Annotated in this window: 90 protein-coding genes and 1 pseudogene (2 of these 91 only partly in view); 24 read left to right on the top strand and 67 right to left on the bottom strand. The window is 41.6% G+C overall.

Annotated elements, in window-relative coordinates:
• The 3 genes in view from ID165_RS27005 to ID165_RS02070 are tightly spaced (at most 8 nt apart) and all read right to left on the bottom strand, a layout consistent with a single transcriptional unit that may run on beyond the window.
• A protein-coding gene (locus ID165_RS27005) for a DUF998 domain-containing protein (protein ID WP_192348750.1) crosses the window boundary here: on the bottom strand, positions 1-151 show its 5' portion. 98 nt of this gene lie to the left of the window's left edge; 151 of the gene's 249 nt are visible here — the first part of the coding sequence; it begins with the start codon at positions 149-151; its stop codon lies off the left edge, out of view.
• Positions 152-159: 8 nt separating this feature from the next.
• The gene (locus ID165_RS02075; protein WP_192348749.1) at positions 160-1,137 is read right to left on the bottom strand and encodes an SRPBCC domain-containing protein; all 978 of its coding nucleotides are present in this window, start codon (positions 1,135-1,137) and stop codon (positions 160-162) included.
• Positions 1,134-1,460, bottom strand: coding sequence for a helix-turn-helix transcriptional regulator (locus ID165_RS02070; protein WP_192351231.1), 327 nt, complete (start codon positions 1,458-1,460; stop codon positions 1,134-1,136). Before ID165_RS02070 ends, ID165_RS02075 begins: the two co-directional genes overlap by 4 nt.
• A gap of 982 nt (positions 1,461-2,442) precedes the next feature.
• On the opposite strand from ID165_RS02070, the gene erm reads away from it, so the two are divergent.
• Entirely contained in the window at positions 2,443-3,243 is an 801-nt protein-coding gene (gene erm / locus ID165_RS02065; RefSeq protein ID WP_192348748.1) for a 23S ribosomal RNA methyltransferase Erm, read from the top strand.
• 122 nt (positions 3,244-3,365) lie between these two features.
• Here the strand turns inward: erm and ID165_RS02060 are convergent, their stop codons facing one another.
• The 5 genes from ID165_RS02060 to ID165_RS02040 form a co-directional block, all read right to left on the bottom strand.
• The gene (locus ID165_RS02060) at positions 3,366-3,755 is read right to left on the bottom strand and encodes a VOC family protein (protein WP_192348747.1); all 390 of its coding nucleotides are present in this window, start codon (positions 3,753-3,755) and stop codon (positions 3,366-3,368) included.
• A gap of 10 nt (positions 3,756-3,765) precedes the next feature.
• On the bottom strand, positions 3,766-4,386 hold the full coding sequence (locus ID165_RS02055) for a dihydrofolate reductase family protein (RefSeq protein ID WP_192348746.1): 621 nt from the start codon (positions 4,384-4,386) through the stop codon (positions 3,766-3,768).
• Positions 4,387-4,424: 38 nt separating this feature from the next.
• On the bottom strand, positions 4,425-4,754 hold the full coding sequence (locus ID165_RS02050) for a DoxX family protein (protein ID WP_255505236.1): 330 nt from the start codon (positions 4,752-4,754) through the stop codon (positions 4,425-4,427).
• A gap of 505 nt (positions 4,755-5,259) precedes the next feature.
• Positions 5,260-6,114 carry a helix-turn-helix transcriptional regulator gene (locus ID165_RS02045; protein WP_192348744.1) on the bottom strand — a complete coding sequence of 285 codons (855 nt, stop codon included), beginning with the start codon at positions 6,112-6,114 and terminating at the stop codon, positions 5,260-5,262.
• Between the two features lie 119 nt (positions 6,115-6,233).
• Complete coding sequence (locus ID165_RS02040) at positions 6,234-7,151, bottom strand: PHB depolymerase family esterase (protein ID WP_225586948.1); 918 nt, start codon at positions 7,149-7,151, stop codon at positions 6,234-6,236.
• Positions 7,152-7,453: 302 nt separating this feature from the next.
• Between ID165_RS02040 and ID165_RS02035 the strand changes: the two genes are divergently transcribed.
• Complete coding sequence (locus ID165_RS02035) at positions 7,454-7,843, top strand: hypothetical protein (protein ID WP_192348742.1); 390 nt, start codon at positions 7,454-7,456, stop codon at positions 7,841-7,843.
• A 10-nt stretch (positions 7,844-7,853) separates the two neighbouring features.
• On the opposite strand, the gene ID165_RS02030 is transcribed toward ID165_RS02035, so the two are convergent.
• Both ID165_RS02030 and ID165_RS02025 read right to left on the bottom strand, forming a co-directional pair.
• Positions 7,854-8,618 carry a LytTR family DNA-binding domain-containing protein gene (locus tag ID165_RS02030; RefSeq protein ID WP_192348741.1) on the bottom strand — a complete coding sequence of 255 codons (765 nt, stop codon included), beginning with the start codon at positions 8,616-8,618 and terminating at the stop codon, positions 7,854-7,856.
• Positions 8,615-9,547 carry a sensor histidine kinase gene (locus tag ID165_RS02025; protein ID WP_192348740.1) on the bottom strand — a complete coding sequence of 311 codons (933 nt, stop codon included), beginning with the start codon at positions 9,545-9,547 and terminating at the stop codon, positions 8,615-8,617. The genes ID165_RS02030 and ID165_RS02025 overlap by 4 nt, the downstream gene beginning before the upstream one ends.
• A 446-nt stretch (positions 9,548-9,993) precedes the next feature.
• On the opposite strand from ID165_RS02025, the gene ID165_RS02020 reads away from it, so the two are divergent.
• The 4 genes from ID165_RS02020 (at position 9,994) to ID165_RS02005 (ending at position 12,441) form a co-directional block, all read left to right on the top strand.
• On the top strand, positions 9,994-10,326 hold the full coding sequence (locus ID165_RS02020; protein ID WP_192351806.1) for a hypothetical protein: 333 nt from the start codon (positions 9,994-9,996) through the stop codon (positions 10,324-10,326).
• On the top strand, positions 10,221-10,511 hold the full coding sequence (locus tag ID165_RS02015; RefSeq protein WP_192348739.1) for an MBL fold metallo-hydrolase: 291 nt from the start codon (positions 10,221-10,223) through the stop codon (positions 10,509-10,511). The genes ID165_RS02020 and ID165_RS02015 overlap by 106 nt, the downstream gene beginning before the upstream one ends.
• Before the next feature lie 207 nt (positions 10,512-10,718).
• Entirely contained in the window at positions 10,719-11,501 is a 783-nt protein-coding gene (locus ID165_RS02010) for a hypothetical protein (RefSeq protein ID WP_192348738.1), read from the top strand.
• Between the two features lie 550 nt (positions 11,502-12,051).
• Complete coding sequence (locus ID165_RS02005; protein ID WP_192348737.1) at positions 12,052-12,441, top strand: VOC family protein; 390 nt, start codon at positions 12,052-12,054, stop codon at positions 12,439-12,441.
• 127 nt (positions 12,442-12,568) lie between these two features.
• Here the strand turns inward: ID165_RS02005 and ID165_RS02000 are convergent, their stop codons facing one another.
• Positions 12,569-14,932 carry a TonB-dependent receptor domain-containing protein gene (locus ID165_RS02000; RefSeq protein WP_192348736.1) on the bottom strand — a complete coding sequence of 788 codons (2,364 nt, stop codon included), beginning with the start codon at positions 14,930-14,932 and terminating at the stop codon, positions 12,569-12,571.
• 261 nt (positions 14,933-15,193) lie between these two features.
• Between ID165_RS02000 and ID165_RS01995 the strand changes: the two genes are divergently transcribed.
• The 5 genes from ID165_RS01995 to ID165_RS01975 all read left to right on the top strand — a co-directional run bounded on the left by ID165_RS01995 (position 15,194) and on the right by ID165_RS01975 (position 20,283).
• Positions 15,194-16,234: a sensor histidine kinase gene (locus tag ID165_RS01995; RefSeq protein ID WP_192348735.1), complete on the top strand. Its 1,041-nt coding sequence runs from the start codon at positions 15,194-15,196 to the stop codon at positions 16,232-16,234.
• A 121-nt stretch (positions 16,235-16,355) separates the two neighbouring features.
• Positions 16,356-17,069 (top strand): LytTR family DNA-binding domain-containing protein, encoded by a 714-nt coding sequence (locus ID165_RS01990; RefSeq protein ID WP_192348734.1) that lies wholly within the window; start codon positions 16,356-16,358, stop codon positions 17,067-17,069.
• A 120-nt stretch (positions 17,070-17,189) separates the two neighbouring features.
• Positions 17,190-17,516, top strand: a complete 327-nt coding sequence (locus tag ID165_RS01985; RefSeq protein WP_192351804.1) for a hypothetical protein — start codon at positions 17,190-17,192, stop codon at positions 17,514-17,516.
• A gap of 53 nt (positions 17,517-17,569) precedes the next feature.
• Positions 17,570-18,871 (top strand): hypothetical protein, encoded by a 1,302-nt coding sequence (locus ID165_RS01980; RefSeq protein ID WP_192348733.1) that lies wholly within the window; start codon positions 17,570-17,572, stop codon positions 18,869-18,871.
• Between the two features lie 125 nt (positions 18,872-18,996).
• Positions 18,997-20,283, top strand: coding sequence for a retropepsin-like aspartic protease (locus tag ID165_RS01975; RefSeq protein ID WP_192348732.1), 1,287 nt, complete (start codon positions 18,997-18,999; stop codon positions 20,281-20,283).
• Between the two features lie 291 nt (positions 20,284-20,574).
• Here the strand turns inward: ID165_RS01975 and ID165_RS01970 are convergent, their stop codons facing one another.
• From ID165_RS01970 to ID165_RS01935, 8 genes are all read right to left on the bottom strand, one after another.
• Positions 20,575-21,171, bottom strand: coding sequence for a hypothetical protein (locus tag ID165_RS01970; RefSeq protein WP_192348731.1), 597 nt, complete (start codon positions 21,169-21,171; stop codon positions 20,575-20,577).
• A 186-nt stretch (positions 21,172-21,357) separates the two neighbouring features.
• Positions 21,358-21,567 (bottom strand): hypothetical protein, encoded by a 210-nt coding sequence (locus ID165_RS01965; protein WP_192348730.1) that lies wholly within the window; start codon positions 21,565-21,567, stop codon positions 21,358-21,360.
• Between the two features lie 621 nt (positions 21,568-22,188).
• Positions 22,189-23,082 carry an alpha/beta fold hydrolase gene (locus ID165_RS01960; RefSeq protein WP_192348729.1) on the bottom strand — a complete coding sequence of 298 codons (894 nt, stop codon included), beginning with the start codon at positions 23,080-23,082 and terminating at the stop codon, positions 22,189-22,191.
• Positions 23,083-23,096: 14 nt separating this feature from the next.
• Positions 23,097-23,648, bottom strand: a complete 552-nt coding sequence (locus ID165_RS01955) for a dihydrofolate reductase family protein (protein ID WP_192348728.1) — start codon at positions 23,646-23,648, stop codon at positions 23,097-23,099.
• A 161-nt stretch (positions 23,649-23,809) separates the two neighbouring features.
• Positions 23,810-24,187, bottom strand: a complete 378-nt coding sequence (locus ID165_RS01950; RefSeq protein WP_192348727.1) for a cupin domain-containing protein — start codon at positions 24,185-24,187, stop codon at positions 23,810-23,812.
• Between the two features lie 128 nt (positions 24,188-24,315).
• Positions 24,316-24,708, bottom strand: a complete 393-nt coding sequence (locus tag ID165_RS01945) for a thioesterase family protein (RefSeq protein WP_192348726.1) — start codon at positions 24,706-24,708, stop codon at positions 24,316-24,318.
• Positions 24,674-24,859 (bottom strand): hypothetical protein, encoded by a 186-nt coding sequence (locus ID165_RS01940; protein WP_192348725.1) that lies wholly within the window; start codon positions 24,857-24,859, stop codon positions 24,674-24,676. The genes ID165_RS01945 and ID165_RS01940 overlap by 35 nt, the downstream gene beginning before the upstream one ends.
• 424 nt (positions 24,860-25,283) lie before the next feature.
• Positions 25,284-25,718, bottom strand: coding sequence for an EthD family reductase (locus ID165_RS01935; RefSeq protein WP_192348724.1), 435 nt, complete (start codon positions 25,716-25,718; stop codon positions 25,284-25,286).
• Positions 25,719-26,362: 644 nt separating this feature from the next.
• Here ID165_RS01935 and ID165_RS01930 point away from each other — a divergent pair.
• Positions 26,363-26,881 carry a hypothetical protein gene (locus ID165_RS01930; protein ID WP_192348723.1) on the top strand — a complete coding sequence of 173 codons (519 nt, stop codon included), beginning with the start codon at positions 26,363-26,365 and terminating at the stop codon, positions 26,879-26,881.
• Positions 26,882-27,486: 605 nt separating this feature from the next.
• Here the strand turns inward: ID165_RS01930 and ID165_RS01925 are convergent.
• From ID165_RS01925 to ID165_RS26510, 4 genes are read right to left on the bottom strand one after another with little or no spacing between them, the layout of a single operon-like run.
• Entirely contained in the window at positions 27,487-28,494 is a 1,008-nt protein-coding gene (locus ID165_RS01925; protein WP_192348722.1) for an NAD(P)-dependent alcohol dehydrogenase, read from the bottom strand.
• Positions 28,495-28,498: 4 nt separating this feature from the next.
• On the bottom strand, positions 28,499-29,032 hold the full coding sequence (locus tag ID165_RS01920; protein WP_225586947.1) for an SRPBCC domain-containing protein: 534 nt from the start codon (positions 29,030-29,032) through the stop codon (positions 28,499-28,501).
• Between the two features lie 38 nt (positions 29,033-29,070).
• Positions 29,071-29,508 (bottom strand): SRPBCC domain-containing protein, encoded by a 438-nt coding sequence (locus ID165_RS01915; protein ID WP_192348721.1) that lies wholly within the window; start codon positions 29,506-29,508, stop codon positions 29,071-29,073.
• A gap of 7 nt (positions 29,509-29,515) precedes the next feature.
• Positions 29,516-30,283, bottom strand: coding sequence for an SRPBCC domain-containing protein (locus ID165_RS26510; RefSeq protein WP_225586946.1), 768 nt, complete (start codon positions 30,281-30,283; stop codon positions 29,516-29,518).
• Positions 30,284-30,408: 125 nt separating this feature from the next.
• On the opposite strand from ID165_RS26510, the gene ID165_RS01905 reads away from it, so the two are divergent.
• The 4 genes from ID165_RS01905 to ID165_RS01890 all read left to right on the top strand — a co-directional run bounded on the left by ID165_RS01905 (position 30,409) and on the right by ID165_RS01890 (position 33,492).
• Entirely contained in the window at positions 30,409-31,389 is a 981-nt protein-coding gene (locus ID165_RS01905; protein ID WP_192348720.1) for a GlxA family transcriptional regulator, read from the top strand.
• A gap of 109 nt (positions 31,390-31,498) precedes the next feature.
• The gene (locus ID165_RS01900; RefSeq protein ID WP_192348719.1) at positions 31,499-32,041 is read left to right on the top strand and encodes a DUF1579 family protein; all 543 of its coding nucleotides are present in this window, start codon (positions 31,499-31,501) and stop codon (positions 32,039-32,041) included.
• A gap of 414 nt (positions 32,042-32,455) precedes the next feature.
• Complete coding sequence (locus tag ID165_RS01895; RefSeq protein WP_192348718.1) at positions 32,456-32,809, top strand: hypothetical protein; 354 nt, start codon at positions 32,456-32,458, stop codon at positions 32,807-32,809.
• A 260-nt stretch (positions 32,810-33,069) separates the two neighbouring features.
• Positions 33,070-33,492 (top strand): transcriptional regulator, encoded by a 423-nt coding sequence (locus ID165_RS01890; protein WP_192348717.1) that lies wholly within the window; start codon positions 33,070-33,072, stop codon positions 33,490-33,492.
• A gap of 749 nt (positions 33,493-34,241) precedes the next feature.
• On the opposite strand, the gene ID165_RS01885 is transcribed toward ID165_RS01890, so the two are convergent.
• The 18 genes from ID165_RS01885 to ID165_RS01800 all read right to left on the bottom strand — a co-directional run bounded on the left by ID165_RS01885 (position 34,242) and on the right by ID165_RS01800 (position 69,898).
• Positions 34,242-34,664 carry a DoxX family protein gene (locus ID165_RS01885; protein ID WP_192348716.1) on the bottom strand — a complete coding sequence of 141 codons (423 nt, stop codon included), beginning with the start codon at positions 34,662-34,664 and terminating at the stop codon, positions 34,242-34,244.
• Positions 34,665-34,674: 10 nt separating this feature from the next.
• The gene (locus ID165_RS01880; RefSeq protein WP_192348715.1) at positions 34,675-35,421 is read right to left on the bottom strand and encodes a LytTR family DNA-binding domain-containing protein; all 747 of its coding nucleotides are present in this window, start codon (positions 35,419-35,421) and stop codon (positions 34,675-34,677) included.
• A 12-nt stretch (positions 35,422-35,433) separates the two neighbouring features.
• On the bottom strand, positions 35,434-36,504 hold the full coding sequence (locus ID165_RS01875) for a sensor histidine kinase (RefSeq protein WP_192348714.1): 1,071 nt from the start codon (positions 36,502-36,504) through the stop codon (positions 35,434-35,436).
• 41 nt (positions 36,505-36,545) lie between these two features.
• Positions 36,546-37,949, bottom strand: a complete 1,404-nt coding sequence (locus ID165_RS01870) for an efflux transporter outer membrane subunit (protein WP_192348713.1) — start codon at positions 37,947-37,949, stop codon at positions 36,546-36,548.
• Positions 37,950-37,959: 10 nt separating this feature from the next.
• Positions 37,960-41,127: an efflux RND transporter permease subunit gene (locus ID165_RS01865; RefSeq protein ID WP_192348712.1), complete on the bottom strand. Its 3,168-nt coding sequence runs from the start codon at positions 41,125-41,127 to the stop codon at positions 37,960-37,962.
• A 17-nt stretch (positions 41,128-41,144) separates the two neighbouring features.
• Positions 41,145-42,242: an efflux RND transporter periplasmic adaptor subunit gene (locus ID165_RS01860; protein ID WP_192348711.1), complete on the bottom strand. Its 1,098-nt coding sequence runs from the start codon at positions 42,240-42,242 to the stop codon at positions 41,145-41,147.
• A 281-nt stretch (positions 42,243-42,523) separates the two neighbouring features.
• Positions 42,524-42,958: a JAB domain-containing protein gene (locus tag ID165_RS01855; protein ID WP_192348710.1), complete on the bottom strand. Its 435-nt coding sequence runs from the start codon at positions 42,956-42,958 to the stop codon at positions 42,524-42,526.
• 1,064 nt (positions 42,959-44,022) lie between these two features.
• Positions 44,023-47,613, bottom strand: coding sequence for a hypothetical protein (locus ID165_RS01850; protein ID WP_192348709.1), 3,591 nt, complete (start codon positions 47,611-47,613; stop codon positions 44,023-44,025).
• Positions 47,614-47,684: 71 nt separating this feature from the next.
• The gene (locus ID165_RS01845) at positions 47,685-48,647 is read right to left on the bottom strand and encodes a type IX secretion system membrane protein PorP/SprF (protein ID WP_192348708.1); all 963 of its coding nucleotides are present in this window, start codon (positions 48,645-48,647) and stop codon (positions 47,685-47,687) included.
• A 72-nt stretch (positions 48,648-48,719) separates the two neighbouring features.
• Entirely contained in the window at positions 48,720-60,953 is a 12,234-nt protein-coding gene (locus tag ID165_RS01840) for an MBG domain-containing protein (RefSeq protein WP_192348707.1), read from the bottom strand.
• Between the two features lie 244 nt (positions 60,954-61,197).
• A complete protein-coding gene (locus ID165_RS01835; RefSeq protein WP_192348706.1) occupies positions 61,198-62,898 on the bottom strand; it encodes a tetratricopeptide repeat protein in 1,701 nt (566 codons plus the stop codon).
• A gap of 817 nt (positions 62,899-63,715) precedes the next feature.
• Positions 63,716-63,910: a hypothetical protein gene (locus ID165_RS01830; RefSeq protein WP_192348705.1), complete on the bottom strand. Its 195-nt coding sequence runs from the start codon at positions 63,908-63,910 to the stop codon at positions 63,716-63,718.
• 334 nt (positions 63,911-64,244) lie between these two features.
• Positions 64,245-64,850, bottom strand: coding sequence for an adenylate/guanylate cyclase domain-containing protein (locus ID165_RS01825; protein WP_255505123.1), 606 nt, complete (start codon positions 64,848-64,850; stop codon positions 64,245-64,247).
• A 79-nt stretch (positions 64,851-64,929) separates the two neighbouring features.
• On the bottom strand, positions 64,930-65,781 hold the full coding sequence (locus tag ID165_RS01820) for a nucleotidyl transferase AbiEii/AbiGii toxin family protein (RefSeq protein WP_192348703.1): 852 nt from the start codon (positions 65,779-65,781) through the stop codon (positions 64,930-64,932).
• On the bottom strand, positions 65,778-66,056 hold the full coding sequence (locus tag ID165_RS01815; RefSeq protein WP_192348702.1) for a hypothetical protein: 279 nt from the start codon (positions 66,054-66,056) through the stop codon (positions 65,778-65,780). The genes ID165_RS01820 and ID165_RS01815 overlap by 4 nt, the downstream gene beginning before the upstream one ends.
• 729 nt (positions 66,057-66,785) lie before the next feature.
• A complete protein-coding gene (locus tag ID165_RS01810; protein ID WP_192348701.1) occupies positions 66,786-67,181 on the bottom strand; it encodes a hypothetical protein in 396 nt (131 codons plus the stop codon).
• A gap of 256 nt (positions 67,182-67,437) precedes the next feature.
• Positions 67,438-68,430: a metallophosphoesterase family protein gene (locus ID165_RS01805; RefSeq protein WP_192348700.1), complete on the bottom strand. Its 993-nt coding sequence runs from the start codon at positions 68,428-68,430 to the stop codon at positions 67,438-67,440.
• A gap of 70 nt (positions 68,431-68,500) precedes the next feature.
• Positions 68,501-69,898, bottom strand: a complete 1,398-nt coding sequence (locus ID165_RS01800) for an alkaline phosphatase PhoX (RefSeq protein WP_192348699.1) — start codon at positions 69,896-69,898, stop codon at positions 68,501-68,503.
• A gap of 286 nt (positions 69,899-70,184) precedes the next feature.
• On the opposite strand from ID165_RS01800, the gene ID165_RS01795 reads away from it, so the two are divergent.
• The 3 genes from ID165_RS01795 (at position 70,185) to ID165_RS01785 (ending at position 76,534) form a co-directional block, all read left to right on the top strand.
• Positions 70,185-71,138 (top strand): FecR family protein, encoded by a 954-nt coding sequence (locus ID165_RS01795; protein WP_192348698.1) that lies wholly within the window; start codon positions 70,185-70,187, stop codon positions 71,136-71,138.
• A 91-nt stretch (positions 71,139-71,229) separates the two neighbouring features.
• Positions 71,230-74,856: a SusC/RagA family TonB-linked outer membrane protein gene (locus ID165_RS01790; protein WP_192348697.1), complete on the top strand. Its 3,627-nt coding sequence runs from the start codon at positions 71,230-71,232 to the stop codon at positions 74,854-74,856.
• Between the two features lie 37 nt (positions 74,857-74,893).
• Entirely contained in the window at positions 74,894-76,534 is a 1,641-nt protein-coding gene (locus tag ID165_RS01785; protein ID WP_192348696.1) for a SusD/RagB family nutrient-binding outer membrane lipoprotein, read from the top strand.
• A 272-nt stretch (positions 76,535-76,806) separates the two neighbouring features.
• Here ID165_RS01785 and ID165_RS01780 read toward each other — a convergent pair whose 3' ends face one another.
• From ID165_RS01780 to ID165_RS01770, 3 genes are all read right to left on the bottom strand, one after another.
• A complete protein-coding gene (locus ID165_RS01780) occupies positions 76,807-77,373 on the bottom strand; it encodes an RNA polymerase sigma factor (protein ID WP_192348695.1) in 567 nt (188 codons plus the stop codon).
• A gap of 90 nt (positions 77,374-77,463) precedes the next feature.
• Positions 77,464-78,312 (bottom strand): glycerophosphodiester phosphodiesterase family protein, encoded by an 849-nt coding sequence (locus ID165_RS01775; protein ID WP_192348694.1) that lies wholly within the window; start codon positions 78,310-78,312, stop codon positions 77,464-77,466.
• A 144-nt stretch (positions 78,313-78,456) separates the two neighbouring features.
• Positions 78,457-79,779, bottom strand: a complete 1,323-nt coding sequence (locus tag ID165_RS01770; protein ID WP_192348693.1) for a metallophosphoesterase family protein — start codon at positions 79,777-79,779, stop codon at positions 78,457-78,459.
• 133 nt (positions 79,780-79,912) lie between these two features.
• On the opposite strand from ID165_RS01770, the gene ID165_RS01765 reads away from it, so the two are divergent.
• Positions 79,913-81,250 (top strand): PhoPQ-activated pathogenicity-related family protein, encoded by a 1,338-nt coding sequence (locus ID165_RS01765; protein WP_225586945.1) that lies wholly within the window; start codon positions 79,913-79,915, stop codon positions 81,248-81,250.
• Here ID165_RS01765 and ID165_RS01760 read toward each other — a convergent pair.
• The 10 genes from ID165_RS01760 to kdpF all read right to left on the bottom strand — a co-directional run bounded on the left by ID165_RS01760 (position 81,199) and on the right by kdpF (position 93,310).
• The gene (locus tag ID165_RS01760; protein WP_192348691.1) at positions 81,199-81,618 is read right to left on the bottom strand and encodes a hypothetical protein; all 420 of its coding nucleotides are present in this window, start codon (positions 81,616-81,618) and stop codon (positions 81,199-81,201) included. The two genes, ID165_RS01765 and ID165_RS01760, sit on opposite strands and share 52 nt — an antisense overlap.
• 353 nt (positions 81,619-81,971) lie before the next feature.
• The gene (locus ID165_RS01755; protein WP_192348690.1) at positions 81,972-82,664 is read right to left on the bottom strand and encodes a TrkA family potassium uptake protein; all 693 of its coding nucleotides are present in this window, start codon (positions 82,662-82,664) and stop codon (positions 81,972-81,974) included.
• A gap of 7 nt (positions 82,665-82,671) precedes the next feature.
• A complete protein-coding gene (locus ID165_RS01750) occupies positions 82,672-84,417 on the bottom strand; it encodes a TrkH family potassium uptake protein (protein ID WP_192348689.1) in 1,746 nt (581 codons plus the stop codon).
• Between the two features lie 211 nt (positions 84,418-84,628).
• Positions 84,629-86,449: an ATP-binding protein gene (locus ID165_RS01745; RefSeq protein WP_192348688.1), complete on the bottom strand. Its 1,821-nt coding sequence runs from the start codon at positions 86,447-86,449 to the stop codon at positions 84,629-84,631.
• A gap of 11 nt (positions 86,450-86,460) precedes the next feature.
• A complete protein-coding gene (locus tag ID165_RS01740; protein WP_192348687.1) occupies positions 86,461-87,576 on the bottom strand; it encodes a sensor protein KdpD in 1,116 nt (371 codons plus the stop codon).
• Between the two features lie 56 nt (positions 87,577-87,632).
• On the bottom strand, positions 87,633-88,784 hold the full coding sequence (locus ID165_RS01735) for a porin (protein WP_192348686.1): 1,152 nt from the start codon (positions 88,782-88,784) through the stop codon (positions 87,633-87,635).
• An 88-nt stretch (positions 88,785-88,872) separates the two neighbouring features.
• Positions 88,873-89,445: a potassium-transporting ATPase subunit KdpC gene (gene kdpC, locus ID165_RS01730; RefSeq protein ID WP_192348685.1), complete on the bottom strand. Its 573-nt coding sequence runs from the start codon at positions 89,443-89,445 to the stop codon at positions 88,873-88,875.
• Positions 89,446-89,485: 40 nt separating this feature from the next.
• Entirely contained in the window at positions 89,486-91,522 is a 2,037-nt protein-coding gene (kdpB, locus tag ID165_RS01725) for a potassium-transporting ATPase subunit KdpB (protein WP_192348684.1), read from the bottom strand.
• 11 nt (positions 91,523-91,533) lie between these two features.
• Positions 91,534-93,228 carry a potassium-transporting ATPase subunit KdpA gene (kdpA, locus tag ID165_RS01720; RefSeq protein WP_192348683.1) on the bottom strand — a complete coding sequence of 565 codons (1,695 nt, stop codon included), beginning with the start codon at positions 93,226-93,228 and terminating at the stop codon, positions 91,534-91,536.
• Positions 93,229-93,232: 4 nt separating this feature from the next.
• Complete coding sequence (kdpF, locus tag ID165_RS27000; protein ID WP_192351224.1) at positions 93,233-93,310, bottom strand: K(+)-transporting ATPase subunit F; 78 nt, start codon at positions 93,308-93,310, stop codon at positions 93,233-93,235.
• 509 nt (positions 93,311-93,819) lie between these two features.
• Between kdpF and ID165_RS01710 the strand changes: the two genes are divergently transcribed.
• Positions 93,820-94,002 carry a hypothetical protein gene (locus ID165_RS01710; RefSeq protein ID WP_192348682.1) on the top strand — a complete coding sequence of 61 codons (183 nt, stop codon included), beginning with the start codon at positions 93,820-93,822 and terminating at the stop codon, positions 94,000-94,002.
• Positions 94,003-94,037: 35 nt separating this feature from the next.
• On the opposite strand, the gene ID165_RS01705 is transcribed toward ID165_RS01710, so the two are convergent.
• The 4 genes and pseudogenes from ID165_RS01705 to ID165_RS01690 form a co-directional block, all read right to left on the bottom strand.
• On the bottom strand, positions 94,038-95,378 hold the full coding sequence (locus tag ID165_RS01705) for a sigma-54 dependent transcriptional regulator (RefSeq protein WP_192348681.1): 1,341 nt from the start codon (positions 95,376-95,378) through the stop codon (positions 94,038-94,040).
• Positions 95,379-95,415: 37 nt separating this feature from the next.
• On the bottom strand, positions 95,416-95,898 hold the full coding sequence (locus ID165_RS01700) for a cyclic nucleotide-binding domain-containing protein (protein WP_192348680.1): 483 nt from the start codon (positions 95,896-95,898) through the stop codon (positions 95,416-95,418).
• A gap of 81 nt (positions 95,899-95,979) precedes the next feature.
• A complete protein-coding gene (locus ID165_RS01695) occupies positions 95,980-96,723 on the bottom strand; it encodes a flavodoxin family protein (RefSeq protein WP_192348679.1) in 744 nt (247 codons plus the stop codon).
• Between the two features lie 388 nt (positions 96,724-97,111).
• A pseudogene (locus ID165_RS01690) lies at positions 97,112-97,403 on the bottom strand (SulP family inorganic anion transporter); the annotation flags it as partial.
• A 124-nt stretch (positions 97,404-97,527) separates the two neighbouring features.
• On the opposite strand from ID165_RS01690, the gene ID165_RS01685 reads away from it, so the two are divergent.
• From ID165_RS01685 to ID165_RS01675, 3 genes are all read left to right on the top strand, one after another.
• Positions 97,528-98,103 (top strand): Crp/Fnr family transcriptional regulator, encoded by a 576-nt coding sequence (locus ID165_RS01685; RefSeq protein ID WP_192348678.1) that lies wholly within the window; start codon positions 97,528-97,530, stop codon positions 98,101-98,103.
• Positions 98,104-98,172: 69 nt separating this feature from the next.
• Positions 98,173-98,556, top strand: coding sequence for a hypothetical protein (locus ID165_RS01680; protein ID WP_192348677.1), 384 nt, complete (start codon positions 98,173-98,175; stop codon positions 98,554-98,556).
• A 6-nt stretch (positions 98,557-98,562) separates the two neighbouring features.
• Positions 98,563-99,756, top strand: a complete 1,194-nt coding sequence (locus ID165_RS01675) for an MFS transporter (protein WP_192348676.1) — start codon at positions 98,563-98,565, stop codon at positions 99,754-99,756.
• A 151-nt stretch (positions 99,757-99,907) separates the two neighbouring features.
• Here ID165_RS01675 and ID165_RS01670 read toward each other — a convergent pair whose 3' ends face one another.
• From ID165_RS01670 to ID165_RS01630, 9 genes are all read right to left on the bottom strand, one after another.
• Positions 99,908-101,206 (bottom strand): M14 family metallopeptidase, encoded by a 1,299-nt coding sequence (locus ID165_RS01670; RefSeq protein WP_192348675.1) that lies wholly within the window; start codon positions 101,204-101,206, stop codon positions 99,908-99,910.
• Positions 101,166-102,467, bottom strand: coding sequence for an amidohydrolase family protein (locus tag ID165_RS01665; protein WP_192348674.1), 1,302 nt, complete (start codon positions 102,465-102,467; stop codon positions 101,166-101,168). Before ID165_RS01665 ends, ID165_RS01670 begins: the two co-directional genes overlap by 41 nt.
• A 7-nt stretch (positions 102,468-102,474) precedes the next feature.
• On the bottom strand, positions 102,475-105,210 hold the full coding sequence (locus tag ID165_RS01660; protein WP_192348673.1) for an amidohydrolase family protein: 2,736 nt from the start codon (positions 105,208-105,210) through the stop codon (positions 102,475-102,477).
• Between the two features lie 194 nt (positions 105,211-105,404).
• Entirely contained in the window at positions 105,405-106,883 is a 1,479-nt protein-coding gene (locus ID165_RS01655) for an aminotransferase class V-fold PLP-dependent enzyme (RefSeq protein WP_192348672.1), read from the bottom strand.
• 296 nt (positions 106,884-107,179) lie between these two features.
• On the bottom strand, positions 107,180-108,892 hold the full coding sequence (ggt, locus tag ID165_RS01650) for a gamma-glutamyltransferase (protein WP_225586944.1): 1,713 nt from the start codon (positions 108,890-108,892) through the stop codon (positions 107,180-107,182).
• Between the two features lie 48 nt (positions 108,893-108,940).
• Positions 108,941-110,344 (bottom strand): SusD/RagB family nutrient-binding outer membrane lipoprotein, encoded by a 1,404-nt coding sequence (locus ID165_RS01645; RefSeq protein ID WP_192348671.1) that lies wholly within the window; start codon positions 110,342-110,344, stop codon positions 108,941-108,943.
• Positions 110,345-110,416: 72 nt separating this feature from the next.
• Positions 110,417-113,902, bottom strand: a complete 3,486-nt coding sequence (locus ID165_RS01640; RefSeq protein WP_192348670.1) for a SusC/RagA family TonB-linked outer membrane protein — start codon at positions 113,900-113,902, stop codon at positions 110,417-110,419.
• Positions 113,903-114,023: 121 nt separating this feature from the next.
• Entirely contained in the window at positions 114,024-114,995 is a 972-nt protein-coding gene (locus ID165_RS01635) for a FecR family protein (protein ID WP_192348669.1), read from the bottom strand.
• A gap of 170 nt (positions 114,996-115,165) precedes the next feature.
• Positions 115,166-115,343 carry the end of an RNA polymerase sigma-70 factor gene (locus ID165_RS01630; protein ID WP_192348668.1) on the bottom strand. Its footprint extends 353 nt past the window's final position, so the window shows 178 of its 531 coding nt (coding positions 354-531); its start codon lies off the right edge, out of view; the stop codon is at positions 115,166-115,168.

The raw sequence follows: 115,343 nt of genomic DNA, 5'->3' as shown, positions 1-115,343 counted from the left end.
TAAAAAATAAGATGATGAGCCATTTGTGATTTCCTAAAGCGTATTCGCTTATCATTCGCCAGCTGGGTTTAAAATTTGGACTAACGAAATGCAATACAATTAAACTAAGTAAGGATAATGAGCTTAATCCAATGACGATGTAAGGTAGCATTTCCAAATTTATTTGCTGTGATAGTTAATCATCCAATTGATTCCAAATTTGTCCGAAAATTCTCCGAAATAAGCACCGAAAAACATATCTGCCAATGGCATTGTAACATTTCCGCCAGCAGATAGCTCCGTGAACAGCCGTTCTGCTTCTTCTCTAGATTCGGGTTCGAGGCAAATGTGCATAGTATTGCCTTTTGTAAGTGTAAAGCCCATTTCTTTTGGGGCATCTGTCCCCATTAAAATATGCCCGCCAAGAATGGGAAGTTCTACGTGCAATACCATTTTCTTGACTGCTTCCGGCATTGGCGGATGCTCGACACTTGGCGGAATTTCTTCAAATCGCTCGATGCCTTTTCCTATAAATTCTGTTTTAAAAGCAGATTTGTAAAACAAAAATGCTTCTTCGGTTTTTCCGTCAAAATTTAAGTAAGTACAAACCCTTGCATTGTTATTGGTTTTGTTTTCCTGGCGAAGTTTGAATTTTGCTTCTATGTATTGGTCTAGATTTTCCATAGCCATTGTAAAGCCTTCTTTAAAACCCATTTCAATAATCTTTTCTAAGTCAGCAAGACTATCATATTGGGCTGTAATGGTTACAAGGGTTTTTTCTCCGTTTTCATTAAACAGATTTGTCCATTGAGTTCTTGGCATTTCTTGGTTTACAATTCCGTTTTCATCACAAAATGCATCTAAGCCCGAAAACATAGACTGATGCACAATTTTGATGTAATCATTTTTACACCAATGGCATTCTTTCTGGTTTTTACTTTCGGTATTAAACATTTCGTAAAGCCACATTCCCCCTTCTCTAAAATCCATTGACTTGGTTCTCGTTTTGTAGGGTTTGGGAGCCCACCATTGATCAAGAATTTCAGGATTTGTCCAAGCTTCCCAAACTAGTTCAAGATTTGCGGCAAACTCACGCTTTACATTTACTGTATTGTTTTCTTTGTTGACTATAAAGTCAAATTTTAAATTTGGATTCATTTTCCTTTTGATTTTAATTGTTCTAAAACGGTGTCCAATTGGTTAAAACGTTTGGCGAGCAATTGCCTAAATTGTTCTAACCATATTTCTATATCTTTCATTTTGTCGGCATTTAGGTGATAGTGAATTTCTCTACCTTGTTGCTCCTGCTTTAGTACTTCGCATTCTGTCAGAATTTGTAAATGCTTTGAAACGGCTTGTCTACTTGAATTAAAATGCTCAGCAAGTGCATTTGGTGTCATTGCGCCTACAGTTAAAAGCATGATGATAGCTCTTCTTGTAGGGTCAGCAATTGCTTGAAAAACGTCCCGTCTTGTTTCCATCATTTAATTATTTGCTACTAAGTGATTGCAAATATCCATGCAATTATTTAGTTGCGCAAATTTTTCTTTTTTTTGTTTCCGAATTTTTCTGAGATGAGATTTATGTTTTGTTGCAGTGTCTATCCACAATAACCACTAAATCAAATATTTACCAAAGGAACGACTTATACAATTACAATGTGTTGAGCTTATAACCCTTTAACGCCTCCTACCCTACCGAAACCAACATAATTTTATTCATCCTCAAAATAATCTATTCAATAGAATAAAAGACTTCTCAACCCCCATCACTTCTTCATCTCAGCTTTTTAGTCCAGCACGTTAGTCTTGCCCCAAACTCTTCCACTCCATATTGTCTATGCTGCAATTTCCAGCATTGAATTTTACTTCCTTGTAGCCTGCCAAACCATTACTCTTGTTATTGACTACGATTATGTATTATAATAATCAATCATCCCTTTTGAAGGGTGTAGTAACTATTCCTGAAAATCGTCACTGAAAGATATATTCTCATCTGTTACAACGCATCAATAATCCTTGATTGTGTTCTAATCACACAACGGTCAAGTATAAGCGTATTACGCTTAATCAATGTTGGCGAGTCATTGTTTTTTTCGCTCGTAATAATCTACTTTTCAATTCCATACAAATTTCCAAAAAAATACACCCCTATCGTTTTCCTTCCAATTTAATCGCTTCTTTTTCGTTAATTTATCAAGTAAAGTGATTAAATTTGCAGTCGTATAATTTAAAATAATATCGCTATGTTTTGTCTTTGTAGACTATGGACTTCTATCTAAGTGATAGGCAGTCCTGAATAAATCCCGATCAATCTTTTAGGTCAAGACAAACAGTCTATGCTTTGCTTGTGCTGTCATTTTTTTTTGATGGCATTGCTTTGTCGTAGTTACTATGTCGGGTAATACTGTCTATTCACTTCTCTACGATTTGAATTCAAGTATTCACCTGTAAGAAGTAATTAATGACAAAAAAGAAATTGCCCGTTCGTTTCACGGGTCAGCACTTTACAATTGATAAAGTGCTCATAGAAGATGCAATAAAACAAGCAAATATAAATAGTCAGGACACGGTTTTAGATATTGGAGCAGGCAAGGGGTTTCTTACTGTTCATTTATTAAAAATCACCAACAATGTTGTAGCTATTGAAAACGACACAGCTTTAGTTGAACATTTACGGAAATTATTTTCTAATGCCCGTAATGTTAAAGTTGTCGGTTGTGATTTCAGAAATTTTGAGGTTCCCAAAACTCCCTTTAAAGTGGTGTCCAATATTCCTTATGGCATTACTTCCGATATTTTCAAAATTCTGATGTTTAAGAGTCTTGAAAATTTCCAGGGAGGTTCTATAGTCCTTCAATTAGAGCCTGCACAAAAGTTATTTTCGAACAAGCTTTACAATCCCTATACCGTTTTCTATCATACATTCTTTGATTTAAAACTACTTTATGAGGTAAGTCCTGAAAGCTTTCTGCCCCCACCAACTGTCAAGTCAGCTCTGTTAAGCATTAAAAGAAAACAGTCGACTTCTGATTTGGTGCTTAAAGTCAAATATTTAGCCTTTGTCTCCTATCTGTTACAGCAGCCTGACTTATCTGTCAAAACTGCTTTAAAATCAATTTTCAGAAAAAGTCAGGTCAGGTCAATTTCGGAAAAGTTCGGAATAAACCTTAATGCTCAAACTGCTTGTTTGTCTGCAAGTCAATGGAAAAACTGTTTTTTAGAAATGTTGGAGATTATCCCCGAAAAGTTCCACCCTTCATAGCGAAAGCTTTTTTTCGAGAAGGGATTTTATGGTTTAGTGGCTTCCTTACAGTGGCCACCAAGCGTGTGTTGGCGGTTCTTTGTTTGCTATTTGTCACTCTTTGAAAGTACTTCCAATCCGTGTCAGGAGGGGTCAATCACATAAAAGCCTTTATTCCCGTCTTGTTCATAGATTTCAAATGGCCTTTGCATTCTTGGGTCTGCCCAAAAGTCCATTTTCTCTTTCTTCATTTTTTCAACTATTTTTTCGAAATGGTCGCTTGTTACTTTAAAAGCGTAATAACCAATTGGATGTTCCTTGAATTCAGTTATAAGTATTGTAACATCATTTCCAAATTCAATACAACGGAAAAAATAAGGTACAGGGCCGTCAGCAGGAATTGCTCTTGGTAGGTCTAAAAGAGTTGTAATAAAATCAGCCGTTTTGATTTTGTCTTTAGCCAAAATGATTAAATGACATAACTCTATTGCTCCATTTTTTTGGTTCTCTAAATTTTGTTTTATTTCTGTCATACGGTTGATTTCATTTCTTCGCCAATTTGTACCTTAAATGTGTTGTCAATTCTGACGGTATCACTTCTACGATTTGGATGTCATACTTGTCTTTGTCAATGCCGTCAAAGAGCCGAATACCATCACCTAAAAAAACAGGAGCAATGTGAATGAAAAATTCGTCCACAAGTCCGGCATTTAAAAATTGTTGAATAGTGTTTGCTCCACCCTGTATTCTAATATCCTTTCCTTTTGCCGATTGTCTTGCTTTTTCTAAGGCACTTTCTATTCCGTCATTAATGTAGTAAAATATTGTCTTCCCTTTCTGAACCCAAGGTTCGCGCTTTTCGTGTGTCAATACATAAACGTCTGCTTTATACAAGTCTTCTGGCCAACTTGCTTCCCCTTCTTCAAACATTCGTTTTCCCATAATAAATGCTCCTGTTCTTGCATTTACATCTCTAATAAGTTGACCTTCAAAATTATCTTCTTTGCCACCTTCCATTCCTAAATATTCCCAAAACGCCTTTTGATTAAGTGTCCACATATGGATTTTTCCTGAAACTCCACCCATTGGATTACTTGGCCCTCTGTTGTCTCCTGCGAAAAAACCGTCAAGTGATATTCCGCTGTCAAAGATTACTTTGCTCATAATTTATTTGTTTTTAGTCAGTTTAATTTAGTTTCACTTTATTTAATTGTCTTAGACCTAACCCAAAAAATGTAAGAAACCGTGAGAAATAAAACACCAATAGAAGGAATAATAATATCTGAACCAAAACCATCTGTTTGGATTATTGAATAGATTGCCCCTATTAGATTTATACTCAAACCTGCATAAGCCCATTCTTTTAGTCTGTCAAATTTTGGTATCACGATTGTGATTGCACCTAAAGTTTTTGCAACACCTAGAAATGGCAATAGATATAAAGGGTAGCCTAAATGTTTTGCAACTTCCTTTGCTTCGTCAATCATTAAAATATCAGGAATAGCCCCTAATACCATGAATAAGGAAAATATATTTGCTGTTGTCCAATATATAATTTTAACTTTTTTTCATTGCATGGAAAGATTATTTTGCTAAAATTTCAAGATAGTACTCAAGTCTATTTAAAGTCTACTTACCACCCTCAATGGTATTTACTTTTCTATTTAATTATTCGATAATTTCTTTTGACTTGAATACTGATTACATTGTCAATAATGTTTTACCGCCAACTTCTTCAAAGAAAACGAAAACAGTGAAATCTCTGTCTTGACCATAATAAAAATATGACATCAACTTTACCTTAAATTGTATATAAGCGTCAAATAATTTTTAAAATGAAAGTAATGCCCAAAGTTATACCCTTCAGTTGGAAAGTTTTACAGGGGACTGAAACCTTGAAATGGTTTACTTTCGGTTTCCCTATAAGCTTTTTATCAGCACATGAAATCGAGCATGATCCCGTACGTAAGGGAACACACACTGGAATGGTTGTAATATAAGCGAGATTCCATATGGCCTTTAAAAATCAAATTATAATCAGATGAAATTGTCTGTGATTTTAAAATCAGCAAGGTTAACCATAGAAACCGGGAGCCCCAGTTCATTTAAATACTTCGATCTAAAACCGATTAGTTTTTTAGGATTCAAACCCGAAAAGTATCGAACTTCTTTAATGAAATGAGATTGATCTGTATAATACAAAGAGTATGCGATATCTGAGAATTTATTGAATTCACCTGATTTAATTAATTCCATTGCTTTTTTAAACCTCATTACCCGTAAATAATAGCCAGGACTTACCCCGATTGTCTGATTAAATTTTCTTTCCAGTTGTCGGGTTGAGATTCCCAACAAATCCTTCAATTCTGACACGGAAAATAATTCGGGTTGATTTTGTATTTGTTTTAATACTCTGGTAAAAGATTGATCTTCACTGGAATTACCGGGGATTTTTGAAATTAGGAACGTTTCAAGCAAGGCCAATCGATCCAACGCAGGTAATTGTTTATTCAAATTGAATTTATACGATTCACTACAAAATTCTTTGAATGCTATGATTCTATTGGTTGCCTTAAATGCCGGAAATCGGAAAAGCTTGTGAATCCCTTGTGGCTGAAAAACTACACCCGCTATTGAAATATGTGTTTGGACAAAATATCTTCCTGGACCAGTTTGTTGCCCATACAGAAAACAGCCTGGCAATGCTTTGCCTTTTCCATTGTATAGCCCCTCACCTTTTAACTGAGCACACTGTAACATGATACCTGAGGAATTATCGGCAGTGGTTATTAATTCCAAAACAGCAGAATTCATCCGTTTTGTTTCCAGCGTCCAACAGTATTGAATGAATGGACGAAGGCAAATTTGAGGCGTAACAATCTGGTAGTTCATGGAAGTGCGGGGTTGATTGGAAAGCTGTTGGATAAAATTTCTTTTAATTGTTACGGGAGGGGAATACCCGAATTTCCGGAATAAGGACAGAAAGCGGGTGAGGCAGGACGGAGGCAGGATTAATGCCTCCGAAAAAAGTCCCAGATTAATTCCGTAGCATCTACCGCTGAAGAAGGAGAGTCCGCTCCGGGTCTGGCTATATTACCACCTGGCCAGGAATGCCCCCCATCTTCAGTTACAAAAAGTTCAATGGTGTAATTTGTCCCATTTTCCCATAACTTATAGGTGTAATCCTGAAATCGGCTCTCTAGGGGAACAATCGGAAGCTCATTAATAGAACTCCACACGGCAAGTGCTGAATCAACTGAAGCAAAATGATATCCTGCCAGTCCAATTCCACCATTAAAAGGAATAATCTTATCCAATACCGAATGAATATGCAGTATTGGAAGAGCTTTATCTGAAGTACAATTCCTTGCCATCATGGTCCCGCTGACCGGGGCAACAGCAGTGATCTTTTCAGGTATTTCGCAGGCCAAACGGTAGGCAAGCATTGCACCGTTTGACATTCCTGTAACAAATATTTTCTTAGGATCACCCTGATACTGCCCAACCATGACATCAATCACTGTGGAAACAAAACCGACATCATCTGTCTGACTTTCCATCGCATAGTCACAGCATTTCCCGGCATTCCAGGTTCGGATACCCAATGGTCCTGATCTCGGTACTCCTTCCGGGTAGACAATGACGTATTCTGACTCAGTTGCTTTGGGCGTGAGTCCGTAATCCCGCTCTGCTTGCCCGGCATTTCCTCCAGTGCCATGTAAGGCAACCACAACAGGAAATTTCCGGGTTCCCTCCTGCTGATAATAATTTGGCGGAAGATTAACGAGGTAGGTTCTCTTTATTCCGTCTATGATCATTTCCTGATAAAACCGGAATTCCTTGGGAGGCTCTTCCTGCACACAGGAAATCAAGGTGATCAGGATTATTCCGAATGTTTTGATAATTGGCCAATTCATGGATACTTTCATCTTTAAATAATTTGGTTTTGGGAACATATTGCCGGATCCCGAGGCTGGAATAAGCCCATCGTCGGATAAGGCATTCTGGTCGAAACAAGATTTTTTGTTAGGCAAAATTCCGGGTTTGAGCCACTGCTGTTATAAAAAAATACCTGAAGCTGGAAAAAAGACAACTGAGCCTGCTCCCTGACCATGAAAAGGTTCAACCGGAGTTAAGTCAGTTTGAGCTGCAATTTCTACTGATTGGAATAATATGATTGGCTTGGATTCAACCGGGGTTTGCAATTTTGAGCACATCAAAAAACCAACTCATGAAAACACTGGTGAACAAAAGCCTTTTTACTGTTCTAATTCTGACTTTTACTGGATTTGGTACAGGAGCCCAGGCCCAGTCAAATTGGTCTGAAGAAGACAAACAGGCTTTGAAAGAACGGTTTGAAAAATACAGTAAGCAATTGAATTTAACCGAGGACCAAAAAACAAAAACCAATGGCATTTTGGAGAAATATTGGAAAGGTATCCGTACGCTATCCAACTCCAAGGCAGGTAAACTTCAAAAATTCAAAGAATGGAAATCCTTGAAGGGAGAACGGGATAACGCGATGAAAGTGGTTCTGGATGCCCGTCAATATGCCCTTTTTGAGCAATTTCAGAAAGAAATCCGGGAAGAGATGAAGAAAAAACGTGGAGGAGGGAATTGAGGAACTGCAATTATCGGTTTTCAAACCATTGCCTGAACTCGGATACTCTGGCTTTGCTGATTAAAATCAATTCCTCAGATTCGGGCTCCACTTGAAGGGAAAGCCGTCCGTTGAAGTAGTATTCCGCACTCCTGATGGCTATCCGATTTACCAGAAACTGTCGGTTAGCCCTAAAAAACAAGCCGGAATCCAATTCATCCTGTAATAAATCCAAGCGAAGATCTAGGGGATAAGTTTGGTTTTTATGGGTACGGGCATGAACTACTGTCGTTTCTATATAAAAGAATGCCACATCATAGGAAGGAAGAGGTATTAGCTTATCCCTGAAATGCACCAAAAATGTACGGGGATTTGAACTTCTGGATTTCCGAAGGAGATCCAGAATCAAAGATTCATCCAACGCAGGTTTTCGAAGTTGCTCGAATTTTCGAATGCTAAAGGCCAAATGTTTTTCATTAATGGGTTTCAACAGGTAATCAATGCTGTTCACCTTGAAAGCATCAATGGCATACTGGTCGAAGGCAGTGGTGAAAACTACCGGAAAATCCACCACCACCTTGGTGAATACCTCAAAGGAAAGACCGTCTTCCAACTGGATATCAAAAAAACCAAGATCCGGGTAACTTCCTTTAACACGAAGCCATTCTACGGCCTCTTCCACACTTGGAAGTATGGCCAAGAGTTGAAAATCGGGTACCAGATTGGAAAGCATAGCTTTTAAGTTTGCTGCGGCCCCCGGTTCGTCTTCGACCAAAAGAATTTTCAACGGCTTCATAGTAACAAAATGGTAACCTGAAATGAATTTTGAACATATGCTACCCGTACGGAATCATGACCTAACAGCTCGTATCTTTTTTTAAGGTTTGTCAACCCTATACCATATCTCAATCCCATAGAATCCTTTTTCTGTAAATTATTTGAGACTATAATTTCATTATTTTGCTGAAAGATCCTGATTTGCAAAGGTTTTTTTAAAGAAACTAAATTATGTTTAACCGCATTTTCCACAAGCAGTTGAAGTCCAAACTGGGGTAGCTTTTTTGAAAATTCAGATTCCTTAATTTCCAGTTCCACAGAAAGTCCTTCTCCAAACCGGATTTGCATCAAATAAAGGTAGGCCTGCAGAAATTTCAGTTCCTCCCTGAGTTCTACAAGTATAGAATCCCTGTTTTCGAGGGTGTATCTAAAACAGTCTGATAAGTGACCGACAAATCGGATTGCCTCTCCGGAATCATTTCTGATAAGCCCTGAAAGTGAATTTAGTGTATTAAAAAGGAAATGGGGGTCCATCTGGCTTTTGAGTGCCGCAAGTTCTGTCTGGTTTTTTTCTAGTGCCATTGCATCCAGTTTCCGTTGGTCTAGTTTAGCCCGTTCCGATGCCTCATAAGCATATACCACCAACAGACAAATGATCAAGATACCCGAATGCCGAAAAAGGAAAACCAAAAAGAATGCTCTGGAATATTCCAGGTCAAATAGGATTCGAAGAATGCCCGAAAGTAGAATGGAAAGTAAGATGATCAACAGAAAATTCAATAATCCCAATGTAGCCTTCCCGAAGCTTCCGGACGGAATAAGGCGTTTTTTCCAGAAAAAATTAAACTGAAATAACACGAGTGAGCCGACAAAGGTCGAAAAAAACAAATACCCCATTCTTGGACTTACCTGGGTCCGCGAAAAAGTCCGATTAAGTATTTCCGCCATTTCAAAAAGTGATATCCATGGCAGTAAAAAAAATACTGACAGAGCTAAGGAAATACTAAGGGAAATTTTCGTTTTGGGATCCATCTTTGAAACATCAAAGAAATTAATTTTCAAGCAATTCAAACTAAAATTCAGACCCCAAATCTCCAGCTTCGCCGGAAAAAAAAGAAGGTTCAGGAATCAGATCAACGAATTAAATAAACAGGTATTATTAAGTATTCTCCGAAAGCCATAGTAAACTTCGGGTACCTGAAACGGTCTGCTTATAAGTATCTATTCAAATCTACCCAACTAAACCTGTAATTTTAATTTCCGAGTCAATGTCGCGTTTTTACAATTTACATATGAGGAAATACAGGAGTTTTACTTTATGGTAACCTGTATCGTTGGAAAACCCGAACTGGATATTCCCCAATTAGTTGAAAATAGTAACCCAATATACTTACATGGAGCCATTTCACCTGAACTGCGTAGAAATACTGACAGCAATCAGTCCGGCTGTGGGCCATTGTTTACTATTAAAAGAAAGAGAAATGTTAGCCATGATGGATTTAGGTATTGGACGTTATGAGGTAAATTCTCCCTACGACATATTGGACTGGGAATTAGTTGCTTCCACGGGATTGGACCTTAAAGTTGACATCACCGCTGTTGGACAATTAAATGGCTGGGATTGGATCCAGAGCAAGTCAAACATTGCATTTGTACACATTTGGATCCCGATCACATCGGTGGTATTGGTGATTTTAACAACTCTTGGAGATTCATGTTTCAAGTGAAGAATATGAGGCTTATTCATGTACCAAGGACCAAAGATGCCTTTGCCATCAAGCGCAAAAGGAGTTGGCTGCTTCACGCAGGTGATGCTTATTATCTTCGGTGGGAACTTAGCAATCCCCATCACCCGGTTATTAAAATGGCTGCTTCTATTGCAAACAACAACCTACAACGGGAGAAACCCTAGACAGGGTAAGAACCCTCATGAGGAACTATGGAAATAAAATTCAAATGATCAATTACCATGATCCAATAGCATGGGAACCCTTTAGTTTATCCTGATCAACCAATGCACCCACAGCTAGTATTAAAAGGTACAATGAGAAAAATTTGCCAACTATCCCTGTCAATTTTTCGCTTCATTGTGATTTAAGCGGCTAACATTCCCTCAATTATGAAAAAAAAACAAATACTTCCACTTTTATTGGTAATCGCCATCAGTTTGCTGGGGGCCTGCGAAAACCCGGATCGGGATGAAACCGGATGTTTGCCACTAATTTTTAACAATACATATAGCTATCCGATAACTCCAGGATCTGCGGCTTGGGCTGAACTGAAAAGTAGGGATGAGATGATGGCTGTACAACAAATTCCGGAAAACAAACTGAATGGGATGGATACCGGATCCCTACTGGAAAGCCTGTTGAGGCTTCCGTCACTGTTGGATTTTGCACTCTCTGATGAATTCCAAGATGGATTCGACAATCTATATGAAGCGATTAACAGTTTTGATGAGTTGTATTCCAGAGAGGATCTAAATTCGGTGTTTTTGCACCGTCTGGATCTGATCAGACCCGAATGCCAAAACATATATCCGCCGATGACAGCAGAGGGAACCTTTCAAAATACTGATATTTCACTGCAGGCGCTTGACATGTTTTTAATTCAGGGCATTTACTTGGTAACCCTAAACGAAAGCCAACAAATCAACTTATTGAAAAAAGTCTATCATTCCATTCATGCACGGAGAGCGCAAGGTTTTAATGATTTCAGCTTGTTACCTGCACATGCTTTACTTGGAAAACTGATGATCCTCCTGGAGTATGAGCCCTTTCTGACCAGCCTCCAGGAGTATCCATTTTTGGTTTTTTTCTGTGACAGGGTTCCTGTTTACCGACCTAATGACCTTAATCCTATTAAAATAATATATGAAAATGCAGAAAGATTGATGGATTGAAAAAACGGAAAGTAAACCCAAATTAAAGTCTGATTAGTCTATGCCCCTACCCGAAACCCTGCCTCTCGAAAGGTGGATCGGAGGCATACTTTTAGAGGATCATAAACGTAGAAAGAAATTTCATGGGCACTATATACAGCTGCTAAAGACTCAGGGTTATGTCAATCAAACATAGAGTTTTATTATCAATATTGTTGGTAATGGTTTACGCCCTCTGGACTTTGCCAAAGTCAGATTATGGAAAGCTTATCTCTCAAAAGCAGATACATGGGCTGAAATATGAATAAGAGGTACGGCAATCAGAAAGAAACTATCCTTTAGTTCACTTATTGCATATAGATATAATAAGAACTCTTGGATTCAATCTGGCAGTACCCAATAAATTACTGATTTTATGATTTCAATTGTAAAATATAGTAACAAAAAAGAAGCGCAAGCTATTAAAAACAAGAACATTAGGAGCATTAACTACATGACCATTAGCAGGGATTGTAGAGCGATATAACCTTCACACGAACAAAATAGAAAGTAATTTTAAATCAACAAAAGTATGAAAGATAATAATATTACAACTGTGAAACCTTTTCTAACAGTTTACAATGGAAAAAAAGCTGTGGACTTTTATATATCCGCTTTTGGAGCTATTGAAACTAAAAGGTTTGAAATGCCTGACCAAAAAATATCATCGGTTATTGAAATTGAAAAGGCGGAGTTTTATGTGGGTAACGAAGAATCTCTTAATGGAAATTTAAGGCCAGACCTAAAATTAAGTAGCTCAATCAGAGTAATTTTACAAACAAGAAATGCTGATAAATTATTTGAAAAGGCAATAAAATTAGGTGCGACAGAAATTTGTCCAATGACTACCGAAGAAGATTGGAGAATCGGCAAACTAAAAGACCCATTTGGACACATTTGGGAAATTGGTCACACCTTATAAGGCTCTATGGATAAAGTTTAGCTTGACAAGAAAAACAACGAACAGCTAATGAGTAGACGGCCATGAGCTATAAGTCCGCAGTATGCCTCTCATTTTCCATTTTTGACACCTGGATCGGCAAGCCAAATTATAGTCTCCGCTGTTCATCCCCGGAACCGGACCTGTGTCCCAGCTTTCGGACTGATCTACTTCCCAATGGAACCGACAGATTAAACCGGAAAATAGGCCCCTCTGCATCAAAAAGCCAATCATAAACCAAATCATTGGTAGGAAAATCAGCGGTCATTGGCCACTGGCTGCCTGTGTTTAATACATCATTCACATTAAATGAAATCCCAATTCCTGATGAAAAGGTTTTCCCGATTCCCAAATCCAGCATAAGCCGTTCTTTCATATACATTATTCCCGAACGGTAGTTCGAAAAGTATGCGGCATTCAGTTCAGCATCAAACCAATCGGAAACATGGAAAATCTGAGTGGTGGAAACTTCAATATTTGCCGAAGCGTATTTAACCGGAAGCGAGTTTACAATGGGGTACTGGGTTTGTAACGTTCCACGGACATCATATTGGCTTGTCCAGCCTGTGGTGATTTCCACCGGATAGGATATTAAAAGTGTGCCGCTTTGGCTTTCCAATCCTTGTAGTGGCCGTACTACCAAGAGTTTGTTTTCAAAATCCATGTCAGGTTGGCCATCAAATACCGGTTGGGATTCTTTTGTCAACTGAAGGGTTGTGCTCAGCTTTGAACCCTGATATACCAACTGAATTTGATGGGTCAATGACGGTACCAATTCGGGGTTCCCGGTAAATAGGGTATGTTCATCAAAGAAATAAAAATAAGGCGCCAGCATAGAGAAACTTGGGCGCTGGATCCGGTTTACAAATGAGAGTGAAAGCTCATTGTTTTCATCAAAAGTAAAACTCCCGTGCAGGTTGGGAAACAAATTGTTCATTTTCCGATTATTTACTTTTCCCTGTTTAGATGATTCCAGAATGAGCTCGTAGTTTTCATATCTCAGCCCGGCAATCATCCTGAATTTATCCGTGATCTGCCAATTGGAAGACAGATAAACCGCATACAAGGATTCATCCAACTTATAAGAATCAGTAAATCCGGGAATATCTACCCAAACACCTTCCTGGTTTCTTTCGGCCACCCTTACCTGATTGTTAAATATTGAATACGTGCCTTTCAGACCAAAATCAAAACTTAAATTCTCAGTATAATCCTTGTGTACGTCGATTTTCCCTACCTGGATATCCAGCGGTGTCTTAGCTCTGGATAAAAAGCCTGAATTTTGCTCATCATCTTGATTCACAATTCCTTTAACTTGGTATACAGTTGGGTTATCCCTTTCAAACCTGATATAGTCATAGTCTATTTCAACCCTGGTTTTGTCCGAAAAAGAATGGGAAAGATTAAGGTTCAGAATGGCCTGGGAAAGCAGATTTTCCTCATAACTGTCAGTTTGGGATGAAGTAATCCCCCCTTCATCTCTTGATTTCGTCAGAGCAGTTGCATCCATTTTCCAATTGGATTGCAATAAGGATAGACCTATTCCTACTCCCGTTTGAGGGGAAATTTTCCATTTCAGTCCCGACTCGGCGGTATACATAGCAGTCGCAGGCTTTCGCTCCACATCCAAACTTGAAACAATAGGACTATTCCCAAAATTCAGCTCGGTTTCGATTTCAACCAATTCAAGGTCCTTGGCTAATGAGTAACCTCCGTTGAAATAATAAGTCAGTTTTTCCCCCGTTCCATTCAGTGATAGATTTACACCATATTTCGGGCGTTTTCCATATGCAAAATTACCTGAGATCTGTCCTCCTAAATTTCCTTCACCACGGAGGGTATTGATGTTGATTATACCTGCCCCACCCTGTGCATCATAACTTGCCGGTGGAGCTGTGATCAGTTCAATGGATTCTACCAGGTCCGTATTCAGGTTTTCCAAGTACCGGATCAGGTCGGCAGATTCCATCCTGACCTGTTTATTGTCCACCATTACAATTACCCCTTCCTTTCCCATCATACTGATCTGGTTGATTCCCCTATTCACCCGGACTGCCGGTGATCTACCCAGTACACCAAGAACGGAACTACCCAGATTTGTCACTCTGTCCTGAACATGAATGACAGTTCTGTCTATCCGTTGTTCAAAAAGCGGACGGGTGGACTGCACTGTAATTTCGTCCAGTTCAGTAGAAGAAACTGTCAGTAAAATGTTTCCCAAATCCCTGCTTCCTGAAAAGGCAAACGGTTCACTTTGAAATTGGGAAAACCCCATGGCTTGAACCTGAATTACATAAGGTGCGGCTAAATTGGAATAAAGCACTTCAAATTTTCCCAGGGAATCAGTCACAGTTCCCTGAAGAAACAATGAATCCTGGAACAGCAGCACATGGGCAAATTCCAGAGGAAGATTTTGAGCATCCACTACTTTACCAGTAATTGTGTTTTGGGCCTTTGCCAAAAACGTATGCATTAAACAGATGCTGAAAAAAACTACGAATACCGATTGTCGAATCATGCGTGTTTAAAATTTAATTTCAACGCATGTTATAGAGAATACATCCTTAAAACCGGAAAACAGGACTGATTTGGGAAGAATGGGGACCAAAACAGACTGCCATTTGGCTGAGAGGTTTTGTACCGGAATATCGGCTTTTGATATAACCAAAGGGCACTTTGGTATTTATTTCTAAGTTTTAATCAGACAAGCACCTTATTTTCAACCAAAAATACGATGATTGAATTAGACAAAAACTACAATAAATGGACCTTGGAGCGTATCTCCAGGCATATGGTTTATTGGGGGTTTTGGCTGTCTTTTTACGGAATAGTAAACGGTTCATTTTACGAGGGTAACTACGCTGACTGGTTTTTTTATGAGATACTTTTCATGACGGTTAAGATCCCGTACAGTTATTATTTGGCATACAGACTTTTTCCCCTATACCTTCCTCGTTCCCAATACATCAAATTAGCCCTACTCGTGGCTTTTTATGCCTTTGTTGGAATGGTTATTCTATATTTTCTGGATCAACTTTTTCCCATGGAAAAGTCAGGGAAGACTCAAGAGTTTCTTTCATCAAGAACCCTTTACATGTTTATTGACCTGATTTATATAGCATCGCCCGTAGTGGCAATTAAGTTAATTCAACAGAATATTTTTCAGACCCGGGCAAATGAACGGCTAAAATCAGAAAAAGTACAGGCAGAGCTTCAAAACCTTAAAAATCAGCTTCAACCCCATTTTTTATTCAATACATTAAATAATATTTATTCAATGGTACTATCAGGAGACCAATTTGCCTCCGGGTCAATTTTGAAACTCTCTGATATATTAAGCTACATCCTATATGAATGTAATGTCGAACAGACATTGTTAAGTAAGGAAGTCAATTTGATTAAAAATTACATTGACTTGGAAAAACTCCGATATGGTGGGCGATTAGACCTATATTTTGATATCCAAGGAAGTTTAGACGGTGTTTTTATGGCCCCGCTTTTACTTATGCCTTTTGTTGAAAATGCCTTTAAGCATGGTCCTTCGAAAGATGTTAAAAATTCCTGGATCAGAATCTATTTATTTGTAAATGAGGAAGAATTGGTCTTTATGATTGAAAACAAAATCTCCCAAGAGGACTCGCACAGCGGTTCAATTAAAAGTGGTATAGGATTACAAAATGTAAAAAAAAGACTGACTTTGCTTTATCCTGATAATCATGAACTGGTTATCAATGCAAGGGACACCTTTTTGGTTAGACTAAACATTAAATTCTAATAGGAAATCGAGCATGATCCTGTAGGTACGGGATCACACACTGGAATGATTATAACACATGCGAGATTCTATCCCGTATCCTTTGTCACGGGACAGATAATGACCATTAAAAAATAAACAGATGAAATGCATGATTATCGAGGATGAAATTCCCGCCGTCAAAATTCTTCAGAATCATATTTCCCATTTCCCGGATCTTGAAATCACCCATATCTTCCATAATGCTGTAGAAGGGATGGTTCAACTCCAACGTTCGCCGGTAGATGTACTGTTTTTGGATATTCAATTACCCAAAATGTCGGGAATAGAGTTGCTTCATACGCTTAAAGCAAGACCTGGCATTATCCTCACCACCGCATTTCGGGAATATGCACTGGAAGGATATGAACTGGAAATTACTGATTACCTCCTCAAACCGATTTCTTTTGAGCGGTTTGTCCGAGCGGTACGCAAAATATACGGAAGCCGAAAACAACCTTTCCAATCCCCTTTAGACGTGCCCGTAGAAACCGAATATGCTGAACCATTTATCTATATCAAACATGATCGGGAATTCATTAAAGTCAATCTGAAAGAAATCCTTTATGTGGAAAGTGTGAAGAATCATATCAAATTGGTCACCCCTTCAAAGGTTTTGTTTACCCTGATTGGAATCGGAGAAATGGAGCAAAAATTACCCAGTCACTTCATTCGGACTCATCGTTCTTATATTGTCAACACCCTTCAGATTGAACGGTTTGGCCAAACTAATGTAACCATTGGAGGGAAGATTTTCCCTCTGGGAAACCTATATAAGCAGGCTTTTTTTCAATGGGTCAACAAAAACACGGTTTAACTCTAGTCTTAGGCAACAATCTTTTATAACAGAATGACAAAACAGAAATAGCTAAAGTATTTTCGAAATAACTTCATACTGTATTCAATCACAATAACCGCCGGAAAAAAGCTGGATATTATGGAAAAAAGCAAATTAATGGAAATGCATAATGTTGGTATTGTCGTGGAACCACTTGACAGTGCAATTGAATTTTTCATAGTAATAGGGCTAACACTTGAAGGACGGATGATAATGTATCGACTTTGCTACATCCGCGGGACAAAAGGATTGCTAATCGGATTAGCGGAAAGACTCGACCGTGGGACAGCAACTGATATTTTGAAAAAGCAAAGATTGAAATCTGAGGAGTTGTCTAAACGCCTGGGATATTTAACGTCTGCGAGGATAAATACTGAAACAGTCACCATCAGTGTAGCTTGTCAAAATCACCAAACAATGGGATGATAAAAACGCATGCGAATAAGGCTATCTGTCCATTAAACTCAACCAATAATCCAATGAAACTTTACCTGTTTTCTATTTTCTTTTCATTGTTTTACAATTGGGCAGAAGCCCAGACTGATTCCACTACTTCTGCGGATTATAAAAAGTATTTCAAGGAGGTTCAAAAAAACGCCAATAAAAACAAAACGCTCTGGAAAAGAAGGCTGTATGGCCCCGTTCTTCTGATCGAACCCGAAACCCGGAAACTTTATGCCAATGAAGCGGATGGAGAAGGAATTCTCACGCTGACGGATGGAGTCTACACAGGAATTTTCCCGGAAAGCCTCAATATGGCAAATACCTCGATTGACTGGGCCGGTAAGCGTTGGGCAATGGTCATGTTGCCATTAGCAGAAAATAAACAGGAAAGAATAAACCTGTTGTCCCATGAGCTTTTCCATAGAGTTCAATCTGAATTGGGATTTCCGCTTACCCATTCAGAAAACAATCACCTTGACACAAAGGACGGAAGAATCTATCTGCGCCTTGAACTGGAGGCATTAAAGCACGCTGTCCTGGAACCGAAACATCAAATTGCCCTTTCCCATGTCCGGAACGCATTGCTTTTCAGGGCTTACAGGCAATCGCTATTTGAAGGTTCCAAAGCCGAGGAAAACTCTCTTGAACTCAATGAAGGAATTGCCGAGTATTCCGGCTTGATCCATAGCGACAGAAATAAAGCTGAAACTAGGCTACATCTTGTCGGACAACTTAACCGGTTTGAGAAAAGCCCAACATTCGTTAGGTCGTTTGCCTATCAGACCATTCCAATTTATGGTGTATTCCTGAGAACACTAGACAAAAATTGGAATCTCAACATTTCAGGGCAAACAGATCTTTCTGAATATCTTATAACCGCATTTGATCTGAAGATTCCCAATGACCTAAACGAGCAAATTGGGAAGCTGGAAAAAGCTTACAACGGAGACCTTATTTTCAAGGAGGAAACGGAGCGTGAACTTTCCCAGCTCGAAAAGATTGCTACCTATAAGCAGTTCCTTGCAGATCAACCGCATGTAGAAATTCCACTGGAAAAAATGTCCATATCGTTCGACCCAAGAAATATTTTTCCCCTGGAGGATATGGGTACTGTTTACCCAGACATTCGCATTACTGATAGTTGGGGGATCTTAACAGTGGAAAATGGAGGACTGTTAATGAATCATTCCTGGAACAGAATCTCCATCAGTTGTCCTTTTCAGACTTCCGGACAGGAATATTCCGGGAATGGGTGGACCTTGCTATTGGAAGAGGGATATCAATTGATCAAAAATAAACAGACAGGGAATTATGAACTCGTAAAAACTAAAATTTAAATTCTGCTATATCCCTTCTGACCCCATATCCATGGAACATGTCTGTAACCTGATTTATCGATCTGTCGCTATTTTACAATTTTCAAAATGAGGCAACCCGCATATTTGTCAGGAACAATATCATTATGAAATACTTTCTCCTAGGGTTGCTCCTTCTGAGTTTTATCCCAAGTAGCAGAGCCCAAAAAAACAGCTTCTTTACTGAAATCTATGCCGAAACTGAAAAAAAGGACTTTTTCAAAGCAGCAGAACTTTTGGAACTTCACAGGTCACAGTTCAGCGATACAGAAAATAATACCCTTTTGGCTATTCTCACTAATGCGTTTAACCAAATCTTCCAATCAGATTCAACAGTTGCCTACTTATTGGACCAATCTGACACAAACCTACCGGATTCAATCAGACTGAAACTACTTGAAGTCCGGCATGACAATGCCTATAAGTCTTATGACTATGCCAAAGCAAAGGAGGCAGTCTCCCGTATTCTGCGGGACTTTGAACACTTTCTCAATGCTGATCAGGTTGATGGTTATAAAAACTCCTTAAAAATATGGACTATTCTGGAACATCAGCCCGCCCAGGAAACTGAGCTTCGAGGCCCCGTTCACCAGCAAATGACCCGGGATTTGGCAGGACTGAACAATCTCTTATTGACCGCGAAAGGAGATTCCATTCCGATGATTTTTGACACTGGTGCAAATCTCTCCACGATAACCCGGTCAGTGGCAAAGCGTCTCCAAATGAAAGTGCTTCCGGATTCCATTCAGGTGGGAACCATTACCGGAAACAGGGTATATGCAAATCTTGGGATTTGTGAAAAACTAGGGTTGGGATCTGCCGTATTCAACAATGTTGTTTTTTTGGTGCTCGCGGATGAACACCTGGCTTTTCCACAAATCGATTATCAGATTCACGGGATACTTGGATTTCCGGTGATGGAATCAATGGGTATCATCAGTATAGATCAGGATGGACTTTTCAGGGCCGGATTTCCCAGAACGACAGTCTCCAAGTCCCAAAAACCGACTATGGCTATGGATGGCTTGAGCCTGCTCATTCAATTGGATGGAAAGCACTTTTATCTGGATACGGGAGCGGACCAAAGCATGCTCTATTCACGATATTACCATCAGTTCAAAGATGAAATCGAATCCAATTACCAATTGGAAGAAGTTCAATTCGGAGGGGCGGGTGGACATGATACCTTTCCCGGATATCAGATCGATTTTAAAATCAGAGTAAACGATGTTCCCCTACTTTTCCCCAAAACCACCGTGCTAACCGAAAGCAGGAATGAGAAATGGAAGCACGTCTACGGTAATATAGGTCAGGATTTAATTGTCCGATTTGGTTCAATGGTGCTGGATTTTGAAAACATGCAAATACATTTTATCAACCCACTCAATCCTTAAAGTCTAAACTATCAACACTCATGGCACTCTCCTCTACCAACCATCCCTATTTCCAAATCAGCGACATATCCAGGCATTAAGAACCAATTTATCAATAGAATCAAAAAACAAAACAGACTTTACCTTCAGTGCGAGTCTTGTATAGACCATTCTGGGAATTGTTTGGTACGCACCAAACCTGACTTTATCAACTCAGCCATATCACTTTACTCAGGATTTAGTATTTTACTTCTGACAACCCGGTAAATCAGGTTTTGATGGAAGACTGCAGCATTCCCGATATGATTCGTGCTACTTGGTTGGTCCCGGTACTAAGTCCATTTCACTTGCAAGTTTTTCCAACCGAAGCTGATCCTCGAGTATGGTTTCATAAATCCAGTGGTAATGATCCTGTTGCCAGAAAGAAATTACCTGAAGGGCTTTTAATTCGCCGATAAGCTGTTTTAATCCTTTATACTCCAAATAACAGATCATGATATGGTAGTGCGTGTCGATCTCTCCCCCACTTCCGTATGGGAATTCAGTTACCGGTTTTGGATACATAACCTGTAACTTATTCAAAACTTTCTCCTTGGAGGGATGACCACTGACAAACCAATGCAACTGTTCATGGATTAATGTTGCCATTAACAACTCATCATCCTTTGTATGCCTGGTATTTAAGGTAAGAACAGGATGACTGTGGGGTACCGTTCGAAAATCGCTGTCAATGGCAATTTTATTTGTAAAAATCCAGGGTTCCAATCCATAAGTGGAATTCAATTTTAGCAGCTGCTCCATGGTTTGAACTTCCAGAGAATCGCCATGTTTTAGCTCAAAATCCAGAAGGGCAGAATCGGATGAACTGGGATTCCGTACCGTTTTAGTTGTTAGCTTAGTTTCTTCCATATCTTTTTTGACTGGATTACAGCCAATAATCCATAGTATTAAAAATACATTTGGTAGGGATTTTAAAGTCCTTAAAATCGCACTTCTTTTCATTGAATATTTCCCGTAAAATGTTAACCCGCGTTATCTTCACTTTAATTCTCCTTTTTGGAAATTAGAGCACGAAGACTGACAATGAAGGAGCAATCATTCAAGCAACTCACATCTGCATCCAAAACTTTCAACCAGGTCCTTAACCTCAGGAACCGGGATTTTCGCATGCACTCTCAGAATTTTATCGCAGTCTTCCAAATCAAAATTGGCTTTGAAATCCGGAAACCTACTATCCAATGCTTTAACAATTTTGTCTGCAATTTGCACATCATTGACACTCGTCTTAAATATTTCAAACATCATTGAACCATTTGGTAAATTCAAGTAAGTATTAATACCATATCTTCTTATTATTCACACAAATACCGAAACTCCATTTCCTGGCTAACTGCCGGGAGCCTGCTTTATGAAAATCTTATACAACAGAATTTACTCCCCACCATTGGTACAGAACCCAAGATAAATTCAAGACTACTGACCATGGATGTTTTGCAATCCTGTGGAGACTTTCAATACAATCAGATTTTGAATATGATATAATAGCAGAATGAAGATCAGAACCAAAATGGTGGTATTCATTTGCCCAGTGATCTATATATAGACTCAACTAACTGATTATATTTTAGTTAAAATGGAGTATTTTGAGATTCTGTGCCAAAACTACAGTGAAATAAGAATTGAATTCCTAAGCTACATTTCAGAAAAAAGCTACTATTATAAATCCATTTCAGAACGAAGAAGTAGTTGTAAACCCATTACAGGATTAATCAATTAAACTGTAAACTTTTTTCAGGACGATACACACTGTCAACCAAGCACAAACTAGATAGAAGCACAAAGCTTGGTTTAACCACTGAACCGCCACTTTTGGGTAGCTGCTGTTAGCTGTTCGTTGTTGTTCTCTCTCGCTCGTGTAGGTCAGCATTATTTTTCAGCTTTTTTGTCAAGGAATTTTTCAATCATTGGAACTACAAGGTCGCTCTCTTTAAAGTCGGGTGTTATTGTTGTAACTTCTCCAATATATTGTCCGTGTCCACCTGGAATTATTGCTAATTCAGAATTTGTAATTTGTCTGTGAAGTTCAATAGCGTGTTCAGGTGTTATTACGTCCTTGTCGCCAATAATGATTAAAGTCGGTACTTTAATGGATTTTGTAAGTTCCTCTGGAATGTCTTTGAAGTTTACCATTCTCTTTGCATCTCTGTCGTGCATTACCTGCAAATCATTTGTGTCCGCCGCAACTTTTTTGTAGCCAACTTTTAAAAGTTCAGGCATATCCTCCAATTTGGCATTTTCCATAAAGCCCCAAAACCAATCAGGAACTCCGTTTCGTTTGGCGAGTGCTGAACCTAAAATCATTTTGTCAACTAATTTAGGATGCCGAATAGCGATTTGTAAAGTAGTTGTTCCACCATTGCTAAAGCCGAAAAAGTCCGCCTTGTCAATTTTTAAGTTTTTAAGAAGTGTAGCAACATCATCTGCGTCCTGTTCAAATGTCAGATCGGCGTTACGGTCATTTGTACGTCCGTGAGCTTGAAGTTCAACAGCAATTACCTGTCTGTTTTTAGCAAGTAGTGGAATGATTTTTTCAAAATTTGTCTGAATGGTTGAACCACCACCGTGAATTAAAACAATTGGTTTTCCTTGTCCGTGAATTTCATAATACATTTTCAGTCCATTCACTTCGGAATAGCCATTCTTAAAAGTCAAACTGTCGTTTGCTGTTGTCGCCATACTCATACTTGTGTTTTCTGTTTTGTTATTGCATGATGTCAAGGTGAAAATTGTCAACGCTAAATAAATAAATGTCTGTTTCATTTTCTGTTCGTTGTTTATTCTCGTGTCGGCTCATAAAAAAATACTGTCGCACCAGAATTTAATGTTTTTATCTTGATGAGTTTCAACATTATTCTGTCCGTGATTTGGTCAAATAGTCTTAGCCCTTTCCCTTCAATGATAGGGTGAACACAAATTTGAAATTCGTCAATTAGATTACTGTTTAACAGTTGAATAATCAAACTCCGACTTCCCACCGAAATATCCTTTCCTGATTGCTGTTTGAGTTCCAAAACTTTTTCATTAAGTGGGCTATCTGAAAGTTTTGCACTGTCCCAGTTTGTGTCCTTGAGTGTGTTGGAGAAAACAAGTTTTGGAACTTTGTCTATTGAAATTGCAAAGTCGTCCATTGATTTTTTACCAGAAGGATTTTGCAATATTGTTTTCCAGAATTGCATAAGTTCGTAGGTTGTCCGTCCATACAAAACGACTCCTGTATTATCTAATAGGTCGGAATAATGTTGATGTAAATCTTCACTAGGAATACCAGTTGTATGGTCGCAAACACCGTCAAGTGTCATATTGAAAGCTGCAATTACTTTTCTCATATTTTTATTTTTTAGTCGTTTTATTCAGGTCGTCTTCCGGTCGCACCTACAATGACCGCTAACTTTCATGAAAATGTTCGAAGAATCATATTTTTACTGAAGCAGTACTGGACGGAAATAGATTGTGCTTCATAATCCGAATCTCCGAAACGATCAAAATCCTATATCCAATTCAATTCCTTTGCGGTCAATTCACTTTCAATTTCACCGGTATGCTTGGTTTCTTTAGGTTCAAAAAGCAGGTTAAACACCATCTCTCCTTCAAGGGATCTTGGTCTATGCTCAACTCCTTTGGGAACCACCAGTATTTCTCCCGGATTTATTTCAACTGAACGGCCGTCCCGGAAGTCCATAATCAGCGTCCCCTTAAAGACCATAAAAAGCTCATCCTCATCCTCATGGCTATGCCACACAAATTCGTCTTTAAGCTTGCAGAGTTTCACATACTGTCCGTTGAGTTCCGCTATGATATGGGGAGTCCACTGCGCTTCTAACAATGAAAATTTCTCCATAATATTGATTGCTTTAATGTCTGTCATATATTTTGATTTAAAGGAAATAGCCTTTAATAAAATCATGTATTGGCTGATGGGCAATATGATACATTGAGTTGACCTAAGGAAAGTTTCGTGAATTAGAAATTTCATCTCATGAAGATCTATTTGACTCATTGTTTATACTTTGTAATCTCTGTATTCCTGATCTGCAAATTCCGCAGCTCGAAATTTAAATCGCCTTGATGGGGAAGATGAATCTTTTCAAAAAACTCCAAATATTCCTTGTCATGTGCGGATACGCTCTTCTTTTTAAGGTCATAATGAAAGTACTCTGTCCAAAGCAAACTCCTAATCCATTCATTTTCAGCATCAAGCATTAAAGATTCTATCAGGATAGCATGCTTGGAATAGGACAATAAGCGGGTCTTTATTCTGACCGTTTCCATTAATGAAACCGGCCGGATAAAAGATATCTGATGTTGTCCAACTACCCATCCCATTCCGGTTTCCCTGGCAATCTTGAAAATGTCAAACCCGTAAAACCGCAGTAAGTGATCTTGCATTGATAAAGTAATCGATGTACCGGGCATTGTTCAGGTGATTGAAAGGATCATAGTCCTGAAAACGGATAACTGAATTACTTTCCGGAATTTTTTCTACAGGAAATGTGGAAATCAAACCCTGATACAAAGCCCTGTTCATTTGTTCCTCCATGTTGCTTTAGATTAAAATCAAAACTATCCAAAACCAAAAATCCAAAATTGGACAAAAACGACAGAACCACTTATTTGTCAATAATTCCAACGCAATTAAAAAGGGGGAAGTATCTGTTCGAAAAATGGATGCCCCATAAATCATTCCATGATTTAATGTAATCCTTCGCTTTTTTTAGATTTGATTTGTAACAGGTGCACCCATTGAAAATTGGTAAATTAGTCCCCCTTTATCCTTCAGAACAGAACCACAATTCAATATTTACAACTCAGATTTCGAAAAGTTGTGATAGATCAGCCTTTGAATTCCTTTTTGCGATTTTGATGTCCTATCAAAATCTGGCCTACCAGACAATTCCATATGCAAAAGAAAATTATCTATCAAAGGGCTATTTTCAGTTTATAAAAATGTCTGGTAAAAATAATTACCTGATCATTTCACTCACCAGAATGATCGGATTTATATCGGTATAGTTGACAAAATCCGCCCGTATGGCATCTCTGTTGGGGCCGATGGCAGCCTGATAGTCAGCAAGACTCTTCACGTAAAAGGATCCGATGGCCATATAAGGCATTTGGGTATTGGGAATTCCACTCGCAACCCCTTTCTCGATAGTATATTTCACCAGGCTTGACCCCAAAAGATTGGCAACCATTGGCATATGCTTGCTTTTATAATACTCCATATCAAAGTGTTTCCCTTCTTCATAAGGATACATAACTGAAAGCTTAATTAATCCTTTTTCACTAGGATCTGAAAGTCTCGATTGCGGAACAGTCAGATAATCCCCCTGTATAGGAAAAGAAATAAATGATAGAAAGAAAAGCGAAAGGATGAGGTTGAGTTTTGTAGGTAACATGATGAGTTGATTGAACTTTAATCACAAAAGTATGTAGTTAGATTTATTAGTCCTTGCAATTGTTAATTGCAAATTGTCTATAGCTTATTCGAGTTAAGGAATTTTCAAGAACTGATTTTAACATGATCGGATATTTTTTCTAGCCGAACTTTCCGCCTAATCAGGTTTTTATAATCCCATTGGACTTGTCTGGACTTTTCCAGCCAAAAACCAAACCGGATGGGTATGCCAAATTTTACTTTCGTAATTCCCGAGTCTTTTACTTATAGACTCAGCAAGAAAATCACATATAACCTTTAATTCAGGAGGGTGTAGGTCATTATACTTTTGAATGAATTGAAGGGTTCAAGATTAGGTAATCTAAAAGGACTTTGAATTTCAGAAAACTATATCCTAATTAGTTCTATATGACAAATTTAAACTATTCTAAAAAAAAAAAAAAAATAGATCCAAAATATTTAATTTTCTTTCAATAAATATTGTTTGAAAAATGTCGTATTTATACTATTTTAATAAAACAATACAATTTAATTTTGCGTATTTTTTTTTTAAAATATTTCATTTTTTTTATATAACCTTATGTAGCATAACAACAACATAATCCGTATGGTTGATAAAATTACATTCAATTAAACCCCATTATTATGAAAAACAAATTATGCTTACCATTTATGCTAATCGCAATCATGATGACCGCGTTAGCCTGTTCTGAAGATGAACCTACTCCAGATGCTCAAGTGTATGAAGTTACCGGTGATAACTTCAAGTTCTATTCAAATCCCGAAAAGTATGAGGGAATAAACAACAGAAGAGCAACTTCTGAATTTTGTTCATTTGACTGGAATATTGAAAAAATCAGCAGGAGTGGAAACACATTGGAGATCGAGGTGAATGTTCCCGAAACCTGTGAAATCGAATATGAGATGATATGGGACGGTTCCCTTTTCTTTGTAAATCCTCCCGTTGCAAACATTTTCTTAAACCTGCTTTCGGAAGGATGTCAAAACAGCGAATCACGGAAAACCGTAGTACTTACCGTGGACTTGAGCCAGGCATTTAAGAACCTGTCAACAGAGCAGCTCACCACGATCAATTTCAATATCCAAGAAGTTTGTGCTATCGTGGACTTACCCTGCAACGGGGACTGTGATGTGTCAAATTAACCTGTTGAAATGAATATTCACACGAAAACTTGCTGGATAATTAAGTTTTAATTAAGTGATTTCTTCTAATCATTTTTTGAGGCTGTCTCATAAGTAGGTTTTCTTGTCAGGCTGAGCGAAGCCGAAGCCTTTAATTCATAATTAAGCCCATTTCGACTTCGCTCAATGTGACAATTATGAATTATGAGACAGCCTCATTATTGAACAGTCCGGTGAGAGTCAAAAAGGAACTTTGGCCTTATATAAATTTTCGACAATGTTCAGTCTCAAGACACAGGTTAAATATGCCTTGAATCCAATTTTTTAGATTTCGTTACAGCCTTCAACAAACTATCCTGGAGATAGTCAGTCCAAGAAACCGTACAACTGTTATAACACGCTACTTCTGGAGTTAGTCCTTTGTGAGTAAATACTATTTTTGTCCGATTACCCTCTTTGGACAGTTCAAAGTCGATTTGTGTGTCTGCCCACTCTGTCAACCTGTGCAATGTAAGATTCCTGAATTTTATACTGTGATCGATAAAGTCTGGCCACTCAGTCTTTGAAAATATTTTTAGGAGTAAAACCTTATCATTCACAATTCACAGAATCATTCCAGTGACCGTTTATAACTTAATGACCACTTTACCAAATGCTTTTCCAGACTTGAATCTGTGGAAAGCATCTTGCGTGTTTTCTATTGAGTAAATCCTGTCTATAACCGGTGTTATGTTATTCTTTTCAATGGCGGTTACCAGCTTGTTTAGTCCTTGTGCATTACCTACCGAATATGCTTGTAGCCGAATATAGTTGGTAATTAGTGGTATTATATCGATGGTCAGCTGGGTGCCTGTCATCAAACCCACCAAACCCACAAAGCCATGTTGTTTTACTGAGAGAATACTTTGTTCAATGGTCTCCTTCCCGGCAACATCCAATGTTACATCTACCCCAATCCCGCCATTCAGTCGCTTCACTTCCTTACTCCATTCAGTGAAATCCTTATAATTAATCACTTCATCGGCTCCCAGATCTTTTAGTTTCTCCTTTTTTTCCTTGCTCCCGGTATTGGCAATGACTTTGAGACCAAACATTTTAGCAATCTGGATGGCAAACAAAGACACTCCGCCACTACCTTGGGTCAATATACTCTGGCCTGCCCTGATATTGGCCTGTTCCACGAGGTAGGACCATGCCGACAAACCGGCTACCGCCAATGGAGCAGCCTGCTCATCCGTAAGGTTACTTGGTGTTCTAACTAACGTATTTTCAGGTTGTACAGTAAATTCTGACAAAAGTCCCGGGCATGAAAAACCGGTTCTCAATTCATCGTTCCAGGGAGTATTTTTCCCAGCTTCCCAACGGGTTATAAAAGGAATAATAACACGATCGCCTTTTTTCCAACGGGTCACTTTACAGCCAACATTTTCCACTACACCCACTCCTTCAGAAACCGGGATGTGGGGAAGTGGGATGCCAAAAGGTATTCTATTCTCCACTACGATCAGGTCATGATACTCAAGACAAGTAGCTGTTGTCTTTACCAATACTTCATTTTCACCAATGGCAGGGACGGGTATATCCGTAAGATGTAGATGCTCAATCCCAAATTTTGTCAACTGTATTGCTTTCACGTTTCTAGGATTCAGTAGAATGAAATTTCTCTTCGTCAGAGGTCATTGGTTTACCGCTACTGTTCGGCTCTCCTTTTCCGGTGGTTATCAAGCCAAATAAACTTTGACGGATATAATGTGTCCAACCGTTTGAACATACTTCAAAACATTCATACTCCGGAACTAACCCAAAATGAGTGAATCGTAAGTATGTTTTGTTCTCTACCTCCGAAATTTCAAAATTAATTCTAGTGTCCTTCCATTCAGTTTTATCTTCTGCCATTTCGATTTCAGGTGACTGGTGGGAGGCATCCTCAAAAATTCCCGCTTTGAAGTAATTATCCAGCACATGCCAAACTACTTTTTGATCAGGGATAAGTTCTATTATCCTTACACGGCAACGATGAATATCTTCGAAATGATAGTCAAACTCATCGTTGAGTTGGGCAGTACGGCCTTTAATTTCTTCAGACCACCACGCAAGTGGATTATTGATCGCATTAAATACTTCTGCCGGAGTTTTGTCCACCACAAGGGTAGTAGTAAAATCTGTTTTCATTATTATAGCTTTTATTTATTTCCTCTTTTAGTTAGTCACTAACGGTAGTTGATAGCCTTCAATAGGCTACTCTGAAGGTAATTAGTCCATGAAACAGAACAGCTTCCATAGCACTCTACTTCAGGAGTCAAACCCTTATGAGTAAATACTATTTTTGTCCCGTTATCTTCTTCGAAAAGCTCAAAGCATATCTGGGTGCCCACCCAATCAGTAGTATCTTCGATATAGCTAAGTTCACTATCCGTCACAAGCCAGACTATTTTCCTATCAGGGACTAGCTCTATCAACTTCTGTCGGTTATAATGAGCACCTCCAGCAGCTGTGAAAGAGAATTCGTCATTGAGCTTCTCCCACTCTCCTTCAAATTCCTCCCCGTGGATTCCAGACCACCAGCCAGGTACATTTTTGATTGTCTCGAACACCTCGGTTGGCGATCGGTCCACTAATAATGTCAGCGTAAAATCTTGGTTCTTCATTTATTTCCTAATAAAAAAACTGCTCAGACACGACTTCACCATCTTTTACTTCATAAAGCATGATCTCATTGATTTGAATTCGTCCAAAACCCTGTGCAGTAATATCCATATCCCGGCCTACAGCAATATAATTCCCACCAATCACTGGCTCAGAAGTTTTCGCTCCATGAAACTCTTCAACCTTGGCGACAAAATCTTTACCCTTTTTACGAACAGCAGCTTTCCCTTCCGCAAATCCCATGTAGGGCGACTGTGGTGGATCTATGCTTTTTACATTGCTCGCAAAAAGATCATCCTGTAAATCAAACCATCGTTCCGCAGCAGCAAGTGCTTTGAATCGTTCAAAAATTTCATCCATAGTCACTGTGGTCTTGGCTATCAGGCGTGGCAAATTTTCTTTAACGAACTTGGTCCATCCTTTTAGGCAATCGTCATAGTCTTTAAGTTCCGGAACCATACCAAGGTGGGTGAATTTTAGTTTGGTTGAATCCCCTGCAACCGATATATCGAAGCAGATTTTGGTATCAATCCAATTCTTTTCGCTGCTACCAGTAACTAGCCAGGCAACCTTTTTATAGGGCACCAAATCAACTACCTTGTGTGTAATAAAAACCGCTCCAAAGCGGACAGTAAAGACGTCATCCAATTTTTTTGATTGGCCTTCAATTTCTGTCCACCATTCAGCTACATTATTAATAGCTTTGAATGCTTTCTGAGGTGTTTGATTAACTTCTAAGGAAATTGCAAGATCAGTTGTATTCATTTGATTATTCATTTTGTGATTAATTTCTTGACAGTAAAATTATTGGCTGACTATCACTATCATAGCGTGTGAAATAGACTTTATTGCGGGTTGATTTGGACACGATGAGTTGGTATTTTTGTACAAATTCAATAAGTATGAAACACGTCACGATTGTAGTACCGGAATGCATCGTCAACCTTAACAGTATTGGCGGGGCATTTGAAATTCTAAGCCGAGCCAATGACTATTGGCAAAAAGTAGGAAGCATACCAAAGCTCCAGATTCAAATTGCAGGTTATGCTCAGGAACAGGGTTTAAAGGAGCAATTTTTCAAGGTTTATCCAGATGATCTTAATGCCATAAAAAAAACCGACCTGATAATCATACCTTCCATATTTGATGACTTCAACCAAACCATAAAAAGGAATGAAAAGCTCATCAACTGGATAACTCAGCAGTATAAAGAGGGGGCTGAAATCGCCAGTATGTGCTCCGGTGCTTTCCTGCTTGCGGCTACAGGAGTACTTGATGGAAGAACCTGTTCTATCCACTGGAATTCCACTGAGGAGTTCAGGAAGATGTACCCGCAGGTGAAAGTGGCCCAAGATAAAATAATCACCGATGAACATGGTGTATATACAAATGGTGGCGGTTACTCTTTTCTTAACCTGATGCTTTATCTGGTAGAAAAGTATTTCGACAGGGAAGTCGCCATCTTCTGTTCCAAGATCTTTCAAATAGACATAGAGCGTACTTCACAATCACAATTCTCCATCTTCCACATCCAAAAAACACACGGAGATGAAATCGTAGAACAAGCCCAGTCATACATTGAAAACCATATGACAGAAAAAATTTCTTTTGAAAAACTAGCCAACAACCTGGCCGTAAGTAGGCGGAACTTTGACAGACGATTCATTAAAGCCACCGGAAACACGCCCGTAGAATACCTGCAACGTGTGAAAGTAGAGGCAGCCAAAAAGCAACTGGAAAATGGCCGCAAACCCATCAACGAGATCATGTACGAAGTGGGCTATGCAGACATGAAGGCCTTCAGGGAAGTTTTCAAGAAAAACACCGGAATGTCGCCCCTGGATTACAAGAGCAGGTACAATAGTCTGGTAGTATATTCATAGTCCAACTTTACTTTTCGGGTCTTATATTTCTACTTCGCACTTACCATGTCGATTTTTTACAAGTTTTCCAGTGCCTGCACAATTACATTTGTTTCAAACGAGCTTATCAATGAAAAAACTTATCATTTCACTCCTTATCATCTCTTGCCCCTTAGTTATGAAAGCTCAAAACCAAAATGCATGGGTAACCTACATGACACCTTCAGAGGTACACACGATGCTGTCGAACTATGAAGGTGAGTTTAAATTGGAAATACGCATGACGGGTCAGGAAGAGTCAACAATTGTTAATGCTACCAATAAAATGATTCTTGGAGGACGATTTTTACAAATTGACCAACAAGGTCAAATGATCGGGATGAAATATGAAGCCTTAAGTACAATTGGTTACAATACCATAGATGGCACCATATCTTTGGCCACCATTACCAACATGGGAACCGGCACACTTAGCGTAAAAGGTGAGTGGGTTCAGGCAGATAAAGTAGCCTCCATGAAAGGAACTTTAACCAATCCTGTAACCAAAAATGTCATCAATGTCACACAAAAAATAGCCTTTATAGACAAGAACTCTTTCGTGATTGAAAGTTTCGATCAAGAAGGAAATCAACCTGAAAAGAAAACCGTTGAGTACATTTTTAAACGGAAATAGGATCACCTTGAGTCAAGAAATCTTTGGTGATGAAAATCGAAATAAAGAAGAAGACGAGCTATTAATGTGAGTCCCTCATCACCCGAAACGATCACTCCATTGAACGGATTACCCTTGAAACCAAAACATACCTTCTGCATGATATCTGTCATTTTGTAGTAGAGAAGAAACTGAAGTATGAAAAAGGTTTTTGAGGGATGCTGGCACAGGGATATACGTTCAATAGGTTGTTCGGAAAAGACAACCCGCAAACCACCGAGTTGCGCTTTATAGAGCAAATAGTCGGTTCCATGCAATCCTTTTATTCAGGACACATCTCAAAACACAATTTTAACCCGTACATAGGACACCTGGGTTTTAATCTGTCAGATCATACTCTTAACGTCTGCCTGGCTGAAATCAAAAGTATTATTGATGTTGGTTTTATACTCAGATGTGAGCGAAAATAATGCACCGACAGTCATTTACAAAGGATCATACATCGATGTGGCAAGACTCTTATCTCAAGAGGGAGATCTGGGCCTTTCATTTATGGAACTGGCAAGCAAGCTAGATGGATTGCCTAAAAGGGAGAAAGCTTATGCCACAGGCAAAGCGGGTACAGTCTACCTCTGTCACCCTTTCCTGATTCATTCAGGTCAAGCCCACAGGGGAATAACGCCTAAATTTATGGCTCAACCACCCTTGGTTCTAAGGGATGAGTTGTCAATCTCAGATGATGTCAACTTTAGTCCCGTTGAAAGGCCTATTCGCTTAGGATTAGAATAGCTAAAAGAATGTTCAGTGAAAAGAGGTGTAAAAACCTCTTTTCATTATTGCTAATAAGTCTATATCAACACATAGAACGGTCAATCACCTTCAAAATAGCATATTGCATATATTTAGAGCCTCTATACCGGAAGATCATGCTTTACGAACAATCTGGAAGAAAAAAGATGGAATGATGTCGCAATCAACCCCGAATAAAGTCGTGATTACAACACTCACAAAGGTGATTTCAATTCTAATTTTACTAATAAAGCAAAAAAATGGAAGTAAAAGAGAAATCATTCCCAAAAGACATGTCAGTGGTGTTTGTCCAGTCAAAAACATTTCCTGATGGTATCCAAGAAGCATTTGATACATTAAAGTCCAGGGTGGGCCATATTAAAAGAGTCTCATATTTTGGAATATCTAACCCGGAAGGAGGTCAGGGTATAGTTTACCGTGCGGCAGCAGCAACCATGCCTGAGGTTGATGCGGAAGCGCTTGGCCTGGGAAAATTGAATATCAAAGGTGGGAATTATTACTCCGTAAAGCTCACTGATATTAGCAAGAATATCAATCTGATTTCAGAGGCTTTTGATCTTATTCTTTCAAAGTCCAATATAGACCCCAATGGACATTGCATTGAAGTCTACGACCATTTTGGTTCTGATAGTGTGGAGTGTATCGTTAGAAAAGTAGACTAAAGCGAGTTTTCAAGAAGAGAATGCTTATCCTTTTCACACAAACTTCATTGGGTAACTCGTCTTTTTTCGCAGCCTTTTTTTGAAGTTATTCCTATTCACAATTCCAACAGCCGAAGCATTAAAGTTTTGGTCAGTAACATCAAGCTGTATAGGTTGAGCTTTACCTCCTTTTTCTTCTGCACTTGCCTTGCCTCTTTGAAGACTTCGGAAGCCAACTAATGTGAGCATCAGCAATTAGTGATTTGGCTATCTGAAACCCTGCCCCTTGTTTGGCGCCAATAGCAACAAGGATAAATTGGGTTGTCGTGAATTTCCTGATTCATTACTTAATTTTTCTTACATAATCTATTCTTTAACATAGCGTCATCCTCCCTACTCACTGAAGCAAAATCAAGAAATACATCGGCAGTATTTCGGTATATCAAAAAACAGGAATAAAGGCAATCCGCTCTACCTGAGTGTCAGGATGAATTCACTTCAAAGGAAAGAGGGGAATCAAAGTCAAACAGGTGAAATCCAAGACCCTAAAGAAGACAGCAAGGCAGTCACAGATAAATTATCCCGGCTCCTACTCTTTTCATAGGCTGACCATCAGCGGAGCCCTACCTTTCCTATGTCTGCAGACCTATCAGTTATATTTTAATACAAATTATCCATTTATCGGACTCAGGTGAATTTTAGATGATGTTTCCTTTTTACAATAAAAAATCATGTCTGGCCACTTCCATCCTTCTATAACAAATGAATTATTATTTCAACAAGTCATTTTTGGTTTTGTATACTACATATTTTCCACCCCCCAGGAAAAATAATGCTAATCCTCCAAACATATACAGGAAAGCCAGTTCTCCATCCAGTCCCCCCGTATCGGTAAGGGTAAAGGCTTGCATTCCATGACCGAGGTATAATGCGAAGACCATTACTGCTGCAATCATCAGTCCTGAAAGACGTGAAAAGATACCAAGAATCAGTAATAGTGGCGCCAGAACTTCGCCTAAGGGAGCACCTATCCACAAAAACGTGGGCAATCCTTTTTCGGCAAGTGATGCTTTGACAAAATCGTGTCCCTGGATTAGCTTTCCAACCCCATGAAAGACCATTAATCCTCCGGTAGCGATTCTCAACAAAAGGATACCAAGATCCGGATTTAACGTGCTTGAAAATTTACTCATCTTCTATTTATTATTGATTTAACCATTCTTTAAATTTCACTGCTTTCTCTTTGCTGACCAGCAGTTCTTTTTCAGGATGCCTTTTTAACACCACTTTCAATTTACCGTTAAAGCTATTTAGGATACGTTCTATGCTGTTGACATGAACGATAAACTGTCGATTGGCCCTGAAGAAATCGTCCGGATCAAGTTCTTCTTCCAGTTCGTCCAAAGAGTAAGGCACCACCTCTTTATGCCCGGATTTGAGCATTAGTTTAGTGGATTTGGATTCGAAGTACACAAAAAGAATATCTTCGGAATTTACCGTTTTGAATCCATCGAAAGCAGGTAGCAGAAAACGCTTCCTATAAAGTTTTGATTTACTGTTGATCAGTTCCAACAACTGTTCAACAGTCGGTTGTAAGGTAGATGGATTGCACTTCTTTAAGGCTGCTGCGAGCTCTTCTTTTTGGATGGGCTTAAGCAGATAATCCAAGCTGTTTACTTTAAAAGCTCTGATTGCATATTCATCATACGCAGTGGTAAATATAATCGGGAAGGAAACATTGATCTGCCGGAAAACATCAAAGCTCAGTCCATCCGACAGGCGTATATCCATTAAAGCCACATCCGGTTTCGCATTATTTTTTATCCAGTTAACAGTCTCTTCCACAGAACCTACCATTCCCGCGATATGGTATTCATCAGCCAGTTCCGTAACCAGCTGCTGCAGTCGCAGAGCATTGTGTTTTTCGTCTTCTACTATTAGAATATTCATTTTAACAAACTATTAACTCAGCAAAGGTAATCCAACTTCAAAGCTGTTTGCTTTTTCCTCAATTACAGGGACTTTATCCGATAAAATCCCATAGCGGTTTATAATATTCCTTAGCCCCAGTCCGGTTGTCTGCAAAGGGTTTGCTATACGCTGTAAATTATTTTTCACCCACAAAAAACCCGTTTCCCTATCCACGCTTATACTGATCTGCAAGGGCATTGCTTGGGTGGCTCTATTATGTTTTATAGCATTTTCAATCAAAAGCTGTAAACCTATCGGCGGAATATATCTTCCTGTAAACTCCTCAGGAACATTCATATCAATACGGACGTTTTCGCCATGCCGAATAAGAATAAGATAGTTGTATGATTTTACAAAAGTGATTTCTTCCTGCAGGGTAACCAGATTTTTTTTCAGGTTGATAATCATATAGCGATATACCTGCGAGAGATTATCGAGAAACCGGTTGGCAATTTCTTTATCTTCATTAATCAGTGCTGACAGCGTACTGAAATTATTAAACATAAAATGCGGGTCTAATTGCAGTTTTAAGGACTGCAGCTCAGACTGCATAGCCACTTCCTTAAGCTTCAGGGTTTTTATTTTAAGTTCGGCAGTTTCAGCCATGGACTCTTTCCAATATTCAAGCAAAGAGTATCCTGTGTGAAAAGAGCTTACAAAAATGGATACAATAAGCCCACCCACGAAAAACTGCCAAATACTTATCGTTTCTTCACTGTCCAACGGTGCTCCATATTCTTTGGTATAGTACAGATGTTGAAGATATAGCACAGCTGTAGCCACGGAAATGACCAAAACCAGCTGCACCCCAATACGTAACATCGGGGTGTAGTTCCATGACAGCTTCTTATCCAAGAACTTGGATATAAAAACACTTGCCTCAACAATAATCCAGGACTGCACCAAACCGATAAGAATTTCCTCCATTAACTCGGGGAAAAGCATCTGGCCAAATCTACCCAGAAAATCTCCAAACGGATTGATTAAATAGTACAGCAAATAAACCAGTATAAATACCACAATTACTGAAACGGGTTTGATCAACCATTTTATCGATTTCATATTCTTCAATGCCAACTATTAAAACGGCAGGAACACACCCGTCAATTCCACCCTCCCCCTACCGCACGGTAAAGTTCAATTTTATTCACTATCTGCTCTCTTTGCAATACCGCACTTTCCAAACTAGCCTGTAGGTAATTGCTTTCAGCCGTTATAACTTCCAAATAATTAACCATTCCATTTTTATACAAAACCTCTGCGGTTTCTATTCCCTCTCTCAGTTCCCGCTCCCTTAAATTATTATGACCGGCTTGTTCTTCCAATTTTTTCACTTTCATAAGCGCAATTGAAACTTCTCCATAAGCATCCAACACTGCTTGACGGAAATCAGTTACCGCTTTCTCATAGTCAATTTCCGCCTGCTTTCCCTGCAGTTTCAAAACACCTCTGCTAAAAACAGGCTGAGTGACACCACCTGTCACAGTACTGAACAAAGAAGCCGGAACAGAAAACCAATTACTTACTTTCAGTGAATTCAGACCGGCCTGTGCCGATAAACTAAGGGTTGGATACAAGGAAGCCTGGGCCACACCAACTCTTGCGTTTGCCGAGCGAAGGTTTAGTTCCGAAGCTAGCACATCCGGGCGGTTTGACAGTAAAGCCACTCCGTAATCCATATTCATACTGTTGAGTTCGCCGTCGGTTTGTTCCTGTCTTTCTATGGCGGACGGGAAATTTCCGCACAGGATGCTGAGGGCAATTTCTTGCATGGAAATATCCTGCTCTATCTGTGATTTTAACACCTTCACCTTTTCCAGTTGTGCAGTTGCCTGTTGTATCCCCAGGGCATTGGCATCTCCATATTTATACAGCATGCGCATTATGTCCAACGTATTTTCCCCTAACTGCATATTCCTTTCGGCTACAGAAAGTTGATTATCCAGCATCAGCAGATTGTAATATCCCATGGCCACATCTGCCACCAATCTGGTTTGGACTGCTTTTTCCACCTGCTGCATTTGCAAATACTCAGAGATTGCCGCTTCTTTCTGTCTTTTAATTTTCCCCCAGATATCAATTTCCCAGGCAAGCCCCATAGAAGCGGTGAAATCCTGTGTATTGGTACTGGAAGTAAATTCCTGTGCAGATATTCCAGCCAAACTATTTTTGGAAGCCCTACTTCTGTTGGCATTGATTTGGGCATCCAGTTCCGGCAGGTAATTCAGTTTTGTCTTTTTGAACATAGCTTCCGCACTTTCGATGTTCTTAATTGCCACTTGTATACTGCTGTTTTTTTCAATGGCATGATCAATAAGCCCAACTAATTTTACATTCTTGAAAAACTCCTTCCTATCCAAAATGACCGTGTCTTTTCCCTCTGATTCTACCGTACTGAAATGGGTTGGTGTACCAATAGTCGGCTTCCTGTAATCTTTGGTCACAGTGCAGGAAACCATTGCTGCCACCATCAATAAAATGGTCAGACTATTTTTATATTGCTTCATGGGCGAAATTTCAGTAGTTCTCATCATTAAAAAGGTCTTCTATCTGCGGCTTTCTCAATGGACTAAAATATTCCTGTAAACTTTGAAAAAGAACAAACAAAACAGGGATAATGAATAGCCCCAGCAGGACGCCGGAAATCATTCCGCCTGCCGTACTGATACTTATTGACCTGTTGCCGACTGCTGATGATCCGCTTGAAAACATCAACGGGGTAATACCTGCCACGAATGCAATCGAAGTCATTAATATTGGGCGGAGCCTATGCTTCGAACCTGAAAGGGCTGAACGGATTAACCCCATTCCAGTTTGACGGGCCTGCAACGCAAATTCTACAATGAGAATAGCATTTTTGGCAAGTAAGCCGATGAGCATAATCAATCCCACCTGCACATAAATACTGTTTGTTAAACCGGCCACTCCAATCGCCAGATAAACCCCTAACAAACCTGTAGGGATGGAAAAAATCACAGCCAAAGGCAGCAGATAGCTTTCGTATTGTGCCGCCAAAAGAAAATAGGTAAACAGCACACAAAGTGCAAAAATGAAAACCATTTGATTGCCGGACTCTTTTTCTTCCTTACTCAAACCTGTCCATTCGTAACCGTAGGATTGGGGCAGTTTTTCTTTCATAATTTCCTCCGCCACATCCATCGCCTGCGTATTGCTATACCCATCGGCGGGAAGAATATTCACCGAAATATTATTGTACAGATTATACCGGGTGATAAGTTCGGGTCCATAAACTTTATTCAGGGTTACCAACGTATTGATTGGAATCATGGTGCCGCTGTTACTTTTAACATAAACTTGGCTTAACGAATTTTCATCGGCACGGTATTGCCCTTCTGCTTTAATATTTACCCGGTAAAATCTACCGAAACGGATAAAATCACTCGCCTGGCTTCCACCGTAAAAAAGTCCGAGCGTATTCATGACATCTTTTGGCGTGGTACCGAGCTGATAGGCTTTATCTTCGTCAAGTTCAATTTCCAGCTGCGGAAAATCATTTCTGAACATCGTAAATGCAGAAGCAATTTGAGGCGATCTGTTGAATTCCGACAACAGGCTTTCCGCTACTTCTGAAAACTCGTCAAGACTGCCGCTCATCTTATCCTGAAGAACCAATTCCGCACCGTTGATACTCCCGAACCCCTCGACAGGCGGAGATCGGAAAATGCTCAACTCACCTTCTTTTATTGCCTGAAGCCGTCCGTTCATTGCAATTACAAGCTGATCCATATCTTTTATATTCCCCCTGTCTTTTGCCTCTTTTAACCGTATGAAACCAAGACCATAAGACGGTCCCGAGCCTCCGCTGATGATATCAAATCCCGATACGCTTGTCACCAGTTCCACCTCCGGCATTTGCCCGAAAGCACTGTCAATCCGGTCGATCACTTTATTGGTATAATCCGTATTGGTACCGGATTTCAATGCCAAAGAATAGGTTAAAAAACGGTCATCCTCTTCAGGGATAAAAGATTTGGGGCTGTTGTCCATCATCCAAATGGAAAAAACGGTTACCAAGCCCAAACCTGTCAGGGCCAACCACTTCTTCTTAAGCAACCATTCAACAGCGTGAATGTAGCGACCGGTCATTGTGTCAAAGCCGGCATTAAAAGCCGTAAAAAAGCGTTGTTTAAAACACTGTTTTACTTTTTTTTCACCGCTCTTGTGATGTGTGTCCGTAAGCAGAAGTGCGCAGAGCGCAGGGCTAAGTGTCAGCGCATTCAGTGCCGAAATAAGAATGGCAATGGCCAAGGTAAAGGCAAATTGTTTATAAAATATCCCTGCCGGTCCATCCATAAAACCAATCGGTAAAAATACTGCCGACATCACCAACGTAATCGAAACAATAGCACTGGTTATCTCTCCCATTGTAGCGATGGTAGCCTCCTTTGCCGGCAAACCTGTCTTTTTCATTTTTGCATGGACAGCTTCTACCACTACAATGGCATCATCTACTACAATACCAATTGCCAACACCAAAGCGAAAAGCGTAAGCACATTCATCGTGAACCCCAGCATTTGCAGGAAAAAGAATGTGCCGATAATGGCTACAGGCACGGCAATGGCCGGGATAAGTGTAGAACGAAAATCCTGCAAAAAGAGGAAAACCACTATAAACACGAGTACAAATGCTTCTATAAAGGTGTTGCGAACCTGTTGAATGGATTGATCCAACCGTTCTTTTACACTCTGGATAATATTGTATTCAATTCCTTCGGGGAAACTTTCACTAAAGTCTTCCAGCTGCGCTCTCACTGCCGTTTCAATCTCATTTGCATTGGATCCACTGGCCTGTTGGATACCGATCACAACAGCCGGAAAGCCATTTTCCTTGTTGTCACTTCCATAAAATGAGGCACCTAACTCAATCCTTGCCACATCTCTCAGGCGGAGCATTCCTCCATCGGGATCGGCTTTAATTACAATCTTCCCGAAGTCTCCTGCGGTATTCAACTTCCCTTTATACTTCATCGTGTATTGCATCGGAGCATCCGACTCTTCTCCCAATTTCCCCGGTGAAGCTTCCAAACTACTATTGGCAATGGCGCGCTCTATATCCTGCGGAACCAGACTATGCACGGTCATTTTTTGGGGATCTAACCAAATCCGCATGGCATAATCCTTAGAACCCAATATCTGAACATTTCCAATTCCGGGGATACGCTTCAGACTGGTGATAAGGTTGATTTTGGCATAGTTCTGCAAAAAAACCTCATCGTATTTAGTGGTATCTGTACTCGTAATATCAAAGTACATAATGCTGCTGTTCTGCTGCTTTGTAGTGGTAATCCCTGCCTGTACGACCTCACTTGGAATAAGGCTGTTCACCTGTGCCACACGGTTCTGAACATTTACAGCAGCCTGATCAGGGTCAACCCCCTGCTTAAATACGATCCGTAAAGAAAAAGAACCGTCGCTACCTGCCGAAGAGGAGATGTACTCCATGTTTTCCACCCCATTAATCGCATCTTCCAAAGGGGTAATTACTGAGCGGATAACACTTTCACTATTGCCCCCCGGATATGAACCCGATACATTCACAGTTGGTGGGGCAATATCCGGAAACATAGTAACCGGGATCCGTTGCATACTTACTAAACCCAGTAACACCAACACGATGGAAATTACGGTTGCCAAAACAGGCCTTGTAATAATTTTTTTCAGCATCTTAAAATAGTGTGTAGTTACTTCTCAGGTGTGATTTGTTCACCTTCCTGAATGAGGTTTAAATCTTTGGCCACAATTCTATCCCCCGGGTGAAGCCCTCCGATAACAAGGTAATTTCCGCCACTTTTTCCACCCACATCCACTGCTACACGTTCAGCTTTGTTATCATCGGTCAAGCGATAAACAAAAATTTTGTTTTGAACATCTAGGGTTGCCAAAACAGGAATTAAAATCACATCCTTATATTTTTCGGGTAAAACAATCCTACCGGTATTTCCTGAGCGCAAAATATTTTCTTCATTGTCGAAAACTGCCCGCACACTGATGGCCCCTGTTGCTTTATCAAACTGGCCATCAATCATCTGTATTTTCCCTTGCTTTGCATACGTATTTCCATCGGCAAGAATGAGCTGAACGTTTGGCAGAGCCATGACTTTATCCTGAAAAGATTTGGCTTCACTTCGCGAGATAAAACGCAGGTAATCCTTTTCGCTAATTGAGAAATAAGCATATACCTCGCTTACATCGGACAAGGTCGTCAGTGGAATTGCATCCCCTTTGGACACCAGATTTCCGATTCGTTTTGGAATACGTCCGAGGTAGCCTGAAACAGGTGCTTTTATCAAGGAAAAATCAAGATTAACCTTCGCTGCTTCTACCAAAGAACTGTTTTGGGCTACCAGTGCCTTGGCATTCTCAAAATTGGATTCAGCAGCTTTAAGTTGATAATCGGAAACCACCTTAGTACTGCTGAGGTCCCTGTTTTTTTCGAGTTCTAAAGCAGCATTTGCAAGCATTGCTTTAGATGCATTTAAGGATGCTTTTGCCGAATTAAGCTGTTCGATCAGCGATCTGTCTATGATTTTAAACAAGGGCTGTCCGGCTTTGACGTAACTACCCTCATCAACGAAAATTTTTTCGATGTAACCATCCGCCTGCGAACGGATATCGACAATCACCTTTCCTTCTATACGTGCCGGATAATCAGTATCAACGTGCGCATTTGACAGCTGAACCTGTAAAACAGGCAGTAGCTTAATTGCCTGCTGCTGATCACTGCCTTCGGTATTGCCACAACTTGACACAAGGAAGCAGGCAGCTATTGCTATCCACATAAAAAACGTTTTGACACAAGCCATACTTTTGTATTTATTTATGGCCAAAAGTGGTAATTATTTAAAAAGCACCATGCGGTGATATGCTCGAAACGGAAGAAAAGGGAGATGAAACGTCTACGTGAAATGATGAGGTTTTGGTGGTGGAAATACTTTGACCAATCTGAATAATGCAATATCCACCTAAGGAAAACGGAAATTAAAACACCATAATTATACAGCATTAAACGGTTTGACCTTTTCGAAATTCAATTAAGCTTCCTTCTAATAAAAAAGGAGCCCTAAAGCTCCCAATCATCCGCAAAGGAATGATACCCTTCGGCAGTAAGGATCAGATGATCCAGCACAGGAATATCCAGGATCTTTCCCGCTTCCTTAGCCCGTTTGGTCAAACGCTTATCTTTCTCTGAAGGTATCAGATTACCAGACGGATGGTTGTGGGCAAGTATGACAGAACTTACATTGGTTTTGATTGATGCCGCAAAAACAAGCTTTACATCCACCACAGTCCCTGCTTTTCCGCCCGAGCTGATGGTTACGATCCCGAACACCCTATTGGCTCTGGAAAGCAGCATTACTTTGAAATCCTCAACAAACTCAATTCTATCTTTCTCCCAGATTGAGGAAAGCACTTCATACACCTGCCGGGATCCGCAGACACATGGCCGCAGCGAAGCTTTCACTTTCGCACTATAGCTAAGCTTGATCTCAGCCACTTCCTACAAATCAATTTTTCCTTCTAAAGCATCCATAATTATATGTGTTTATAATCGATTAATTATGGTCACATGCCCGCCTGTCGTCGGACAGGGAATCTCGCAAATAGCTAATTATCACTGTGTGTAACATTGTCATCATCCTCGATTTCTTTTCGTTTTGGTGAACAATGAATTAGGACACCCACACAGGTCTTGGGAGAGATAAGACCATGAGGAAAAGGAATAAATAGCGCAGTGAAGCAAGCGGCTTTATGCCGGAAGCTCATGGGCGCATCGAGCCCAAGGACTAACTTTGGAGGAATTCAGGGATAAAAAAATCATCAAATCATCCGACTAGATAGAAAGATTTTCGATGGTAGAATAAGAAAAGAACAGTTTAACCAGGCGAAAAAAGTGTGGTATCAGGATGAGGCCACTCTGGTGCTTTCACTGAGTGATAGCTTTCAGGTAACAATGTAAATATCAACAGCTTTACACTGCGGGGGATTTCATCATCTCCTTTACAAGCAAGAGTGTATGAAGCATGACGGATCCCAGTTTCAAGGAATAGTTTTCCTGCCGGATGTTTATGTAGAATGGATTATTGAACTCGAATTACACACTGAAAAATGAACTGAGACTGCTACGAACCCTTATGCAAAGTCCGGGTTTAAGGAGTAAGAGCCAGAAGGGACGAGTTGTTGGAAAAGGCGATAGAGATAGCTTGGCAGTAACCTGAGCTGAAGAATTTAAATCGGGCATGCTGAAAAACGCCAGTAACAGATTAAAAGCCATCATTTTCAATGATTAACCCATTTTTCTTGCGAACGGTTTTTCAGCAGGTCAAGCTTATTGAAGACAATAGCTCTTTATCCACGCATCAGAAAATCCCAAAATCGGGATTTACAAGCCAGCCTCAGCCATACCATCTTCTACGTTGGCCTCATTCGAGGTATACCCATATATCCTCACTCGGCCACCTTTAGCCTGCCGGCAAGCAAGTCCGTCATACCTGAGACTTATATAGCAAGCCCTAGCTTGGAATAGCCGAAGCTTGCAGCCCAAACAAGAAAATCTGTTTCTTACCTCAAAACTTCATAAATCACTTTAAATTTCAGCTCCTCTACACCATAGTTTTTCGGGTTTTGCCCATCTTCTGCCTCATCATAGTTTACCAGCGAGAGCGTGGATTGAGCACTTGGGTAGTAATCTCTATAAGGCCTTTTGTCTTGCTCGAAAGACTCCACCAAGTCAAAATCTGACAAAAATGCGCGCAAAATTTTATCATTTTCTGAAGAGATCGGTGCAGTAGATACACCTCCATTTTCATTTTCCCGTTCAGAAGCATCATATGAGCCGTTCCAGGACTGTACCTGAAGATTAAAACTGGATCCCCCATCCTTTCCGGTTAAGTTGTTTTGGCTGCTGATCGAAGTGAAGAAGTAGGGAGTTCCCTTTTGATCTCTGACGATAGATTCTCCCGAATGCCTGATGCCAAAATCGAAAGAAGCATGCGATTCCCTGAGTTTTATATTGAGAAACTCGATTCCGATGATGCGGTAGAACTTCCAGTTTTTTGTCCCTTTTTTACCACTTTCTATCTCATCAAACCTAAACTGAGCCCTACCAGTTTCATTGAACCGTTGTAGGATAAAATCACCATTGCTATTTTTATCATTTTCAACAATAGTAACAGTCATACTTGGGGTTTCAATAGTCCCTTGCCCCTCCTGAGTATCTGTCAACAGCGCAACACCCAATCTGTGGAATTGACTACGAAGTACTTTTTCAAAAAGCAGGTTGTAAGCATCCACATCCATAGAACCTGGATTTACGCCCTCACTTTGCTGAGCAACATCCTCAATAAAACTTTTTATTCCATGCTGAATCGGATCTATTCTTCTAAGGAACCGGTATTGATAAGATTTGGTAAGGTAATAGCATTCCTGCATCAACAAAGCCCAGGATTCTTCCTCAATTCTCTGTAGAATAGACCTACTACTCGGCAGAAGACCGTGTTGCTCAGCTTCAACTCGCTGGTCGTTGAGTACAGACCATTGCACCAAAGAATTATTGATCCGCTGCACTCCCTGACTTATGCGCTGCTCAAACCAAAGGAGTCTATCTACCAAAGGCAGCTTCAGCTTATTCATAGCATCGATGGCCTCGTTGATTTTCACAAATTCCTGCTTGTATTTGGAAGCCATTATTTTTTCAAATTTGGCTTTCACTTCAGGCGAGTCAGGATCAAACTCCACCATCATTTTTTGGATTCCTGAAGAAACTCCACTCAGCCCAGTAGTAAGTCCCTTTAAAGCCTTCCCGGCATTTTCCACATTCTTCTCCCTTTTTGTTCTTTTTTCCTTCTGGATCTTCAGTCTGCCTGCCAACTCTTTCTTTTCGATATTAAGTTCTTTTAGCCGTTGGCTGAGCCTGTTTTTATCCGCTTCCCGAAGATCTTTGCTGTGATCTATTTCAGCCTGTAGTATATCTAGGTTACCAAGTATTTCTACATAGTCTTCGGTATGGGAAAAATCCTGTTGAGCATTGCTGGCCAGCCCGTCAATTACTCTTACCCGTTCATGAAGGATAGCCAATTCCTGGTCTGAAAACTTATTGACCACCGCAGCTTCAGCGGCAAGTCTATCTGCTTTTACAGCCTGAATATCCCCCTCAAATTGATTTAATTCCTTGGTTCCGCTGGTGACTTCTTTAGTTAGACCGGAGTTTGCATCCTTGCTGATTTTTCCCTTATTATCATTGACAAAAGTTGAGAGTTCTCCGGTAAGTCCAGTTGCAAAATTCAATCCTTCCGTCAGTGGATTTTCAGAATCAATGTCGATTTTACCAATTTGAGACAATACACTACCCACGGCCCCTACATAAGGCTGACCTACAGGAATCATGACACAAATCCCCGCTGCTATTTCAAAAGCTCCGGTAAACAACGCCTGAGCTCTTTCTTTTTCTTCAATCTCCAAAAGTATTTTAGCCTTAAGTGCACGAAGTGCGGCTAACTGTTCAGCCACTTTACTTTCTACCACGAACAACTCCTGTTTGATTGAAGGAAGTGCTTCGAAGGCAGCTACAATATTTCCCTGTGCGGCTTCCATTCCCTCTCTTAGTTCATTTACCGCCCATTCCAGATTTTTTGCTTTCAGGCTGTTCTCGTCATCCTGTTTTAAGAGGGTATTGGCGAAATAAATAAGCTGGGCTAAATCCCTTCTGGAACTATTAAGGATTTTCAAGTTGGAAAGCGCTGACATGCGAGGAATCCACCCTGGAGGATAGCCGTAAAAATCCAGGTTTTGGTTAAGCCTGCGGTGGTATAATTCCACCTCACGAATGAGAGAGGATAAGTGCATGTCATCCCTTAGAGTTAGGGGGATCGTATCTATCGCAAGAGCATAATGATCTAAAATCCACTGAGCTTTATTTCGATCGCCATCTCTAAAGTGTGTTTTGGCATAACCTAACATCGTTTCCAATAAAACTGGACGCAGCCAGTATTGTTCGCTGTTCGACGGGCCCAATTGCAGACCGTCTTTACCATTTACACCATCATTCCCTTTGGCAGACAAACCATATTCGGCAGGTAACTTTTTTGCAATGGAAACCTTAGGTTCATATTTCAACCGATCCTTATTCCATAAATAGTTGATGTCTTTATGCCAAATAGTAAGGTCAATATGATAAAACGTGCTTTTTTGAGCAGGAGGTTGAGATTCTATCTTTTTAGAAAAGCCTTTTTCACCGCCCTTTTGCTGAGAGGTAACATCTTTTTCGGATTTAATATGGTCCAACATGAGTAAATCACCTGCGTCTCCACCATCTCCTCCGTCTCCTGAAGCATATGCATCAGCTCCATTGTCCTGATTAGGTAAGTCAGCATCACCAACAGTAACCTTTTTCTCTCTCTTCTTTGTATCCAACCAGCCAAGGTTCACTGACCAAATACTCGCAAAGTAAATTTTCGTTTTATCAATTCCACTAAAGTCCGGCCAATCCCAGTTAGCCAAGCCTCCTTTTATTTCATCATTGCTCATGGCCTCTGTTTCTATTTTTGACCATGATAAAGGAAATTCATCGTTATGCTTTACGGTGTAATACCCACCTAGCTGGCCATCTTGGGCTTTACCTCCATCCAAAATAAAGGCTGGGCCTGATTTGCGCTTATTTTCAATTGAACCACAAAGAAGCGTAATATTTCCACCTCTGTGACCATCTGCACCGGCTGCACTATTTCCCTCAGTCCCTCCTGTTGCATAAGGCTGCGGATTGGATTCGGGAGTTGTTATAATTTGGCCTTTCTCCTCAATGATCAACTGCCTGCAACCAATAGTCACATTCGTTTGTGGAAACTTTAATTCCCTATTAATGATAATGGTATCAGCGTACAAAAAAAACCGCTCTATATTTTTATTCCCTAGGATGGAATTCAGTTTAGAATCCGACAAGTCCTGCGAAAAATTGAGAAATAATCCCGTGACCATAACCTCCTTAGTGGCCACATTTCTGATGTGGTTGAAGAAGGCTCTTTTACCGGGTATACCTTTGCTTCGAATGGAAATATAGTTTTCCATATCGGTCTTGCTCATTGAGAGCAACGGGTTAGCTCCTTTTTTAATAGGGTCCAAACTTTCGTCGATAAGTCGAATTGTTTCTGTAGTCATAATTAAACAGTATTAAAATTGAAAAAGAATTTTTCTATTGGAATATAAACTTTAAGTCCATAGCATTAAGCCTACCACATCATCACTTCCTGAGACCCTGTTCCCACATTGTCTCTAAATATATTGAATACCGCTGTGAATTCATGGGTATTGCCAGGAAGGTTGTAACTGGTGGCATTTGGAAACTCGTACAGATAGCCTATTCTTAAGCGCTTGGTCACGATGCCCAACTGGGCATTGGTAGCATAATCGATTCTGTGTCCAATTCCCAACCAAAGCCTGTCCATCAGCAAGGCTTTCAAATTGAATTCTATATTGTCGCCCTGATTCTTCTGTGTGCTATACATCCCATTCAGTATTACAGCCACATTATAACTTATTGCACTTCTGTACCCTGCCTGAAAAATGGAGCTTGCAGGATAGGCTTCCATGAATTCATCCCCTGAGGTGATCCTTCCACCGTTTACCCGATGGATACCATAGGAAAAATAGTAGTTTGCGTGCGTCAGGGCAATACCCAGATTGAAATCCACCACCTCCATATTCGAAAACTGTCCAATATACTGTCCCAGTGTGGGATCATTCTGTTCTTCTGTAGTCAGGGCATTGCCATCCAACCGGATGCTCTGGTAGTTCAGCCCTGCTCCCAGTCTGAGGTTATGCTTTTCTGTCAACCTGATCCTGCTTGCGTAACCCAATGTGAGTTCTGTCTCCCGGAATGCCCCATAGGTATCGTGCAGCAGATTCACAGAGACAGCATTTTTCCCCATCAAGGCAGGGTCTACTTCTCCTGCCAACTCCCCGAAATCAAGTTCAGTGCTGAAAAAGTAGGTTTTTGGGGCACCGTCCACCCCGGACCACTGATTACGCACAAAACCCCTCACTGTGGAGCCTTCATATCCTGTCAGGGCAGGATTATAGTAGCTCTGGAAAAAGTCAAAATTGGAAATGTATTTCCTCGACTGGGAATAGGAAGAGCCGACTGATGCAATGAAAAGCACTGCGGTAATCAGGTGTTTTATGTATTGTGTCATCTGTAATTAATTAAAAATCCTAAAAAAGGGAAGCCGGCCGTTATCCACCGGCCTCCAATTCCAAGCAGTTGTTTATTTACTAAGAAGGTTAAGCATCCCACGTTTCACCTCTCCTGTCTCTCCCACTTCTATCACATACAGGTAAGCCCCGACCGGCATCTCTCTGCCATTGAACATACCGTCCCATCTTAGATCCGGGTCCTCTGTGTAGAAGAGTCTTTTTCCCCCTACTGCAAAAACTGATATCCTGACCCCGGAATAGTAACGTAAAGCAGGTACACCCCAGATATCGTTTACTCCATCACCGTTAGGCGTAAAAGTATTGGCTATTTCCAACTGATCCAGCGGGGTTCTCTCACGGGTAATCTGGAAGTCTTTCATCAATACATTTTCGGCTCTATCTGTTACCTGCAAAGTAATGACAAAGTTAGTCCTGCCTTCAGCCTGCTCAGCACTGCTCCAGAACAGGATTCCATCCAGCACTTCAAAGTATTGATTGTCCTGAACTCCTTCAGGAAGGCTGAATGTATGCTGGTCGTCAGTCGGATCAAGTACCGTAAAATCTCCTATCTCCTGGAAGAATTGATCGGGAGCAGCAACAAAACTGTTTTGGCTCAAAATCACATCTTCCGGTGCCGGTTTGGCCAAAACAGTGACTTCCAGTGTTGGCTGAAGTTCATCAGGATTGATCAGGCCGGATGGGATTTCTATCGTTCCCAAATAGCTGCCAATACCAGCTTTCAAAGGATCATATCCCATCAGATCCCATTCCACAGCAAGATTAATAAACTCTCCCGCTGACGTGATAACCACAGTTTCGGCAGGCACATTCAATTCCGCCTCAGGTGTACCCCAAAGGACTTCCAGACTTTGGGCTACAAAGCCGGTGATTGTGTCAGGTTCATCCTCTTCCTCCATCAGGATCTCAAATTCAGCTCCCGTAAAGGCTATTGTATAATTATTACCTACAGTTAAGGTGCCTATTCCGATAGTATAAGTACCTACTTCCTCACCGGATTCTCTTTCAAGTGAGCCATTTAGAACTCCCTCGTCCTCACCCGTTGCAAAACCTGAGGCAGCATAAGTCAGTTCTGGATCCGCTTCTCCGACCACCTTGCTTAGTCCCTTATCCACTGTAATCGTCAAGGTAGCCTGTGTCACACTTAGATCCGCAGTCAATGCCAGCGTGGTGAAGTTCGAACCTGTAATCGTGGCTGTCACTTCCTGCGAGCCCACTTCCGTTCTGCTGTTGTTGGTATAAGCTACCGAAGTTCCTTCAGGAAGTATTCCTGAGATGGCAAGTGACTTGGTTGTGCCGTCAAAGACAAAGCTTCCATCTTCTAAAGTAATGTCTGTGGCATCAGCAGGGGTAACCGTCAAGTCAGCTGTCAGTACCAACGTAGTAAAGTTCGAACCCGTAATGGTTGCTGTTGCTTCCTGTGTTCCGACGTTTGTTCTTGAATTTTCAGAATAAGATACTGACGTACCATCTGGAAGTTCGCCCGTGATTTCAATGGATTTTTCCGTTCCGTCAAAGACAAAACTTGCATCCTCGAAGGTTACACCCGTGATGTCAGCAGGAGTAATAGTCAAGTCTGCTGTCAGCACCAAGGTTGTAAAATCCGAACCGGTAATGGTTGCCGTTACTTCCTGCGTTCCCACTTCCGTTCTGCTGTTGTCGGTATAAGCTACCGAAGTTCCTTCAGGCAAGGTGCCTGTGATAACAAGCGACTTGGCTGTGCCGTCGTAGACAAAGCTGCCGTCTTCAAAAGCAATACCTGTGATATCAGCAGGAGTTACTGTCAGATCAGCAGTCAATACCAAAGTAGTATAGTTATCACCTGTGATCCTGGCTGTCACCTCCTGGGTTCCAACATCGGTTCTGCTGTTGTTGGTATAAGTCACTGAAGTTCCCGCTGGTAAATCACCGGTGATCGCCAGGCTCTTTTCCGTTCCGTCAAAGACAAAGCTTTGAGCTACGAAGGTGATGTCGGAGATATCTGCCGGCGTGATTGTCAGATCGGCAGTAAGCACCAAGGTCGCGAAGTCCGAACCGGTAATGGTTGCTGTCACTTCCTGGGTTCCCACATCCGTTCTGGAATTATTGGTATAGCTAACAGAAGTTCCTTCTGGCAACTCGCCATCTATCGAAAGAGCCTTCGCAGTGCCGTCAAACACAAAGCTGTCATCATCAAATGTGATGTCTGTAATTGTTGCAGGTGTGATCGTCAGATCAGCTGTCAACACTAATGTAGTATAGTTGCTACCGGTGATCGTGGCTGTTACCTCTTGGGTTCCGACATCGGTTCTGCTGTTGTCAGTATAGCTTACACTTGTACCGTCTGGAAGTGTTCCTGAAATGGCTAGCGACTTGGCAGTGCCATCGTACACAAAGCTGTCGTCTTCGAACGTTACACCTGCAATGTCTGCAGGTGTGATCGTCAGATCTGCGGTCAATACTAACGTAGTAAAGTTTGATCCCGTGATCGTGGCTGTCACCTCCTGGGTTCCAACATCGGTTCTGCTGTTGTCAGTATAGCTTACACTTGAACCGTCTGGAAGTGTTCCTGAAATGGCTAGCGACTTGGCAGTGCCATCGTACACAAAGCTGTCGTCTTCGAACGTTACTCCTGCAATGTCTGCAGGCGTGATCGTCAGATCGGCTGTCAATACCAAGGTGGTATAGTTGCTACCGGTGATCGTGACTGTTACCTCTTGGGTTCCTACATCGGTTCTGCTGTTGTCAGTATAGCTTACACTTGTTCCGTCTGGAAGTGTTCCTGTAATCGCGAGCGACTTGGCCGTACCGTCGTACACGAAGCTGTCGTCTTCGAACGTTACTCCTGCAATGTCTGCAGGCGTGATCGTCAGATCGGCTGTCAATACCAAGGTGGTATAATTGCTACCGGTGATTGTTGCCGTTACCTCTTGGATTCCCACATCCGTTCTGCTATTATCAGCATAGCTCACACTTGAACCGTCTGGAAGTGTTCCAGTAATCGCAAGAGCCTTCGCAGTGCCGTCATAGACGAAGCTGTCGTCTTCAAAGGTGATGCCTGTAATGTCAGCAGGTGTGATTGTCAGATCAGCTGTCAACACTAATGCATTGTAGTTGGAACCCGTGATGGTTGCTGTTACCTCCTGCGTACCCACATTCGTTCTGGAATTATTGGTATAGCTCACGCTTGTACCATCTGGAAGTGTTCCAGTAATCGCAAGAACCTTCGCAGTGCCGTCATAGATGAAGCTGTCGTCTTCGAAAGTGATGCCTGTAACCGTAGCAGGTGTGATTGTCAGATCAGCAGTCAATACAACTGTGGTGTAGTTGCTACCGGTTATTGTGGCTGCTACCTCTTGAGTTCCCACATCCGTTCTGCTGTTGTCAGTATAGCTCACTGAAGTTCCTTCAGGTAACTCTCCTTCAATAGCCAGTGACTTAGCAATGCCATCGTACACAAAGCTGTCGTCTTCAAAGGTAATGCCTGTAATGTCAGCAGGTGTGATCGTCAGATCTGCGGTCAATACTAATGTAGTAAAGTTTGATCCCGTGATCGTGGCTGTCACTTCCTGGGTTCCAACATCGGTTCTGCTGTTGTCAGTATAGCTCACTGAGGTGCCTTCAGGAAGTGTTCCTGTAATCGCAAGAGCCTTCGCAGTGCCGTTATAGACGAAGCTGTCGTCTTCGAAGGTGATGCCTGTAACCGTAGCAGGTGTGATTGTCAGATCGGCAGTCAATACCAAGGTTGTGAAATTAGAACCTGTAATCGTTGCCGTGACTTCCTGCGTGCCGACATTAGTTCGGCCGCTATTGGTGTAGGCAACCGAAGTTCCCGCTGGTAAATCACCGGTGATCGCCAGGCTCTTTTCAGTACCGTCAAAGACAAAGCTTTGAGCTACGAAGGTGATGTCGGAGATATCTGCCGGTGTGATTGTCAAATCTGCTGTCAACACCAAAGTCTCGAAATTCGAGCCACTGATCGTAGCTGTTGCTTTCTGTGCTCCTACGTTTGTTCTTGTATTGTTTGCATAAGATACCGAAGTTCCTGCCGGAAGTGTTCCCGCGATCGCAAATGATTTTTCAGTGCCGTCGTAGACGAAGCTTGCATCCTCGAAAATGATATCCGTGATTGTAGCCGGAGTTACTGTCAGATCAGCGGCCAATACCAGGGTGGTATAGTTGTCTGCTGTGATCGTTGCTGTCACTTCTTGGGTTCCAACATCCGTTCTGCTGTTGTTAATGTACGCAACAGCAGTTCCTGTCGGAAGCTCACCTTCAATCGCAAGCGACTTAGCAGAGCCGTCATAGACAAAGCTTGCATCATCTAACGTTACTTCCGTAATGTCTGAAGGTGTAATGGTTAGATCAGCAGTCAATACCAGTGTATTGTAGTTAGAACCTGTGATCGTTGCCGTTACTTCCTGTGTCCCGATGTTTGTTCTTGAATTTTCAGAATAAGACACTGACGTGCCATCTGGAAGTTCGCCCGTGATTTCAAGGGATTTTTCCGTTCCGTCAAAGACAAAGCTTGCATCATCGAATGTGATTCCCGTAATGTCAGCAGGAGTAATAGTCAAGTCTGCTGTCAGCACCAAGGTTGTGAAATCCGAACCGGTAATGGTTGCCGTCACCTCTTGGGTTCCGACGTTTGTTCTGCTGTTATTTTCATAGGATACAGATGTTCCTTCAGGCAAATCCCCATCAACTGTAAGAGACTTGGCCGTGCCGTCAAAGACAAAGCTGGCATCATCTAACCTTACTTCCGTAATATCTGAAGGTGTAATGGTTAGATCAGCAGTCAATACCAGCGTATTGTAGTTAGAACCTGTGATGGTTGCCGTTACTTCCTGGGTTCCTACATCCGACCTGCCGTTGTTGGTGTAGCTCACCGAGGTTCCTTCTGGCAAAGTTCCGGTAATAGATAGGGTTTTCTCAGTACCGTCGTATGTGAAACTGGCAGGATTGAAGGATACATCCTCTACAACTGCAGCGGTGATTTCGAAAAATGCTCCGGTGAAGCTAACCGTGTAATTGTCTCCAGCTTCAAGTTGTCCTTGCTGGATGGCATACAAGCCAACCTCCTCTCCTGCTTCTCTTATCAACTCGCCACTTAGAATACGCTCGTCGTCTCCTGCTTCAAAGCCTTCCGCTGTGTATGTGAAGGAAGGGTCAACATTGCCATATACTTTGGTTTGTCCTGAACGAGCTGTTACCTCCAATACCTTTTTGGACGTGCTAAAAGTCACTTCATTACCATAGGTGGTCACTCCATTCTGATTGGTACTGAAGGTTCGCACATAATACATCGTATTGAGTTGAAGCCCCGTAACATTTCCAGAAAACTGATTTCCTTCCAAAGCTATTACCTCCTTGGTATCGGAAATATCCGGGCCTGAAACAGTACTGTAGACAATTCCTGTTTCCTGCGCACATGCCAATCCATTCAGGATCTCACCTCCTAAGGTGGCACTTGAATATGTTATGGAAGTCGCCGCTACAGTAATGAGAGATGCAGGAATAGGTTCTGTAACCTCTATTACTTTTGTTTCAAAACATCCATTTGAGTCGGTGACTTTCAACGAATAACTACCTGCGGTAAGTCCCTCAATGCTAGCTGTCTCCCCTCCTGTACTCCACTCATAAGTGAATGGCGCAACACCATCGTTAGGAGTAGCAATAATGGAGCCGTCAGCCCCCCCTTCACAAGTCACATCAGTGAATGAAATACCTACATCCAACATCTTAACCTGAATCAGATCTGTCTTGGTCAGCGTTTTAGGCGTTGGGCAGTCCAGGTTCCCTACACTTAATGACACTGAATACGTGCCTGGGTTGGCATATTCGTGAATTGGGTTCCGCAACCTAGAAGTGGTTCCATCTCCAAAATCCCATAGCCAACTTACCATTGGTGAGCCACTGTATGACTTATCTGTAAATGCAACCGTAAGTGGACCACAGCCTTCTGTAACATCTGAGGAGAAATCAATAACAGGTCCAAAAATCTCAATAAATCCTATCTTCTCTTCAGTATCTGAACATCCATTATCTGAATATATGGTCAGCCTTACAGAATACCGGCCATGATCAAAGGTATGGATTGGGTTTTGCTCCGTGGAACTTGTGCCATCTCCAAAATCCCAAAGCCAGCTGCTTGCTTCAGTAGATTTATCAGTAAACTGCACGGCATTTGGGCCACAAGCTATTGTTTTGTCAGCTTCAAAATCTGCCTTTACATCACGGATTTTAATGATTTTTGAACTTATGGAAGTCACACCAGTCACCGTATCCTGAATAGTAAGTGACACTGTGAAATCCCCTGGTTCAGTATAGGTGTGTTTTGGGTTTTTGGGAGAAAAACCGTAGCTGGATGATATGATCGTTCCATCTCCAAAATTCCAACGCCAGGTATCCGCATTTTTGGATCTATCTGAGAAATTCACCTCTTGAGGAACTGAGCAATTTTCCAGAGCATCGGTAACAAAATCACTCTGAACAGGCACTCCCGATGAAATGGGATTTCGCAATTCAACTCTTGCCTGAAGCTCTTCACCCTCATCATCTGTCACTAAAAAGTCATAGAAACCAGCAGGCAAATTCTCCACCTTATTACTACTACCGATAGATGGAGTCCAGCTATAGGTATAAGGTTCTACCCCCCCTGTTACTACTAAGTCAATGGAACCATCTGAAAGACCAAAACCAGTGGGATCGGATTTAATTGCAATTACATCAAATTTCTCAGGCTTAATACTCAGATCAGCCTTTAGTATTAAGGTCTTATAGTTATTCCCTGTTATGGTGGCCGTAACTTCCTGCAAGCCTAACTCCGTCCTGCCATTATTGGAATATTCTACAGATGTGCCAACAGGAAGAGTACCGGATATCTGCAGTGTTTTAGGGGTGCCATCAAACTCAAAACTCTCGCTTTCAAAGGTAATCCCAGTCAAATCAGCAGGGGTTACTTCAAGCTCGGCATTCAGAATCAAGGCAATAAAATCAGCACCGCTAACTATTGCTCTCACCTGCTGTGTACCCACATCCGTTCGATAGTTATTTTCAAATGAAACTGTGGCACCTTCCGGTAGTTCACCGACAATCGTCAGGGATTTAGGGTTTCCATCATACACAAAAGTCTGATTCTCTAAACTTACACCCTCAAGTATTTTCTTTGTGATTTCGAAAACCTGCTCTTGGATTATCAAGGTATAATTTTCCCCCGCAGACAGACTTCCCTGAGTTATCGCGTAGGTGCCCACATCCTCTCCAGAAACTCTACCTAACGAACCTGTGAGTGAAACTGCATTATTGCTGGATTCGTATAAAAATTCATCCGGATCCTCTGTCCCGTAAGCTTTGGATTGATTTGGAAGTACTGAGATGATTATTTCTTCCAGATCTTCCTGAATCTCATAAGCTCCCATCTCCAAGACCCCAATAAACCTACTATTGGCGTCCAGATCTGATTCCACTGCTCCGAGATCAGGAATCAAACCTGAAACAAAATAAGCCTGATTACCTTTACTCTTTGCCGGAGATCCGGACTGAAGTCTAAAATCTCCTGTGAGAATAGGACTCACACCGAATGTCAGTATTGGATCTACAAATCCAGGATCGTTTTCAGCTATTGTTCCATCCATATTCCCCTCACCGGCGGGATCATGTGCTTGAATCAGGGAGTAAGTGATTTGCGGCCCCACACTTCCTATTAGTTGAAGTGATGAATTGGCAGTCCCTATTCCTGTATTGTCCTTATTGTTCCAAATGATTGAGTTTCTGATTTCAGGCTGATTATTAGATTGGGTAAGGTAAATCCCTCCCCCATAATAAGCCGTGTTGCCGGAGATAGTGACGTTGGTCAAAACAGTTTTGGATGTATTATTTAGGATGGCACCTCCTCTGGCATTATTTCTCAAGGCCATATTTCCGCTGAATCTCACATTTGTCAGAATAGGACTTCCTCCGGCACTGTACATACCTCCTCCGCCAACGTTTCCTGTACCAGCTCCTCCATTTGAAGTATTGCCTACAAAATCGACATTCAAAAGTTCTGGTGAGCTTTCGCTGGAATTATACAAACCACCTCCATTCATCGCCGAAATGTTTTCCATGAACTTCACCTTCTCCAGTATTGGGTTACTTGCCAAATTTGACATCCCCCCACCACCGTTTGAAGTATAATTCGCTTTGAAAATAACGTTTAGCAGATTTGGGCTAGCACCTTCAGAATTCGCCATACCCCCGCCATATCTTCCGGATCGATTTGCAATCACCATTAAGTTGGTAAGGTTTGGACTACCTGTTTTGATAAAAACCCCTGCCCCGTCACTTTTCTCTCCATCGCCAATTGCAAATCCCGCATTGATATAAAAGCCATCTAAAATAGCTGAGGCATCTGTTCCAGATCCGCTCACTACATGAAGGGAATTGCCATTTGAAAAAGCAAAAGGACTTTCAATGAGACTAGTGCTTCTAGCGATGATATCCCCACTTAATATGGTTTGGTTTTCTTTCCAATTTCGGGAGTCAAACGTACCACCACCACTTGGAAACCCTCCATAGATTTCCACATTATTGAATAACTGAAATGTCTTCGTCTCATCTGTATCTTCTGTCGGAAAGTAGGTTCCTTCAGCTACGTATATTTTTAAAACCTCATCCTGACCGAGCCAATTCACTTCTGTATATGCCAATGCTTGCTGAAGAGTAGCATAGGCATTTTCCCATGAATTCCCGTTGCTTAGTCCGCCATCTACGGATTGATCCACATAAAGTATATTATTGGCATCTGGCACTCCACCCAATTGGCCTGGCGCCGGAATTTGCTCATTGTGAATCAAAACCGGAAAATTACTATCCTCTTCTATTTTCCAGACATTGGTAAAATCCCATTTTTCAAAAGAAGCTTGCTGTCTCATGGCTGCGGAGATAAGTCCCTCACCTTTAGCATTATCCGGACTAGCCAGTTCAATGTTGAAGTAAGACTGAACAGGAGATGGACTTCCAGTACCTAAAATCGCACCATTGTTCACGGGTTCTCCAGCTACCGTTGATAAAGAGTAAACGTTTCTGATGATTCCTGATTGATTGTTTCCAACCAATCCTCCTCCAGATGGGATCGGGGTAGTTTTCTGCCTTATTTCCAAGTAGCTATAGGAATTTTCAAGAAGAGACTCCGAGGTCTGAAGAACCCCAATCAAGCCTCCTACAAAAAAATCTCCAGACACATAGCCTTCAAAAACGTAGCATTCCTGAATAGTACCCCCCACAACCAATGCCGCCAAACTCCCTACGACAGTTCCTCCTGTAATTTCAGGATTCAAGATTGCGAGTCTTTTGACAGAACCGTCTTTAATCACTCCAAAAATCCCGACATTATTAGCTGTTGAATTATTGATAAAAACCCCTTCCAAAGCATAACCTTCCCCTGCGATGTTCCCTATAAATGGGGCACTTCCATCTCCTATTGGCTGCCAACCTGCTCCTTCATTCCAATACTTGCCGCCTTCCCGGGAAACTTTTGAAAGATCAATATCAGCAACCACTTTAAAATGACCTGATAAATAGCTCCTTACCGCATTGAGTTGCTCAGGAGTACCAACCTCCCACGGACTTTCTACTGTTCCATCTCCAACTTCTGATGGCACAGTAGTGAAAGAAAATACCGCTGACCATTCTCCACTATCCTCTGCATCTTCCCCACGCACTCTCCAGTAATACTTCACTCCAAAATCCAGATCTGAAGTAAAATCAAAAGTCAACTCTTCTATACCATCATGCTGAATCACTGCACCGGAAAAGTCCTCTGTCGTACTCAATTGAAGCGTGTAAGAATCCGCAGTAGAATTGAGCATAGTATTACCAGCCAGCTCCCAATTGAAAGTAGGCCTAATGAGTATTTTTTTAGCTCCATTGCCAGGAGAAATTAACTGGGGAGCTTCAGGAGCAAACTGATCCAACTCAAAATCAATCGCTGTAACAAATTTCTTTTGTAGAAGTAATTCTTCATTAAACTCTGTAATATCCGATCCGTCATAATAAGCATCTTCTGAAAACTCAAAACCGAATTTTGATGAATAGCCTTCTAAGTAAACTACGCCATTCTCGACAGCAATTGAATTGATATAAGTAGCAAATCCACCAAAAAGAGTACTGTAATCCAATGTTTGCCCAGAAGGCAACAACCTCATTACAAACGATTGATTAAATGGATTTTCGGAATATTCCTCCTGAAAAGCCCCCGACTTCTGGTAAGCATTGTCGGTCGTGAAAAAATTGAGGTTTGTAGTGTATCCTGAGAGGTAAGGAACGCCTTTATAGACCGCCAGATCTGTAAACAACTCCGAATCAACCCCCTGTAACGATCCCACAAAAGTACTGAAGACCAAGTTCTCTCCGAAATCAGAAAACTTCATCAGAAAAGGTGCCTTAAAGTTAGCATCAGAACTGAGGTAGGACCCTGGAGTTGTTGGAAAATCAGCTGCATCACTGGTAGTTCCCAACAAGTACAAATTTTCTGCATCTCCCCCCATTCTAGTCACTGATTCATCTCCTGACCCAGCTATGAGCGTACTATATTCCAGCTCGCTTAGGGATTCATTCATTCTAAGCAGAAAAAGGTCATTCCCACCTTTAGGTTCTGTCATAAAAGCCCCTGGAGTAACTGGGAAATTCACCGTGGAAACCCCTGATACAATTGCTTTTCCATCTTGCAGGATTATCGCATTCCCAGCCTCCAAGCCATCTCCACCTAGCAATGTACTGTACAAAAGTTCTGAACCATCAAGAGAAAATTTGCTTATGAACACATCGTATAGGTGTTGATAAACAAGGTTTTCTATACTTTCTTCTAAAGTATTTGATAAAAATCCAAAGCCATTTTCACGCTGATAAGCTCCTTCTGTGGTTGGAAAAGGAACATTCTTTTCCTTTTGCGGTCCTGACAACCCTGTTAAATAAACATAACCATCTTCCACCGCTAGGCCGTTTGCCATATCTGTACCTGCACCGCCCAAATAGGTACTGTATTCTAAGCTTCCCCCATCCAGGGACAATTTGGTTAAAAATGCATCGGTAGGATTAAATAAGCCTCCAAAACCGGGAATACCTTCATAAACTGGTTCTCCTGTATCAGGGTCAACTAACCCCAAAAAGCCCCCACCCGAGGAAAACTCCTTTTGATAAGCATTTTCAGTGGTGGGGAATCCAGCATAAGCAGCGCCAGTCAGGTATACATAACCATTTTCAACAGCCATATCTCCCAGAGAAAAAGTTGATCCCTCTGCCAGAAAAGTGGAATAAATTAAGGCTGTTCCGGTTTTATTAAGTTTCGTGATGTACATGGCAGTACTACCCTCTGCAAAGCTTGATTTATACGCACCCACTGTGGTGGGATAGTCAGTATAGGAGGTTATTCCTGCTGCATACACAAACCCATCTTCCACTTCAATGGCACCCCCTGAAATGCCCACGCCAATAGCACTTGGGGAACCGATAAAAGTACTGTAAACGAGGGGGTCAATAACCAAAGGCAAAGCCGGATCATATTCACCAACTTCAAATCCTACACTGCCTTTCTTATCAAAACTAAAGGAAGATGCAATTTTCCGCTTTTCTCCATCTATTAATTGATAGGTGAAGAGATCTGTCTGCTTTACCTTGCCCAAAGAGGTCAGATAGTTTAAATCTCCGTTCCGGTCAAGGTGCAAGTTTTCTGCTCCATTTATATCAAGATTAATCAGCGCTACATCAGCTCCTGGCTCCACAATAAAATCATAGCGTGGAAGTCCCTTTTCACCGTAAATCCGTAAAGAAATTCCCTCGTAAACATTATTCAAAAGCACTTCTCCAAATTGTGGTACTTTCTCAAACCATTGACTTGAGTCAGAGCCATTGTAATAATTTGCTACCCCATCCAGCTCATTATTGAAGGATACAAAACCAGAATGTGTGGAATTGAAATCCATAGCTACCACATGGCCTAGAACTGTACTATCGAGGGAGGAGATATTCATAAAATCATACATCAGTCCATCGAGTGTCACCCATAGTCGGAATCCTGAACCGTTTGCCATGGCTAGTACATTATCCTGCCATTGCCCCTGATTCTGAGTGAATGCAAGTGAGAATTCTTCAGGAGCTGGCTGATCTAAGGTCTTCGAAGCTGTTCCCGAATGGTTGATACTATCGATAAACAGGTTTTGTGAAGCTCTCTCTAAATGGAACTGTTGCTGGACTTCCTGATTAGAGGCTATGGAAAGATGATTAAAAATAAGTCCTATAAGCAGCAGCAAAAATGAAAAATGTCGCATGGTTTGATCAGTCTTGTGATTCTAATTGTTGAATATTTTTTTCAATTAGAATCTGCCGATGCTGATAAAAACAATACACAAAAAAAGAAGTGGCGACTACAAAAAAAATGAGTGCTCCTAAGACAAATTTGTGTTTTGACATTTGACATCCAGTGAAACTAATGATATCAAACCTAGTCTTGTTGCTTCAAAAACAGATTAAAACAAGCGTTACAATTTCGTTACACTTTTAAAAAAACGTGTCTCATACTTCAGAAAAGTGCATTTCAAACAATTCTCTTGGCTGAACACTTTTCTCCAAATCCAGCTTTTTTCTCAATCTATGCCATGTCACCCGGATGGAGGAAGGAGAAATGCCCATAGCATTCGCTATCTCCTGGTTCTGCATATCCAACTTTAGGAGTAATAAGAATCGCAATTCGGAGGGTGTAAGTTTAGGATCGTGATGAAGAAGGCTGGTGATCAACCTTGGAAATATTTTTCTGAATTCCTTTTGGAATGCATCCCAATCCTCATCGGTCAGAACAGTTCTTTCCCTAAGCTGTTGTAGTACCTGATTTTGCTCGTCCTGTAAGGACTGCTCCTCCATTGACTGGATCAAGTTGGAATTCTCCTGGATCTTCAGCGTATAATTTGTCAGAAGCTTTTGGGCAGACTCAAGGTCGGACTGTGTCTTTTCTAACTCATGATCTTTGAGTTTTTGTCTCATCCTATTCTTTTGAACCTGAACCTCATAAATAATCAATGCCGCTATCAAAATCAACAGTAAGCCGCCGATTATAGCATTCCGAATAATTTTATTTCGTCTGGCTTCTTCGTTCAGTGTCTGAATCGCCTTTTCCTTCTGGGTAATCATCACTAATTGATTTGCACGCATCAGCTGAACTGCGCTGAACTTTTCATTATACTTTTTGGTGGCTACAAGGGCAGAATCCAAGTACTTGTTGGAATCGATCATATTTCCTTTGGCTGCTTCCCATTTGCTTAACACTGGATAAAGGTTCCGAAGTCTGTCTGTATCCCCGTTACTTCTTATGTAACCGTAGGCCTTTTCTATAAAATATAGAGCCGAATCAAGTTCGCCCTTTATCGTATATATATCAGCAACGGGAATAGAAGATTGGGCAGCAAGTCCCCTATCCTTATATTTCTCAGCAAGCCTTACATCTCTTAATAAAAGGGGAAGAGCATCTTCATACTCACCTTTGAGGAAATGATTATAACCTACATTTCCGGAAGCAATGCCAAGCCATTGCTCAGAAGTTTCTTCGGAATGCTTCAACAATCGATCAAAATAATAATCAGAACTGTCCAGCTGCCCCAGCTGCCTATAGGTAAATGCCATGTTGTTTATCGCATGTCGCCATGCATTGATGTATACATCCTTAACCTTAAACTCAGCCACTTGCTTAAAATAGGTAATGGACTTTCGATAGTCACCAAAATAGCGGTAATCACTTCCAATACCCGTAAGGAAAATCGCCTTTTCGGGAAATTCCTCGATGGAAACAAGTTTGAGCAATTCATCCAAATGGAGGTGCCAGTTTAAAGCTTTCTCATAATTCCTGGAATACCAAAAGGATTTGGAGATGGCCTCAGCTGCCCTGCAGGCAAAGTAAATATTACCTGCTTTTTCCTGCTCCTTTTGAAAGCTAATCATTCCGTCCAGTTCCTTATATTCTACAAGCACGTCATAGCTCAACTCTAGAAAATCAGACTCCATCTTTAAAACATTGTCCGATTCTCTGATCGCCAGATTTCTCATACCTGCCAATGTATCGTCTAAAATCGGTCTATCGATTTTAAACTCTATCATATTGTCGTAGAGCTCACTGAGCGCTTCGGTCTGTTCCCAATGTGGCTTATGAAGCAGACGGGAATATTGAGCAAAAGCTAGATTGCTACAAAACAAAAATGTCATTAGATAGAAGACAAAGTGCTTCATGGAGATTATAGTGAATTTAAAAAAAACTAGAGTCGGAGCTCTGCTTCGAACTCTTTTAATCGGTCTTGGTCAAAACACCTCCTTAAATACTAAGGTCTCAAGATATCACTTTTTACACTAGACAAAACTTATTTTATTATAAAAGTGAAAAGACATCTAGATAGGTCAGAAAACCAAATGAGTCAAAAAATGAGGATGCTGAGGAAACCACTCCTGTAAAGATAGAATTTGAAACACATTCGAGTCCCGGTCGTTCCTCCTGAACTGATGGTTACAATTCCCAGAACCCGATTGGCCCTGGAAAGCAGCATCACCTTAAAATCCTCCACAAACTCAATCCTGTCCCGATCCCAGGTTTTGCAAAGCACTTCATACACCTGTCAGGAACCACAGACACATGGCCGCATCGAGGCTTTCACTTTTGCACTGTAGCTCAGCTTGATCTCAGCCACTTCAAACAAATCAATTTTTCCTTCTAAAGCATCCATAATTTCATGTGTTCATAATTGTTTTTCATTGGTCACATGGAATCTCGCATGGTGGGTAATCATATCTTCTTTGTCGCTCGCACCATCCTCGATTTCTTTTCGTTTTGGTGAACAATGAATTAGGACACCCACACAGGTCTTGGGAGAGATAAGACCATGAGGAAAAGGAATAAATAGCGCAGCGCAGCAAGCGGCTTTATGCCGGAAGCTCATGGACGCATCGAGCCCAAGGACTAAGATTGGAGCAATTCAGGGGCGAAAAAGGCAAGCAGTTCATTGGTTAACATCCATGAAGAAATACAGGAGTCAAAAACTCCTAAATACTAATTTCAAATACAATTTCTTGTCGGTGTGAGGTAGTTGGTCTGATTGGTATAGTGGCATAATCCAATTATAGTAGTGATATGCAGCAGCCAATCGGAATGCCCAATAGAATTAGGGATTTTGAGTGCGGGAAACAACAGTACTGCTGAGATGCCTGTCCTCAGATTGGTATATATATTTCCTGAAAGTATATTCGGCATGTGGCGGTTAATGATATTTGCTAAATAACCAGTACTGAATTTTTGCAGACTCCGGATACATGCCGGGCTCCTGTCATATGCCTGTATCAATCAATGAAGCAAAATTTATCTATTTTGACGGATAAGTGAATCATAACTACCTACCAACGTCCCAGATGGATGAAACCAGTGTCGGAATAGTACAAATACAAGTTTTTGTATTGGCCAAAAGTGATCCGATGCCATACCTTCATAAAGGAGATGATTTATACACTCCTTTGTCCGGAATCGAAATAAGCCGGTGAGATGAGGTGTATACCACCTGTCGCAGGATTTTTTCCCACGGTTGATTTAATTACTTCCCACCCATCATTGAAATGGAAAATAGCTCCATTGGCTTAATTGGGCCTTTAAGAAAACTCTCTTCAACCGATTTTACCGTATATGTGGAGGGTAGATTAAGCGTCTTTACCAGATCGACCGATACCAGAAGTTCGGCCTTAAAATGGTTACAAAGGCTTTGTATCCTCGCTGTAGTATTTAAGACATCGCCTGTAAATATGATTTCCTTTTTCAGCGACCCGATCTCCCCTGTAGTTACTGTACCATAATGCAGCCCTGCTTTGAACGTTGGTAAAACCCCAAATTTCACATGGTACTTTTGGGCCTGCATCTCAAGCCTGTATCTCATGTCAAAAAAGCACTCCATGCAGTTATGGTTACTCAATCCGTCCTTCAGTTTCCAACAGATGATCATCTCATCTCCAGCATATTGATAGATGGCACCTGCATGGTCAATAACAGCACTTGAAAGGTCGGAAAAATATTCTTTTAACATTTCAAAGTACCTGACATGGCCAAGGTTTTCAGCAATGGTAGTGGATGACTTCATATCCACAAACATAAATATTCTTTCTTCTACCCGGGGATGATGGTATCTCCCCAGAAAAAAATGCCGCAAGGTGTCCGGTCCAATGCTTTGACTAAATTCAGCATAAATCGGTTGAAATTACTTTAAAGTAAAAAAGATCAACTTATGTCTACTTGAACTTCAAACTTTCTATGAGATCTATAAAGTATTGCGGACTCCAGATTAATAATGACGAATCATCTTGGATAAATCGTATCACATCCTCCTTAATACTATTAAAGTCCACGCTTTGTATCTTGGCTCTTATTAGTTCTAAAACCTGCTCTTTGGTAATTGATTTTTCCTGCCAATCACCTGTATCTAAAGCCCTAAGTAGAAAACGGGAAAGATCTAAAGGAACTCCTTTTTTAATATACCATTCCAGATCATACCAATCCCTCCCCTTCACTCTTTTTTGCCACTTTCTGAAAAGCAATACATGCATTTTTCCTGCAAATAAACTCGGAGGTGTAAAACATTTGACATAGAAAGAAAATGGACGCAACAATAATTTTTCCTCGGTTTCAAAACCTAAAGGAGGTAGTCTATCAACTTCCAATTTAATCTTTATACTTGGCATCAATTTAATCCCTGATTGGGGAATGATACCTTCCAATACCAACTCTTTCCATACAGTTGCAGATTTGAGAAAGGCTGAATCTATACTTGACTCTTTCTGCTTTTTCTTTTCAGCAATCGTGACCTTCATCCCAAGAGCGTCAAATTCCGTGATAATAGCTTCAAAGTAACTATCCAGTGAAAAATCAGGATCAACATCCAACAGTGAAAAGTCAAGATCCTCAGAAAATCTTTCCAGTCCATAAAAAATCCGTAAAGCCGTTCCTCCATAAAATGCGGCTTTCTCAAAAAACCCCGCACGCTGCAGTCCTGCCAAAGCTACCTCCTGCATGATTTCACGTAAAGCGGAAAATGCCTCATCCTGTGATTTGGGATGATATTCGGCTAGCCACTCCTTTATCATAAATTTCGGATTGTTTTGATGAGTATCTGTAAACTGTTTTGCTTTGGAGCATCCGAAATCCAGGTATCGATCACATCTAGGTTCAAACCTCGGATTAAGTCTTCGTCAATTCTCATGTCTTCTGTCAAAAATTCCATTACCTGTTTGACACTTCTCAAATTCAGCCCGCTTGTCATAGCAATTTTGTCACAAATAGCCTTTTCCGGTGAAGCAATCATCACTGCCTGCCTAGAGGTAATATCAAACGTTCTGATACCAAAAGAATAATAAGGCAACGAGGTATGTTTATAGCTGAATCTCCCAAGTTCTGTCTTGAATGTCTTAGAAGGTTTAACAGTTACTGACGTGGTTTCAAAGACCCGTTCAGGTATAAATCCCCAGTAATTTTAGCAAATTCTTAATTTTAGTTAAATGCCTCTCTTATTATTTTAGCGAATCAACAATCTCATACCTATTCTAGAATTTCTTGCTATTTTTTGTAGATTTAACTTGGAATAAAGTTCATTCAAATAATACAGGCGTAAGTAAAGAGAATTTATTATAATATACTGTAAATCAGCATGTAACAAACCTTGCGTAAATCGTGTAGTTCTTAAAAATTTATAATTGTAAGTAACTGATAATTAGACGAATAAAATCAAGGCTCACATCCCTTTTCCTCTGCACTAAAAACCACAACTATCTGAAATATTATTAGTTATGGTTTTTATTTTTAATAGGGGCGCAATGTGGGGTGTGATAACGGATCAGTCCTAAAAGTTGGGTTGTTTTTTAAATTATATTGATGAATCTGGATAACTCTAACCCCCAAAGGGCAGTGAACAAGCCTAAGGCCAAAAGAAACCACGATTCCAGCTTGAGCGTGGTCGTTTACTCCCGAAATTAAATTCCTCTGACATAGCAATAGCATAAGCCAACAAATATTGTTCTTCTGTTGGAAGTGTTAGATAAAAAAAAATCGAAACGTTGTGTTTCGATTTTCCATAGAATTATTCCTCTCAGAATTACTTCTTCTTTGCTTTCTTCTTTTTCTGAGCAGATTTTTTCTTAGCCTTCTTTTCTTTCAGTTTCTTTTGGGCTTTTTCTTTTTTGGCTTTCTCCTTTTTCTTTTTATCTGCTTTTTTCTTGGCTTTCTTATCCTTCTCCTTTTTTCTATCTTTTTCCTTTTTCTCTTTTTTCTTGATTTTGTCACGCAGTTTCTTTGATCCTTTGAGATCCTTTGGATTTTCACCATCCTTAACTGATTTATCCCCAGTCAGACCTTTCCCAACTGCGCCATCCATATCACTCTTTAATTTTGTAGCAGGAGTTCCAGAACTAATATGTGCGGGAGAAGCTACTGCATCAGATTCTTTAGTCTTTCCCTGATCATAAGCGTCAGATTTCTTGTTTTCTTCCATTTCAAATACTTGACTTAAATTACTTTAATGTTAAATAAATATTAAGCAAATGTATGGATATCAAACCGTGTGTTAATATTAAGTTTTCGCCTTAGCCAAAAACTTAACATTGGAAATAATTATTCCCTCTGCCTCTGCCCCTGGGCTTAGTTTTTAATTGTTTCAGGAAATATGGTGTTTACTTAGGATAATCCTTGCTTTAGAAAGCCAAAAACCAAGGAAAGAATTCGAATCTAGCTAATATACTTATTATCAACTAGTCTCCAAATTCGCCAGGCCAGTTGCATTCAAGCTCTTTCACCCCATTCATATCCCGAATCCAGGTTTCAAACTCGCGCTTTCCCTTCTTCATAACAATCACCCTTCCTCCTGCCAAAGGATCCTCATCCGGATTCTTCATGATCTTGGTAACCCGCCCATAGCCCAATGCCAGCCCGTGGTGTACTCCTATGTAATCGTTGATATGATCATGTCCAACGAAAGTACCCATGACATCTCCTGCTTCCAGCATGGCAGCAAACATTCCTGTATTTATTTCCGGGCTGCATTCCTGTTCATTTTTAACTCCGACGGGTGGGTGTATTTTATTATTCCAGGCTTGTGAGTATTCAGGCAGCGGAATATGAAAAAATGCCAGCGCCGGCAAAGCGATGCCTCCGTTATTTTGAGTAAACCTCTTACTCATTTCTCTATACCACTGTACCTGAGAGAAATCAAACCAACCATATCCATCGACTTGTGGCTTCAGGGTACTCCTGTTGTTGGAATCCATAATGTAGATAAGTGCTTCCTCTTTGGATTGTTCTCCGGTCACCGGCAATACAAAATTTGAATTACCGTAGGCTTCCTCCTGGTCGTCATTCAGGCAATTAGGAAATTCAGCAAGAAACGCGGCTACTTCCCTTCTGCCCGCATTATGCTGGGATTCATGATTACCAAAAGCTACTACCCAGGGAAGGTCAAGCCCGGCAAACAGATCTTCAAACAATTGAAATGCCTCTTTAGGATCATCTTGGGTTACCACGTCCCCTGTCAATACGATCAGATCGGGTCTCTCCAGTTCAATTACACTTCGTATAATATCAAAAACCTCCAGGTTATGCTTTCCTGGGATATCCACATGCGTATCGGTAAACTGAACAATTTTAAAATCTCCTTTAGAATTGAAGGAAAGTGGGAGTTTTTGCTGCGCTTGAACATCGTATGAAAAAATAATTAAAAGCAGGAAAAGGGGTATTTTACTACGCATGGGAATATCATCGAAAGGAGGAATAAATAGAAATCATAAGATTCCGGCTAAAATGAAATGAAGTGCACAACTATCCTTTCCAAGGGCCTGTAATTGCCAATGTCAGTCCTGCATGTTGAATATTTACAAAAAGGGTTTTACCGCTGGGGGAAAAACAAGCTCCGGTCAATTCAGATTCGTATCCTACATTTAGCCCGAGATGATAGATTTCACCTTTTGGGGTAATTCCGATCAATCTAGGTCTGCTGTTATCTTCGCATAGGATAACATCTCCCCAGGGGGCCACCGTCAGGTTATCACAAGCTCTTAAAATATTTTTGTCATTGGGTTCAGCAAATAATTCCAGATATCCCCCTGTTTTTTCATTCCCTTTCTTCTCCTCATCAGAGGCAATGTATCTAAACACCTGCCCCTGCTTAGCCTTTCCTCCATTGGTACATGCGAAATACACTTCATCATTCCCATACCACATGCCTTCTCCCCTGGCAAAACGTGCTGCACCCTGATCAAAGCCTCTTAACCTCAGGTCATCTTCCTCAGGATCAATATTTTCCAGGTCAATCCAATCAACTTCAAGCTTATCCCCTATAGTCATTGTCTGGGCTTCCCAGTTACGTGTATCAAATCCTTTTTTGCCTTTAATGCTCAGGGCCTGAAGCTTTCCGCCTGCACGAAAGTTTCCCTGCTCTTTTGGGATAAACCGGTAAATAAGTCCATCTCCACGGTCCTCGGTGAGGTAGACGAAGCCACTGTCCGGATCCACTGCAACCGCTTCATGGTTAAACCTCCCCATCCCCTTAAGCGGAACAGGTTCAGCCAAAACAGCTGTATCAGAAACAGGCACCTCAAATACATACCCATGGTTATGTTCATTTACACCTTCCAGTTTACTGTCAAATGTCTCTTCACAGGTAAGCCATGAATTCCAAGGTGTGGGTCCACCCGCACAGTTTCTTATAGTCCCTGCTAATGAGAGGTACTGGTATTCTATTTCCTGTGTATCCTCATTGAATAAAAAAGTTGTGGTACCACCTAAGCTTGGATTTTTACCAAAGCCCCTGTCGTAAATAGCAGATTCGGGCAGATCCTGAAGTTTTGAATTATCTATTCCAAATGGACCGTTTTCAGGATCATCAGAAGAAATTTCATGATTTCTGATTACCCATACCTTTCCGTCTTTAGCACGGAATGCAGCCATGGCATCATTACGTCCGGGAGATAAAAAACCGTCATCCATAAGTTCTCCTGATCTGGATATGATTTTATAGGAAAAGCCTTTTGGAAGATTAAAAATCCCTTTGGAATCAGTTAGGAGAGGCCCGTACTGATCATATAACAAAGGGGCATTTCCTGCAAAGGCGGATGCGCCGCTAAAAGATTTAAGCCCCATGAAGCCTATACTGACCATTAATGAGTTTTTTAAAAATGACCTTCTTCCCGAAGTGTCTTGCTGCTGCTCCTCCTTCATAAGTATTAGTTACTAAGTAGTTTTTAAGATTTGTGCAATATTAGAATGAATACTTATTCTTAACATGAATCAAATATTACCCTTTTATGAAAAGAGATAGCCGGTTTTCCCTTCATATAGTAGTCCCAAAATAAACCTTTCAGATTCCTCGCCCTAAAATCCGCTTCACAAATCTTTAACTTTTTGATAATGCAATGGGACTAGTCCCTTTTACCATTCTCCAGTCATTTGTGTATAAAACCTAGGCGGGATGATACCCATCCTGTAAAATTTAAGGCAACAAATCATGGATCGATCAAAAAAGGAGATCAAAATACTGGTAGATAAATATTTGGAGGGGAGTATAAGCAAAACTGAGTTTGATCAGTTCCTAGTTGGATTGGACCATAAAGCTATTAGTCAGGTATATTCAGAGGTACTTAAATCAAATTTTGAAAAATCAATTGCCGACGCTTATCCAGAGCCTGCTAGCATACACAACCCCAAAGCAGACAAATCCTTTGTAGCCAACTATCCCAAGATTGCGGCAACTGTGATTCTTTTGATCTGTATAGCCGTGGTTGCCTTTAATTTCCTTCAGAACTCCAGCCAACAGGAAGTGATATCGTATGCAACTCCACAGGGAGAGCAACTCAATCTTGCGTTGCCTGATGGGTCTGAGGTAAGCCTGAATGTAGCCTCCAAATTGGAGCAACTCCCTTTTGAGGATCAAGTCAAGCGAGAAGTCAGATTAGAAGGTGAAGCCTATTTCCAAGTCGCTAAAGACAAGGTACATCCCTTTGAAATCCAGACCCAAGGTATAAACATTCTGGTGGTAGGAACAGCCTTCAATGTCAACTCTTACCCACAGGACAATACAATAGCGATAGCTGTCACCGAAGGGATTGTCAAAGTTTCCTTTCTGCAAGCAGGGAAGGCTATAGAAGAAAAGCTTACTCAAGGACAGCTGCTTACTGTAGATAAAACCTCCCAAAGTTATTCGATAAAAGATTCTGAGGATCCTGTATTCTGGAGAGAAAAGATTTTGTACTTCAACCATACGGATTTCTCCCAGGTAATCAATTCTCTGGAAAGATGGTATGACACAGATCTAGAGGTAACCGACCCCAGCCTCTATGAAATCAAGATCACCGGTCAGTTCAAAAACAAAAGGCTGGAAGAAGTAATCCAATCCATAGGATACCTGACTAACAGAGAATCAGAAATCTCAGAATCTATCAAAATACAACAATCACAGTGAACCAAAAGGAAACCACACCGGAGAGAATTTGACGAAGACCTCCGGCGTGGCAGTATGATCAAGTAGTACACCACTTAAACACACACAAAGTATGGAAATTACATTTACTAAAAAAAATCTCATCCCGCCAAGTAGCCTATGGTTATTACTGCTACTGCTATTGCCCCAATGGGCTGAAGCCGGTATGCACCGCAGTGAAAAAATAATAGAAATGCATCAGACCAATCTGAGTCTCAGGGAATTTATCACTGAAATTGAATCCCAGAGTGAATTCAAATTCATCTATGCAGATGGGGTTCATGAACTTTTGGGACAAAACATCAAGGTAAGCCCTAAAGCCACTGTCCGGCATCACTTGAAAACTGCAGAAACCTTCACTCCTTTTGAATTCAAAATAACCGGAGAGAATATACTGATCAGAAAATCCATTAAAAAGCAGGCGGCGATACCCGTTACAGGACTGGTACTGGATGAAGACAACCAGCCGTTGGTAGGCGCCACAGTTTTGATAAAGGGAAGTACCTCCGGGGTAGTCACAGGAATAGACGGTACTTTTAGCATTGATGTTCCTAACGGTCAAGCCATACTGGTATTTAGCTACATAGGGTTCGAACCTCAGGAAATTGTAGTCCATAACCAGTCGTATATCAAAGTAGTCTTACTTTCCTCCTTTGCCGACATGGAAGGCGTAGTAGTCACTGCTTTGGGCATTGAAAGAGACGAGCGCTCCTTGGGCTATTCGGTCGCAGAGGTAGGTGAAAACGCCTTTCAAAATGGAAGTCAAGACAATGCCTTACGGTCAATCGCAGGCAGAGTACCAGGTGTGAGTGTCAATTCTACCGGTGGGGCAGGCTCCTCCGTTAGTATGATTATCCGGGGTATATCCTCTTTGAGCGGGGATAATCAGCCTTTATTTGTAGTAGATGGTGTCCCTATAATCAATACCCTGAACAACGTGTCAGAAATCGGCGCAGACAATAAAGTGGATTATGGCAATGCCATTTCGGATTTGAATCCGGAAGACATAGAAAGTATGTCTATCCTAAAAGGTCCAAGTGCAGCTGCGCTTTATGGCTCCAGAGCCGGCAATGGAGTGGTATTGATCACCACAAAGTCAGGAAGAAAAGTCAACAATGTCACCGTGAGCGTTTCCTCCAACACGCTACTTGAAATCCCCTATAAATACCTGCCCTTCCACAGCAGATTTGCTACCGGCGTGCGGCCTTACACACCGGATAACAATCCCTATCCAGGAGGCCAACTGGTCATCGAAGAAGGATCTTCAGCAGGTGCAGGCCCCGAACTGGACAAAGGATATGAGGCCATCCAGTGGAACAGCCCTTTGGATGCCAATGGTAATCGCATCCCCACTCCCCTAGTCTCTCACCCCAATAATGTGTCTGATTTTGTACGCACAGGTGTCACCACAACTAACGGAGTATCCGTGGCAAATAACAATGAATTCATAAACTATAGGATCGGTTATACCAACCTCAGCAATTGGGGAATAGTCCCTAATTCAGATTTTGGCAGAGACAACCTATCTGTCAATACTACTTTAAGGATTGACCCTAAGCTGACCCTGAGTTCAAGCATAAATATCAACCAGACAGGGTCGGATAACCGCCCTGCCGGAAATAGAGGGGCGAACCCGCTAGAAGCAGCCTATAAAGTTTCGCCGCATATTGATATCAACGAGCTTCAATCTTACTGGGTGCCCGGACAGGAAGGAATCCAACAGCGCTCCCAGGCAATTGGTGATTATGACAACCCCTATTTTCTTGCCTACGAAGTAAACAACAGCTTTAAAAGAAACAGGGTGTTTGGTAACCTAGGTCTGGAATACCAATTCACAGAGAATTTTAAGGTAAAAGCCAGCTATATGTTGGATATGTATTCAGAGCGGAGAGAATCTAAAATCCCGATCAGCTATACTGCTGATCCCAATGGAGGATATGGCCTGATCAACCTGGACAGAATGGAAAGAAATGCAGACATCCTTGCCACCTATACCCAGGATTACGACAATTTTCACTTGACCCTATCAGCCGGTGGAAACCTCAGGTTCAACCGCAACAATGCTGTGCAGAATTCCACTAAGGCGGAAGGTTCGGGATTGATTGTACCTGGGGTATACACCCTCAGCAATACATCTGCAGACAACCTGATTTACAATTCATCTATTTCAGAAAAAGCCGTGAATAGTATTTACGGATTGGCAAACTTCGGTTTCAGGGATTTGATTTACCTGGATGTGACTGCCAGAAATGACTGGTCTTCTACTTTGCCGGAGGCCAATAGATCCTACTTCTATCCTTCTGCCTCACTCAGTTTGATCCTAAATGAAATGCTGGATATGGGCAGCTCCATAGACCTGCTGAAGCTTAGATCCGGATGGGCGCAGGTAGGTAATGATACCGATCCCTACAATCTGTATCAGGTACTTGCAAATAACGGAGAATGGGATAGCCAAACCAGGCTGACCGTACCTGACAACCTCAAGACACCTGACCTGAAACCGGAAATTTCCACTTCCTATGAACTTGGATTGGAATTGATCGCTTTTCAAAACCGCCTACGCTTTGACCTGACCTATTTTAACACAGACAATAAAAACCAGATCCTTCCTGTCACCTTGCCATCCTCTTCCGGCTTCACCTCCAAATTCGTCAATGCCGGTTTGGTAAACAGCAAAGGCTGGGAAGTAATGTTAGGATTAACCCCTTTGAAAACAGCCGACTTTACACTGGATCTGAACTTTAACTACTCCAAATATAGGAGCCGAATCGTAGAGCTGACAGACGAAGTGGATGTATTCTACCTATGGTCAGACTCACGGGGCGGGGCTTGGACCTATGTGGGAGATGAGATCGGTGACATTTATGACCGGGGATTGGTAACCGTGGAAGACAGGGAATCCCCTTACTTCGGCTACCCTATCCTGGATGAAGACGGCAGCTGGCAAGCAGTCAATCAGGCATCTGCGAAAAACAAAATAGGAAATTTCAACCCGGATTTCCTTGCAGGAATGCAGGTAAACATGAGCTACAAACGCTTTTCGCTAAGCTTGAATTTTGATATGAGATTAGGCGGGGATTTCGTATCCCAAACGTTCCGATATTCTGAATCCGACCTTAAAACCCAACGTTGGCTGGATCAGATAATCAATCCAAACGGACTTTCGGGAGATGCCCTTCGGGACTATCTGGTAGCCAACCAGGATAAGTTTATCACCGATGGCCTCAATGTGGTGGGTGGTCCTACCGCAGAAAGTGGAGGATTTCCGTTTGATTACAATGTCACTGTGAACGATGGTGTATTTAACCCGGGGGTAATCGCCCAGTACAATGAGGAAGGAAATATTATAGGCTACACAGAGAATCTGGGCGGAGAAGGCACCAAATACATTCCATATGCAGATAATTATCCTTGGAGTTTTTTCAAACCTGCAACATTCGATGCTTCCTATATCAAGCTAAGGGAAGCCGCCATTAATTACCAGCTGCCAGTGGAGTTTGTCAATAGACTAAAAATGAAGTCCATCAATGTAGGCTTGTACACCAGCAACCTTATTCTATGGACCAAAGCAAAAGTAGGAATCGATCCCGAAAATGCATTCCAGCCAGAAGCAAACGGAACCTTCAAACAAGGGATAGAGCGGTACAATGTCAATCCTTGGGTCATTCCGGTAGGATTTAAAATCAATGCATCTTTCTAATCGACGAGACTATTTTGGACATCAGATAATTCCTAAAATGAAAAACTACATAAAACATATCAGTGCTTTTGCCATGGGCTTGATCCTCTCAGGATCAATGACAGCATGCAAGGACTTGACCGAAACCAATATCAATCCAAACGGGGTGGAATCCACGGCTGTACACCCCAACCTATTGCTGACTACCGTTCTTTCCAACACCGCTACCTCAGATGTTAATCTGGGATTTGGGGACATTGCAGGAGTGATGCAGCATACGCAAAAAGACGCCTGGTTTACCGGCCACAACAACTTTGAATGGAGTAATCAGAGCTGGACGGGCAATTACAGCATTCTGGAAGATGTCAAAATGATGGAGCAGCGGGCTGAAGCTCTGGAACTACCCTTCTATGTGGGTGTAGCAAAGGTGATGAATGCATACCATTTTGCCAGGATTGCCGACCTATGGGGAGATGCTCCTTATATGGACGCGGTGAGTGGTGATCAGGGAGGCGAACAATACCTCTTGCCTGCATTTGACTCGCAGCAAGAGATCTATGAAGGCGTGATAGAGGAATTAAAAGAGGCAAATGATATATTGGCAGCATTAGGCACATTTGAGGCTACTCCACAGGATATACTATTCCGCGGCAATGTGCTGAAGTGGAGACAATTCGCCAATTCTCTCCGGTTGAGACTTTACCTGAGGGTTTCAGAGAAAATGCCTGATATGGCCAGTCAGGGAATGCTGGAAATACTCAATGATGCGTCTCGCTACCCAATCATTACAGATGCATCAGATGATGCGGCCATTTCTTTCCCTGGTGGCACTTCAGCCAACTCCTGGCCTTCCAATACAGAATTTGACGGCTCTAACGGCAGCAACTACCGCAGGATAAAAATGTGTGCTACACTCGTAGAGGTACTGCAGTCCCTGAATGACAACAGAATCTCAGTATGGGCTGAAAAAGTTCAGGTTCCGATTGTACTCGATGAGTCCTTACCGGCCGGAACAGATGAAATCATAGACGGTAAACGATACATATCAGCAGATATAGCAGTCGGAAAAACAGTTGATACCGACCCTGAGTATGTTGGTATTCCTCCTGCAGTTTCCAATATACCAAGTGAGTACAACCTCAATCCTACTCCAGGCCAGCAATCCTACAACCCGCACGTATCCTTTATCAGTGAACGATACACTGCGCCTTCAGGAGCATTGCTAAAGGCAAGACTGCTGAGTGCGGCCGAAGTTCACTTCATCTTAGCTGAAGCCAGTTTATCAGGTCTGGTGAATGCAGGATCTGCAAAAGATCATTATGAAGCCGGGGTTAAAGCATCCTTTGAGGCTTGGGACTTGGAAAATGATTTTGATGAATACATTAATGGGGAAGCCGCTTTTGACAATAGTCTGGAGCAGATTATGACCCAAAAATGGATTGCTTCATGGACTGCATCCACAGAATCCTGGTTTGATTACAGAAGAACGGGATATCCTGAGCTTGTAGCAGGACCTGCAGCTATCCGTAGCGTGCTTCCCGTCCGCTTTTATTATATGCAGGATGAATTGACCATCAACGAGAAAAATGCCAGTGAAGCAGTAAGCCGCTTGGAAACTACCCAATTTTCCCAAGCTGATGATAAAAACAGTGCATGGTCCAAGTTCTGGTTGCTTCAAGGCACCGGAAAACCATGGTAATCCCATTGCCCGGATTTATGGTTTCAGGGTAATATTCGAGTCTATTTGACAAAGAACAGGCTGCCCCATTCAGTTGGGTGCAGCCTGTTTGCTTTTAGAATGCTTTGCGATTAAAGAGCTGTTTGATCAGCCAACCATCAAGAGCTCTTGGTAATAGTAGTGGGAAGGAAGTAAATGTTTGCTAAGACATGCCAGCTCTTGCAATCCCGGAGAAAATCCCTGGGTAATCGCGGGGCTTGCAAAAAACTCGGAAAATTACAAAAGCCTACTTCTCAAAATAAAAAGTAGAACATCAGTATCAGTCCGTTGACCAGTTCTGACCGCAGTCGTTTTTTGATCTGTACAAGATGGTTTTTGACGGTATTGGCAGAAATATTTAATGTTTCTCCAATTTCATCGTAAGACTGGTTTTTATCGTACTTCAGACTTACGATTCGCTGCTTATGTTCAGATAATTCGGATATGGCTTTTTCCAGCTTTTCGAAATTCATCCCCTGCTGCTCCATGCTATCCTTTTCATAGGGCTGATCCTGGATTTTCTGCCAAAGTTCCTCTGTTCCCTGCTCGGTTTTCTTAAGTTCTTTAAGTCTGTCAAAGGCTTTATTCCTCAGGCATATAAACAGGAAATTCTGGACATCTTCGATCTTGTCAAGACTTCCCCGTTTTTCCCAAAGCTGAATAAAGACATCCTGGGTGATGTTCTCTGCTTCCTCCCTGTCCTTTACCAGCTTTACCACCAAATCCACGGCACCATGCCAATACCTTTCATAGGTTTTGGAAAAAGACTTTTCGTCAATGACTTCTATGCGATGGGAACTACCAAAAAGTATAGATTTCATGGCCTTGGCTTAAAATCGAAATTACAGATTATCCTATCCAAAGTATTTAAGCCAGTATTAAGAATGGGTGAAGTAACAAAGATGCCTTGGCTATTTACCTTTTTTCAGGCCTATCGCATTCCTATTCTCTTTAATCCTAACCCAAAGTTTCGGAAGGTCTGTCTGAACCAAGGAAGCTCCATTTTCCACCAACTTATGTGAAAGTGGTGAATCTGGATTTACCCGAAGTTCATCATCCACAGATCCCAAAGAATTGATCCAGATCCGAAGGCCGTACTTTTTCGCCTCCAGCATAGTTTTGGGAGTATTGAAACCAGGGTCAATGTGTACAATCACAGGGGTCAGTTTTTTATTAGCCTTTCTTATTTGTGCGGTTTTGTATAGCCTGGGCATCAGGAAAGCATCTGGGAGTTTGGCTTTGATTTCCCTGAGGACTTGCCAATCCGAATCAAAAAAGATGACTTCATCCAGCACATCCATCTTATTTACCACCGCAATCACTTCCTCTACCCTATCGGTTTTCAGATCCAGATCCACCATGATTTTACCTTTGGTCAGTGCCAGGGCTTCCTGTAGCGTAGGTATAGCTATGCCGGAATCTTTTCCTTCAAACAATAAGGTGATGCTTTGGAGGTCAGTGCTCTCCAACTTTTCTATGTCCCCGGATCCTATGGTGGTACGGTCTATGGACTGGTCATGCATTAGATACACGATTCCGTCTGTGGTCACCCGCACGTCTATTTCAACAATATCCACTCCCATATCTATTGCTTCCTGTATGGCTTGGAGACTATTTTCAGGGTGACTGTGATGTGCGGCACGGTGTGCGACAACCAGAAGTTCATCCGTATAGAGCAGTTTGTCCCGGATTTGTTCTACCTGAGAAAATGCATCTAACTGTATGAGGAATAAGAAAACTACTGTAAGTATTAATTTCACGTGTTTATAATTTGATTTTCAATGGCCATATAGCCTGTCCCGAACTCGATTCGGGAGAATCTCGCATGGCTTATAATCACCCCAGTGTGCGACGTTCTTCGTCATGCTCGATTTCATAAGAATAAAAGCTTTCTATTCGCTTTGTCATTTCCTCTGAAGTCTTTCTGGGGTGTCGGGAATATTGTTTACCACTGTATTTCCACCTTGGGAATCTTTGTGAATCTCAAAGGAATCATAAAGTTCGCCGAGGGCAGTGTACGTTTTAAAGCTGAGCACATCTTTGGTTACCTTTATCCACTGATAGGTCTGTGTGCCATAGGCTTTTCGCTCCATCCAGGCATCTGCTTTGACCTCATACATTTTCGGCCCAGCCACGGATACCACATAGACAGTCCCTTTTCCGAAATCCAACTTCCCGTTTTCTTCAAAAGCCCTACCCCGTGCATAGGCATGGTCATGCCCCTGTATAGCCAGATCCACCTTGAACTCCTGCAAAATCGGCCGGATATAATCGATCATTTTATCGTGATAGCGGTCTGGTGCAGTGGCATAAACCGGATAATGAAACGTGATCACCGTCCACTTTCGGGGATTTTCAGTCAGGATTGTTCTCAACCAATCCATCTGCGCTTTTCTGTAACGTGGTGATTCATCGATCTGCTCTCCGTCCAGAGAAATAATCTTAAGCTCCGGAAAATTCACCTCATAGGTAGTTTCCTCCAGCCCCTCCGGACCATTTATAGGTAAGTTGAACTGGGCATTCCAGTGAGGAGTTAGTGTTGCTGGATTTTTGGAAAATTCATGATTGCCGGGAGTCATCATCGATGGGATGGTGGCGTGAATCCATTGTCCTGCCTCAAACCACCCGCCCCATTCGAAGTCTGCGCTTTCATGGTTGACCAGATCGCCTGCATACACGGTAAAATCCATTTTGGGCAGGTTGATGACCGCTTCGCGGAAAACCCTGCTGAACATCGCTACCACCTCATTCTGTACATCTCCGAAATACAGAAAATTCACTTCCTGGTCATCCTCAGGAATGGTGAACTGGAACCATTCACTCCAGAATTCTCCTCCACCCACCCGGTACACATAACTGGTTCCCGGCTCTAATCCAGTCAATTTTACCTGATGATAGTTAGCATGAATGGTAGGCTCCTCATCCTGTTGGGAAACCAGTGTTTCGGTGACTGCCTTGATCTGTTCGGTATTATCACGGAATTCCGGTCCGGACGTAGCTTTGGCAACTTCCAGATGAGATACTACATGCGTGGTATCCGTCCGCCAGTTCACATGTATTGACTCCAGTGGATTTTCAGAAAGATTCAAAATGATCCGGTCTGGTCTTGCACTTGGCAAAAGATACGAATCGGGATTTATAGAAGATTTATTCTGAGAAAAAGCCAGAATTGGGCACACAAAAACCAGTGCCAAAAACATTCGCTTTAGCAGACATAATTTACTCATTATCAATTTTTTAATAGTTATTTTCTAAGTTTTAATTAGCTTTGGATATAGGTTTCTAACATAGCTTTTGTTCATACTAAAGACTACAATGGTCTGATTTCAGGCTATTGATTTATGTTAATTTTATATGAAAATGAAGAGAAATATTCTTAATGTGCTGGCACTGTTGGTGCTGGTTTTTATTGCGAAGCCACTACAGGCTCAAAGTACCAAGACTGCCTTGTCGGATTTTCTGGCAAAAGACAATTCTGCATTCGATTTTGTAATGAAAGACAGCCTCCAGCATCAGGGTGTCACCCAATATGAGCTGGAACTCACCTCGCAGGAATGGAAGGGCATGGTATGGAAGCATCGCTTGGTGATACTAAAACCAACACAACTCAGTTCCGACAAAGCCTTACTTTATATAGGAGGTGGGAAAACAGAACAGGGCATTCCTGTTATGCGCGATCGAGACGATGCCATCGTTAAAAATATGGGGAAGATTGCGGCTGAAAATCAAAGCATAGTCGCACTTGTGTTTCAGGTGCCAAACCAGCCCATCTTTGAGGGGAAGACCGAGGATGAGATTATTTCCTATACCCTGCATCAGTTTCAGCAGACTGGAGATGTGGAATGGCCGGCATTGTTTCCCATGGTCAGGTCAGCAGTCTCTGCCATGGATGCGGTGGCTGATTTTAGCAAAAAGAAGTTCGGTATTCCTGTTGAAACATTTACCCTTACCGGACTTTCCAAAAGAGGCTGGACCACTTGGCTCACCGGATCTCAGGATGTGAGAGTGACCGGCATCGCCCCAATGGTGATCGATGTATTGAATATGCCAATTAGCTTGCAATATCAGATTGAGACGTGGTCTGACTACAGCCCAGAGATCCAAGATTATGTTGATTTGGGAATACCCCAGCAGGCAAGCAGTGCCATTGGAAAAGCAACATTGGATATGGTAGACCCTTACTCCTACCGGGATAAACTGACCGTTCCAAAGTTGATTTTTATCGGCACCAATGATCCTTACTGGCCGGTGGATGCGGTAAAAAACTACATTGACAGCATTCCGGGGCAGAACAACCTGATCTATATCCCAAATGCGGGACATGATCTGGGAGATGGAAAAGTGGCTTTTCAGGCACTAGGGGCATTTGTATCCTATCAAAATACCGGTAAATCTCTTCCCGAAGTTTCCTCCACATTTACTTCCGGTAAAAACAAGAAACTGATGCTTCGAGTCAAGGCATCAGAAACCCCGGTAAAGGTGGAACTCTGGGAGGCTGAATCAATAGAGGACAAAGATTTTAGAGATGAAAAATGGAAGTCAAACAAGTTAGATTACAATTCCGATAATAAAATTTCCTTGCCCAAAAAAGGGCAGAAGGCATTCTACATTGCGTATTACTTCAGGTCGCCCACTGGGAAAGCCTATTATGTCAGCAGTAGGATGTTCAGAGCGGACAGTTCCGGTTTGGTGGAGTAATTCAAAAACAAAGGAATTATAAAACTATAGCCCTGAGTGTTGTCCATTGAACAACGGAATGATTTTCTACAAAAAACGATCAAGGTTAACATTTGGGTCATTCCGAGTAAAAACTCATATTTAATATCAATCACACCTTCATGCTTCTGTGCCGGATATTCAGTAATTTTCTCATTTCCACCTGAAAGATGTCCTGCATCCTGCTTGATCTGAAGGTAATTTCGCTGTACAATACCATTTCCCAGCTTTCGGATTTCAGGAATAGACACATAATTTCCCCGTTCCTTTTTCAGTCCTTGATGATCATTGATAATCTCTGAATGAAAGGCTTTTAGACTCAGCTTGCAGCCCTGGTTAGCTGCTACCATCCCTACAAATTCACTGTGACTAAAAAGTCACACATTGGGATGATTATAAGCCATGCGAGATTCCATATGACCATTGAAAATCAAATTATAAACAGATGAATATCCGCATGAATGCACGTACTAGAATTATGTCTGGTGCTGCCTGAAAAAATTCCCCCTTTCCCTATTTTAGAAAGGGGGAATTGTCAAATTTGAACTTCTCGCATTAATTCAAAGTACATATATGCAGTTAAGCGGATACACATATAAAAACATGAAAAGTGAATTTGTAGAGAGGCAAAGAGCGAGAAAACGGCCAATAAAGAAAACGTCTTAAGTAGGAGCACCAAAGATTCTTAATTATAATATTCAACTCAAATCTTCTCAAACTTCAAAAACTCTTTGATGTGCTTATTAGAACCATACAGAACCAAAACATCAGTAACCTCCAGCTTTTGATCCGGTGTTGCCAATCCCTGAATATTCAATTCAGTCTGTTTGGATCCCAGAAGACTCTTTACTTCGTGCTGTTTCATGATTGTCAGCACCAGCAGGTTAAACTTGCTCCGAAAGCCAATTTCCCTGATCGTCATTCCAACGTATTCCCGTGGTACTTTTGCTTCAACAATACTGAAATGTGCATTCAGTTCAAATGAATCCACTACATTTTTAATGCAAAGTTTTTTTGACCACCTTTCCGCAGTTTCTTCTTCCGGATGGACTATTTCATCTACGCCTATTGCTTTCAGGACTTTTTCGTGAAGCGGATTAATCGCCCTGCTGATCAGCCGCTTTACTTCCATATTTTTAAAGATAGCAGTGGACATAATATTGGCTCCCTGATCTTCCCCAATTGCCACAATTACTATATCAGTTTCCTCCAGAGGTAATCCCGACACGGTGAACTCGTCTGTGGCATCCATGCAGATCGTATGGGAGATTTTTTCTTTATACAGATCCACCTTCTCCATTCTGGTATCAATGCCGATCACTTCATTTCCCTGAGCTGTCAATTTTTGAGAAAGGGAAGCACCAAAGTTTCCAAGACCTACTACGATATACTTCATTTAACTTCTAGTTTATTGTAATTTCTTCTGTTGGGTAGCGATAATTTTTATGCTTCACTTTATTGAAAACGGCAATAATGATAGACAACATGCTCACCCTACCCACAAACATAATGACGATAAGGATCAATCTACTAGGTTGCGATAAATCTGCTGTAATACCCAGACTTAATCCCACAGTACTATAGGCCGAAAAACATTCAAATGCGATATCCTTTAAATTTTTTTCACTGTCGAATATGGAAATAAGCATAATGCCTAATCCAATAACAATCAAAGAAAGAGAAATTGTGGCAAAGGCTCTTTTAACTGAAATGTCAGCAATTTCCCTTCTGAAAACCTCCAGTCTGGTTTTCCCTCTTCCAAGGCTTAAAATGTTTAATGTAGCGATCGCAAACGTACTCGTCTTGATACCCCCACCCGTGGAGACCGGGGATGCCCCTATCCACATCAGTAGGAAAACCATCATCGTGGTTGGAAAGAGCATCGCAGCGGTGTCTATTGAGTTAAATCCTGCAGTTCTGGGGGTCGTCGCTCCAAATAAGGCGGTAACAATTTTGCCAAACCAATTATGTCCTTCCAGTGTATTATGATATTCCAAAACGAAAAATAGCACAAAGGCGATCAGGGAAATACTTACAGTGGTAATTAAGTTGATCCTACTGTTGATAGTTAACACCCACGGCCTGGATTCAAAATTCTTATTCTTGAATAAAACCCTTCTTGATTTATACTTCAGATAGTTTAAAATATTTGAAACAATAGAAAACCCAAGTCCACCCAATACAAACGTGGCAATAATTATGAGGTGAAGAACATAATTATATTTAAATCCTGTCTCATACAAGCTGTTTGGCAAGGTTGAAAAACCGGCATTGCAAAAAGCGGAAATAGCATGAAACTCAGAGAAAAAGACCTTACTTAAATGGGGAGGGAAATTCTGGGCATCCAAACTAAAAAAAATCAAAACTGCGGAGAAAAATTCAATTCCAAAGGTAATCAAGATAACATTTTTCAGGGTTGAGTAAACCTCTCCCAATTTCTTCGAATTGTTCATATCTCCCAGCACCAACTGGTTTTCATAAGTTGCACCACCACTAAAAAAATAACTGAAATAACTGGCGAATGTCAATATACCCAATCCCCCTATCTGTATAAGAAACATGATAATCACTTGCCCGAACTCTGTAAAATAGCTTCCTGTGTCCACCACAATCAATCCAGTTACGCAAACAGCACTGGTAGAAGTAAAAAGAGCATCCACAAAGGATAATCCTTCATGGGTGGCGTTTGGCAGCATCAGCATTCCTGCACCAAAAAGGATGATCAGGAAAAAACTCCCGACAAACAATTGCGCCGGATTCAAGAAAGTCCTGTTATAGACTACTTTTAATTCAGAAAATTCCCTGATGAATGTGGCAAGGACTGCTATGCGAACCCAAATTGGGTTCTCCAGTAGTAAATCCGTTTCAAACGGAACTCCCACAAATAAGTACATGTAATAAATCCACAGGGTAAATCCAATGGAAAGTAAATCAAAAACGAATACTTTCTTCCTGATTTGTCTGTTCTTGCTGAGATACCGGGAGACGGTCGAAATAATACCTACGGCCAAAACAAAAAAGAAAAATCCATCAAAGAAACGCTGGGTTGATCTTACCTGAAAAAAACCAAAATCAGAAATGATGGCAAAAATCCCCAGGGTGCTAATCCAAAATGCAATTCTGTTTAAATACTTCAAATCGAATTTCATTCGCCAAAGGTATTTAATCATCAGAATTTTCCAACGGCCAAAACATTGGCAAATTACCCGATAAGCATAGTCCTATGCAGGGAAATGAAAAAACGACCCCAAAAACCCTGGGCTCAAGGATCTAAAAGGGTGGATTTCAAATCTCTTTACTCGTTAGCAGATTAATTAGCCTTTAATAGGGTTTTGACATTTGTTGAAGTTCGATTTTGGTTTAAGTCAACTTACTTATGGGAAATGTTATCCAAAAAGTAGCCCCATGGTTTGCCGAGGATTGCACTCCTATTTTTCCTCCCATCGCCTCTACAAACTCCTTGGATATTGCAAGACCTAGTCCAGTCCCTCCGGTTTCTGTTTTGGATAGTCTATTGAATTTTAGAAAAACCTTTTGCTGGTCATCTGTTGCAATTCCTTTTCCTTGATCTGTTACTGAAATTTTTAATCTGCTACCTACCATTTCAGCCTTTACGTCAATAGTCGATCCTTCAGGAGCATATCGTATCGCATTGGTTAAAAAATTATTGAGTACCCAAACTGTCTTATGGGCATCCACTTTTATGAAGCTATGAACGCCTTCTATATTCTTAGTAATTTTTAAGTTCTTCCCATCCAAAAATAAATGCACGCCGTCTATCGCATTATCGATCAGGTCTTCGGCAGATGCTTCCCCCATCTTGACATCGATCGTACCACTTTCAATTTTGGACACGTCAAGCACTTCATTGATCATTCTTCTGATCCGTTCATTGTTTCCTTCAATAGTTGCCAGCAGTTCTTCCTGATTTCCAGACAGTGGACCTGACTTGGGGTTTCGTAACAGTTTTGCACTCATATCGATTGCCGCCACAGGGGTTTTCAGCTCATGGGAAAGAGTGGCAATAAAATGCGTTTTAGCCTTATCCTTTTCAGAAAAGTCCGTGATATCCGTTAATAATACCACATGCCCCACAAGTATCCTCCGATCTTCTCCAGTTGGCTTAGTGGCAACATCAATTACATTTTTTGAATACAACTTATCCTTATTGTTTTCTACTATTTTAACAGGCTGATAATTTTTAGCACCTTTGGAGGAATAACCCATCATGAGCTCTTGGATAAGATTACTCATTAGTGGGCTTTTTATCGCTATGTCTGGAGCGTATTTGTTTATCACCTCATTTTTGGGAAGGTCAAGGAGTTGCAAGCAGTGCTCATTGGCAAAAATCACTCGTTTGCTTTCATCCAAGCCCAAAACCACTTCATCGAGTTGGTTGATCAGGGCATTAAGTCGCTTCTGTTCTTTCAAAATTTTAGCCAGACTGGAATGCTCATACTCATCCAGCTTGGCCGCCATCGTATTAAATGACCTGGCAAGTTCACCAAATTCATCTTTGGATTCACCGGAAATAGTTTGCTTATAATTTCCTCTTGCAATTTCTCCGATTGCCTTATTGAAAGTGGCCAGGGGTTTGGAAATATATGCAGGAAGCCAGAACAAAAGCATCAGGCCAATCAAGACGCTGGCACTTCCGACAATCCCCATATACAACACGGTTTTATCGGCAGTGGCATTGGCCTGCTCATTTTTCCTGATCATGGTTTTTTCATTGATCAGGTAGATGTCATCGGTGATGCTCTTTATTTCCTGCATGACAGGCAATAAATTACTACTGTAGGAATCCCTGCTAATCGAATCTAATCCCGTATCTCTAAGTACCAGGGTTAACCTATTCAAATTTGCTTCAAGTTTATCGGTGATATTCTGTTCAGCAGGCTCAGTGATATTTTCCTGTTGAAGCTTGATGTTTTCGGTTAAGGTTTGGAGATATGGAGTAAGCTCAGTCTCTACATTATTACCCGAAATGATCGCGGATTGAATCTGATCCACCGCTTTGTCAATATTCCGCATATAACTCAGCGTACGGTTATTGTCCTTCAATATTGCTGCTGAATCGGTGGCAAGTTGACTGAGGTAATAGACGCCCGTCGAACTTAAAAGTATGATCACTGCAAATAGAAATGCCAGTGACAGCGAGAGCTTATGTTTTACTTTCATTTTGAGTTTGCTTAAAAGACCAGAATCACGTCTATTTCCTTATCAACCAGTTTCTTCAATAATTTATCAAAATAGTTTTTGCCTGTCAGTTGGCGTAATAAACTAAAATGAGGTTTACCCAATACGATATTGGTGATTTTATACGCTTCAGCTGTAGAATAGATCAATTCAGGAATGTCATCCCCTTTGACTTTAATGATCTCAGCACCGAGCTCAGTCGCCCATTTCAGGTTCTGAAGTAGTTTTCGTTGGGTAGCCAGATCAATTTTATCAGATTGTTCCTTGGGTATCTGGATATACAAGACATACCACTTTGCCTGATATCTGGCTGCCATCCTGGAGGTTTTCCGAATGATCTTTTTCCCTCCTTCATAATTGGTGCTGATACATGCCATAAACCGTTCCAGCGGCATCCTGGAGGATTGGGGAAGGCTGTTTTGGATCTGATGCTCCACCTGTGAGGCGACCTGCCGAAGAGCCAGATCCCGGAGCTGCAAGATCTGTTCGGGCTGAAAAAAATGGTCTAGCGCCCTCTTTATACGCTCTCCACTGTAAATTTTACCATCTTTCAGACGCTTGATCAAATCCTCCGCAGGCAGATCGATATTGACTACTTCATCAGCATAGGCTAAAATCTTGTCAGGAATACACTCCTTCACTTCAATACCTGAGATCTTTTGCACCCTGTCGATCATACTTTCCAGATGCTGCACATTGAAGGCGGTAATCACATTTATCCCATCATTGATCAGGTCGATGACATCCTGCCAGCGCTTTTCATTTTTGCTGCCGGGGATATTGGTATGGGCTAATTCATCCACTAAAACGACGTCAGGATGGGTATTGAGAATGGCTTCCAAATCCATTTCCTCTAATTCCCTACCTTTGTAAAACACCTTTTTTCGAGGTATCTCAGGCAAGCCACCTACCAATGCAATGGTTTCCTTACGATCATGTGGCTCTATGAACCCGAGCTTTACGTCAACACCTGCCTTCAGTAGGTCATGGGCTTCCTGAAGCATACGGTAGGTTTTACCTACACCGGCTATCATGCCGATGTAGATTTTTAACCTTCCTTTTTTTCGCTTACGGATCAGGTTTAAGAAATTATCTTCTTCTTGTGCCATCGTTTTCCTTTTTTGTAAGGACATTTCATGTTGTAAGGACAATTCATGAATTAGCTTTACAGTGATATTGCAAGTGATGTTGCCAAAAAGAAATTGGTTTCCGAAGGACTACCATTCTCTTCAAACACACTGTCCTTACCGGTAAATCTTCTACCTTCTATTCTCCAAAGTATATTTTTTGCAACCTGATAATCAAGATTAGCCGAATATGCTGATGTTCGAAATCCGTTCGGTGTATTGGTAGAAATAATCACCTGATTGGCGTCAGAATAATATTCACCACGGGCCGCAATACTTACCTTGTCACTTACTTTATATTGAGCGATCAACACCGGGGAATACCAGGTGTCATAATCGCTGCTACCCTTGGCCTCTTGCTGTGCTCCCACATCAAAACATGCAATGAGCCCCAGTCTATCACTTAGCTGAAACTGCCCATAGAAATTATGGAAATATCTCATTTGTCGTGTACTGTCTGGGGTATCACTTCCAATAAAAGAACTGCTGTTTAGTGTTATCTTATCATTGGGAGTAAAGGTAACCCGGTGGCCTAAAGCAGGGGTATTGTTTCCGTCTACACGCTGTATCCGCTGCCAGCCATTGAGCACAAGTCCGCTTAAAAACCACTTTTCATTGTCCGAACTATAGGAAAGCTTTACCCCACTCTCAAAATAAGGAGAGTTATCAGCCAACACTGACCGGGTCAGATTCCAGCAAACTGCACCAATTGCACTCTCGAAACCTATATGCGAAGGAAAGATCCCTGCATCCAGCCACAATTCCTTTTTATCAGAGAGCTTCACCCCTACATTCGCCTCAAAGATGTTTTTTAAAACTCCCGGCTCCGCTGCCAAATTTGCCTTGGCATAGGTGCCCGTCATGAAAGCCAGATTAGCCCGTACTTTCTGTGTCTGATAAGTGGCCTGAAGATAGCCCAGATTGAGTGTGACCTCATTATGCCTATTGAAAGAATAGACAAAATCCGGTCTGTTATGATCTTCGGGGTTTCCAAAATCATACTGGTAATAGGTTTCTAAGTATCCACTGATTTTTAGCGCTGAATCATCGGTATCCCCCTGCGCTTGCACGAAGTTAATTGTCCAAAATTGTGAGAAAATTACTAAACAGATGATGGTATATCCTTTGAACCAGTACGTCTTATAAATACCGATTCTCAGTGAGTTTTGTTTTTTATATAGCGAGTCCATTAGTTATGATATGCTCTTGTTTTATTACTTGATTTTCGAAATGGGAATAGTAAACTATTGAGTTCAATTATACACTAGATATTCTTATCTACTTGCTTTTTTCCAGTTCATCCAACGCCAGATTGAGCTGAAGAACATTCACTCGATCTGATGGTCCAAAAAGGCCAAGAAATGGATTTTCCGTATGTTCTTCTACCAATTGATTTAGCGATTCGGCATCTAACCCTCTATTTACCGCAATACGGTTCACTTGAATCAATGCCCCTTGTTTGGTAATGTGCGGATCAAGACCCGAACCGGAAGCTGTCACCAGTTCAACCGGAATATCAACTTTGGCCAATCCTGGATGGTATTTGGTCAAGGTATCAATCCTGCTTTGTACCAGTGAAAGAAAATCAGGGTTGGTAGGTCCTAGGTTCGATCCGCCTGTTGAAGCCGCATCATAATCCACTGCTGAAGGTCTGCTCCAGAAGTATTGGGCACTGTTAAAGGGCTGGCCCACATTTTCAAATCCAATGAGTTTACCGTCTTTCTCTATAGGCAAACCATTTGCCTGATGGGGCATGGCTTTGCCTATGCCTACCATGGCCAGTGGGTACAATACACCAAAGAGTATGACGGTGGAAAACCCAAGTACAAGAGCTATTCTTATAGATTTCATAATTCTTATGTTTTAGGTAAGGGCGATTCATGAATCGCCCTTACAGCGCAATAGTTACAAGCAGATCGATTAATTTAATTCCAATAAAAGGCACGACGATGCCTCCCAAACCATACAGCAATAGGTTTCTGGTCAGCAAAGTAGAAGCACCTACCGGACGATATTTCACACCTCTGAGTGCCAAAGGAATCAGCAATGGAATAATGATGGCATTGAAGATCACTGCCGATAATATAGCCGATTCAGGTGTTGCCAGGTTCATGATGTTCATGGCATTGAGTCCGGGAATGGAAGTGGCAAACAAGGCAGGTACAATAGCAAAATACTTCGCCACATCATTGGCAATGGAAAACGTGGTCACATTACCCCGTGTGATCAGCAACTGCTTTCCGATTTCTATCACTTCCAAAAGTTTGGTGGGATCACTGTCCAGATCAACCATATTAGAGGCTTCTTTAGCAGCTTGCGTGCCGCTGTTCATGGCGACTCCCACATCTGCCTGGGCCAGTGCCGGAGCATCGTTTGTACCGTCACCCATCATGGCAACAAGCTTTCCCTGCTCCTGTTCTTTTTTGATGTATTCTAGTTTGTCTTCAGGTCTTGCTTCTGCTATGAAGTCATCTACTCCGGCTTTTTCTGCTATGAATTTTGCTGTCAATGGATTATCACCGGTAACCATTACGGTTCTCACTCCCATTTTTCTCAGGCGTGCGAAACGCTCCTGAATACCCGGTTTGATGATGTCTTCCAACCGGATTACTCCTAATGCTTTTTTGTCAACTGCCAAAGCCAATGGAGTCCCTCCATTGCTGGAGATTTCCTTCACTTTTTCTTCCAGTTTTCCCAGATCAGCTTTGTTGTCCGACCATTTGTAGATTGCGTCCCAGGCACCTTTCCTCACCTTTCGGCCATCAGGGAGGTCAACTCCGCTCATGCGCGTTTCCGCAGTGAACTTAATAAAGGAGGCATCACCGACTGAATTTTTCTCCACCGTTACATTTTGTTGCTTGGCCAGTTCTATAATGGATTTCCCCTCTGGCGTGTTGTCAGAAAGCGAACTGATCACACACAAGCGAACCAACTCTTCATCCGCTTTGCCATTGATATCAAAAAAGCCGGTTGCCTTTCTATTGCCAATAGTAATCGTACCTGTTTTATCCAAAAGTAGGGTATCAATATCCCCTGCGGTTTCTACCGCTTTACCTGATTTGGCAATGATATTGGCTCGCAATGCCCTGTCCATTCCCGCTATCCCTATACTCGATAATAAGCCACCAATGGTAGTAGGAATCAAACACACGAAAAGTGAAATCAATGCAGCTATCGTAATCGGAGTATTGGCGTAAACCGCAAAGGGATGCAACGTGACTGTCACGATCAAAAATACCATGGTAAAACTTGCCAACAATATGGTCAATGCGATTTCATTCGGTGTTTTCTGACGGTTTGCGCCTTCCACTAGGGCAATCATTTTGTCCAGAAAACTTTCTCCAGGCTGGGTAATTACCTTTACTTTAATCTGGTCAGACAATACGCTGGTCCCGCCTATTACACTGTTATGATCGGTTTCCGCTTCACGGATCACAGGCGCGGATTCTCCGGTAATAGCCGATTCATCTATCGATGCAAGTCCTTCTATGATTTCTCCATCTGCCGGGACAATATCACCTTCTTCAACGAGGAACACATCACCTTTTTTCAAGTCGGATGAACTGGTTTCTGTAACAGATCCATCCTCATTGATACGTTTAGCCTTTGTGTCTTGCCTAGTTTTTCGAAGGCTGTCCGCCTGAGCCTTTCCCCGGGCTTCGGCAATAGCCTCGGCAAAATTCCCGAAAAGCACTGTAATAAACAGTAATAGCGTAATGACGCTGTTATATCCCACATTTCCGAGACTGTCATTAGTCGTAAAGCCTGAAAGTATGGTCACGATCAGCATGATCACCGTTCCAAGCTCAACGGTAAACATCACGGGGTTTTTGATCATTAAAGCAGGACTGAGTTTCACGAACGACTGTGCCAGTGCCTGGGTAACCGTTTCTGCAGAAAACAAGGATGTATTTTTATTATTAGTCATCTTTTCAAGTATTAAAAGGTGAAGTATTCAGCCAATGGACCGAGTGCTAGAGCTGGAAAGAAAGCCAAAGCTGCTACAATAAGTATTACCGAAATAAGTACCGCACCAAAGGCTGGGCTTTCCAGAGGCAATGATCCTGAGGTAGTTGGGACAGGTTTTTTGGAGGCTAAAGATCCTACTATGGCCAATGGACCGATGATCGGAAGGAAACGCCCTAACAGCATGATGACACCTGTAACAATATTCCAGAAAGGCGTATTATCTCCCAATCCTTCAAAGCCGGATCCATTGTTGGCCGAGGCTGAGGTAGTTTCATAAAGCATTTCGGAAAATCCATGATAAGAAGGGTTATTGAGCCATCCGTATTCAGGATTTTGGACAATTCCATAACTGGCCATGGCCGTACCTACCAGAATCAATAGCGGATGAAGAATTACCACTAACGCGGCAATCTTTACTTCACGGGCTTCTATCTTTTTGCCCAGCAGATCAGGGGTTCTTCCTATCATTTGTCCGGCAATGAATACAGCTACTATCACAAAGACAAAGAAGTTGATAAACCCAACACCCACACCTCCATAGATCGCATTGATGAACATATCCAGCATAAAAATCCCTCCGGAAAGCGGTGTATGGCTATCGTGCATGGAGTTTACAGAGCCATTGGAAGTTGAAGTTGTGGACACTCCCCACATAGAGGATGCTGCTGGCCCAAACCGGACTTCTTTGCCCTCCATGTTTGACTGATCTGCTGCCAGTCCCATTTCGGTAAAAGCAGGGTTTCCACCCATCTCTTCTGAAACTGAAATGGCCACAAAGGCGATGAAGAGAATAGACATAACACCGAAGAAAAGCAGGGCCAACTTCCTTCTTTTAAGGTAGAAGCCGAAAGCGAATACCAATGCCATTGGAACAAGCAGAATAGCTACATTCTCAGCAATGTTGGTGAGGTAGTTAGGATTCTCGAATGGGTGGGTGGAGTTGGGTCCAAAATAACCTCCTCCGTTTGTTCCCAATTGCTTGATGGCTACCATGAGAGCAGTTGGTCCACCAGCCACCTGAATCGTCTCACCCTCTAATGTTGTTACCTCCTGCAGTCCATCAAAATTGGTAGTGGATCCATTGAAGGTTAAGATCAAAGACAAAATAATCGCCAACGGCAATAAGATTCGGGTACAACTTTTCATCATGAGATTATAAAAGTTGCCCAGGTTGCTTCCTGTCTTGTTTTTCAAGCCTTGGAAGAGTAAAGCACAAGCGGCAATACCTGTTCCCGCACTGACAAACTGAAGCCAGCAAAAGACAAGAAGCTGCGTAAAGTAAGAAGCTCCTGATTCACCGCTGTAGTGCTGCAGGTTCGTGTTAGTGGTAAAGCTAACGGCTGTATTGAATGCCAGTGTTGGTTCCCAATTTCCGATGCCCACGGGATTCCAGAATGGATGAAGGCTCTGGAAAGCCAGGGCAATGAAGGCAAAAAGGAAAAAAAACACGTTGATGCCCAGCAGGGCTTTTAGGTACTGTTTCCAGTCCATATGCTGATTCGGGTCAATGCCCGAAAGCTTAAATACAAATCGCTCCAGGGGTGACATAAAATCGGTCCAGGTCTTATCGCCCCGGAAGACTTTGACTATATACTTTCCAAGTGGCCAGGCCAGTCCTACGGAAAGCAGGAATATGAGCAGTACTCCAAGTATTTCTGTGTTCATCTTTTTAGAATTTTTCAGGGTTTACAATCGCGTAAAACAGGTAGCCAAATGCGGCTAAGGAGACTAAGAGTAGTGCTATCATGACCTTACTTTTTTAAGAGATTGTTGAAAGAACTTACCGACCTGAAGAGCAGTCCGAAGATGGCAGCTGTAAGGAGGATCATCGAGATTATCATAAGTGTATCCATAGTTGTTTGTATGTTTAGGTCAACTCAGTGAGATCCTTATGCCAAGAGCTGTACCCAATGATAAAACGAGCTCATTGAATCACTATAAAACTTTAAAAATCAGTATATTAAAAACTGTTTTTAAAAAAACAACATCTGGATAAAGGCTTGAAAACCCATTCAAAATGGAAGGGTTTTTCAAAATGGAGTGGTGATGGGGTTTACGGATTGGACAGATCGAAACAAGAGGCGTAAGTTCGAATTAAAAGGCATTTAAGCTTTTTCTAATAACCTTGCCGTTGATTTCCAGCATGAACAAAACATCAGGAAGATATTGGCATCTTCCGCTATACAGCCTAAAAAACACGCCTCTTATTTGCTAAACACGCGAAAGAGTTAAGCTGTCAAGTAATATTCATTTAGTGTGAGGATAACTGCAAATGATGAGGTTACCGCAGACGGACTGGCCACAGTCTGTTTGGTATTGGGTGAAGTTATGGCAAAAAAAATGATAGAGAAGCTTCCAGAAGTCAATGCATTCGTCAATTTGGATAGCGTGGGAAAACTGAGCTACTGGCAATCGGAAGGGTTTGGTGCTGAGTTGTAAGGGCAATTCATGAATTGCCCTTACATGAATTGCCCTTACATGTTGTACTCCTCTAATTTTCGATAAAGAGTCGTAAGACCAATACCCAGCAAAGTTGCAGTTTTGGTTTTGTTACCTTTTGTATGTCGTAAGACCTTTTTGATGTGCTCCTTTTCCACTTCCTTCAAATCAAAAATACCATTGGATGTGCCGGGTTTATTTACTTCAAAATCAAAAGGGAGCACCTCCTTGGTCAGGGTGTCACCTTCGCAGAGAATGACTGATCGCTCAACAATGTTTCGAAGCTCACGTATATTCCCTCTCCAGGAGTGCTTCTTCAGTGCATCTGTATAGTCACGGGAAATATTACTAATCTTCTTCCCTGTTTTGGCACCAAACTGTGCTGCGAAATGCTCGGTCAATAGAGGAACGTCTTCTCTTCTTTCATTCAGCGCTGGTAATTTTATCTGAAATACAGACAACCGGTAAAATAAATCTTCTCTGAATTTTTGCTGCTGGCTTTCTTCTTCCAGGTTACGGTTGGTTGCCGCTATGATACGCACACTCACTTTTGTTTCTTTGGTATCGCCCAGTTTTAAAAACGTACCTGACTCCAAAACTCGTAGCAGTTTGGCTTGAAGATCAAGGTTAAGTTCCCCAATCTCATCGAGAAAGATGGTGCCATTGTTGGCTTCTTCAAACAACCCTTTTTTATCCTTATTTGCCCCTGTAAATGCCCCAGATTTATAACCAAAAAGTTCACTTTCCAACAAGTCTTTTCCAAAGGCACTACAGTTTACAGCGACAAAGGATTGCTTTTGTCTGGAACTAGATGAATGAATGGCCTGTGCAAAGACTTCTTTACCTGTCCCGGTTGGTCCTGTGAGTAGTACTGTAGCATCAGAAGGAGCCACCTTTTTTGCTAAGGCTACCGCTTCCAAGATCACATGGGATTTTCCAATGATGCGGTCAAAATCATAGGCTATAGTTATTTTGCTTTCCAGTTCTTTGATTCTGAATTGCAAACGGGATTTTTCTTCTGCCTTGCTGACTAGGGGAATAATTTTAGTGTTGTCATCCCCTTTCACCAAGTAATCGAAAGCTCCGTTTTTCATAGCCTGAACACCATCGTGAATATTGCCATAGGCAGTCAGACAGATCACCTCAGTTTCCGGAGAGAGCTCTTTGATCTCTCCGGTTAATTCAATTCCACTGGCATCCGGCAACTTTACATCACAGATGACCACGAAGATCTGTTGATCTTTAAGTATTCGAATACCACTTTTAGCCTTGTCCGCAGTCAATACTTCATAGCCTTCGTATTCTAGCGTCTTGGCCAGAAGATTCCGGATGTCTTTTTCGTCATCTATGATGAGTATTTTATTAGGTGAATTCATATTTTGAACAATCTACCCCCAAGGTTGGAAATTCTTCTTAAGAAACCACAGAACCCGCTCTTCGGAGGTTTTGAAAATTAGATTCTCCAGCTTGGTCTGTACTTTTCTTATACAGAGACCAATCAATTTGGTGACTACAAAATTCAGCTCGGGAATAGCATGCATCATTTCCAAAAATCTGGATGTCTCCACTTTGCATAATACCGCCTCTTCGGTCACCTGAGCAAGCTCCTGACGTTCTTCCCCCTGCTTTCCTACCAAAGCCAATTCCCCCAAACACTTCTCCCGCTCCCAAAAGCGCCAAAATGATCTCTTGGCCTGAGTCAGAAAATCTAGAGATTTTCACCTCCCCCTTCTTCAATAGAAAGATTGTATCTACATGTTTTTCAGGAAAATCCAAGACCTCATTCCTATGGGAAGTCATTTTAGCTGCTTTCTCAAAAAGATCCAATTCACTGGGCTTCAATACTTTCATCATGCTGAAGTTTTCCAGGTACCAAACTACTTTAGAAGGTTCCATACATTGAATATCGGAATTCTAGGTTGGGTTTAGCAAGACAATGCGAACTAGGTCAGAAAAAAACTTTCGTGCATCCTCCCCCTATCGATATTCAGGATTAGGATGATCATGATCACTTTCGTCCCAGTCTTTTCGCAGGTTGCCGTGAGCAGCAAAGCCATGCTTCAGCATAGCTGCCATGTGCATCAGGTTCCAGGTCATAAAAGTGGTATTTCTAGTAGTGAAATCATTCTGTAAACCGCCACTTCCCTCATCCAGGTAGCTGGCTCCGGGACCTGCCTCGCCTATCCAGCCCGCATCAGCCTGGGGTGGAATAGCATACCCCAAATGCTGCAGGCTATACAGGATGTTCATTGCACAATGCTTGATTCCATCTTCATTCCCCGTCACTAGACAGCCTCCAGCTTTGCCATAATAGGCATATTGCCCTTTTTTATTCAGTATCCCCGAATTACCGTAAAGCCGCTCTATCACCTGGGTGGCAATGGAAGATTTCTCACCCAGCCAAATTGGTGTACCAATGATAAGGATATTTCCATCCATGACTTTCTTATGAATAGCAGGCCAGTCGTCTTTTTCCCATCCATGCTCTGTCATATCCGGATAGACTCCAGAGGCAATATCATGATCCACTGCCCTGATCAGTTCTGTCCTAACCCCATTGGCCTCCAGGATGGTCTGCGCCATGGACATCAAACCCTCAGTGTGGGAAACTGACGGGGACTTCTTTAACGTGCAATTGATTAGAACTGCCTTTAGATCTGAAAAATCAAATGGGTTCTCCCGGTTCCATTTGGTTTGAATAGTATTGAGACGGAATTTCATTTGTCTTGTATTTGTTAGTTAGGTCAATTTCTTGTTTAATGATTAAGGGAAATGGATCTATTGTCACTATACACCCTTTCGGAAAGCTGCAGTTTCCTCATACTTTTTACTAAATTAAAGCAGAATGCATCTAAAAAGCTGTCCTTCAGAGTACAAAGTGAAACAGTTACAAAAGGTCTCCCCTTATGGGCACTAGCAAGCTCTTTTTATCTGAAGGAAAATTTTACACCCCCACTTAGCCAGATGCTCAATATTGGTTTGACATACCTATATTTTTGTCTTTTCAACTTTTCCCACAAATCATCCATACTTTTTACGGACTGAAAATTTAATTGCTCTCATTGAAATAGCCAGTCTTATTATATATGTTACAATTACTCGAAACTAAACTTACTATGACGGCAGCAAAGACATATTCCATCCCATGTGCGATAGCCAAGGCCGCAAATACACCAGCAATAGCTCCAGTTGCACCGGAGATCATACCTTCCTCCTAAAATGGCAGTGACCAACCCCTTCACAAACGCAGCATAAAGTCCCGCCAAAGGAGAAGGTCCTGCCACCATAGCAAAGGCAACCGCTTCAGGCAACAGTACCATCGCCACGGTAAGTCCAGATAGGACTCCGGTTTTATAGTCAACACGCTGGTTGAAATCAAACAAATTGACTTTTCCGAATATGAAAATATGACCGTAGAATCTAATAAGATTACTTTTTGTTTTAACATAGACTTTTAGAAAAAAAACGAGACAAAAGATTTATGGATCTTTTGAGGAATCAAGCAATTTCAAATTATTAAGCTAGATGGAACAGGTCGATAAATTTCTTAACTACTTATCCGGGATCACCCCGATTTCTCCGAAGGCAGGGGAAGAAATAAAAAACCTATGCTCAATTGTTTCCATCAAAAAAAACAAGAATCTCCAGACCATTGGCCAAACTTGCAGAACGATCTACTTTGTACTGGAAGGGACCGCCAGGATCCATTATTTTAAAGAAGACAAAGATGTTACCGAGTATTTTGCCTTCGAAAATGACCTGATTATCAGAGCAGAAAGTCTTTTTACAGGCAGGCCAAGCCACAAAGCCATACAAACTATAAGTGATACAACTTTTATCGCCATCCCGGCCAATTCACTTTTTGAATTATTTGATAGGTACCATGAAGTGGAGAGACTATTTCGAAAGGTGGTGGAGCGATCTTACGTGGAAACCATCAACAGACTTGAAAGCCTGCAATTTCATACCGCTGAAGAACGCTATCTGGCATTGCTCCAAAAATCGCCTGTGGTAATCAGAGAAATACCTTTAAAATACATCGCTTCCTATCTGGGGATCACACAGGTGAGTCTGAGCCGACTTAGAGCAGCTATCTCCTGATTAGTTAACAAATGTAAAAGAGATTGACTCTCAGTAACCCGTCCTTTGTATTAGCAACTATTCAATACAATGGAACCCAAAGAGATCTATGCCGATACCTTAAAAAAGTGGCTGGAAGCCGGTAAAAAAGAAACAGAAAGCAAAGCCACCTTGCTTTTTCATTCCATCCCAAAACTCATCCGCTTGGGGCTCAATGTTACCGTTTTACCAGGACATAGCAGTCAGCCGGTACCTTTTCATAAGCAACCCATACACTCCACATTGGGAGAGGTGGTGAAGAATACGGCCTTGCTCAAAGTTAACGGGCAGGAGCTTGTTCAGTCTGTGCTTAAAAAGCCTACCAACCCGCCGGAAAACTACCTAAAGGTTTTTCAGAAGAATATTTCCGGGGATTTTACTGACCTGAACCCTATTGACTTCGAGGCCGGAGCCAATCATTGTACTATATCCTAAGACGCCATGGAGGTTAAATTAGGATTGAAAGAAAACTGGAGGCAGTTCACCTTATTGGTTATTATCAATGGCTTTGTAGGGGGAATGATAGGTCTAGAACGCAGCATACTTCCTCAGCTGGCAGAAGCGGATTTTGACATGGCAGCTAAATCTGCCATTCTATCTTTCATAGTTGTATTCGGTATTTCCAAAGCTATTACCAACTATTACACGGGAGCTTTTGCCAACAAGGTTGGACGAAAGAATCTGTTAGTGATTGGCTGGCTTATAGGGCTTCCTGTGCCACTTATTTTGATCTATGCCAGCAACTGGAATTGGGTCATAGCGGCCAATATTTTACTGGGAATCAACCAGGGGCTCACCTGGTCTAGTACAGTGGTGATGAAAATCGATCTTGTGGGTGACAAAAACAGAGGGCTGGCCATGGGATTAAATGAATCCGCAGGTTACTTGGCAGTAGGAATCGTTGCTTTCCTCACTGGATGGATCGCCTCAGAATATGGTCTTAGACCTTTTCCGTTTTACTTAGGAATTGGATTTGCAGTCGCAGGACTAGTATTAAGCTATTTTCTTGTAAAAGACACTGTGCATCATGTTTTTAAAGAAACCACAGTAAGTCAAGTTCAAAAGTTAAAGAATGTATTTCGTGAAACCACCTGGACAAATCCCAATCTCGGTTCAATCACCCAAGCAGGATTGGTCAATAACCTTAATGATGGGATGATCTGGGGACTTTTTCCTATTCTACTAGTCAGTAAAGGATTTAGTCTGTCCGAAGTTGGGAAAGTAGTAGCTATATATCCCATCGTGTGGGGTCTAGGCCAATTACTCACAGGTAGATTGGCTGATATTTGGATAAAAAAATCAATGCTTTTTTGGGGGATGCTAATCCAAGGCTTTGCCATTATCGGGATGATATTTGCCAATTCATTCATTGAGTTCACCGTTTTGAGTGCGCTGCTTGGTATCGGCACAGCCGTGGTCTATCCTACATTTCTGGCGGCAATAGCAGACTATACCCATCCTGAGCAAAGAGCCAATAGTATTGGTGTGTTTCGGTTGTGGCGTGATTTGGGGTATGCCATAGGAGCAATTTTGACAGGGATAGTAGCCGATTCTTTTGGTGTCTCGACATCAATAGCTTTAATTGGATTGATCACTTTGATTTCTTCTGCGGTGATAAAAATAAGGATGGACTAAGCTCTGAAAATTCCTTGCTACTCACTTATCATGACTTCTCTATAGTAATAAACCAGCCTTTACGATTTTTTGCATTAGCAAAAGATTAGCTCAAAATACCATGTAGTCAACCACCCCTTCCTTATAACCATATGCCTCAGCCCTGGATCATTCAGTATTTCAAAAGCATCAATCTCATTAATTCCTCAGCTCCCACCCTTCCTTTTTCTGCGACAAAGTTTCTGTCTGTGTTATCACCAATCTCATAAACTAATGCTTCTGCATCAAATTCCATAAAGAAGTAATTTCTCGAGACTGTTGTGGGAACCATCTGATCATTGGAACTAATATTAGGATCATACCCAGGCAATCTCCCCTTAACTGCATCTAGCCATTCATAAACGAGCCCTGGCATATTTCCTGATAACTTCGGATCAATCGTGTAATAGATATCGTCCCAGGTAGAATGAAAATCTATTCCAAAATTAAACTCCCCGCCTGTTTCGCCAATAACCTGATGCATAAAGTCCCTGACCTGCTGCGTTTCCGGATGGTTAAAATTTTGCCAGTCCCTATTGAGGTCCACCCCACCTGAATTGTGTCGCCAATGACCATTATCTACTCCATCAGGATTCATCAATGGAACTGCAAATAGGGAGAATTTTTCTCTGAATTCTACCGCTAAAGGTGATGAACCCGCAATGGTTTTTAAAAAAGCCTGCATCGCCAAATAACCGGTCACTTCCGGCGGATGCTGCCTCGATATCACCATGAGATGGTGCTTGGCCTCAGGGTTGCCTATCGTTAAGACTTTCATCGGTCTTCCTTCCCTACTTTTTCCGAAAGACTGAAGAGTGATTGCTTGATTACTTGCCATTGAATCCATCCAATTGAAGACTTTTTCCGAATCAATCAACTCCTGTCCTGCTATCCACAGTGTATCCGGCCCTACTTCCAGTGACATGGTCATTACTGCCGGTCTGGAAGTACCATTTGACTTTTCTCCTTCTAAATCCCCATAGACCACACGGGTAGAATCCAGTGGAACCCAAGTATCAGTATCCCTGCTGATTTTAGGAAAATAGCGATGTCTTGCACTCCCTGAATAGGTAACCCGGATATGAATGCGTTGCTTTTGCGGAGCCCACACTTTAAACGCATACCAGGGACTCATATTGACCGGAACATTCTCAGGACCGATCAAACCAATCAACAGGCTATCGTTTTGGGCGAACATCCCATTTAGTCTCCCTCCATTGAAATCATTGGAAACCTTTACTGAAGTCTCCTCAAATTCAAATGTACCTTTCCATTGCTTCTCAACCGGACGAGCCGCAGTACTCACGCTTTCGACTGGCCCTTGACCTTTGAACCTTTCGGTTTGGGAAAAACTCTCCGTGATTAATGCAGAGCATAGTAACACAATCAGTTTAATCCTTCTCATCCGCATATTTTTCAGCGTACTTCTCATACATTTCTTGTTGCTTGTTCTTTAGTACAGTTTTTTGTCCACGGATAAATGCCTGAACAACATCATTTGTAGCTATTTCCATAATATCCCCTTTGGAAATAAGCAAGGTAGCCTGCTTGCCCACTTCCAACGTCCCCATCAAATCTCCCACACCTAATATGTCGGCAGTATTGCTTGTCACCAGTTTGAGTGCCTCCTCTTTCTCCAATCCAAATGCAGCCGCTACGCCTGCATAGAATGGAAGGTTACGGGACTCTGTGATACTCCCCGCATGGCTAAGGGCGACCTTCACTCCTGCTTTGGTCAATAAGGCCGGTAACTTATAGCGCATATCATAATCCATATCAATTCCACCGGGCAAGCTCAAAGTAGGTGGGAGTACTACCGGAACTTTTTCTTCAGCTAAAAAGTCCTTCACCTTCAGGGCTGCTTCCCCAGTTACGATGACAAGCCCGTCGAGACTCAGCGATTTAAAATAGCGCACACTCTCCACTATCCCATAGGCATCTTCACAATGGATGAACAGCTTCATTTTACGGTTTAGTAAAGGCTGCATTGCTTCCAATTTTAGATTCCGGTTCTTTTCAGCTCTCTCTCCATAGCTGATCGCATCACTGAACATGCTTTTCAGTTCCGAGACGGTTTCTGGATACGATTTGCTGTCCTCTAAAGTGATGGCTCCACTTGCCCTATCAAATCTTCTTGATTTTTTTGCGGGCCAATTCAGATGCATTCCGGCGCTTTGTACCAAAGCATATTCCCAGTTCCAACCATCAAGTTCCATGACTGAAGACACTCCTGAAATCACTCCTCCGGACGGAGCCACTTCAGCTACCAACACGCCGTTAAAGCGTAGTGTAGGGATAACCTCCGAATCTACAGTATACGCGTAAGCGGTGTTGATATTTGGAAGATATTCTCCTTCCTCGGCATAGTCACTTGTTGCCCTGAAAGCACTTATTTCGGTCAGTCCGATCCTGGAGTCAGGCAAAATAAGTCCTGGATACACATGCTGTCCGACGACGTCAATCACTTCCATGTCACTTTCCACTGTCAGGTCCGTTCCAACTGCCTTTATCAGGCCATCTTCAAAAACCAAGTCCGTTCTTGCAAGCACTTCACCGTTTCCTAAGTGGATAGTCCCTCCTTTTAGTATGATTGCTTTTTCTTGCGGTTTCCCGGGTGTGGATACCCATTGTCCCCTTGTCGTCAAGGGCAGGAGAAATAGGAATACTATATATACCAGTATGTTATTTTTCATTTTGTACTTATTTCAACATTTCCATTAAACTTTCAGCATCTAGGAAATCACATTCCATTTCAATAGGAACCGCAGAACTTACTTTTACCGTTTCTCCTCCCTTATCCGACCACATCTTCATTTTGGACAAAATGCGTCTTCTTTCTGCAGCTACTTGTGCTCTTAACTCCAAGTCTCTTTCCATATCAAAGTATACGGCTCCTTCGATGATCGTCTTCTCAGCCTTGGCATAAATAGAAAGGGGAGAATCTGACCAAAGAACGATATCAGCAGATTTTCCTTCCTCTACAGTCCCCATCGTTTCATCCAGATGTAGCAGGATAGCAGGATTGAGTGTGGCAAGCTTCAACGCTTCCTGCTCATCCATTCCACCATACTTGATAGATTTGGCCGCTTCCTGATTGAGGTGCCTGATCGTCTCACCACTGTCTGAATTTACTGCCGTAACCACTCCTTGCCCCGACATCAGTACGGTATTGTATGGAATGGCATTCCGTGCCTCCCATTTATAATTCCAGCGGTCCGAAAAAGTAGAACCTCCAACTCCATGCGCTTGCATCTCATTTGCAATTTTATATCCCTCCAGCACATGGGTGAACGTATTGATAGTGAAATCAAATCTATCGGCCACATCCATCAACATAAGCATTTCCGACTGCACGTAGGAATGACTGGTAATAAAAAGACGTTTATGGATAATTTCCAACATTGCCTCATTCACCAAATCCCTTCTTGGAATACTTGCTGATTTATCTGAAGAACCATCAGTTGAGACACCTTTCCATAGTTTCTCATATTCCAAAGCATTGGTAAAAGCATCCGTATACACTTGCTCCAGTCCCATGATGGTTCGCGGAAAGCGGATCGAAGGATCACTTTTCGACCTTTTCGGATTTTCTCCCAGAGCGAATTTGATAAACTTATCGGCTCCATCGATCATCATATCCTGGGCTGTACCACCCCACTTGAGTTTCACCAGAGCAGACTGTCCACCTATGGCATCAGAGCTCCCATGAAGTAATTGTGCAGCGACCACCCCACCTGCCAGCGCACGATAAATAGCAATATCCTCAGGGTTGACCACATCTGCCATCCGAACCATGGATGTATTTATTGCCATTTCATTTATTGCTTTCAAGGCAATATGGGCGTGCTCATCTATGATCCCTGCGGATAAATGTCTTCCCGTTCCGTCGATTACCCGTACTTTTCCGGCTTTTAGATTCTCTCCTACTTTACTGATTTTACCATTTTCGATCAGCACATCGTGATTCTTTAAAATCCCCTTTTCGGTGTTGGTCCACACAGTAACTCCCTTGATCAGCATAGTTTCGCTTGTAGGGAGTTCTTCTGACCCAAATGCGGTAAATGGGTACAGCATCTCTGGGTTATCATCGATCGTCACAGCAGGAACATAGGCACTGTCCAAGGTTGATTTGGCAGAGACCTTGTAATTTTTACCTTGCACCCAAATCTCCGTCAGCTGTGAACCGAAGTCAAAAATGGGTCCTGTTGAGATGATCATGTTTCCATACATCCCTTCTTCCAGTCCGCCAAGCACATTTTCCATTCCTAGAAATCGCGCCGGGGTTTTAGTCAACGCTTCCAAAGCCTTATTTGCCCCAAGTCCACTAGCAACAGCAATTTTCAAATGATCCAGAAATACTTTGGGATCGTCAAGGCCATCGGCAGTGATGGCAAAATCAACTTCGTTTTTTGCTAGATATGCCAAATTCAATGGTGCCATTTCCCAATGCTTCATGTCCTTCAGTGAGATGAGATCATGAAATAGAGAATCACTTACATCAAAAGACTTGGGGAAATTTAAGGGAATTACCATCTGTCTGCCCATCTCCCTTATTTTGTCTATCCTTTGGTATTCATCGCCGGCACCTTTGATGATGAAATCCTTTCCAAGCTCTTTGGAAACCTTGTCCACGGTCAGAGTCATACTCCAATCCGGAGATTCGAAATACCAAGGAATACCCAATTGCCTATTTAAAGCTTCCAATGTCAGATCTACAAAAGGTTTCTCCTCTAGTTGACCGTACCACAGGGCATCAAACCAGGTCTGTCTCATCAGAGAGATTCCGCCCATCAGGGTATGGGGATAATCCTGCAAGGAGCTCCCTTTGTCCATAGAGAAATAGGCGGAGACTTCATTCTTGAGAATCAATTCATTCTCTTGGTCTTCTCCTAAGCTCAGTACCACCGAAGTTCCTCTTGCTACTCCATCCGGCCTGAAGGAAGAAACTGTTCCAATGCCCTGATCTCTTAAAGCCTTTGCTTTTTTCTGATCCAAGGCAAAAGCCCTTCCTGCATCAAAATCTGCTTTTATGGCATCATTGGCATTATAGGCACCAGCTCTCGCCGGTATAATCTGCTCCCGCTTGATCACTGGGTTAGTTCTTGGAGGCATGACCACTTCAGGCATCCCGTAGTTGGAATAGACATCAATGAAAGCCGGGTAGACATACTTTCCTTTCAGGTCAATCACCTTGAATCCTTTCGGCACGGCAAGACCTGCTTCGAGTTTGATGATTTTTTTACCCTTGATTAAAATTACGGCATTGTTCACAGTCTTGTCGGATGTGACAGCGGTTGCATTGATGAGTGCATACTCCCCTTGCCGCAGGTCACTTACCCCGTTTTTGGGGAAAGTCTCTTGCGCCATGCCCGTCTGCATCAGCAGCACGCCTAAGAGCAATAGGAGAAAACGCTTTATTTTTTTTGTTTGTTTCATGTGTTTATAATTGTTTTCTATTGGCCACATGGAATCTCGCACGGTTTATAATCATCCCACTGTGTGTCGTCTTCGACATGCTCGATTTCATCTGTTTGATAATTGTTTTTTAAATGGTCAGATAGCCTGTCCCGCACAGAGAATAATCATCTGGCTGCGTGTCGTTTTCGATATGCCCGGTTTCAAAGTCTGTATTATAGGTGGGCTAGAATAGTTTGATAATCGCCTTTGTCCTTAACTGTAGTGGAATTGTGGGTAAATTCGTTGTGTATCGGATCATAAGTATATTCTTGCTTCCATATATCAATATTTTCGGTAATTTCCTGAATAGCATCCATGATGAAATTCAACTCCCCGTTTGTCATAGTAGGATGAAGGGAAAGTCTGACCCATCCTGGTTTTTCGGTAAGATCACCATGGTCAATTTTATCTGTGATAGATTTTGACTGTTCTTTTGAAACTTGCAAACTGAGATGCCCATAAGTCCCTGCACAGGAACATCCACCTCTCACTTGTATTCCGTAGCGGTCATTGAGCAGAGCTACCAAAAGATTAAAGTGGATTTTGGGACTGTAAAATGAAAACACACCCAGCCTTTCTCTGACATGATCACTCAGGACATGCAACTCGGGCATGGCATCGAAGCGCTGAAAACAGAGTTCCACCAATTCCTTTTCGCGTGCCGCAATGTTCTTTACACCCATTTTTTCCTTTAGGCGAATACTCAAAGCGGCTCTTATGGTTTGAAGAAACGGTGGCGTCCCCCCATCTTCCCGGATTTCTATATCTGAGTAATAGGCATGCTCTCCCCATGGATTTGTCCAAGTCACCGTTCCGCCTCCCGGATGGTCAGGAATGTGGTTTTTATACAGTTCCTTATTGAAAACGAGCACGCCGGAACTGCCCACACCTCCCAAAAACTTATGCGGTGAAAAGAACACCGCATCCAGTCTTTGGTTTGGGTCAACAGGATGCATATCAATGGAGACATAAGGAGCTGAGGCGGCAAAATCTACGAAGCAATAACCACCGTGCCCGTGCATAATAGCTGCCAATTCATGAAAAGGAGTCACAATACCGGTCACATTGGAGCATGCAGTGAATGATCCGATTTTAACTTTCCTATCACTATACTTGGCAAGTTCCCTTTCCAATGTCAATGGATTGACGGTCAGATCGGCATTGGGTGCCAACACAACCACATCTGCAATGGACTCCAACCAGGTTGTTTGATTGGAGTGATGCTCCATATGGGTAATAAACACAACTGGCCGGTCGCAATTAGGAATTTGGTGTTTCATTCCTGTTAAAGGCTCTGGGTATATAATGCCTAGAATCCGCTGAAACTTACAAAGTACTGCCGTAGTCCCAGCTCCGCTGGCGATGATGACATCCTGATCAGAAGCATTTACATGATCTTTGATGGTTTTCTTGGCCTCGGTATAAGCCATAGTCATCTTTTTTCCTGTATAACTAGATTCCGAATGCGTATTTGCAACGTATGGTCCCAATTCATTCAGCATGAACGTTTCTATGGGATGGTAAAGACGACCACTTGCAATCCAGTCAGCATAAACAAGCTTTTTTTCTCCATGCGGACCGATAAATGACGCATCATGCCCCACAATGTTCTCCCGGTAGGACTGGAAATAGTCTTGCAAAGATGATTTCATGTGTTTATAATTGATTTTTAATGGTCACATGGAATCTCGCATGCCAGATAACCATCCCAGTGTGTGACTCTTGAGTCATGCTCGATTTCATGTGTTTATAATTGATTTTTAATGGTCACATGGAATCTCGCATGCCAGATAACCATCCCAGTGTGTGATTCTTGAGTCATGCTCGATTTCATATAATTATAATTTGTTTTTTAAAGGCCATATGGAATGCACTAACTAATCATTCCCCTGCGGGTGAAATTCTCTCATGGGCATTTCATAAGTTGTTACTTGTAATCGGTGAAATATCAGTAACCTGACGCAAACTCATCTCCACGCATATGATCTGGTGCTCCTTCCAATTCCCCCTCAGGAGTTACTAAAATTGCATTTACCTTACCCAGCAAACCCCGTTCTTGCAGAGTTTGCCCTTTCGCTTCCAGTTGCATTTTAGTGAGGCTATCCAGTCCCCCTTTTTCATAAATAATCACATCAGGCATCCATTGGTGATGAAATCGGTACGCATTCACTGCCTCCTGCATATTCATAGTATACACCATCGCATTGACCATGGTCTGGAAGACGGAAGTAATAATCGTAGATCCTCCAGGTGAACCCAATACCATCCATAATTTCCCATTTTTCTCTACAATAGTTGGAGTCATGGAGCTCAGCATCCGCTTATTTGGCGCAATAGCATTTGCTTCCCCGCCTACTAATCCAAACTGATTTGGTGTTCCGGGCTTTTTGCTGAAATCATCCATTTCATTGTTCAAGAAAAAGCCGGCGCCCTTCACCATTACTTTGGCCCCGAAATACCCATTCAGGGTAGTTGTTATCGATACTGCATTCCCTTCCTTATCCACGATTGAAAAATGGGTAGTTTCCACACTTTCAATGATTTCCACATTCCCGGCTTTGATCTCATCAGAAGGCGTCTTTTTGGCAGGATCAAAACTCTCCATCCTTTTCTTCATCCTTTGCTCAGCCAGCAAATCTTCCAACGGCACAGGAAAAAAATCAGGATCACCCAAATTCTCTGCCCTGTCTGCATATACCCGGCGCTCCAATTCGGTAAATAAATGAATGGCTTCAACTGAATTTGGCTCAAACAAGGAAATATCATACCCCTTTAGGCCATTGAATAGTTGGACAATTGCAACACCTCCACTCGAAGGCGGAGGCATACTGATGATATTATAACCCCTGTACTCACCTATAATAGGATTCCGCCAAACAGCTTCGTAAGCTTTCAGGTCAGCCAAGGAAATTAGGCCTTTCCGGGCTTCCATTTCGGCAACTATCAGTTCTGCAGTTATACCTTCATAGAATCCTTCATTTCCTTCTTCGGCTATTCTCTCCAACGTGACGGCCAGCTCAGGCAGTATTAGGAGATCTCCTCGTTTCCATTGCGTATCTTTGACCATAGGAATAGAAAAGCGATTATAAGCTTCAAAGTCAGATTTTGCCTGATTGAATCGAAGTGCCTGATTTTCGGAAATCACAACCCCCTCTTTGGCAAGTTGGATAGATGGTGCCACCAATTCCTTCCAAGAAAGCTCCCCAAACCGCTCATGCAATTTGACCATTCCATTGACTGTGCCCGGTACACCCACAGAAAGCACACCTTTCAGGCTCAGGTCTTTTACCGGCTCGCCAGCTTCGTCCAAATACATATTTTTTTCGGCCCTAGACGGAGCCTTTTCCCTGAAATCCAAGGCTCCCTTTACACCCGTGGCATCACGGTAAACGGCAAAGCCCCCGCCACCGATATTCCCTGCTCTGGGATAAACCACCGCCAAGGCAAATTGTACAGCTACTGCTGCATCAAACGCATTTCCTCCCCGCTTCATGATTTCAACACCTACATCCGAAGCGTACTTATTGGCACTGACCACCATTCCATTTCCCGCGATGACCCCTTGTGTCCTTTCTGCACGTTGGGTCTCAGATTTTTCAGCACACCCGACAAGCACTATGCTTACCGCTACAGCAAAGGAAAGAAAACTCTTCCCTCTCATCGCCAATTGATTAATCTTATTACAATTTCTCATTGAACCGAATCCCATCTATTGGTTAACCTGAGTAGGTTGGTAGAACCCAGGATCTTCAGGAGCATTGGAATTAGTAGTCATCTCTGTCTCAGGAGTAAGGAATCGCTCGATGTTTTGGGCAGCAGTGGCGGTATTCAGTGGAAATGGAACTAATACATCCGTGTCATCTTTCTTCAATCTTCTCGCATCATCAAAAGGCATAAAGGTGGTAAACCCTGTCACATACCGCTCTTCTATGATTTCTCTTAGGAGTGCTCTTTCAGGACTGATCCCATCCCTATTTTCTATTCCTCCTGCTTGGAAATCCGTAGCCACATAAGGCAGGTAAGACAAGGTGTACTGATCGAAATTGGAATTTAGAAAACTACCGGAATTCAGGTAGCTTCTATGCATGTTCAAGTATTGAAGACCGGTTTCCATTCCTTGGGTGCGGGCTCCGGCTTCGGCGAGAATCAACGTATTCTCCCCGAAAGTGATCAGGGGCTGTGGTTCCAGCTCATGGGCTATGCCCATGTTCACCGTAGCACTAGTTCGATCAATTTCATAATACATCATTCTAGCTTCTTCATTGGTCTTTTCATTATTTCTGGAAATACCGCTTTCAGTATCCAATAGCTTCATCAGATAACTGTCTCCCGTACCTAGGTTAGGGCCGTTTTGCAAGACGATATAATACTTGTTTTTGGTGGTGTTTTGCCCAGTGACATCCAATGGGTTAAACATCATGCTATTTGCATGGGACGAGATCCCATTTTGAGCGGCTGCAAAAGCTTCTTCGTAGGATTTGGAAATCATGTACAACCTGGCTTTTAAAGTCCAGGCTGCTTCCAGCCATTTTTCACCATCACCATTATAGATGTAATCTTCCGCAACTACATCGCTAGCCTCCACCTTATTGAGGTCTTCTATAGCACTATCCAGCACTAGCTGAAGCTGAGCGAGGATAGCTGACTGCTTGTCAAACACCGGATCTATTATATCTGAAACAGCCTCAGAATAGGGGATATCTCCAAATAGGGTAGCATACGTACCGATCAAATGTGCTTCCAAAACTTTGGATATGCCCTGATAGAGGTTGTTTCCTTCAGTTCTGCTGCGGATTAATCTGGCAGGATTGACTACAGATTGATAGCCATCCCAGTTAAAATCAGTATTGACAACTTCATATTGATAGCGAAATCTCTCCACCTGTTCGTATCCTATTAATTGTCCCGAATAGTATGCCGCCATTCTGCTATAGGCGCCTAGTTGAATATCAATGTTACCCAATTCAGCTCCATTCATAAATAACCCGGCGTCAATTTCATTGAGGGTAAGTTGGTTTGGATTGTCATTAATCCCATCAACCAAACTCTCACAGCTACTTACAGCAACCGTTAGGCATAAAATCGACAGTATATATTTAGCTTGTTTTTTCATTTTTTCGATCGTTTAAAGTGGTAAATAGTACAGTTTGAACCGCACATATAATCCTGAAAACCATAGGACATACTAGAAAGTAGCCTGAATACTAAAAAGGAAGGATTTAGTCCCAGGGTTGTTAAAGTAATTCATGCCGAACGCATTGCTCACGCCATAATTATTTGTTTCAGGATCCACACCTATGATATCAGACCAAAGAAACAAGTCTCTACCGCTCGCTGACACCCGAAGGGACTGAAGCTTTATTTTCTTCAACAAGCCTGGGCTAAGCGTATATCCCAAAGTGATGTTTCTCAATTTCGTCCAGGTAGCATCCTCTATAAATAGATCATTGACCTTGTTGAAGCCTAAGCCGCCCCCAATACCGGTGTACCAGGATTCATCCAACAACACATTCCCTGCCCCAAAGTCCGTAATATTTCCACGGACAGTAGTTCCCGCAGCAATAGTTTGTCCGTTGATATTTACCAAGTCTTCCGTAAGCGTAACTTCGTTCCCGGTATCTCCATGCGTGCCAAACCCGTACATTACCACACGGGTTCTGTTGATAAAATCACCGCCTTGGGAATGCTCGAACAAAAAGCTAAAATCAAAATTTTTGTAATTCAATTGCGCTCCCAATCCTCCTCTCCAATCCGGGTTTGGATTACCGATTACCCTTCTTTCCGTATCCAGTTGTGGAAATCCATTTGCATCCAGAGCAAGCGTCCCATCCTCATTACGCACAGTACCCGGCAGCCAAAACGCACTCATTGGCTCACCTTCCACTGCCTTGGAAGTACCTCCTATATCTACAGTTTCTGCTCCTTTTAAATCAACCACCAAATTTCTGTTGTTGTTGAAATTGGCATTGAATGAAAGGGACAGATCTTTCTTCCTGACGGCAGTGACGTTCAAATCCAGCTCCAATCCTTTGTTTTCTATTATGCCCGCATTGGAATATTCGGTAGCAAAGCCCGTACTTGGGTTAGTTTTTACAGCGAAAAGTATATCGTTGATCTCGTTTTGATAGTAGGTTACACCTAGGTTAACGTAATCTTTGAAAAATCTCAAGTCTGCCCCTATCTCCCATTCTGTCTTTACTTCAGGCTTCAGATCCGAATTTCCTTTTTCCGAATCAATCATAAAACTTCCTCCAAAACTTGGATAGCCTGTCGTTGCAAGCGTGTTGAACTTATATGGATTTGGCTGTATCCCCACTTTGCCTAGTGATGCCCGCAGCTTTCCGAAGCTTACTCCGGGAATGGCAAACTTGTCCGTAAACTGCCAAGCCACATCAACGGATGGATAGAAGAATGTCCCTCCTACGGTAGAAGCAGCTTCTACGGCACCGGAAGCGTTGATATAAAGCTGATTAAATAAACTGAGGTTTAAGACACCATAACCTCTATTTGATCTAATGTGCGTCAGGGTTCTTGACCAGGATGAGGCAGCCTGATCAGGATTTAAGTCGGTTGTATGCAGGTTTGAATTAACTGCAAATGGGCTAATGGATGTTCCGTCATAGCTTTGCTGCCGGTCGTTATAGTTAACACCCAACGTTAAAGACCCGGAAAGGTCACTGCTGATTTCTTTGGTTGCCGTAGCTATCGCATCAAAATTAACTTCTTTACTGGATCTTAACTCCTGAGACCATGAACCGGTACTCCTGGCGCCCGCCGAACCTATTGGAAAGAATGATTCCCGGGAATCAGTAAAATAATCAATCCCTCCCCTGACAATGAAACTCAACCAATCTGTAGGATCGATCAGGATTTCAGGCGTGAAGATAAAGCGCTCAACTATAGAATTAGAGGTTTGTTCATTGATCGTCCATCCAGGATTGTTGTAAATAGGATTTAGGGTTTCTCCCAGATGCCTTCTATAGTTTCGCTGTCTTCCGGGATACGCAGTCCCTGAAGCATCTACGTATGTGCCTATATAATCTTCATTATTAAAATCAGGCGCGCCTCTTAATAAACCTAAGAGCAATCCATTGGTATCATCACCGGCTTGATGAATACGGTTTGACTTAGTGAAATTATAAGAAATCTTATTGTTCCAAGTCAGCCAGTCCATCAACTGAACCTTTGTGTTAAGCCTGATATTTTGCTTGTTATATGTATAGTTTTTGATGATCCCATCTTGGGCCAGATTCCCATAACTAAAGAAATAAGAAGCTTTTTCTCCTCCTCCGTTTACAGAAACATCATGTTGATTAAAACCTCCATCCTGAAAGACCTGATCATAATTTTCATCCAAAAATGTTTCCGTTGAATTTTTGGTCAATACCGGATAAATCGTATTTCCCGAAACATCCGAAATAAAATAAGCCCCATTTTGATCTACTATATCTGAGCCTCCGGCTCTTTCGGAAATTTTATCACCCCAAGATTCCGCAGACGAAATATTCCTCACTCCGTTTCTTCCCTGTCCATAACTGTCCTGAAGTGGATGCCATATATTAATTTTATCGATTGACCGGGTAAAAGAATAAGTCACAGATGGCTTCTGATTGACATTACCGCTTTTGGTTGTAATTATGATTACGCCATTTGCCGCTCTGGATCCCCAAAGAGCTGCAGCAGAAGCTCCTTTCAAAACCTGCACCGACTCAATGTCATTCTGGTTGATGTCATTCAATCTAGATTGCTGGGAAACCGTCCCAGCCCCGCTGTTATCATTGCTGATTGGCACCCCGTCCAAAATTACCAGCGGTTGACTTGCCCCCTCAATGGTATTGACGCCACGAATTTGAATAACAGAACCTGCTCCCGGATCACCATTTGTCTTACCTATCCTTACTCCGGAAGCCTTTCCCGCCAACCCGTTAATCAATCCTGTCTCACCGGATCTTTGAATCGCTTCTGAGCCAATGCTTGAACTGGTTGCGCCTGATTGGTCTTTGACTTGCTTGGTGCCCAAGGCGGTTACTACCACTTCTTGAAGACCTTCAAAAGATGGATCCAAATAAATTGTCAAATTATCACCTCCGGCGGAAATATCTATTTCCTTGGAAATATACCCTACATAGGAAACTACAAGAATATTTGATCCTTCCGGAACATCCAACGTAAAGGCCCCATTAATATCAGTCACAGTACCCACCAGGGAGCCTTTGACCAGAATATTCACACCGGGTAGGCTTTCTCCATCTTTTTCATACACAGTCCCGGAAATCTTTTGAAAGCGAACTGCCGGTGGCTTTAGTTCTAAAGGCTCACGTTTTTTCACGGCAATCAATTCATCAAACTGCCTGAAAGAAAGCCCTGACTTTTTCCCTATATCATTTAATACAACATCTAAGGTTGTTTTTGAAAAGCTCAAATTAAACCTTTGGTCAATTTGGACAATCTCGTCACTATAGGAAAACTTAAATTCCGTTTTCTGTTCGATCAGCTCGAATATATTCTGCAACGTTTCACTTTGAACATGTATACTTAATGTTGTCTCATGTATTGCTTGTCCAAAAGTTGCCTCGGCAGTAGCTAAATTAAAAAAGAGAACTTGCACAAACATTAGGTATACAACCGTTTTGGTAGTATACATAACTAGTTTCTGTAAAGATATTTCCATAACTTTAAGTGTTAATAATTAGAAAGATTTATTGACATTTTGTTGAGCAGTATCAGTCTTTTGCGGGTCATGATACTGCTCTTCATTTTGGATGTTTTTCAGGACATATGCATTCAATTTATTAGTTGCAACTCATTCCTGTAATTCGGACTTTTTTGCCGTCCTCAGAAATTTCATACTGAATCCCGTAGATAAATCCCAGCGTTTCTAACACGCTTCTTAGACGCTGATCATTAAAATCCCCATTAATCTTACAATTAATAAGTTCCTTGATGTCATAGATAAATTCCACATCATACCACCTCTCCAATTGATCAAAAGCCTGATCAAGAGGCAAATTTCTGAACACAATCCTATCGTCCATCCAACTGTTGATCTCTGACACATCAACTTTATTGATGAGAAAAGACCGACTTTCCAACTTATACTCTGACTCTAAACCAGGTGTCAACACCACTTCCTGATCTCCATCCCCTACCTTCACTTTTCCGGTGACTACTCCCACTTTTATCACTGATGCCCCATGGGTATTAATGTTAAATGAAGTCCCTAGCACTTTGGTAGACAGCTCCCCTGATACAATGGTAAAGGGTCTGGCTTCGTCCCGTTCAACTTGAAAAAATGCCTCACCGTCCAATTCCACTTTCCTTACATTTTCGTCGAAGGTTTCAGGATAGGTTAGAGTTGTACCTGAATTGAGAGAAACCTTGGTACCGTCACTTAATACGACCGTTGTCTTCTGACCATTTTCAGTGACCAATTTCATCCGTTGATCCGGGGAGCCTACATAGAACAACCGGTAAAATAGCACCCCTGATAGCAACACCATGGCGACAGCCATTAGGGAGGGGACTAAATATCTCTTTCTAACAGAACTTTTATGAGCCGATCTTTGCTTCAACCTGCTTTCCAGATTTCTGAGCATACGGTTTTTAGCCTCCAACTTATACTCATCATAATCCCGACCATCTGAAAGTTCAGGTTTAGCACTTTTATTGGAAGTAAAAAAAGCATCCAGTATATTCTTTTCAGATTCACTGCAACTTCCATTGAGGTAATTATCCAATAAAGCTTTGTATTCTTCGTCGGTCATTTATGAGTTGTTTCTTATATGTTCCCAAAAAGAACCACAACCCTAACGAAAACAACCAATTTCTTTAAAAAAAGAATTTTTCAAGTGAATTTATACTGAAAAAATACCCGATAAAATTAAAATAAAAGATAATCTCACGATTTTAGAGCAAAAAATAAACCGAATTTCAACTATCCTTTAGAATGACATTTTCTCAATGTCATGAGTGCCTTGGTAATATGGGCTTCTACAGTTTTATGTGAAACCTGTAGACGAGAAGCAATTTCGGCATTGGACAAATTTTCAAATCTGCTTAATAAAAACACCTCTTTTGGTCTGTCCGGCAATGCATCAATACACTCATCCAAA

The sequence above is a fragment of the Algoriphagus sp. Y33 genome, from assembly GCF_014838715.1.
Taxonomy (GTDB): domain Bacteria; phylum Bacteroidota; class Bacteroidia; order Cytophagales; family Cyclobacteriaceae; genus Algoriphagus.
Note: the sequence above shows the minus strand (reverse complement) of the source record. Positions and strands in the feature narration are given on the sequence as shown.

Bases quoted from the DNA above. Each gene is read 5' to 3' on its own strand.
- ID165_RS01905 (WP_192348720.1), top strand. From the start codon at position 30,409: ATGAAACACGTCACGATTGTAGTACCGGAATGCATCGTCAACCTTAAC.
- kdpC (WP_192348685.1), bottom strand. From the start codon at position 89,445: ATGAAATCTATAAGAATAGCTCTTGTACTTGGGTTTTCCACCGTCATA.
- ID165_RS02005 (WP_192348737.1), top strand. From the start codon at position 12,052: ATGAAAGATAATAATATTACAACTGTGAAACCTTTTCTAACAGTTTAC.
- ID165_RS01735 (WP_192348686.1), bottom strand. From the start codon at position 88,784: ATGGACTCGCTATATAAAAAACAAAACTCACTGAGAATCGGTATTTAT.
- ID165_RS01820 (WP_192348703.1), bottom strand. From the start codon at position 65,781: ATGATAAAGGAGTGGCTAGCCGAATATCATCCCAAATCACAGGATGAG.
- ID165_RS01865 (WP_192348712.1), bottom strand. From the start codon at position 41,127: ATGCTGAAAAAAATTATTACAAGGCCTGTTTTGGCAACCGTAATTTCC.
- ID165_RS01945 (WP_192348726.1), bottom strand. From the start codon at position 24,708: ATGCAAGATCACTTACTGCGGTTTTACGGGTTTGACATTTTCAAGATT.
- ID165_RS01695 (WP_192348679.1), bottom strand. From the start codon at position 96,723: ATGAAATTCCGTCTCAATACTATTCAAACCAAATGGAACCGGGAGAAC.
- ID165_RS01975 (WP_192348732.1), top strand. From the start codon at position 18,997: ATGAAATACTTTCTCCTAGGGTTGCTCCTTCTGAGTTTTATCCCAAGT.
- ID165_RS02020 (WP_192351806.1), top strand. From the start codon at position 9,994: ATGGAGCCATTTCACCTGAACTGCGTAGAAATACTGACAGCAATCAGT.
- ID165_RS01790 (WP_192348697.1), top strand. From the start codon at position 71,230: ATGGAAATTACATTTACTAAAAAAAATCTCATCCCGCCAAGTAGCCTA.
- ID165_RS01990 (WP_192348734.1), top strand. From the start codon at position 16,356: ATGAAATGCATGATTATCGAGGATGAAATTCCCGCCGTCAAAATTCTT.
- ID165_RS02040 (WP_225586948.1), bottom strand. From the start codon at position 7,151: ATGAAAGTATCCATGAATTGGCCAATTATCAAAACATTCGGAATAATC.
- ID165_RS02055 (WP_192348746.1), bottom strand. From the start codon at position 4,386: ATGAGCAAAGTAATCTTTGACAGCGGAATATCACTTGACGGTTTTTTC.
- ID165_RS02060 (WP_192348747.1), bottom strand. From the start codon at position 3,755: ATGACAGAAATAAAACAAAATTTAGAGAACCAAAAAAATGGAGCAATA.
- ID165_RS02030 (WP_192348741.1), bottom strand. From the start codon at position 8,618: ATGAAGCCGTTGAAAATTCTTTTGGTCGAAGACGAACCGGGGGCCGCA.
- ID165_RS01660 (WP_192348673.1), bottom strand. From the start codon at position 105,210: ATGAAACAAACAAAAAAAATAAAGCGTTTTCTCCTATTGCTCTTAGGC.
- ID165_RS02045 (WP_192348744.1), bottom strand. From the start codon at position 6,114: ATGAACTACCAGATTGTTACGCCTCAAATTTGCCTTCGTCCATTCATT.
- ID165_RS02025 (WP_192348740.1), bottom strand. From the start codon at position 9,547: ATGGCGGAAATACTTAATCGGACTTTTTCGCGGACCCAGGTAAGTCCA.
- kdpA (WP_192348683.1), bottom strand. From the start codon at position 93,228: ATGAACACAGAAATACTTGGAGTACTGCTCATATTCCTGCTTTCCGTA.
- ID165_RS01965 (WP_192348730.1), bottom strand. From the start codon at position 21,567: ATGATGTTTGAAATATTTAAGACGAGTGTCAATGATGTGCAAATTGCA.
- kdpF (WP_192351224.1), bottom strand. From the start codon at position 93,310: ATGATAGCACTACTCTTAGTCTCCTTAGCCGCATTTGGCTACCTGTTT.
- ID165_RS01810 (WP_192348701.1), bottom strand. From the start codon at position 67,181: ATGGAAGAAAACAAGAAATCTGACGCTTATGATCAGGGAAAGACTAAA.
- ID165_RS01930 (WP_192348723.1), top strand. From the start codon at position 26,363: ATGAAAAACAAATTATGCTTACCATTTATGCTAATCGCAATCATGATG.
- ID165_RS01880 (WP_192348715.1), bottom strand. From the start codon at position 35,421: ATGAATATTCTAATAGTAGAAGACGAAAAACACAATGCTCTGCGACTG.
- ID165_RS01645 (WP_192348671.1), bottom strand. From the start codon at position 110,344: ATGAAAAAACAAGCTAAATATATACTGTCGATTTTATGCCTAACGGTT.
- ID165_RS01785 (WP_192348696.1), top strand. From the start codon at position 74,894: ATGAAAAACTACATAAAACATATCAGTGCTTTTGCCATGGGCTTGATC.
- ID165_RS01870 (WP_192348713.1), bottom strand. From the start codon at position 37,949: ATGAAGCAATATAAAAATAGTCTGACCATTTTATTGATGGTGGCAGCA.
- ID165_RS01850 (WP_192348709.1), bottom strand. From the start codon at position 47,613: ATGACTACAGAAACAATTCGACTTATCGACGAAAGTTTGGACCCTATT.
- ID165_RS02075 (WP_192348749.1), bottom strand. From the start codon at position 1,137: ATGAATCCAAATTTAAAATTTGACTTTATAGTCAACAAAGAAAACAAT.
- ggt (WP_225586944.1), bottom strand. From the start codon at position 108,892: ATGAGAGGGAAGAGTTTTCTTTCCTTTGCTGTAGCGGTAAGCATAGTG.
- ID165_RS01890 (WP_192348717.1), top strand. From the start codon at position 33,070: ATGGAAGTAAAAGAGAAATCATTCCCAAAAGACATGTCAGTGGTGTTT.
- ID165_RS01940 (WP_192348725.1), bottom strand. From the start codon at position 24,859: ATGGAGGAACAAATGAACAGGGCTTTGTATCAGGGTTTGATTTCCACA.
- ID165_RS01980 (WP_192348733.1), top strand. From the start codon at position 17,570: ATGAAACTTTACCTGTTTTCTATTTTCTTTTCATTGTTTTACAATTGG.
- ID165_RS01740 (WP_192348687.1), bottom strand. From the start codon at position 87,576: ATGGCACAAGAAGAAGATAATTTCTTAAACCTGATCCGTAAGCGAAAA.
- ID165_RS01840 (WP_192348707.1), bottom strand. From the start codon at position 60,953: ATGCGACATTTTTCATTTTTGCTGCTGCTTATAGGACTTATTTTTAAT.
- ID165_RS01805 (WP_192348700.1), bottom strand. From the start codon at position 68,430: ATGCGTAGTAAAATACCCCTTTTCCTGCTTTTAATTATTTTTTCATAC.
- ID165_RS01860 (WP_192348711.1), bottom strand. From the start codon at position 42,242: ATGTGGATAGCAATAGCTGCCTGCTTCCTTGTGTCAAGTTGTGGCAAT.
- ID165_RS01680 (WP_192348677.1), top strand. From the start codon at position 98,173: ATGGAACCCAAAGAGATCTATGCCGATACCTTAAAAAAGTGGCTGGAA.
- ID165_RS01835 (WP_192348706.1), bottom strand. From the start codon at position 62,898: ATGAAGCACTTTGTCTTCTATCTAATGACATTTTTGTTTTGTAGCAAT.
- ID165_RS01640 (WP_192348670.1), bottom strand. From the start codon at position 113,902: ATGGAAATATCTTTACAGAAACTAGTTATGTATACTACCAAAACGGTT.
- ID165_RS01955 (WP_192348728.1), bottom strand. From the start codon at position 23,648: ATGAGAAAAGTAATTGCAGCTTTCAATATGACACTTGACGGTGTTTGC.
- ID165_RS02000 (WP_192348736.1), bottom strand. From the start codon at position 14,932: ATGCATACGTTTTTGGCAAAGGCCCAAAACACAATTACTGGTAAAGTA.
- kdpB (WP_192348684.1), bottom strand. From the start codon at position 91,522: ATGACTAATAATAAAAATACATCCTTGTTTTCTGCAGAAACGGTTACC.
- ID165_RS26510 (WP_225586946.1), bottom strand. From the start codon at position 30,283: ATGAATAATCAAATGAATACAACTGATCTTGCAATTTCCTTAGAAGTT.
- ID165_RS01685 (WP_192348678.1), top strand. From the start codon at position 97,528: ATGGAACAGGTCGATAAATTTCTTAACTACTTATCCGGGATCACCCCG.
- ID165_RS01700 (WP_192348680.1), bottom strand. From the start codon at position 95,898: ATGGAACCTTCTAAAGTAGTTTGGTACCTGGAAAACTTCAGCATGATG.
- ID165_RS01900 (WP_192348719.1), top strand. From the start codon at position 31,499: ATGAAAAAACTTATCATTTCACTCCTTATCATCTCTTGCCCCTTAGTT.
- ID165_RS02010 (WP_192348738.1), top strand. From the start codon at position 10,719: ATGAAAAAAAAACAAATACTTCCACTTTTATTGGTAATCGCCATCAGT.
- ID165_RS02070 (WP_192351231.1), bottom strand. From the start codon at position 1,460: ATGGAAACAAGACGGGACGTTTTTCAAGCAATTGCTGACCCTACAAGA.
- ID165_RS01895 (WP_192348718.1), top strand. From the start codon at position 32,456: ATGTTGGTTTTATACTCAGATGTGAGCGAAAATAATGCACCGACAGTC.
- ID165_RS01885 (WP_192348716.1), bottom strand. From the start codon at position 34,664: ATGAGTAAATTTTCAAGCACGTTAAATCCGGATCTTGGTATCCTTTTG.
- ID165_RS01985 (WP_192351804.1), top strand. From the start codon at position 17,190: ATGGAAAAAAGCAAATTAATGGAAATGCATAATGTTGGTATTGTCGTG.
- ID165_RS01800 (WP_192348699.1), bottom strand. From the start codon at position 69,898: ATGAAGGAGGAGCAGCAGCAAGACACTTCGGGAAGAAGGTCATTTTTA.
- ID165_RS01960 (WP_192348729.1), bottom strand. From the start codon at position 23,082: ATGAAACAGACATTTATTTATTTAGCGTTGACAATTTTCACCTTGACA.
- ID165_RS01675 (WP_192348676.1), top strand. From the start codon at position 98,563: ATGGAGGTTAAATTAGGATTGAAAGAAAACTGGAGGCAGTTCACCTTA.
- ID165_RS01830 (WP_192348705.1), bottom strand. From the start codon at position 63,910: ATGCCGAATATACTTTCAGGAAATATATATACCAATCTGAGGACAGGC.
- ID165_RS01770 (WP_192348693.1), bottom strand. From the start codon at position 79,779: ATGAGTAAATTATGTCTGCTAAAGCGAATGTTTTTGGCACTGGTTTTT.
- ID165_RS01920 (WP_225586947.1), bottom strand. From the start codon at position 29,032: ATGAAAACAGATTTTACTACTACCCTTGTGGTGGACAAAACTCCGGCA.
- ID165_RS01950 (WP_192348727.1), bottom strand. From the start codon at position 24,187: ATGACAGACATTAAAGCAATCAATATTATGGAGAAATTTTCATTGTTA.
- ID165_RS01845 (WP_192348708.1), bottom strand. From the start codon at position 48,647: ATGACACAATACATAAAACACCTGATTACCGCAGTGCTTTTCATTGCA.
- ID165_RS01755 (WP_192348690.1), bottom strand. From the start codon at position 82,664: ATGAAGTATATCGTAGTAGGTCTTGGAAACTTTGGTGCTTCCCTTTCT.
- ID165_RS01705 (WP_192348681.1), bottom strand. From the start codon at position 95,378: ATGAATTCACCTAATAAAATACTCATCATAGATGACGAAAAAGACATC.
- ID165_RS01655 (WP_192348672.1), bottom strand. From the start codon at position 106,883: ATGAAATCATCTTTGCAAGACTATTTCCAGTCCTACCGGGAGAACATT.
- ID165_RS01915 (WP_192348721.1), bottom strand. From the start codon at position 29,508: ATGAAGAACCAAGATTTTACGCTGACATTATTAGTGGACCGATCGCCA.
- ID165_RS02035 (WP_192348742.1), top strand. From the start codon at position 7,454: ATGAAAACACTGGTGAACAAAAGCCTTTTTACTGTTCTAATTCTGACT.
- ID165_RS01970 (WP_192348731.1), bottom strand. From the start codon at position 21,171: ATGGAAGAAACTAAGCTAACAACTAAAACGGTACGGAATCCCAGTTCA.
- ID165_RS01635 (WP_192348669.1), bottom strand. From the start codon at position 114,995: ATGACCGACGAAGAATACAAAGCTTTATTGGATAATTACCTCAATGGA.
- ID165_RS01665 (WP_192348674.1), bottom strand. From the start codon at position 102,467: ATGAAAAATAACATACTGGTATATATAGTATTCCTATTTCTCCTGCCC.
- ID165_RS01795 (WP_192348698.1), top strand. From the start codon at position 70,185: ATGGATCGATCAAAAAAGGAGATCAAAATACTGGTAGATAAATATTTG.
- ID165_RS01670 (WP_192348675.1), bottom strand. From the start codon at position 101,206: ATGAGAAGTACGCTGAAAAATATGCGGATGAGAAGGATTAAACTGATT.
- ID165_RS01750 (WP_192348689.1), bottom strand. From the start codon at position 84,417: ATGAAATTCGATTTGAAGTATTTAAACAGAATTGCATTTTGGATTAGC.
- ID165_RS01765 (WP_225586945.1), top strand. From the start codon at position 79,913: ATGAAGAGAAATATTCTTAATGTGCTGGCACTGTTGGTGCTGGTTTTT.
- erm (WP_192348748.1), top strand. From the start codon at position 2,443: ATGACAAAAAAGAAATTGCCCGTTCGTTTCACGGGTCAGCACTTTACA.
- ID165_RS01745 (WP_192348688.1), bottom strand. From the start codon at position 86,449: ATGAAAGTAAAACATAAGCTCTCGCTGTCACTGGCATTTCTATTTGCA.
- ID165_RS01780 (WP_192348695.1), bottom strand. From the start codon at position 77,373: ATGAAATCTATACTTTTTGGTAGTTCCCATCGCATAGAAGTCATTGAC.
- ID165_RS01875 (WP_192348714.1), bottom strand. From the start codon at position 36,504: ATGAAATCGATAAAATGGTTGATCAAACCCGTTTCAGTAATTGTGGTA.
- ID165_RS01995 (WP_192348735.1), top strand. From the start codon at position 15,194: ATGATTGAATTAGACAAAAACTACAATAAATGGACCTTGGAGCGTATC.
- ID165_RS01935 (WP_192348724.1), bottom strand. From the start codon at position 25,718: ATGTTACCTACAAAACTCAACCTCATCCTTTCGCTTTTCTTTCTATCA.
- ID165_RS01760 (WP_192348691.1), bottom strand. From the start codon at position 81,618: ATGGTAGCAGCTAACCAGGGCTGCAAGCTGAGTCTAAAAGCCTTTCAT.